This is a genomic window from Kitasatospora sp. NPDC004614, assembly GCF_042873675.1.
Lineage (GTDB): Bacteria > Actinomycetota > Actinomycetes > Streptomycetales > Streptomycetaceae > Kitasatospora.
This window is the reverse complement of sequence record NZ_JBIALR010000023.1, coordinates 1-110,450: the sequence shown is the minus strand read 5'-3', so window position 1 is coordinate 110,450 and position 110,450 is coordinate 1. Positions and strand designations below refer to the sequence as shown.

The following is a 110,450-nucleotide window of genomic DNA, read 5'->3' as shown; positions in this document are numbered from 1 at the left end:
TCGGCGCGGTCAGCCACCTGGTCTGGGACGCGTTCACCCACCACGGCCGGGCCGGCGTCCGGGCGCTGCCCGTGCTGGAACGGCGGGTCGGCGGCGTTCCGCTGTACACCGGCCTGCAGTACGGGACTTCACTGCTCGGCCTCGCCCTGCTGGCCCGGCACGCCGGGCCCTGGTGCTCCGCCGACCGCCGCACCGCCGGGCTGCTCACCGCCGCGACGCTGCTGGGTGCGATCGAGCGGGTGCGGCGTGGCGAGCGCGGCGTCGTGGACGAGGCGTGCTTCGGTGGCGGCGCGGGGCTGGCGGTCGGGGCGGCGCTGTTGGGTGCGGCGCGGGGCTGCGAGGTGGCGGGCAGGGGCGTGCAAGTACCGTGACTGCGCATGACCGAAGCCGAGATCGAGATCAGCGAGGGCCTGGTTCGCGAGCTGCTGCGGGAGCAGCATCCGGATCTGGCCGGGTTGCCCATTCGTGAGGTGGCGGGTGGGTGGGGCAATCAGATGTGGCGGCTCGGGGGTGAGTTGGCGGTTCGGGTGCAGCGGATGGACAGCGGTCCGGAGTCGCAGCTGAAGGAGCGGCGGTGGTTGCCGGGTCTCGCCGCGCGGTTGCCGTTGCCGATTCCGGTGCCTGTGCGGGACGGGGTGCCGTCGGGGCGGTTTCCGAAGATCTGGACCGTCATGACGTGGGTGGAGGGCACGCCGCTGGATCACGGCGTGATCACCCGGGGCGATCACGCGGCTGATGCGCTGGCGGGCTTCCTGAAGGCGTTGCACGTGGCGGCGCCGGCGGAGGCGCCGGGGTCGTCGGACCGTGGGGGGCACCCGGCGGAGTGCACGCAGGGGTTCGAGTACTTCCTTGGGGCGGTGGATCTCGGCGGCCGGTTCGCCGAGGGCGAGGTCCGGGCGGTGTGGGAGGACGCGGTTGCGGCTCCGGGGTGGGACGGGCCGCGGGTGTGGGTGCACGGTGATCTGCATCCGGCGAACGTCGTTGTCGCGGACGGGACGCTGGCGGGCGTCGTCGACTTCGGGGACGTCTTCGCGGGGGATCCGGCCTGGGACCTCGCGGCGGCCTGGCTGTTGCTTCCGGAGGGTGGGGCTTCGCGGTTCTTCGACAGGTACGGGCAGGCGGACGAGGGGTCGGTCCGGCGGGCGCGTGGGCTGGCCGCGATGAAGAGTCTGTTCCTGATGCTGATGGGGCAGAACGGGGATCGCGGCCTGCCCGGCGGGAAGTCGAACTGGGGGCCGGCGGGGCGGGCGGCGCTCGACCGTGTCCTGCGGGGGCTTTGACGCCGGCACAGGTCGATGGACGGGGCCGAACTGGAGCGTTTCCTCGGCAAGTTGTGAGGTGGGCCGCCGCCCGGGTGGGCCGCCGCCCGGGAGGGTGTCCGGGCGGCGGGGGAGGGGTTATTCGCCGGGCTGGGGGAGGTAGCCGTGGTCGGAGAGGTGGGCGCCGATCATGCGGTACGTCTCGGGGTCGTCGGGGGTGAGGGCGGCGAGGCCGTCGACGTACCGGTTGTACATGCAGAACGCGGCGGCGATCAGCACGGTGTCGTGGATGGTCGCGTCGTCCGCGCCGACGGCCCGGGCGGCGGCGATGTCCTGCTCGGTGACGGACAGTCCGCTCTCGGCGACCTTGTCGGCGAGCTGGAGAAGTGCCCGCATCAGGTCGGAGACGGGGGCGGTGGCCAGGTCGTTCTGGACGGCGTCGACCAGGGCGACGTCGCCGTCCAGGCGGTGCGCGGCGGTGGCGCCGTGGGCGGCCGCGCAGTAGCGGGTGCAGTTGAGCGAGGAGACGTAGGCGGCGATCAGTTCGCGTTCGCCGACGGACAGCGGGGATTCGCCGCGCAGGATCTGTTCGGCGAGCTCGCTCAGGCGAAGGCCGGACGCGGGGTTGAAGGAGAGCAGGCCCCGGATTCCGGGGTGGGGGGCGGGGAGCTCGATATGCGGCATGGCCTTTACTGAACCGGTTCGGGAGGCCCTTGGCAAGCCCTTGACCTGCGGTTGTGCCGTCACAGTGGGTAGGCGGCGGGCCGGTTGGGGGCGCGTCCTCCGGCCGTCGTCCGGCTGTCTTCCAGCTGCTGTTCGGCCGGTGTTCGGCAAGGGCGGGTCCTGGCCGGAGAGCCGGGCGGGCAGATTAGGATGGGCGACCGTGACTGACACCGGTAGCACCCAGGACCTGGACCCCGTCGAGCCGGTCGCGGCCCTTGCCGACGACGCCGGTGACGGATCGTTGGACGCCGTGGCGGACGAGCCGTCGGAGCCGTCGGACGAGCCGTCGGACGAGCCGTCGGACGTTGCGTCGGCGGAGAGCGTGAGCACCGATGCGGAGGCGGACGCCGAGAAGACGGCGCTGCTCGACGAGGTGTGGGACGTGGTCGTGGTCGGCGCCGGACCGGCCGGATCGTCGGCGGCGTACGCGGCCGCGACCCGGGGCCGGCGGGTGCTGCTGCTCGACAAGGCCGAGCACCCCCGGTACAAGACCTGCGGCGGCGGCATCATCGGCCCGTCCCGGGACTCGCTGCCGCCGGACTTCAAGCTCCCGCTGCAGGACCGGATCTCGGCCGTCACCTTCGCGCTGAACGGCAAGTGGACCCGCACCCGGCGCTCGAAGCGGATGCTGTTCGGCGTGGTCAACCGCGACGAGTTCGACCTGCGCCTGGTGCAGGCCGCCGAGCAGGCCGGCGCGGTGCTGCTCACCGGCGTCACCGCGACCGGCGTCGAGCAGCAGGGCGGCGACAGCCGCACCGTGTTCGTGACGCTGGCCGACGGCCGTCGGGTGGAGGCCCGCGCGGTGGTCGGCGCGGACGGCTCCGCCAGCCGGATCGGCCGTCACGTCGGCGTCAGCTTCGACCAGATCGACCTGGGCCTGGAGGCGGAGATCCCCGTCCCCGACGCGGTCTCCCGCGAGTGGGCCGGCCGGATCCACTTGGACTGGGGCCCGCTGCCCGGCTCGTACGGGTGGGTGTTCCCGAAGACCGACTCCGGGACGCTGACGGTCGGCGTGATCTCGGCGCGCGGGCAGGGCGAGCAGACCAAGCAGTACCTGGCGGACTACATCCGGCGGCTCGGCCTGTCCGGGTTCAAGCCGCTGGTGGAGTCCGGGCACCTGACGCGCTGCCGGGCCGAGGACTCGCCGCTGTCCCGCGGCCGGGTGCTGGTGGCCGGCGACGCCGCCGGGCTGCTGGAGCCGTGGACCCGCGAGGGCATCTCGTACGCGCTGCGCTCGGGCCGGCTGGCCGGTGAGTGGGCCGTGCAGGTTGCCGAGGCGAACGGGGCGGCGGACGTGCGGCGGCAGGCGCTCAACTACTCGTTCGCGATCAAGGCGGGCCTGGGCGTGGAGATGCGGGCCGGCAAGATCATGCTGGACTCGTTCGAGAAGCGGCCGCACATGTTCCACCTGGCGGTCTCGCTGATCAACCCGGCCTGGCGGGCGTTCGCGCGGACCACGCAGGGTCACACGACGTTCGCGCAGATCATGCGGGACCACCGGGCGGCGCGGAAGTTGGCGTCGGTCGCGGGACGTTGAGGACACGCGTCCGCAAATTGACGTGGTCCTGGGTCCGCCCGGGGAGGGGAGAGCCCTTCCTCGGGCGGATCTTTCTGTCGGGCGCCTTCCGTTTCGCGCAGTTCCCCGCGCCCCTGGCGGGGCGCGGGGGCTGGGGACCGGACGAAGTATCAGGAAGCGAAGAGATCGGCGCGGTCCTCGCCGAGGTGGGCCCGCAGGGTAGCCAGGGCGCGCATGCTCTGGGTCTTCACCACGGAGTTGCTGACCCCCACCATCTCGGCGGTGGCTTCGACGGTGTGGTCCTCCCAGTAGCGCAGCAGCACGATCGCCCGGTCCCTGGGGGTGAGCAGCGCGAGAGCGTCGATCAGGGTGAGCCGGATGTCCGCCGAGGCGCTGTCGTGGCCGGTGTCGGGGGCCCGGTCGGGGATCTGATCGACCGCCAACTCGCCGGTGCTGCGCAGGCGCTTGTGGTCGAGCAGGCTGTTGAGCAGGACCTTGCGTGCGTAGCCGAACGGGTCGAGGTCCCGGCGGGTGATCCGCGGCCAGGCGAGGTACATCTTGGTCAGCGTCGTCTGGGTGAGGTCCTGTGCCAGGTGCCAGTCGCGGCACATCAGGTAGGCGATCTGGCGCAGCCTGACCGCCCCGGCCTCGGCGAACGCGGTGAACTCTGCTTCTTTCCGCACCAGTGATGCTCCCCGATCGTGCGTGCGATGGATTCCGGGCAGGGAGTGCGGCCCCGGAGGCCCGGGGCCGCACTGGGGCAGGTCAGCCGATCTGCGGGAGTGCCGGGAAGCGGGCGGCGGCCTCCGCGCCCTGGGCGGGGGTCATCATGTTGTGGAAGGCGGGGTTTCCGGCCAGTTCGGCGGCGGCCTCCTCGGTGAGCGGGACGACGGCGGGCACGTTCACCTTGCCGTCCCGGGCCAGGCAGCTGGCCATCTGCACGGTGACGGCGGTGCCGTCGGCGTGGCGGACGGTGACCACGGTGTTCTGGATGCAGTTGTCGTCCATGTGCTGGACCCGGACCTGCTGGCCGTACTTGTCCCGCCGGCAGCCGTCGCTGGTCGAGCACTTGGCGTCGGGGGACGCGGTGCCGACGAAGATCCGCATCATGCCAAGGCCCTGGGGAGTCCGGACGTTGACCTGGGCGAGCGGGACGTCGGCGGCGTACTTGCCGTGCGCCTCGGTGGCGTCGTTCGCGGCGTATCCGCTGGTCTCCAGGCCGGCGGGCAGCGAGTCCAGCACCGTCGAGAGCACGGCCGCGCCGCTCACCCGGACCAGGGCGCCGGACGCCGCCGGCGACGGGGTCGAGGCTGCGGAGGCGGCCAGGGCGGGCGCGCCGCCGGCCGCCGGGCCGACCAGCCCGTTCCCGCCACCGGCGCCGTGCAACTGGCCGCCGACCAGCACGGCGACGGCCGCCATCGCCAGCGCCGACCCGGCCACCTGCCCGACCGTCCGCACCCGGCGGGCGCGGCGGCCCTTCCTGGTCGCCTCCGCCACCACGTCACCCAGGGGCGGCGGCGTCAGCGCGGTCAGTTCGTCACTCAGGTCCGTACGGAAGTCCTTCATTCTCTGACTCACCTTCTGTCGTCATCTGCGCACGCCGGCCATGCGGACCCGCTCGAACGCGGCTCTGAGCTCTACACGGGTGCGGGGATGCGCGCGGTCACACGAAGGAGCTGCCGTTACCCAACCGTGATGTATCGGAAGGGAGTTGACGACGGGATCCGCCGGTTGTCGGTGCCGGCTGGCAGCATCCTCGGCATGGGACTCGACGTGATGGTGGGGGCGCTGATCGGCGCCGAGGACGACGTGGCGGAGTGGTTCCGCGCGGAGTGCGTGACGATCCGCGCCGTGCTGGAGCGCGAGGGCCTGCCGACCTGGCAGGAGCCGGAGGCGGGGCCGCGGTTCAGCGACCGCGTGTGGGGGTACTCGGGGCTGCACACGCTGCGCCGCGTCGCCGCGCACCTGGCCGCGAAGGGGCAGCTGCCCGAGCCGCTGGCGGAGGGCGAACGGGCTTCCGAGGACCCGGAGTTGAGGGAGGCGTACTACGACATCCCGGACGACCCGCCGGGCCGGTTCGACCACCTGATCCACCACTCGGACTGCGAGGGCTACTACGTGCCCGTCGACTTCGGGCCGGTGCTGATGGACGAGGAGCTGTCCGGCGGGATGCTCGGGTCCTCGGTGCGGCTGCTGGCGGAGCTGAAGGTGGTGGCCGCTGCGCTCGGTCTGCCCGAGGAGCTCGACCCGCACTCGGACGAGGTCACCGCCGTGCTCGACGGCGAGGTCCCCGAGCCCCAGGGCTGGCGGCGCTACGGCACCGAGTCGTTCATCTGCCTCCTGCTGATGCGGGCGGCCCGGCACTCGGTGGAGACCGGCGCGGTCATGGCGTTCTGCTGACGAGGTCTCAGGGCCCGAGGAGCTGTTCGGCGAGCGGGCTGCGCGCGTACAGCACCCGGCGGCCGTGCCGGGCGCGGGTGACCAGGCGGGTGGCGTGCAGGACGGAGAGGTGCTGGCTGACGGCGCCCGGGGTGACGCCCAGCCGGACGGCCAACTCGGTGGTGGCGGTGGGTTCCTGGAGCAGCGTGAGCAGGCGGGCCTTGGGCGTGCCGAGCAGCTGTTCCAGGGCCTGCGGCGCGGGCGGCGGGTCGGCGGGGCCGGTCAGGTTGCCCTGGCCGCGCGCCAGGTAGCTGATCGACGGAGTGAGGTCGGGGCCGATCGCGGTGATCGCGCCGCGCGCGAAGCAGGTCGGCAGCAGGGCCAGGCCGCGCCGGTCCACCACGATGTCCAGGTCGCCGTCGCCCCAGTTCCGGTCGATGGTCAGCACCCCGTCCGTCCAGCGCAGCCGGTGGTCGAGGTCGGCGAACAGGCCGGCCGCGCCGCGTTCGGCCAGCACCCGGGCGCGGTGCACGATGTCGGCGTGCAGCACCGAGCGGGCGCGCGGCCACCAGTTGGGCTCCAGCACCCGCGTCCAGTACTGCTCCAGGGCGTCCGCGATCAGTTGGATCAGCTCCGCCGGGCGGTCGTCGTAGGCGGCCAGCAGCGGTGGTATCGCGCGGTCGTGCGGCAGGAAGGTGATCTCCAACTCGCGCCGCAGCCGGGCCGGTTCGAAGGAGCGGACGACGGCCAGCTCGGCCGCGAAGTCCGGGAACGGGACGCTCGGGCGGGGCGTCATGAAGTCCGGTACGTACTTGTTGCTCGCCACCAGGGCGCGCAGCAGCGGCGCCGCCGGCAGTGCCTCGAAGGCCGGGCGCATCGCCTCGAACGCGGCCCCGTGCGGGTACTGGCCCGGGTGCGTCCACATCCGCAGGCTGAGCACCGTCTCCTGGAGCGGCGAGCAGGTGAAGTACGTGCCGGCCAGATCGGCCAGGCCCAGCCGGAACCGCAACGTCATGGTGTGCCCCCGTCCGGGCCGTGGATTCAGACCCGGGCTAAATCAATACCACGAGCGCTCCGTACCCGGTCTGATCGGATCATGACCGCCACTGAAGTCGCGGCCGACGAGGCCGCGTTGCCCAGCCATGCCCCCAGCCGGTTCGCCCGGCTGCTGCCCCAGGACCCGGTGCTGCGCCGGCTGTCCGTGATCACCCTGATCAACACGGCCGGCAACGGCCTGTCGATGACCCTGTCGGTGCTGTTCTTCACCCGCATCCTCGGGTTCGGGGTCGCGCAGGTCGGCGTGGTGCTGACCGTCGCCGGGGCGTTCGGGCTGGCGGCGGGCATGCCGGCGGGCTGGCTGTCCGACCGGTTCGGGCCCAAGCCGGTGCTGGTGGTGCTGCTGGTGGCGCAGGGGGTGTGCTCGGTCGGGTACGTGCTGGTGCACGACCTGGCGGTGTTCGCGGTGCTGGCCTGCCTGGTGGCCGCCACCGACCGGGGCGGCATGGCGGTGCGCGGCGCGCTGTTCGCCGAGGTGCTGCCGCAGGACGGCCGGGTGGCGGGCCGGGCGTACCTGCGCTCGGTCACCAACATCGGCATCGGGCTGGGCACCGTCGCCGCCGCTGCGGTGCTCCAACTCGACAGCCGGGGCGCGTACTTGACGGCGCTGCTGTTCGACGGCGTGACGTACGGCGTGATCGCGGTGATGTACCTGCTGATGGTGCCCGTCCCGCGGCGCAGCGCCGAGCAGGCCGCGCGGGCGAAGGCCGAGGGCGGGATGCTGGCGGTGCTGCGGGACGGGCGCTACCTGGCGGCGACCGGCCTGAACGCGGTGATCACGCTGCAGTTCGTGATGATCGAGGTCGGCGTGCCGCTGTGGGTGGTGCGGGAGACCGACGCGCCGCGCTGGATGGCGGCCGGCGCGCTGCTGGTCAACACCGTGCTGGTGATCGCCCTTCAGGTGCGGGCCACCCGGGGCACCGAGGAGATCGGCGCGGCCGCCCGGGTCTTCCGGCGCGGCGCGCTGCTGGTGGCCGGCTCCTGCGCGGTGCTGGCGCTGGCCGCGGGCCTGCCCGGCTGGGTGGCGGCGCTGGTGATCTCGGCCGGCGTCGGACTCCAGGCGCTCGGCGAGGTGTACAGCCAGGCCGGTGCGTGGGCGCTGGGCTACGACCTGGCGAAGGAGCACTCGCAGGGCGCCTACCAGGGCGTGTTCAACACCGGCATGTCGGGCGCGATGATGTTCGGCCCGGTGCTGATCACCTCGGTGGTGATCGCCAACGGGACGGTCGGCTGGCTGCTGCTGGGCGCGCTGTTCGCCGCGGCGGGCTTCGGGATGACGCTGGTGGTGCGGCGGCGCTGAGTTCTTTCCGGGGCTGCGGCGGCGCGGGTGACGGTTCGTCGAGGAACGTCACCCGCGCCGTTCGTCGTCCTAGCAGCTCAGGTTGGAGCCGGTCGGGACGCCGAGGATGGCGGAGAAGCTGGTGTAGGCGTTGATCCGGCTCTGCACCTGCGCGGGGTTGCCGCCGTTGCACTCCAGCGAGCCGTTGATGGAGCGGATGGTCTCGCCGAAGCCCTTGCCGTTGACCATGGCGTTGTGCGCGGTCATGGTGCCCGGGCCGTTCTGCGTCATCCAGTACCAGATGCCGGTCTTCCAGGCGACGGCCGCGTCGGTCTGCACCAGGTTCGGGTTGTTCAGCAGGTCGATGCCGAGCGCGTCGCCCGCCGCCTTGTAGTTGAAGTTCCAGCTCAGCTGGATCGGGCCGCGCCCGTAGTAGGCGGCCTGGCCGGCCGGGCAGCCGTAGGGCTGGGTGGTGTCGCAGTAGTGCGGGTAGTTGGCGGTGTTCTGCTCGACGACGTACACCAGCCCGCCGGTCTCGTGGCTGATGTTGGCGAGGAAGGCCGCCGCCTCCTGCTTCTTCACGGTGTCGGAGCCGGTGCCCGCGAACGCCGGGTAGGCGCTCAGCGCCGCGACCAGCCCGCTGTATGTGTAGAACGGGTTCCGGTTCGGGAACATCTGGTTGAACTGGGCCTCGGAGACCACGAACCCGCCCGGGTTGGGCGTCGTCGTGGTCGGGCTCGGGGACGGCGTGTCGGTGGCGCAGTTGGACGGGCTCCAGTACCAGGTGGAGATCGTCGGGTCGTAGCCCGGGTTGTCGTGGGTGGCGACGTAGAACTGGCCGTTGGGCACGTACTTGACCACCGTGCCGGTGGTGTACTGGGTGCCCGCGACCCAGATCTGGAAGGCGCAGACCGTGCCGGTGGGGTTCGGGCTGGGGCTCGCGGTGCCGCCGGTCTGGCTCGGGCTCGGGCTCGGCGTGGTGCCGCCGCCGGTGCCGCAGGCGCCCTGGTCGGCCCAGACTCCGCTGCCGGCGGTGCTCGGGGTCTCGCCCTGGGTCCACCACTTGGCGTTCCAGTTGTGGTCGTTGTACGAGGCGGTCATGCCACCGGTGTACACCTGCGAGGCCGCGTACGGGGTGGCGCAGGCGGTGGCCGCGGTGGAGGAGGCGGGCACCATGACGGCGAGTCCGGTGGCGGCCAGGGCGCCGGTCAGCAGGGCGGCGATCCGGCCGCGGGTGTTGCGCGGGCGGCGCTGGGAGACGGGTCGGGTGGTTCGGGTGGTTCGGGTGGTTCGGGTGGTTCGGATGGGGGACATCGGCCACTCCTTGTGGGGGGAACGAGCGGTGTGCCGAGCACTCAACCCAGGTTGACGGTTAACAGTCAATAGGTCTAGACCTTAAGAGAGTTGAGGGTGTGTACGCACCGGATACTGGCCAGCGGGGGCGCTGTCGTGCCAGGGTGCAGGCGGATACCGTCCGACCCACCCTCAGCCGGAAGGCAGACCAGCCCAGATGACCAGCGAAGCGCCCCTCCTGCGCCGCAGCACCGCCGACGCCGTCGCCACCCTCGAGCTCGACTCCCCGCACAACCGCAACGCGCTCTCCACCCGGCTGATGGCCGAACTCACCCAGGGCCTCGCCGACGCCGCCGCCGACCCCGACGTCCGCGCCGTCGTCCTCGGCCACACCGGGCGGGTGTTCTGCGCCGGCGCCGACCTCTCCGAGGCCACCGGCGACGACCCCACCGTCGGACCGCGCGGCCTGGTCGCCCTGCAGCGCGCCATCGTCGACTGCCCCAAGCCCGTCATCGCCCGCCTCGACGGCCACGTCCGGGCCGGCGGACTCGGCCTGGTCGGCGCCTGCGACCTCGCCGTCGCCGGACCCGACTGCACCTTCGCCTTCACCGAGGCCCGCCTCGGCCTCGCCCCCGCCGTCATCTCGCTGCCGCTGCGCCCCAAGCTGGAGCCGCGCGCCGCCGCCCGCTACTACCTCACCGGCGAGACCTTCGACGCCGCCGAGGCCGCCAGGATCGGCCTGGTCACCGAGGCCGCCGACGACACCGGCGCCGCGCTGAAGACCATCCTGGACGCGCTGCGGCTGTGCTCGCCGCAGGGCCTCGCGGAGTCCAAGTACCTTGCCAACGCCGCCGTCCGGGAGTCCTTCGAGCGGCACACCGAGGAGCTGGTCGCCCAGTCCGCGCGGCTGTTCGGCTCCGAGGAGGCGCAGGAGGGCATGCGGGCGTTCCTGGAGAAGCGGCCGGCGCGCTGGGTGCGCTGAGCCTTCTGGTCGGGCTGAGTCGGCCGGGTGCGCCGAGCTGGATTTTCGGCGCAAGTTACCGGCCGGTGTGAGTTTGGTCCCGTTGCCCGTCGCGGGCCGCCACCGGCCGATACGGTGAGCGCATGTCGATCGTCCGCGCGCTGCTGGGGTCCGTCCGCGAGAGGTCGCGCCGGGCGGCCGGGCGCGCGGTGCACCGCGGCTGGCGCTGGGTGCAGGACGCCGGCGCCGTCAGCAACCGCAACCCCGGGCCGTACCGGTTCGGGGAGCTCGGTGACGGCACCAAGCTGGCGTTCCCGCTCGGCACGGTGTTCAACGAACAGTGGATCACCATCGGCCCGTTCTCCATCATCGGCGAACGCGTCACCATCTCGGCCGGCTTCCTGCCCGGGCTCGACCTCGGCCCCGAGCCGATCGTCCGGATCGGCGGCGGCTGCGTGATCGGCCGCGGCAGCCACATCGTCGGGCACCAGCAGATCGTGCTCGGTGACGACGTGTGGACCGGCCCGAACGTCTACATCACCGACCAGGCGCACGAGTACCGCGACACCGAACTGCCGATCGGCAAGCAGTGGCCGCGCAACGAGCCCGTCTCGATCGGCGCCGGCTCCTGGATCGGCACCGGCGCGGTGATCCTGCCTGGCGCCCGGCTCGGCCGCAACGTGGTGGTCGCCGCCAACTCCGTGGTCTCCGGCGAGGTCCCCGACTTCGCGGTGGTGGCCGGCGCCCCCGCCCGCCAGGTCCGCACCTGGGACCCGGAAGCCGGCTGGCAGCCCCCCATCCGCCACGAGGCCCCCCGCCCCGTTCCCGACGGCGTCACCGCCGAACAGCTCCGTGCCCTGGTCGGCTGGGACCTCCGCCTGCCCGGCGAGAGCGCCGCCCCCGAGGCATAACCGGCGGATGTGAACGGGCGGGCCGGGGCCGGGAGCTGACTCCGGTGGGTGGCACGGGCTGCAACGACTGTCACAGGTGGACAACACCGGCAACCGGCAGGGCCGGATCGGTGTGGTGAGTGCTGTCGAGTGGGGCAGGATGCTCCCTCGTGGATCTTGGGTCGCTGCCACGGCAACCAGTACGTGGTGAAGCTCGACCCGAAGGGCGCGCTGCAGAGCGTCACGCAGCTCTACAAGCCCTGACCGGGGCCCATTTGACGGGACGGCGGTCCGTGCGCGTGGGGGCGTGCGGGCCGCCTGTCCACTTCTCCCGCAGGTGCGGGCCCAGTACGGTGACGGGTGGCTTCGAGCGGAAGGACGGCCATGCCCGACACCGGTGCCCCAGCGGCATGCCGAGGCCTGATCCTGGACTTCGTGGGCGTGCTGACACCCGACCCGGCGCCGATGCTCCGCCGGTGGAGCCTGAGCCAGGGGCTGGACGCGGACGCCTGGCGCCGGACGCTCACCACCCACCCGGTGGTGAAGGAGCTGTACGCCGAACTCGAGGTCGGCCGGCTGAGCCAGTCCGAGTGGAACCGGCTGACCGCACCGATCCTGGGACTCACCGAGCACGAGAACCTCATGGGCCGGGCCTGGGAACGTGTCTCGCCGGCCACCGAGATGATCGAACTGGCTGCGGCGGCCCGGGAGGCCGGCCGCACCGTGGCGATGCTGTCCAACAGCTTCGGCCTCGACCCGTTCGACCCCTACACGGCGTGCGGGGTCCGGGACTTGTTCGACGTGACCGTGATCTCCGAACTCGAAGGCCTCGCCAAACCCGACCCCGCCATCTACCGGCTGGTGCTCGACCGGATGGGCCTGCCCGCCGAAGCCTGCGTCTTCGTCGACGACCACCCGGCGAACCTGCCGCCGGCGCAGGAACTGGGCATCGCCACCGTGCTGGCCGACGGCCGACCGGACACCCTCGCACGGATCTCTGAACTGCTGGGCCTCGCCGCCGTCGCCCGTTGACACGAGAGGGACGGCGGCCGCCCGCTCGTCGAGTTCCCGAGCCGCCGGAACCGACTCCGCGCTGTCCGGCTCAGGCCCCAGGGTGCCCAGCACCCCGTCGCGCGGTGGCGACGGCATGCAGGTTGCGTACGAGGAGAGCAGCCGGGCGGGAACAGTCTTCGAAGATACCCAGGACGTTGTTGAGCGTCGGGAACTCTACGATCTGCTCGGGGCCCAGGCACTGTCTTCGGCGACGTCTGAGGCCGTAAGCGGCAGAGGGCCCCCTCGTGGGTGGCGAGGGGGCTGTGTCGCGGAGGTGTTCAACGGCGGCCGAGGGCGTGGAAGGACCAGCCGGCCGTCCGCCAGCGGTTCGCGTCGAGGGTGCCGCGGGCGTCGATGACCACGGGCGCCGCAACGTGCCGGGCGAGGGCGGACGGGTCCTGGGCGGCGTACTGGGGCCAGTCGGTCAGGTGGAGCAGCAGGTCGGCGTCGGTGAGGGCCCGGATCGGACTTTCGGCGTAGGTGAGTTGGGGGTGGGCGCGGCGGGCGTTCTCGAGGGCGGCCGGGTCGTGGATGGTGATTTCGGCGCCGGCTCGCTGGAGGGTGTCGGCGACGGCGAGGGCGGGGGAGTCGCGGATGTCGTCGGTGCCGGGTTTGAACGAGGCTCCCCAGATGGCGATCCGCCGGCCGGCCACGGTGCCGTCGAGGAGTTCGCGGGTGAGTCCGACGGTGCGTTCGCGGCGGCGCCGGTTGATGGAGGCGACCTCGCGGAGCAGGCCGGTGTCGGTGCCGAGTTCTTCGGCGCGGTGGGTGAATCCGGCGAGGTCCTTGGGCAGGCAGCCGCCACCGTAGCCGAGGCCGGGGCGCATGCCCGCGGTGCCGATCCGGGGGTCGTGGCCGAGGGCGTGGGCCAGGTGGCGGACGTCGGCGCCGGTGTGTTCGCACAGTTCTGCCATCAGGTTGATGAAGGAGATTTTGGTGGCGAGGAAGGCGTTGGCGGCGCCTTTGATCAGTTCGGCGGTGGGCAGGTCGGTGACGACAAGTGGCGTTCCGGTGGCCAGGATGTCGGCGTGGACGGCGCGGAAGCGGGCTTCGCCGGTGGTGTCGCCGTCCTCGAGGCCAAGGACGATGCGGTCCGGCCGGAGGGTGTCCTGGACGGCAAGGGATTCGCGCAGGAACTCCGGTGACCAGGCCAGGCGGACCCGGACCCCGTCGCGGAGGTGCTCGTCCAGGAGGTGCCGGAGCTGGGTGGCGGTGCCGACGGGGACGGTGGACCGGCCGATGATCAGTGCGCCGTCGTCGAGCAGGGGGGCCAGGTGGCGGACGGCGGTGCGGAGTTGGGTGAGGTCGTAGGCGCTGCTGCCGGTCTGCTGCGGGGTGCCGACGTCCAGGAAGTGGAGGTCGGCGAAGGCGGCGGCCTCGGTGCAGGAGGTGGTGAAGCGGAGGTTGCCGGCGGCGGTGTGTTTGGTGAGCAGGTCGTTCAGACCGGGTTCGACGAACGGGGCCCGGCCTTGGTTCAGGGCCTCGACCTTGGCGGGGTCGGTGTCCATGCCGAGGACCTGGTGGCCGAGTTCGGCCAGTGCGGCCGCGTGGGTCGCGCCGAGGTAGCCGCAGCCGATCACGGTGAGCTTCATGGAGGTGTCCTTCCGGGAGGGCGGGACACCAGGCAAGCGCGGTGGCGGCGGGTTCGGGGAGGGCTCGCAAGGGGGCTCACAACTCGCGGAAGCGGCCCACCGTGAGCGGGACGGAACTACCCTCGGTGGATCCGGCGTCGGGTACCGGGTGTACGAACTCCCGTACTTGGCCAGGTGCGACGTCCGCGCCGAGCCGCACTGGACGAAGGGGATGCCGTGGCGTCGACCACCCGCCGGGCCAAGCCGCCCAACGACGCGCTGGCCCGGATGATCGGCGAGTGCGCGGGGGCCAGCAACAAGTCGCTGGCCCACCGGGTGAACCAGCTCGCTCTCGAGGCCGGGATGGCCACCAGCTACACGCACACCTCGGTCGCGAACTGGTGCCGTCGCGGGATGGTCCCCGACTGGCCGGTGCCCAGGCTGCTGGCCCAGGCGATCGGCGAACGGCTCGGCCGGCCCGTGGAGTTGGCGGAGATCGGCATGGCGGGGGCGCAGACACCGGACGCCTCGGTGGGGTTGGATTTCCGGCGAGAGCCCGCCGAGGCCGTCCGCGCCGCCGTCCTGTTCTGGAGTTCCGTGAACCGCCGTGACTTCCTCACCGGAACGGGCTTCGCCGTCTCCGCGTTCACCACCCCGGTCACCCGCTGGCTGGTCACCCCCGCTGACGAGGACGCGGCGCACCGCGGCCGCGGCCGGGTCGGGGTCGCCGACCTCGCGGAACTGCGGGAGGCCGCCGCCGACGCCCGGCGGTGGGACTCCCGGTACGGCGGCGGGAGTTGGAAGGCCAACTCCGTCACCGCCTGCCTGCGGGAACGGGCCGTCCCGCTGCTGAACGGCTCGTTCGATGACCAGGTCGGCCGTCAACTGTTCGCGGTGACGGCCGAGTTGTCCCGGCTGGCCGGCTGGACCGCGTTCGACACCGGGCAGCACGACGCGGCCCAGCGGCACTTCATCCAGGCCCTCCGCCTGGCCCGGGCCGGCGGTGACGTCCAGCTCGGCTGCTACGTCCTCACCACGATGGCGATGCAGACACTGCTGCGGGGCTTCGCCGGCGAGGCCATCGACATGACCCAGGGCGCCTACCAGCGGGCCAAGGGCACGGCCGCCCCCAGGGTGCTGGCGTTCACCAAGCTGATCGAGGCCAGGGCCCACGCCCGCGAGAACGACGCCAAGGCCGCCTCGGCCGCCCTGGCCGCGTCCGAGAGCCTGCTCGACCGGGCGCGCGACGGTGCCGAGGAGCCCGACTGGATCGACTTCTACCAGCACGCCCGGCTCTCGGCCGACGCCGTGGAAGTGTTCCGGGACCTGCGCAACCCCCGGGCCGCGCTGGCCTGGAACGACCGGGCCGCCGCCATGCCGACCGGGACGTTCACCCGCTCCGTCGGCATGCGCCTGGCGATCGTCGGGACCGCGCACCTCCAGGCCAGGGACGTCGACCAGGGCCTCGCCCTCGGCCACCGCGCCGTCGACATCCTCGGCGCGGTGCGATCCGCCCGGGCCCTGGACTACGTCCGCGAGTTCAACGCCGCCCTCGGCCCCTGGCAGCGGGAGCCCGCTGTCAGGGACTTTCTGCGACGGAGCCGCTCCGAGCTGGGTGTGGCGGCCTGATGCGGCGGGCCGTCAGGGGGTGCGGTGGTGGCGGGTGGTGAGGGAGAGGAGGCCGGCGACGGCGGAGGTGGTGGCGACGGTGAGGAGGGCGAGGGGGAGGGAGGTGGCGTCGGCGAGGAAGCCGATGACCGGGGGGCCGAGGAGCATGCCGGCGTAGCCGAGGGTGGAGGCGGTGGCGACGCCCTGGGGGCCGGCCGCGGCGCCGGCCCGGGCGATGGCGAGGGGGAAGATGTTGGCCAGGCCGAGGCCGACCAGGACGAAGCCGGCCAGGGCGGCGGGGACGGACGGGGCGAGGGCGGCGGTGGTCATGCCCGCGCCGGCGGCGAGGCCGCCGAAGAGGACGACCCTGGTGGGGCCGAGGCGTTCGGTGAGCCAGGTGCCGGAGAGGCGGCCCGCCGTCATGGCGAAGGCGAAGGCCGCGTAGCCGGCGGCGGCCAGGGCGGCGCTCGCGTGGACGTCGTCGGTGAGGTGGAGGGTGGCCCAGTCGGCGAGTGCGCCCTCGCCGTACGCGTCGCACAGGGCGGTGAGGCCGAGGAGCAGGACGAGCAGGCGGGCACGGCCGAGCTGACGGGAGGGGGAGGCGGAAGGGGCGGAGGCGGGGCGCGGGCGGGCGGCCGGGGCGCGGAGCAGGGCGGTGCCGGCGATGGCGGTGACGGCCAGGCCGAGGGCGCCGGCCAGGGCGAGCGACCAGGCGGTGCTCACGGAGCCGGCGAGCAGGCCGCCGACGCCGGCGCCGAGCAGTCCGCCGAGGCTGTAGCCGGCGTGGAAGCTCGGCATGACGGGCCGTCGGAGTTCGGCGACCAGGTCGACGGCGGCGCTGTTCATCGCCACGTTGGCGGCGCCGTACCCGGCGCCGAACAGCAGCAGGACGGCGCCGAGGGCGAGCACCGAGTGGGTGTGCGCGGGCAGGGCGACGGCGAGGGAGAGGACGCCGAGGGAGGCGACGGTGACGGGGCGGGAGCCGAAGCGCAGGCAGAGCCGGCCGACCAGGGCCATGGTGGCGACCGCGCCGGCCGAGATGCAGAGCAGGGCGAGGCCCAGTGCGCTGTGGGTGGCGGAGACCTGGGCGCGGATGTCGGGGATGCGGACCACCCAGGCGGCGAACAGGAAGCCGTCGACGGCGAAGAAGGCGGTGAGGGCGAGGCGTGCCGCCGACCAGGTCGAGCTGCGGCCGGACGGAGAGCCAATGGAGGAGGAGCGGGCTTCTGTTTTGTTCAGTAGCGGCACAAAGTCAGAATAGGGGAGTGCCGCACACACCTTCAAGCCCGAACCGGAGCCCCGCCGTGAGCACCCCGCGCCGCACCGCCCCCGACCGCGGCCGTACCCTGCTCGGCCCGGCGCTGCGCCTGATCCACACCGGCCAGGCCCCCACCCGCTCCGCGCTCACCGGCGCCCTCGACGTCACCCGCGCCACCGCCGGCGCGGTCACCGCCGAACTCGAGGCGCTCGGCCTGATCAGCGTCGACTCCCGCCCGGCCGGCGGCGGCCGCGGCCGCCCCTCGCACCGGCTCGCGATCGCCGACCCCGGCCCCGCCGTGCTCGCCGCCCAGCTGCACGCCGACGGCGTCTCCGCCGCGCTCGCGGGCCTCGGCGGCCGGCTGCTGGAGGCCGTCCACCTGCCGCTGCCCGCCGACACCTCGCCCGCCCGTCTGCTCGGCGCGGCCGCCGAGGCGGGCGCGCAGCTCGCCCGGGGCGGCCGCCGCCGGGTGCTCGGCTTCGCCCTCGCGCTGCCCAACCCCGTCACCGAGCCCGACGGCACCGCGCTGGCCGCGCTGCACTTCGACTGGCCGTCCGGCACCCCCGTCGCCGAGCTGTTCGCCGAACAGGTGGCCGGCGCGGACCTCGGGCCGCGCGCCCGTACCGCGCTCCCGACCGCCGTCGCCAATGACGCCAACCTGGCCGCGCTCGCCGAACACCGGCACGGCGCCGGCCAGGGCGCCCGGCACCTGCTGCTGGTCACCTCCGGGCATCGCGGCGTCGGCGGCGCGCTGGTCCTCGACGGCCGCCTGCACACCGGCAGTTCGGGCCTCGCCCTGGAGGTCGGCCACCTCACCGTCGACCCGCTCGGCCGGCCCTGCCCGTGCGGCAACCGCGGCTGCCTGAACGCCGAGACCGACACCGACGCGCTGTTCGCCGCCGCCAAGCGCCGCCCCGACCCGGGCAGGCCGCTGCTCGCGCAGGCCCGCGAACTGGCCCACGACCCGGAGGCCGCCGACGCCGTCGACCACCTGGTGGAGCGCCTCGGCCTGGGCCTGGCCGGGCTGGTCAACATCCTCAACCCCGACCGGATCGTGCTCAGCGGCCTGCACCAGGAGCTGCTGGCGGCCGCCCCCGACCGGCTCGCCGCCGTGGTCGCCGAACGCTGCCTGTGGGGGCGCAGCGGACGGGTGCCGATCGTCCCCGCGCAGGTCGTGCACGCCGGGCTGGTCGGGGCCGCCGAACTCGCCTGGGAGCCCTACCTGGAGGACCCGCAGGCCGTGGCAACTCCCTGAAGGCATCCGGAAACGCGAACGGCGCGGGCTGACGGAGAGTCAACCCGCGCCGTCCGGCGCACTACTGGGACGTCACTTGCCGAAGCGGAGCTTCCAAGGGGCGACGGCCGACTCCAGCTGCACGCCCAGGCTCATCTTCGACATGCCCTCGACCCGCTCCTCGAAGCGGATCGGCACCTCGGCGATGCGCATGCCGCGCTGGACCACGCGGTAGTTCATCTCGACCTGGAACGAGTAGCCGTTGGAACGCACGGACTGCAGGTCGACCTTGCGCAGCGCCTGCGCCTCCCAGGCCTTGAAGCCCGCGGTGGCGTCCTTGACCTTCAGACGCAGGATCGCGTTGACGTAGAAGTTCGCCCAGGCGGACAGCGCCTTGCGGTGCCACGGCCACTCGGACGCGGTGGAGCCGCCGGGGACGTAGCGCGAGCCCAGCACGACGGAGGCGTCGGTGGTGGTGAGCTTCTCCACCATCGCGGGGATCGCGGTGTGCGGGTGCGACAGGTCGGCGTCCATCTGGATCACGATGTCGGCGCCGTTCTCCAGCGCCTGCGTCATGCCCGCGATGTAGGCCCGGCCCAGGCCGTCCTTGTCGGTGCGGTGCAGCACGGTGAGCGTGCCGCCCGACTCGGCGCCCAGCTTGTCCGCGACGTCGCCGGTGCCGTCGGGGGAATTGTCGTCCACTACCAGAACGTGCAGGTTCGGCATGCCGAGCTCGCCCAACCGACCTACCAGGATCGGGAGGTTCTCCCGCTCGTTGTACGTCGGAACAACCACAACAACCTTCGGGTGGGCCTCAGCCATGTTTCTTCTATCCTCGATACGGTTATGAGAGCCGGATGCGGCAGTCTAGCGTTGATCCCCGCACGTACGTTCCGGGGGGCCGGTCCGGCCAGCGCCCGGGAGCCGCACGGGAATCGCGCACGGTGACCGCCTCCGGGAATCGGTGCGCCCGCTCGCCCGTTCACGGGGCATGAGCGACAACACCCAGGCCGATCCCGCCGAACCGCTGCGCTACGCCGCCTTCACCGCCGACCCCGCCGGCGGCAACCCCGCCGGTGTGGTGCTGGACGCCTCCGCGCTGAGCGATGAGCGGCAACTGGCCCTCGCCGCGGAGCTGGGCTACTCCGAGACGGCGTTCCTCACCGAGGTGCCCGACCAGCCGCGCACCCGCACCGTCCGCTACTTCAGCCCGCTGACGGAGGTGCCGTTCTGCGGGCACGCCACCATCGCCGCGGCGGTGGCGCTGGGTGAACGGATCGGCCCCGGCGAGCTGTTGTTCGAGACCAAGGCCGGTCCGGTGCCGGTCGAGGTGGCGCGCACCGGGTCCGGAGAGTTCACGGCGACGTTGACGAGTGTTCCGCCGCACGTCGAGGAGGTCGCCCCGGAGGACGTCCTGGAGGCGCTCGACGCGCTCGGCTGGCAGGCCGAGGAGCTGGACGAGAAGCTGCCGCCGATGATCGCGTACGCCGGCGCCCGGCACCTGGTGCTGGCCGCCGCGACCAGGGCCCGGCTGGCCGACCTCGACTACGACTTCGACGCGCTGGCCGCGCTGATGCGCCGGCTCGACCTGGTGACCCTTCAGCTGGTCTGGGAACAGGACGCCACCACCTTCCACGTCCGCGACCCGTTCCCGGTCGGCGGCATCGTGGAGGACCCGGCGACCGGCGCGGCCGCCGCCGCGTTCGGCGCCTACCTGCGCCACCTGCGGCAGTTGGGCGCCGCCCGGCTGACGCTGCACCAGGGCGAGGACCTCGGCCGGCCCGGCCTGCTGACCGTCGAACTGGCCGCCGAGGACACCCGGGTTCGGGTCACCGGCCGGGCGGTGCGCATCCCCTGAAAGTCCCTCGCCCCGGCGGTGGTTCAGCCGGCGTCGGGGCCGAGGTGGGTACGGGCCAGGTCGAGCAGCGGCGGGCCGTAGTCCGGGTGCGCGAGGGCGTGCGCGAACTGGGCGAGCAGATAGGCGTGCGGGTTGCCGGTGTCGTACCAGCGGCCCTCGATGACCTGGCCGTACACGGCGCGGCGGGACGCGTACGCGTTCAGCGCGTCGGTGAGGTACAGCTCGCCGACCGGGTCGACCCGGAACCGCCGGTGCTGCTCGCGCAGTTCGTCCACCACGCCGGGCGTCAGCACGTAGCCGCCGATCGCCGCGTAGTGCGACGGGGCGACGGCCGGGTCGGGCTTCTCCACCAGGCCGGTGATCCGCAGCGCGCCGTCGCCGAGGTCCTCCTTGACCACCGGGACGCCGTAGCGGTGCGACTCGGCCGGGTCCATCGGCATCAGCGCGAGCACCGGGGCGCTGGTCTTCTCGTGCGCGGCCATCAACTGGCGGGCGCGCGGCACCGGGGACACGAACACGTCGTCCGGCCACAGCACCAGGAACGGCTCGTCGCCGAAGTCGCGGGCCGCGTTCAGCACCGGGGTGCCGTTGCCGTACGGGCCGTGCTGGAACAGGTAGGTGATGTGGCCGCGCCGGGACAGGTCCGCGACGTCCTCCACCGCGTCGGCGTAGGCGTCCTTGCCGGCCGCGCGCAGCTGGGCGACCAGCGACGGGTTGGGGCGGAAGTGGTCCTGGATCAGCGACTTGTCGCCGGACACCACGATGGTGATGTCGGTGATGCCGGAGTCGATCAACTCCCGCACCGTGTGCTCGATCACCGGCCGGTCGCCGACCGGCAGCATCTCCTTCGGGGTGGCCTTGGTGAGCGGGAGCAGCCGGGAGCCGAGGCCGGCCGCGGGGATGACGGCTCGGCGGAGGGTGGCACGCATGGGGCCTCTTCTCGTTCCTGTGCGGTCGCGGACGGCACCGACCGTACCAATGCCGTCGCGCTGGGTGACACCCCCGTACTGCGGCGGGAGTAGGTGTGTCTGCTCCGCGGGGCCGATGGTGCAGGCCGGAGGCGCCGCTAGCCTTCCGGTATGGGAGAAGTTCGGCAGCCGTGGGTGCCCGTCTGGGTGCGGGCCGGCAAGGCGGGATGGCCGGTGGCGGCCGCCGTCGTGGTGACGGTGGTCCAGGTGGCCGGGACGACGGTCGCCGCCCGGCACCAGAGCGCGCGGCTGCCGCTGGACGCCTGGGGGTACCTGCTGCTGGCGCTCGGCCCGGCGCTGCTGGTGCTGCGGGCGCGGTACCCGGCGTTCACCGTCGCCGCCGTGGCGGCCGTGACCGCGGCCTACCTGTGGGCCGGGTACCCGTACGGGCCGGCCTTCGTGGCGCTGGTGGTGGCGTTCTTCTCGGCCGTGCAGCGCGGCCGGCGACGGGCCGCCTGGCTGAGCGCCGGCGCGTTCTACCTGCTGCACCTGCTGCTGAGCTACGTCGTACCGGCGTCCTGGCTGCGGGCGCCGGCCCGCGAGGCGGTGGGCTGGCAGGAGCTCGGCGTCACCGCCTGGCTGCTGCTGGTCTTCGTCGGCGCCGAACTGGCCCGGTTCCGGCGCGAGCAGATCGCCGCCGTGCGGGCCGCCGAGGAGGAGGCCCGGGCGCGCCGCAGCGACGAGGAACGGCTGCGGATGGCACGGGAGTTGCACGACATCCTGGCGCACTCGATCTCGCTGATCCACCTCCAGGCGGGCGTCGCCCTGGAACTGCTGGACGCCCGCCCCGAGCAGGCCAGGGACGCGCTCACCACCATCAAGGCGACCAGCAAGGAGGCACTCGGCGAAGTCCGCCAGGTGCTCGGCACCCTGCGCACCCCCGGGGCCGCCGCGCCGCGCACCCCCGCCCCCGGCCTGGAACGGCTGGACGAACTGGTCGCGCAGGCCGGCCACGCGGGCCTCGCCGTCACCGTCCGCACCGAAGGCCGGGCCGGCCCGCTCGGCGCAGGCCTCGGACTCGCCGCGTTCCGGATCGTCCAGGAGGCGCTGACCAACGTGCTGCGGCACTCCACCGCCCGCACCGCTGATGTTCAACTCTCCTGGAAGCCGGACGGGTTGGAGCTGACCGTCACCGACCCCGGACCGCCCGGCGGCGGCGACGCGGGCGGCAGCGGCACCGGCCTGATCGGCATGCGCGAACGCGCCGCCGCGTTCGGCGGCACCGTGGACGCCGGCCCGCACGGCACCGGCGGCTGGCAGGTCCGGGCCCGGCTGCCGCTCGTCACGAACGGAGTCGAAGCGTGATCAAGGTGCTGCTCGCCGACGACCAGCGGCTGGTCCGGGCCGGATTCCGGGCCCTGCTGGACGCCCAGGACGACCTCGAGGTGGTCGGCGAGGCCGACGACGGCGAACAGGCCGTCGCCCGGGCCGCCGAACTGCGCCCCGACGTCGTCCTGATGGACATCCGGATGCCCCGCCTGGACGGCCTCGCCGCGACCCGCCGGATCTGCGCCGACCCCGAACTGGCGGCCGTGCGGGTGGTCGTGCTGACCACCTTCGAACTCGACGAGTACGTCTTCGAGGCGCTGCGGGCCGGCGCCGCGGGCTTCCTGGTCAAGGACACCGAACCCGGCGAACTGCTGCGCGCCGTCCGGGTCGCCGCGTCCGGCGACGCGCTGCTCTCCCCGGGCGTCACCCGCCGCCTGATCGGCGAGTTCGCCGCCCGCTCCAAGGAACCGTCCACCGCCCGCCTGGACGTCCTCACCGAACGCGAACGCGAAGTGCTCGCCCTGGTCGGACTCGGCCTCACCAACGAGGACATCGCCCGCCGCCTGGTGGTCAGCCCGCTCACCGCGAAGACCCACGTCAGCCGCACCATGGTCAAACTCGGCGTCCGCGACCGCGCCCAACTCGTCGTCGCCGCCTACGAATCGGGCCTGGTCCGGCCCGGCTGGCTGGGGTAGTCCCCCGGGAGTAGCGGGGGTGCCGCCCGGTGGGGGACGCGGCGGGGGTGGCCGAGGCGGGACGGTGGAGGGGTGGCCGGGGATCCCGGCCCGCTCTCCAGGAGGTGAGTTCCGATGGTCGGACTGCTGGCCGATGGATACGGGCACTGGCCCGGGCCGTGGGTGCTGGTGTTCCCGTTCTTCTGGCTGCTGGTCGTGGTGCTCGTGGTGCTGGTGCTGCGCCGGGTGGTGTGGCGGCGCCGCGGCTGGTGGGGCGGCGGATCCTTCGAGCACGCCCCGCTCGCGGTGCTCGGACGGCGCTACGCGCAGGGCGAGATCGACGCCGAGGAGTACCGGGAGCGCCGCGCCGTCCTGACCGAGGGCCAGGACACGCCGGGGGTGAAGCGATGAGCGGGGGTGAAGCGATGAGCGCCGCCGCCCGGGTCGAGCAGGCCGTGAAGGAGTACGGCGCGGGGGAGACCCGGGTGCGGGCCCTGGACGGGGTGAGCGTCGAGTTCGCCGCCGCCCGGTTCACCGCCGTGATGGGCCCCTCCGGCTCCGGCAAATCCACCCTGATGCACTGCGCGGCCGGCCTCGACACGCTCAGCGGCGGCCGCGCCTGGCTCGGCGACACCGAACTGTCCGCGCTCGGCGACCGGGAACTGACACTGCTGCGCCGGGAACGGATCGGCTTCGTCTTCCAGGCGTTCAATCTGGTGCCGACCCTGACCGTGCGGGAGAACATCACCCTGCCGCTCGACCTCGGCGCCACCGCGCCCGACCCCGACTGGCTGGACACCCTGATCGAGGTGGTCGGCCTCGGCGACCGCCTGCACCACCGCCCCAGCCAGCTCTCCGGCGGCCAGCAGCAGCGCGTCGCCGTCGCCCGGGCGCTCGCCGGACGCCCGCAGGTGGTGTTCGCCGACGAGCCCACCGGCAACCTGGACTCCCGCAGCGGCGGCGAAGTCCTCGGCCTGCTGCGCTCCGCCGTCGACACCATGCACCAGTCGGTGGTGATGGTCACCCACGACCCGGCCGCCGCCGCGTACGCCGACACCGTGCTGTTCCTCGCCGACGGCCGCCTCGTCGACACCATGCGACAGCCCAGCGCCGAACGGGTCCTGGACCGGATGAAGGCCTTCGACGGCCGCCGGGCCGAGGCGGGCGCCCGGTGAACGCGAGCGTCCGACTTGGCGCGCGCTCACTGCTCGCCCACCGCCGTCGCCTGGTCGGCACCGTGCTGTCGATCGTCCTCGGCGTCGCCTTCCTGACCGGCACGATGGTCCTCGGCGACACCCTGCGCGCCAACTTCGACACCCTGTTCGCCGACGCCAACGCCGGCACCGACGCCGTCGTCCGCAGCGCCGACTCGCTCGACGCCACCGGCGTCCCCGGCGGCGTCCGCGCCCCCCTCGACGACTCGCTGACGGCCAAACTGCGCGCCGTGCCCGGGGTGAGCGCCGCCGAAGGGTCCGTCCAGGGCGCCGGCCAGCTCATCGGCGCCGACGGCAAACCGATCGGCGGCCAGGGCCCGCCCACCTGGGCCGGCAACTGGATCACCGACCCGAAACTCAACCCCTACCGGCTCGCCGAAGGCCGCGCCCCCGCAGCCCCCGGCGAAGCCGTGATCAACCGGGGCGCCGCCAAGACCGGCCACCTGCACGTCGGCGACACCACCGTGCTGCGCACCCCCGACCCGGTGCGGATCACCGTGGTCGGCATCGCCACCTTCGGCGCCGACGCCGACGGCATGGGCCCCAGCACCTTCACCGCCCTCACCCTCGCCGACGCCCAGGCCCACCTGACACCCAAGGGCAGCGGCCAGGTCTCCAGCATCCGGCTCCGGTCCGACAGCCTGAGCCAGCGCCAACTGGTGGACCGCGTAAGGCCGTTGCTTCCAGGCGGCGTCGAGGCGCTGACCGGCGCGGACGCCACCGCGCAGTCAACGGCGGACGTCTCCGGGCGCTTCCTCGGACTGTTCACCACCCTGCTGCTGGTATTCGCCGGCATCGCCCTGCTGGTCGCCACCTTCACCATCCACAACACCTTCGCCATCGTCACCGCCCAGCGCACCCGCGAGAACGCCCTGCTGCGCGCCCTCGGCGCGAGCCGCCGGCAGGTGCTCGGCACCACCCTCGGCGAAGCGCTCGCGATCGGACTGCTGGCCTCCGCGCTCGGCCTGCTCGGCGGCTTCGGCGTCGCCGCCGGCCTCAAGGCGCTGTTCGCGGCGATCGGCTTCACCCTGCCCACCGGCGGCACCGTCATCAAGGCCGCCACCATCGTCCTGCCGCTGCTGGTCGGCACCCTGGTCGCGGCCGGCTCCGCACTCGCCCCCGCCCTGCGGGCCGCCCGCACCGCCCCGCTCGCCGCGCTGCGCGACACCGCCGTGGACGAGGCCGCCACCGGACGAAGTGCCCTGGTGCGTGTGGTTGTTGGTGTGCTGCTGGTGGCCGGTGGACTGCCCGCGCTGATCCTCGGCGCGACCCGCGGGCCGTCGCTGGCGCTGACCGTCGGCGGCGCGTTCGCCCTGCTGCTGGGCACCGTGGTGCTCGGCCCCGTTGCCGCCGCGTTCGCCGTCCGGGTGCTCGGCGCGCCGCTGGCCCGGCTGCGCGGCGTCACCGGCGCGCTGGCCCGCCGCAACGCCGCCCGCAACCCCAAGCGGACCGCCGCCACCGCCAGCGCGCTGATGGTCGGCGTTGCCGTGGTCACCCTGTTCACGGTGTTCGGCGCCTCCGTGCAGGCCACCCTGGACGACACCGTCTCCCGGTCCTTCGCCGGCGACCTCGCCGTCACCGCCCCCGCCGCCGGGGCCGGCGGCAGCGGCGTCTCCCCGAAGCTGGCGCCGGCGCTGGCCGCCCTGCCGGAGGTCCGCGCGGCCGCCGGCCTCGGCCAGGGCGTGGCCCAAGTCGACGGCCACGGCAAGCAGTTGGACGTCGCTGACCCCGCCCAGCTGACGCAGGTCACCGACCTCGGACGGATCGACGGCTCGCTCGCCGACCTCGGCACCGATGGCCTCGCCGTCTCCCGCACCGAGGCCGCCGCCCGCGGCTGGCAGCTCGGCACCGTCGTCCCGATGCGGTTCGCCGACGGCCCCGCCACCTTCACCGTCCGCGCCCTGTACCGCGGCGGGGGCGTCACCGGCGACTACCTGATCAGCCGCGCGGCCTGGCAGCCGCACCGCGTCCAGGACTCCGACAGCCTGGTCGCCGTCGCCCTGAAGCCCGGCGTGAGCCTGGACGCCGGAAAGGCCGCGATCGCCCGGGTGGCCGACTCCTACGGCAACCCGCAGGTGCAGACCCGCGCCGAGTACGCCGCGAGCTCCGCGTCCGGCGTCGACATGATGCTCTCCGTGGTCTACGCCCTGCTCGCGCTCGCCGTGCTGATCGCCCTGCTCGGCATCGCCAACACGCTCACCCTGGCCGTCCACGAACGCATCCGCGAACTCGGCCTGCTGAGGGCCGTCGGCCAGACCCGGGCGCAGCTGCGGGCCATGGTGCGCTGGGAGTCGGTGCTGGTCGCCGCGTTCGGCACGGCCGGCGGGCTGGGGCTGGGCGCGCTGCTCGGCTGGGCGCTCACCCGGGCTGCGGACAGCGCCGGCACCGGCTCGTTCGCGCTGCCCGCCGGGCGGCTCGCGATCGTCGCGCTGGTCGGCCTGGCGGCCGGGGCGCTGGCCGGACTGCGGCCCGCCGCCCGGGCCGCCCGGTTGGACATTCTGGGGGCGGTGGCCGCCTCATGACCCGTCGCCGGCTTCGGAGTTGATCGTTTCGTACGCGGCGGCCCCGGTTTCCCCATAAGTGGAAGCTGGGGCCGCCGTAATCGTCACTTATCGTAGTTGCCTGTTACAGTAAGTGGGTATCCGGCGGATGCGAGGAGAGTGCGATGACCGCGACGAGTGTTCCCACTCTGGATGTGGACCGGTCCGACCCCGAGTACCGGGCCTGGCTGAAGGAGGCGGTCCGCCGCGTCCAGGCCGACGCCAACCGCTCCGCCGACACCCACCTGCTGCGCTTCCCGCTGCCCGCCGAGTGGGGCATCGACCTGTACCTGAAGGACGAGTCCACCCACCCCACCGGCAGCCTCAAGCACCGGCTCGCCCGCTCGCTGTTCCTTTACGCCCTGTGCAACGGCTGGATCCGCCCCGGCAAGCCCGTCATCGAGGCGTCCAGCGGCTCCACCGCCGTCTCCGAGGCGTACTTCGCGCAGCTGATCGGCGTCCCGTTCATCGCCGTGATGGCCCGCTCCACCAGCCGCGCCAAGATCGAACTGATCGAGTTCCACGGCGGCCGCTGCCACCTGGTCGACAACGCCTGCGAGGTGTACGAGGCCGCCGCCGGCCTCGCCGCCGAGACCGGCGGCCACTACATCGACCAGTTCACCTACGCCGAGCGGGCCACCGACTGGCGCGGCAACAACAACATCGCCGAATCCGTCTTCGCCCAGCTCCGGATGGAACCGCACCCCGAACCCGCCTGGATCGTCGCCACCGCCGGCACCGGCGGCACCTCCGCCACCATCGCCCGGTACGTGCACTACATGCAGTACGACACCCGGATCTGCGTCGCCGACCCGGAGAACTCCTGCTTCTTCGACGGCTGGGTGCACCGCGACCCCGACGCCACCGTCTCCACCTCCTCCCGGATCGAGGGCATCGGCCGCCCCCGGATGGAACCGTCCTTCGTGCCCGGCGCGATCGACCGGATGATGCGCGTCCCCGACGCCGCGTCCGTCGCCGCCATCCACCTGCTGGAGGCCGTCCTCGGCAAGAAGGCCGGCGCCTCCACCGGCACCGGCCTGTACAGCGCGCTCAAGATCGTCGCCGAGATGCGCGCCGACGGCCGCACCGGCAGCGTCGTCACCCTGATCTGCGACCCCGGCGACCGCTACCTCGACAAGTACTACTCCGCCCAGTGGCTCGCCGCCGAACGCATCGACCCCGGGCCGCACCGCGCCGCCCTGGAGGCGTTCCTCGCGGGCGGCGACTGGGCGGACGGCTGAGGGTTCGTCACTTGGTTCTGCGCTCGGTCAGGACCAGGGCGGCGACGGCGATCATGACCGCGGCCGTCGCGAAGTGGATCGTGAACGCGGTCAGGGCGCTGCCGTGGTGGGTCAGGATGGTGGTCGCGTCGCCGATCGGGACGAGCGCCGTGACCAGCATCGCCCAGCCCGAGGCCCGGCGCTGCCCGAGCAGCAGCAGCGCCAGCGGGACGAGGCCGGAGACCACGTCGCGGATGCCCTTGGTGATCAGGAACATCGCCGCGTCGCCGTGCGGCCACGCCGGGAGGCCGAAGCTCGGGGCGGTGGACTCCGGGGCGAGGATGTAGCTGAGGCCGAACCAGAGCGGGAACAGGCCGAGCAGCACCGTGCCGACGGTGGCGACGTGGACCCTCGTGCTGATGGTGGTTGCGGACATGGTGGTTCCCCCTGGCTTGCTCGTGAAGTGGGCTGTGCCGCCTGCCTGTTAGCGGCGCTAGCGATGTGAACAACGCTAGACCGACGGTCCGTCAGTTGTCTAGCGCTGCTAGGATTTCGGGCATGGCTATCAAGGAACGCAGGGCGCGCGAACGCGCCGAACGCGAACAGCTGATCGTCCGGGCCGCCCGCGAACTCGCCGAGACCGAAGGCTGGGACGCCGTCACCACCCGCCGCCTCGCCGAACGCATCGAATACAGCCAGCCCGTCCTGTACAGCCACTTCGCCGGCAAGGACGCGATCGTCGCCGCCGTCGCCGTCGAAGGCTGCGCCGAACTCGCCGTCCAACTCCGCGCCGCAGCCGCCGAATCCGACGACCCCCGGGCCGCGTTCGCCGCCGTCGCCCGCGCGTACCTGGCGTTCGCCGCCGCCAACCCCGCGCTCTACGACGCCATCTTCACCATGGCCAACCCCCTGCCCTTCGGCACCCCCGACGCACCCGCCGCCCTGCACGAAGCCTTCGCCGCCATCGCCGACCCCGCCACCGCGAGCGCCACCGCCGCCGGCCTTGACCCCGCCGGCTACACCGAACTCGCCTGGTCCGCCCTCCACGGCATGGCCACCCTCGCCCGCGGCGGCCGACTCCGCCCCGAACTCGACGACAGCCGGATGGCCGCCTTCACCGCCGTCTTCTGACCTTCCGCCGCACGCAACCGCCCCGCCGCCCCGCCCGTCCGTCCTGGCGAGTGGACGCGACGGGCGCGGCCCCGAGAAGGAGACACGCCGTGAACCTGCTGGGACGCCCCGCCACCGCCATCCTGGGCACGGCCCTCGCCGCCGCCACCACGGTGGTCACCGTCCGCACCATCGCCCACAACTGGATGGGCTGCGCCACCCACCTCGACCCCGGCAGCCGCACCACCCTCCTCCTCTTCACCCCCCTCTGCTTCGCCCTCCTGGCCGCCGCCGGCGCCATCACCGGCCTCCTCTCCCGCGGCATCCGCCGCCACCTCGAAGACCCCGAACTCCTCCGCCTCGCCGCCGTCACCCTCGGCATCGCCGCCACCGCCCTCGCCATCGCCACCCTGCTGACGGGCGCGGGCACGAACGGCTGCTTCCCGGCGCCGTAGGCATGACGGACCGGCAGGACTACGGTGGTGGGCCACTGTTGCGTCGGCGGAAGAGGCAAGCATGAGCAACGCATGGCACGTTGACCTGTCCGCACCGTTCGCCAGGCGGCTTGGGAAGTCGGCCGCAGAGCTGGGCTCCTCCGACGGCCGCGACGAATGCCCGGACATCTGGCAACTCGCCAACGGCGACGTCGCCGTCATCGGCGCGGACGTGACCGAGGCCTATCGCGGCCGGCTGCCCGAAGGCGTCCGGGTCGGCGAGGGCGAACGCCTGGTCGTCATCCCCGGCGCGATGCTCGCGGCGGCGAAGCCCGACATACCCGATGCCTAACCGTCGCGTTCCGGCGCTGAACTCCGGCTATCCGTAACCGGGGTTGCGCTCGTCGCGCCGTCTGCCGAAGCTCCGGATCTGCTCGCGACCGGGGGCGCGGTCAACTGTCCGGGGTGTGCTCGCCGATACCGAGATTGGCGCGCACCTGGGGCGGCAGTTCTTCCGGGCAGAAGGTCTCCCAGCCCTCGACCGCAGGAATGCTGGCAGTGAAGTCCAGGCTGCTCCGAATCTTGGCGGCGAACTGGACACGTTTCTCCCCTTCGATGTGCGAAATGGGCCACCTGCCGTAGTTGGCGGGTTCAATGATGCCGATCACGTGCTTTCCGAGGAAAATCCGTTCGCCCGGATACGACTTCCACGCGGAAAATGAGACCTCGACCAGTGCGGAGAGCGCGTCGTAGGCGACATCATCCTCGAGGACGGCATGGGCCGAGTAGAACCTCGGATCATCCGCAATAGTCTTGACGAAGTGGTGCTTCAAGGCCGTTGGCAGGTCTTCCTGCAGGACAGACCAGTCCGGGCTGTCCCAACTCGCCTCCCGGACGGCATCGAGCCGGCCGTCTTGGAGAGCCAGCGCCATGTCGAAGTCCGGGTCGGAAAGGAAGATCTTCATGCTTGGATCCATCCGGGAGGGCCGGAGGTTTAGGAATTCGCGTGCCGCATCGTAACGCCACATCGATCTCGACGCCGCTCCGAATTCTCGTTTTACATCGTCCGGAAGCCATGCGATCTCGGCAGGAAGTGGGGAATTCGGCTCGGATTCCGTGCCGTACCAGTCGATCAGGAGCTGTTGCAGATCTATATCACTCGGCGCGATCAATGTGATCCGTTCTTCCCTCGGGGGCTTTGCGGTTCGGTGGCGGCCAGGCCGACGTGGGTGGCCAGGGTTTCGGTGAAGGTGGTGGTGAGGCGGTCGGGGCGGGTGCGGGTGTAGGCGGCGAGGGGGCGGTGGATCGGGGGGTGGGGGCGGAGGATGGCGGCTTCGAGGGTGGGGGGGAGGATGGTGGCGGGGACGAGGGCGGGGCCGAGGCCGGCGGCGGCGAGCATGGGGGCGGCGGCGGTCTGTTCGGTGCGGACGGCGGGGTGGGGGAGGAAGCCGGCGCGGGCGCAGGACTGGTCGAGGAGTTCGGCGAGGCCGTGGCCGGGGGCGTAGTGGACCCAGGCGCGGTCGGCGAGGGCGGCGAGGGGGAGGGTGCCGTCCGGGGGGTTGGCGAGCGGGTCGTCGGTGGGGAGGACGAGGGCGAACTCCTCGATGCCCAACTCCCGTACGGGGCCGTCCCAGTCGGTGGGTACCGGGCCGATGGCGAGGTCCGCGCCGCCGGCGGCCATCGCGGCGCGCAGCAGGTCGGCGTGCGGGTATTCGCGCAGGCGGATGCGGACGGTGGGGTGCTGGCGGCGCCAGGCGCGCAGGACCGGCGGGAGGATGCCGAGGGCGATCGAGTGGACGGTGGCGACCTCGAGTTCGCCGTCCTCCAGGCCGGCGGTGCGGCGGGCCGCGGCGTGCAGGCGCTGGGCGTCGGCGAGGACGGCGCGGGCGTGCGGCAGGACGGACCGGCCGAGCGGGGTGGGGCGGACGGCGCGCGGGAGTCGTTCGAGGAGGGGGCCGCCGAGGGCGGTCTCCAGGGCCCGGACCTGGTGGGAGAGGGCGGGCTGGGTGACGTGGAGGTGTTCGGCGGCTCGGGTGAAGGAGCCGGTGTCGACCACGGTGACCAGGTATTCGAGCTGCCGGAGCGTTGCTGCCATGCACACAGTTTATGGCTGGGGTGAAGAACAAGCCTTGGACCTATCGGCGCAGGTCCGGGAGGGTGAAGGAGTCCCAACCGAGCTGATAGGAGCTCCGCATATGTCTGAAGGTCTTACTGGTCGTCGCGTCGTCGTGGTCGGTGCCGGTTCGCGCACCGGCCGGCTGCTCGCGCACGCCGCCTCCGCCGCCGGGGCGGAACTCGTGCTCGCCGGGCCCGATCCGCGGAAGCTGGAGTGGACGGCGGGCGAGCTGGCCGGCCCGTCCACCGTGGTGCCCGTCGATCTGGCGGACGAGGCGTCGATCGAGGCGCTGGCGGCCCGGGCCGGGCGGGTCGACCACCTGGTGTCGACGGCCGCGATGCCTGCCAACGGGCCGCTCGAAGAGCTCGAACTCGCGGACATCCGGCGGGCGTTCGACGCGAAGGTGATCGGTCCGATGCTGCTGGCCAAGCACCTGGCGGGGCAGTTCGCCGAGGACGGGTCGATGACGTTCTTCTCCGGTGTCGCCGCCTGGCGTCCCGCGCCCGCCCGGACGGTGATGGCCACCACCAACGGGGCGCTGGCGTTCCTGGTGCAGGCCCTCGCGGTGGAGCTCGCCCCGGTGCGGGTCAACGCCGTCTCGCCGGGCATCGTCGACAGCGGCTCCTGGGACGGTCTCGGGGCGGGGAAGGAGGACTTTCTGAAGGGAGTTGCCACCCGTAACCCGGCCCGCCGGGTCGGCACCCCGGAGGACCTGGTCAAGGCCGTGCTGTACGCCATCGACAGCCCGTACGTCACCGGCACCGTCCTGCACGTGGACGGCGGCGGCCGGCTGGTCTGAACGCCTGGGCGGAGAACTCAGGACGGGAGGTCGGCGGGGACCAGGAGTTGCAGGTCCTCGGTGGTGGGGTCGGTGAGGTGGGCGACCCGGGAGGCGTGGCGTTCGATCATGCTCTCGAAGACCTGGCGGGCGGTGCGGCCGTTGCCGAAACCGACGCCGCGGTCGAGGGTGGTGAAGTGGGCGTGCAGGGCGGCCTCGGTGGCCGCGTCGAGGTGGTACTCGTGCTCGGTGGCCTGGGCGCGGGCGATGTCGAGGAGTTCGTCGGCGGTGTAGTCGGGGAAGGTGACGGTGCGGGAGAAACGGGACGACAGGCCGGGGTTGGCGGCGAGGAAGCGCTCCATCTCGGCGGTGTAGCCCGCCACGATGATCACCACCTCGTCGCGGTGGTCCTCCATCAGCTTCACCAGGGTGTCGATCGCCTCCCGGCCGAAGTCCCGCCCGCCGTCCTCGGGGGCCAGCGCGTACGCCTCGTCGATGAACAGCACCCCGCCGCGCGCCTTGTCGAACGCGGCGGCGGTGCGGATCGCGGTGGAGCCGATGTGCTCGCCGACCAGGTCGAGGCGGGCCACCTCCACCAGGTGGCCGCGCTGGAGGACGCCGAGTGATGCCAGGATCTCGCCGTACAGGCGGGCGACGGTGGTCTTGCCGGTGCCGGGGGAGCCCGTGAAGACCAGGTGCCGGCGCGGCGACGGGGCCTTCAGGCCCGCGCGCTGCCGGGCCCGGCCGACCGAGATCATGTCGATCAGGGTCCGCACCTCCTGCTTGACCGTCGCCAGGCCGACCAGGGAGTCCAGTTCGGCCAGCGCCTCCTCGGCCGGACGGCAGTCCGGGATGGGGGCGATCACGGCGAGGGCGGGGCCGACGGACGAAGACGAGGTCAGGACGGCGGGCGCCAGCGTCGCCAGCGGGGGAGCGGCCGGTTCGGCGGGGCGCGGGGCGGGCAGTGGCGCGGCGTCGTCCGAGGTGCAGCCCTCGGCGACCGGGCCGGGCTCGGAGAACTCGAAGCCGGCCCGGGCGTTGCGCTCCGCCCGGCAGCGCACCAGCTTCGTCCGGCAGCCGTCGATCACGTGGAAGCCGAACCCGCCGCCCTGCGACACCCGCACGGTGTCGAACTCGCCGCGCCCCTGCGCCGACACGTACACCCCGGCCTCGCTCGCGCCGCGCACGGTGCACTCGCGCAGCACCGGGTCCGCGCCCTTGGTGACGATCACACCGGTGGCGACGTCCGCGATCTCGCAGTCCGTCAGCAGGCCGCCCGAGCCGTGGTCGCGGAACCACAGGCCGGTGCCCGCGCCCTGGATCCGGCAGCCCGACAGGTCCGCGCTCGCCCCGCCCGAGACCGAGACCGCCGAGGAGCGGATCGCCGTGAACGAGCAGTCGCGGGCCGAGGCGGACGAACCCTGGTCGAGGACGAACAGCGCGTCCGGCAGATCGTCGAGGGAACAGTCGGCGAGCTCCAGGGCCGCGCCGTCGCTCACCCACAGCGCCGGGTAGTCGCCCTGCGCGGAGTGGAAGCGGCTGCTCTCCGCGAACACCTTCGTCCCGCCGTCCCACACCGACAGCGCGCCCCGCCCGAACGCGTGCACCGTCACCTGCCGCAGCGTCAGCTTGGCGCCGCCGCGCAGGTCCGCCGCGTTCTCCGGCACCTCGTGCACCCGGCAGGACGTCAGCTCCAGCTCCGCACCGGTGTCCAGGCTCAGCCCGTTGCCGGACACCCGCTGCACCGTGCAGTCCGTCAGCCGCCCCACCGCCTGCGCCTCGGCCTGCACGCCCGAACCGCGCACCTCGTACACCTGGCAGCCGATCAGCTCCGCCAGCGACCCCGGGTCGGCCAGCAGCACACCCGCGCCGCCCGTGTGGTGCACCCGCAGCCGCTCCGCGCGCAGCTTCGAACCGGACAGCACCGCCAGACCGCTCTGGCCCGCCGCCGAGATCTCGCAGTCCACCAACTTCGCGTCGGCCTGCGCACGCAGCCGGACACCCAGACCGGACGGGTTCTCCACCATGCAGTTGACCAACTGCGCGCGGGCGCCGTCGGCGAGCTCCACGCCCACCGCGGAGGACGTCTCGATCCGGCAGTCCGCCAGCACTGCGCCGTCCGTGCGGGCCAGCAGCACCGCCGGGATCGAACGGTCGGAACCCTCGATGGTCAGGCCGCGGATCGTCGCGCCCGCCGTCACCGTCAACGCCGTGCCGCCGCGCACCGCGCTCTCCGGCGGCGAGATCCGCACACTGCCGGGACCATGCTCGGCGACCAGCGTCACCGGCTTGTCGACCAGCACCGCCTCGCGGAAGGTCCCCGCCCGCACCGTCAGGGTGTCACCCGGCTCGGCCACTTCCAGGGCCTCGCGGAGCGTCGCGTACTCCCCGCTGCGCCGCCGCCACCGGGAGGCGCTGTCCTGCGTGACCCGGACCCTGAGCTCACCCATGACGATCTGTCATCCCCGCCTTCGTCGAGTGCGTGCGAGACGCTGCGCGATCACCCCCACCGTAGCGCGAGAGGCCGACCGGGCCGTCGCCCGGTTCAACGAATGAGCCGGGGGGTGGTTCCGGGTGCCCGTCAGCGGCGGTCCGGCAGCGGGGCCTCCACCGCCTCCAGGACCTCCACCTCGTCGCCGACCGTCAGCGTTCCCAGCACCTCCGCGGTCTCTGCGGCGGGGGTGGGGCGGACCGGGATCAGGTTCTGGCCGAACACCAGCTTCTGGCCGAACCGGTGGTGCCGGCCCAGCGCGCGCAGCGGCTCCGGGCCGCGACGCTCACCCGACTCCTGGTCGGTGGTGGTCACCACGCAGCGGGCGCACGGCTTCGCCACCCGGAACTCCAGGCCGCCGACCCGGACCCGGCGCCAGCCGTCCTCCGCCCACGGCTCGGTGCCGGACACCACCAGGTTCGGCCGGAACCGTTCCATCGGCAGCGCCGCGCCCTTCCGCTCGTCGCCCGGGTGGTCCTCGGCGATCCGGGCGTTCAGCTCGGCCAGCGAGGCGCTGGTGGTCAGCAGCAGCGGGTAGCCGTCCGCCATCGACACCGTCTCGTCCGGCCCCGCGTACTTCGGGTTGATCGGACGGGACACCTCCGGGCGGTCCAGGTGCACCAGCCGCACCTCGCCGAGCTTCGCGGGCAGGTGCTCGGCCAGCCAGGCGGACGTCTCCTTCGCGGCGGTGGCGGCGGAGAAACGGGTGCCGAAGACCTCGACGGTCGCCTCGGGGGCACCAGTGCTGAGGGACGGCGCGAGGAGAGTGTGGGCGTCACCGTCCGGGGCGGTCAGGGTGAGTGACGTGCCATCAGCGGACGGGACGGGGCGGAACTGGCCGATCGACGGCTCGTCGCGCTGGGTGAGGGCGACGCCCTCCGCGTCCACGAGCATCCAGCGACGGTCACCGGCCAGGCCCCACGGCTGCACCTCGGCGGAGGACGGGCTGAGGCGGTACATGGACTTGACGGGGTACACGTGGAGGGACGCGAGGGTTGGCATGCGGCCCATCCTGCCAGAGGCCGTCCGGGGAGCGAGGGCCGGTCGGTGGACGGACCTGACCGGCGTTCCCGTCCCCCTTCGCGCAGTTCCCCGCGCCCTTGACGGGACGCGGGGAACGAGTGCGATTCGTCCGGCCCTCGAGGGCGCGGGGATTCAGTAAGAACTACTTGCTATGAGACCTTGCCCCTGTGGGGAGGGGTGTTGCCCGTCAGCCTGCCTGGGGGTACTGGCGGTACTGGGGGTACTGCTGCGGCGGGTTGGGCTGGGCCGGGCGCAGGGTGTTGCCGCCGAACGACTGGTCGCCGAAGCTCTGCTGCTGGGCGACCGGCTGGGCGCCGAACTGCTGCTGGCTGCCGAACTGCGAGGGGGCGAACTGCTGGCCGCCGCCGAACTGCTGGGCCTGGCCGCCGAACTGCTGCTGGGGGGCGAAGCTCTGCGGCGCGGTGGCGAAGGTGTTCGCCGGGGCCGGCTGCGGGTAGGCCGGGGCGGCCGGGCGCTGGCTGGGCATGAACGGCTGCGGCGGCACGGGCGCGGCCGCGTACCCGGGCTGCACCGGGATGTGCGGGGCGGGCACCGGGCTGCTGCTCGGGCCGGGGCCGAGGGCGAGGCGGGCCGGGGGCAGAGCGGGCAGGTTCGACGCGGGGGAGTCGAAGCCGCTGCCGAGCCCGCCGGTGAAGCCGGCGCCGTAGGCGGTGGACCAGGTGGGGGCCGCGTTGGCCGGGGGCACGTTGATGGGTGCGATCTGCGGGATGCCACGCTCTGCGACCAGGCTGTCGTAGATGGGCGTGCCGGAGGAGGAGGAGAAGGACGGAGAGGGGTAGCCGACTCCGTCGTAGGAGCGGGGCGAGGTCATGGGGCCTACCGTAAGCCCACAACATGCCTGCTGAGGAGAGCGGGAGGGCCCGGAGTTCACATGTTTACGGACTCTTCGCGAGCCGAAATCGGACAATACCGGAGCTAGTCGGGCGAACGGGTTCGGCTCATTTCGGCCATCCCAGACGTATGGTCCGTGCGCGATCTCATCGGGCGGCGCGGGGGCGGAGGGGTCGGGTGCCGGTGAGCTTCTGCCAGCGGCCGCAGGCAGCTTCGAATGCCTGTTCGGCTTCGGCGATGGCGGGGTCGGCGTCCTGCTCGGCGCGGATCTCGTCCAGCCGCTCGCGGGCCCGGTCCACCTCGGCGGTGTCGGCGCGGACCTCGGTCAGGGCGGCCTCGGCGGCGGGAAGTTGCGCCTCGCGTTCCAGCCGGGCGGTCTTCGCGCGGGCCACGCCGTCGCGTGCGGCGATGACGAAGGCGCGGATCTTCTCCTCGGCGAACTCGCTGTGTGCGAACGGCAGTTCGCGTTGGGCGCCGTCGGGGAGCACCAGGTGGAGATGGCTGGCGCCGGCCGTGTGGTCGGCGTGCAGCAGGACGGCGTCGAGCGCGTGATCGGCTGCGCGGCCGTTGGTGGTCAGCACCAGCTTGTGCTCGAACAGGCGCAGCGAGCCGAGCGTTTCGCCCTCGGTGCCGCGGCCGGGGTCGCGCAGCCGGTCGACCTCGGCCTGGGCCGCGACGACCCGGGAACGGTGCGCGGCGGCGGCCCGGGCGGCGCCGTCGCGGGCGGTGGAGACGGTGCGGCGGGAGGCGCGCCGGACCGCGCAGAGATGGCTGCGGTGGGTGCCGAGATCACGCCGGTGGTCGGCGTACCGCGCCTCGAACGCGTAGCGCCACGCGCCCGGGTACTGGAGCCAGCGCCACAGCACGGCCGCGGCCGCCACCGCCGCGATCACGAGCAGCCAGCCGAGTGTGCCCATCGAGCCCTCCCCGTACGGTGGTTGACGCCCCCGACTGCCACGGGGACGACGGGGATCACTATCGGCACCGGGCCGGGGCAGTCAAACGGCGAGGAGGCGGGGCGGCGGGTTCCGGACAGGCTTCGGCCCGGGCGGCGGGTGTGCCGTCCGGGCCGGGTGGTGCGGGGGCGTGCGGGGTTGTGCGGGGTCGTGCGTGGCTCAGCGGGCGACCTTCGCGGCGGTGGCCTGGACGGGGAAGCCCGGGCGGCCGGTCAGTTCGCTGGTGCAGTGCGCGCAGCGGGTGGCGGCGGCCGGGACGGTGCTGAGGCACTCGGGGCAGTCGGCCTTGGCCACCGGGGCGTCCTTGACCGGGTTGAACCGGTTCTGGAGCTTGGCGACGGGCAGCACGACGGCGAAGTAGATGACGGCGGCGACCAGCACGAAGCTGATCATTGCCTGGAGGAAGGCGCCGTACGGGAAGGTGACGTCGGCGACGGTGAACGCCTCCTTGCTGAAGTCGCCGACCGCGCCGGAGGCGACACCGACCAGCGGGGTCAGGAAGGCTGCGACGAAACCGGTGACGACGGCGGTGAACGCGGCGCCGATGACGATGCCGACCGCGAGGTCGACCACGTTGCCGCGCAGCAGGAAGCTGCGGAATCCCTTGAACATGCCTGCCATCCTGGCGGGCCAACCTCCGGGCGGTCCAACCGAGTTCACCTGATCCGACGAATCCGCCGAACCGGCTTGCGAGACCCGCTCAGGTGTTGCCCGGCGATGCGCGGACGCCGCACGGCGATGCGCGGACGCCGCACGGCGATGCGCCGACGCCGCACGGCGGAGCTCAGACGCCGCCCAGTGCCGCCCGGACCTCCGGTGCGAAGGGCTGCACCCGCACCACCGCGTCGGCGACCCGGCGGACGGTGGCGGCGCTCATGTGCGACCACAGCGGGACGGTCAGCACCGAGTCGGCGAGCCGGTCGGTGCGCGGCAGTTCCTCCGCCTGGCCGAGGTGGGCGTAGGCGCGCTGCCGGTGGACGGGCGGGTGGAAGTAGCGGCGGGTGTCGATGCCCTCGGCCTTCAGCGCGGCGGCCAGCTCACGGCTGTTCAAACCGAACGCACCGGAGTCGAGGATCAGCGTGAGGTCCTTGAAGGTGGAGGTGTCGCCGTCCTCCGGCAGGGCGAGGCGCAGGCCGGGCAGGCCGGCGGTGGCGCGGGCGAACTCGGCGACCAGCGTGCCGCGGTGGGCGACCCGGGCGGGCAGGCCGGCCAGCCAGGTCAGGCCGACGGCGGCGTGCAGTTCGCTCATCCGGGCGTTCAGTCCGGGGAACAGGGTGTCGTAGTCGCCGGGGTTGCCGTAGTCGCGGGCGGTGCGCAGGGTGGCGGCGAGTGCCGCGTCGCGGGTGGCGACCAGGCCGCCCTCGCCGGCCACCGCGACCTTGGTCGGGCTCATCGAGAACACCTCGGCCAGGCCGAAGTTGCCGACCGGCACGCCGCGCCGGGCCGAGCCGAGGCCGTGCGCGGCGTCGTACACCAGCGGGACGCCGGCCGTGTCGGCGATCCGTTGCAGTTCCTCGGTCTGGCAGGGCGTCCCGTACACGTGGGTGGCCATCATTGCGGCGGGCGCGTCGGCGGCCTTCAGCCGGGCCTCGGCGTCCGCCGGGTCGAGGGTGATGTCCTGCTCGCGGGCCTCGGCGAACAGCGGGGTGCCGCCCGCCCAGTGCGCGGCGTGCGCGGTGGCGGAGAAGGTGAAGCCGGGCATCAGTACCGGGCGGTGGCCGCCGACCCCGGCGGCCTGCAGGACCAGCATCAGGCCGGCCGTGCAGTTCGACACCGCCACCACGTGCGGTACGCCGAGCAACTCGGCCACCTGCTCCTCCAGTTGGCGGACGGTGGGCCCGTTGGTGAGCATCCCCGAGTCGAGCACCTCGGCGAGCTTGCCGAGCAGCCGTTCGCGGTCGGGCACCCGGACGCGGGTCAGCGGCAGGCCGTCGGGGAAGGCCGGGGCGCCGTCGAGGACGGCGGGGCGCAGTTGGTCGGTGGTCATGTGGTCGATCCCCCCTGGGTTCGGTACGGGTCCGGTGCGCCGACGGCGACCGGAGGTTCGGGCCCGGGGCCGCCGCCCCACTGGCCTGGCTGCACCCGCCACACCGGCGGGCGGCGGCGGCGCGCCACCCGGCCGGAGCCGGCCGGCCGGGGGATCGCCAGCAGCACCAGGACCAGCGGCAGCACCTGCACCCGCTCGCGGGACAGGATGCCCATGTTGTTGATGGTGGAGAACGCCCAGCAGAACAGCAGGGTGTACACCACCGCGAAGGCGACGTACGAGCGCTGGACGAACAGCTTCGGGATCCGGGCGAGTTGCGGCCAGGCCCGGACGAACATCACCAGCAGCGCGAAGCACTCCACCGACTGGATCAGGTTCTGGATGTTCGACGCCTCGAACGGGAACGGCCGGAACAGCACGCTGATCACCGACATCGGCAGCCGCGCCGGGTTCAGGCTGAACGCGGGCGCCGGGTCCTCCGCCGTCGCGGCGTTGATCACCGAGGAGCCCTGCGAGGTGCGCCGCGAGGTCTCCGACAGCACCTGGTTGACGGCGTCCCCGCCGGTGCCGCTGGTGCCGAAGAACGTCGACACCTGTTGCAGCATCAGCATCACGCCGACGCCCAGCACCGCCACCGTCAGCACCGTGCGCAGCGGCCCCAGCGCGGACACCTGCTGCGGCCGCTTGCGCAGCACGTACGCGACGGTGAGCCCGGCGCCCGCCAGCACCGTGACGTGCGGGCGGACCATCGCGGTGCCAAGCGAGCCCAGCGCGATGCACGCGAACGCGCCGAAGCGGCGGTCCAGCAGCCGGGCCACGCCGTACGTGGTCAGGCCCAGGCAGAACATCATCCAGGCGTCCTTGCCGATGCTGGACGGCCAGAACAGCAGCGAGGGCAGGAAGAACACCAGCTTCGCGTAGCGCCGCGAATCGGCCTCCGGGAAGGCGATCTGCAACGCCCGCCAGAAGAACAGCAGCCCCCAGAAGCCCAGCCAGGAGAACACCAGGAACCCGCCGACCAGGGTCGGGCCGGTGATCGCGTAGACCACCCCGGTGACGATGATGACGAAGCCGGTGCCCGCGACCTTCATGCCCAGGTCGTAGTGCAGCCCGCCGAGCAGGTCGGTGGTGGTCAGGTACTGGGCGAGGTCCGAGCCCTTCTGGTCGTACATCTTGGCGTCCGCCGCGCCGCCGTACAGCACGAACGCCATCAGGTAGCGCGGGAACGCGCAGGCCAGCTTGGCGCCCATCGCGATGATCAGCAGCTTGAAGACGCCGCGTTCGGGATTGTTCGCCGCGATCCGGGCCAGGATCGGGGTGCCGATCGCCATCAGCGCCGGCGCGACCAGCAGCGCCCCCCAGGTGTCGTACGTGGTGTGCACCATCGCCAGCACGAACACCGTCACGTAGCCCATCACCAGCGCCCAGGCGAGCGCCGTGAGCCGGCCGCGGCGCACCGCGTCGCGCAGCCGGAGGAGCGGCCGGGGAGGGCCGACGGGGGGCGGCGCGGGCATCAGAAGACCTCCAGGTCGCCGAGGCTGAACCGCCAGTCGGCGAGGGTGCGTTCGGCGGGCAGCGGCCCGGTCGGGGTGCGGGCGGCCAGCACCATGCCGGTGCGCGGCGCCGTCAGGCAGCCCGCCCGCAGGCCCGCCTCCGCCGCCTCGGTGCCCGGCGCCAGGTGGGTCGCCGCGTGGTCGCAGCCGGACGCGGCGGCGGCGCGCAGCAGTCCGGCGGCCGCCGCCCGGTCGCCGGGGCGGACGATCAGCTCGGCGAGGGTGAACTCGGCCAGCGGGCCGCGCCGCCGGGGCCGGCCGAACGCCAGCCCGACCAGCTCGCCTCCGCGTTCCACCGTCACCACCCGGTAGTCCAGGCCCGGCGCGGCCCCGTACCGCCAGGCCAGGTACCGGGCGGTGCGCGCCGTGCGCAGCCGCGGCTCGGCGGCGTCCGCCAGCTCCCGCTCCGCCAGCAGCTCCGGCAGCCGCGGGTCCGGGAACGCGAACCAGTCGGCGGCGGCGGGCAGTTCGCAGCGCGGCGGCCCCGACGGGCCCGGGCGGCGGGCCAGCGCCGCCCGCGCGCCCCGGGCGAACGACAGCGGCCGGGCCACCTGCAGCGCCACCGGCACCCGGCCCAGCTCCCGCCAGCCCATCCGCAGGTAGCCCGGCAGGCTGTTGGCGTTCGGCGTGTTGAACACCAACTCGGCTTCACCGGCGACCTGTTCGAGCAGCTCCATGGTCAGCCGGCGGAAGATCCCGCGCTTCTGGAAGTCCGGATGGGTCGCGGTGTCCACCGGCCGCACCGCCGCCACCTCGCGTCCCTGCGCACTCAGCCACGACCAGCGCAGGAACAGCCGCACGCCCACGATCCGCCCGTCCGGTGCGACGGCCACCAGCCCCGGACTCGACCCGAACGGGTTCGCCCGGTGCTTCCAGTCGAAGAACTCGGCGCTGCGCCGCCCCGTCGGCCCGCCCGCCAGCGAAGCCGTCAGCAGCTCCAGGACCATCGGCACATCCGCCGACTCCAGCCCGCGGTACGTCAGTTCACCGCTCACGTCGTGCTCGTCCCCTCCGGACTCAGCGGGCCAGCACCCGTGCGTAGACCCGCTCGATCGCCCGCTGCGCGCCCGCCACGTCGAAGGACTTCGACCGCTCCCGGGCGGCTGCGCCCATTCGCGCCCGCAGCCCCGGATCGGCCGCCAACTCCTTTAAAGCAGTAACCAGTTCGGCCGGGTCGCCGGGCGGCACCAGGCGGCCCTCGACGCCGTCGTCCAGCACCTCCGGCATGCCGCCGACCCTGGTCACCACCGACGGCAGACCGCTGGTCATCGCCTCCATCAGCGCCACCGGCAGGCCCTCCTGCCGCGAGCTCAGGCAGAACACGTCCAAGCCCGGCAGCAGCGCCGGTACGTCCCCCCGGGAGCCCGCGAACAGCACGCCCTCGCCCGCCCGTTCGCGCAGCTGCGCCTCCAGCGGTCCCGAACCGACCAGCACCAGCCGGGAGTTCGGGTGCTCGCGGCGCAGCAGGGCGAACGCGGCCAGCAGTGTGGCCTGGTCCTTCTTCGCCGTCAGGTTGCCGACCGTGCCGATCACCAACGCGTCCTCGGGCAGGCCGAGTTCGGCCCGGGCCGCGCGGCGGGCGGCCGGGCCCGACGGGGCGTCGCCGAGGTCCGGGCCGTGGTGCACCACCGTCAGCCAGTCGCCCGGGCGTCGGCGCTCGATGCCCGCCGCCACCGCGTGCGAGACGGCGATCACCGCGTCGTTGCGCCCGTACGTGAGCGCGTTCGCCCAGCGGGTCGGCAGCCGGTAGCGCTCCCACAGGTTGTGCTCGGTGTGGACGAGCTTCCGACGGCCCGGCAGCAGCCGGGCCGCGACCGCCGGCACCGGCATGTGGGTGTGCACCAGGTCGTACCGGCGCTCCGCGAGCAGCGCCCGCAGCCGCAGCGGCCAGCGCCGGGCCGGCGCCGCGCCCAGGCAGTGCACCGGGAGGCCGGCCGCCGCCAGCGCGGGCACCAGCGCGTCCTTGTGCGGCAGCACGTACGCCACCTCGATCGCGTAGCGCGAACGGTCCGCGTGGCGCGCGCAGTTGACCAGCAGCTGCTCCGCGCCGCCCCGGCCCAGGCCCTTGGCCAGCCAGAGCACCCGGGCCGGCCGCCCCGTCACCGCTCCTCGCCCAGGCGTAGCTGCAGGGTGGTCTCCGCCGGCTCCTCCGGCGGCAGTTCGGCCGGCCGGCGGCCCCAACTCGTCGCGCCGTCCCGGCGGTCCGGGCCCTCGCCGTACACCGGCGCGCCCGGACGCGGGTCGGCGGGCCGCTGGTGCTCGCCCGCGCGGCGCTGCGGCTCCACCCGGGGCGGCGGCTCGACGCGGCGCTGCTGCTCGGGGACGGGCGGGGCGGTCTTTGCTGCGGCCTTCCCAGTGGCCTTCCCGGCGGTCTTTTCCGCGGGCGCGGCCTTCGTGGCGGGCCGGCCCGGCCGCGGAGTGCGCTTGCGCCGTCCCGTGGTGCCCTCGGCGCCCAGCAGTGCCACGCCCGCCACCGGCACGCCGGTGCGGGCCAGCAGCTCGGAGACCCGGTCCGCCTCCTCCGGGCGGACGTTGCCCGCCATCACCGTCACCAGCACGGTGTCCGCGTGCTGCACCAGGTCGTAGGCGTCGTTGGCGTGCAGCAGCGGCGAGGAGTCGATCAGCACCACGTCCGCGTGCCGGCGGGCCAGTTTCAGCACCTCCCCGGCGCGCAGCACCAGCGCCGCCGGGTACGCGGTGGTGTTGCCGCCGGTGATCAGCGCCACGCCCGACACGTTGGTGCGGCGGATCAGGTCCACCAGGTTCGGCAGCTGCTCACCCGACAGCAGCTCGGCCATGCCGGGGCCCTCGTCCACCCCGAACTGGCCGCGCAGGCCCGGCTGGCGGAAGTCGCAGTCCAGCACCAGGACTTGGCGTCCGGTCTCGGCGAGCGTCGCCGCCAGATTGGCCACCGTGGTGGTCCGCCCGTCCCCGGAGCGCCCCGACATCACCAGCACCACCGGCGCCGGGCCGGTGGCCTGCCGGGCCCGCCGGTCGTCCGGGTCCAGACCGCCCTGGCCGAGCTGCACCGACAGTTCACGCGGGCCGGTCAGCAGCAGGGTAGAGCGCAGCGAGCGGTACGCCTCGGTCGCCGGATCCTCCGGGCGGGCCGTCACCAGCGGCTCGCGCAGCCGGCGCAGGCGCCGCGACAGCCGGGGGATCTCGCCGATCACCGGCAGGTTGAACGCCTCCTCGACGCCGTCGCGGGTGCGCAGCCGGGTGTCCATCCGGGACAGCATCAGCGCCGCCACCACGCCGAGCGCCAGGCCCAGCACCACCGCCAGGACGAGGCGGACGCTGCGGGTCGGCGAGGTCAGCAGGTTGCCGCCAAGCTCCTTCGCGTCGATCGACCCCCACTGCTGGATCGCGTCGGTCTGGCTGTAGTTCTGCAGGTCGGCGATCGCGCCCAGGGTCTTGGTCAGCGCCGCCGTCGCGGTGGACAGCTGCGGCTGAAGCTTGGCCTGATCGGTCGCATTCGCACGGCTGAACTGCTTCTGCAGATCGTCGAGTTGCTGCTGCTGGGCGTCGGCCTGGGCGCGCAGCCGCTTGATCGACTCGTCGGCGCTCTTCTTCGACTCCTGGCCGTAGCCGGTGATGGTGGCCTCCGACAGCGCCGCCGCCAGGTCCGCGCAGGACTGCTGGGTCGGGCCGGTGGTGGTGAACACCAGCATCTGGGTGGACGCGGCCGCCACCGTACGGCGCGCCGACAGGCCCGCGACGTCCGTGATGTGCAGCTTCTGCGCCGCCGCCGTGGTCACCGCCGAGCCCTGCGCGTACGACAGCACCTGGTCGGCCCGGACGGTGTCCGCCGCGCCCGCGACGGGAGTTATCGCCACCTTGCACTGCCACTTGCCGTTGTCCACCGTGTCACCGGTCGGCGTCAGCACGAATCCCACGATCAGCGCGGCGACCGTACAGCCGGCCAGCAGCCGCCAGTACCGCCGCAGAACGGTGAACAGATTTGCCGGTTCCACCGGTTGGTTCCCCTCGCCTCGTCCCGACGCCCGCGCCCCCGCCCGACGGGCGGTCCATGCGGCTGCGGCCGCGCACAGTTGGACGGTCCCCCCAGACCACATCCCCTGGCGAACGATGCTTCCCGGCCCGGACCTGCGGCGCAAGCACTTTGGCGATTCCGGTGCCAAGCTGTGGACGTATTCCGGACGCCCGCAGCCGAGGTGACGAATCGTCAGATCCGGTGAAGGGTTGGTGGGGGAGCGAACCGTCCGCCCCGCGTCAGGTCAGTGCGCGTTCGTAGAACTCGACCATCCGGGCGGAGACCTGCTGGAGCGTGAACCTGGTCAGGAAACGCGCCCGGGCCGCCTTCGCCCGCACCAGCGCCTCGCCGCGCCCGTCCAGCGTCCGCAGCAGCGCGGCCGCCAGCTCGCCGGGCCGCTGCGGGGGCACCAGCAGCGCGTAGTCCTCCGAGCCGACCGTCTCGCGCAGCGCCGGGACGTCCGCGCACACCAGCGGCACCCCGACGCCCATCGCCTCCATCGCCGCGCTGCCCAGCCCCTCCCAGCGCGAGGGCACCGCGCACGCGTCCGCCGCGGCCATCAGGTCGAACACGTCGTCCCGCGGCCCCAGGAACCGCACCCCCGACGTCCGGGCGGCCAGCTCCTCCAGCCGGGCCGTCTCGGCACCCCGGCTGCCGGCCAGCAGCAGCACCGCGTCCGCGCGTGCCGCGCGCACCGCGGGCCAGGCGGAGAGCAGTACGTCCAGGCCCTTCTGGTACTGCTGCCGGGCCGCCGCCAGCACCACCGGCACCTCCTCGTCCAGCCCCAACTCCGCCCGCACCGCCGCCCGCCGCTGCGGCGTCACCGAGCCGAGCAGCAGCGGGTCGCGGCCGCGCGGCACCACGTCGATCCGGCGACGCGGCACCAGCAGACGGGCCGCCATCGCGTCCGCGACGTGGTCGGTCAGCGCGTGGAAGCGGCGCACGCCCTGCGCGGTCAGCGCGTCCACGCCCTGCGCGGCCCGCACCTTCCACGGGCTCAGACCGCGGGCCCGCAGATGCTCCGGCCCGTACGCCGAGTTCACCAGGCTGGAGACCACCGGCACCCGCGCCGCGAGCGCCGCCGGGCGGCCCAGCACGTCCGACTCGTACAGCGTGGTGTGCACCAGGTCCGGCCGGCGGCGGCGGAACTCGGCGCGCAGCGCGGCCAGTCGGGCCGGACGCGAGCCGCGCAGCACCGGCACCGGTTCGGCGCCCGCCGCCCGCAGCTCGGCCTGGAACCCGCCCGGCGACTCCTTCAGGAACGCCACCTGCAACTCCACGCCCGCCCGCACCAGCAACGGGGCCATCGCCGCCAGGCCCTGCTCGGCGCCACCCACCCGGCTCACACTGTCGATCACGTACACCACGCGCACCGCAGCAACCCCCTCGCCAAGGCCACCCCCTGACCGCCGCTCAGCATCCCAGCCCAGCCGTGCCCGCGTCCGCGAAACCGGTCAGCTGGCCGCTGGCGGGGCGGTGGTGAGCATGCCGGTCAGGGCGAGGCCGAGCAGGCGGCCGGCCTGTTCCGGGGTGCCGTGCTCGCGCCTCCACGCGGCGGCGCTCCGGTGGACGAGTTCCTCGCCGGCAACCTTCCGGCGCTGCGCGAGCTCGCCGACGGCCGGTCTGTGTGAGCCCCCCGCGAGCTGCGCCGTCGTGCTGGTGTGCATACTTACCGGACGATTATTCGTACGTAGAGGTGATGGTGCGGTGAAACTGGCTGAAGCGCTCGCACAGCGCGCGGCTGCGGTGCGGCAGGTGGAGCAGTTGCGGGCCCGAGTCGTCGGCAGCGCCCGCTACCAGGAGGGCGAGGAGCCGGCCGAGAACGCCGCCGAGATCCTGGCCCAGGCCGCAGAGGTGCTGGACGAACTGGAGCTGCTGATCCGCCGGATCAACCGCACCAACGCCACCGTGATCGTCGAAGGCGGCGGCACCCTCACCGACGCCCTCGCCCGCCGCGACGTCCTGCGCCTGCGCCACTCGGTCCTCACCTCCGCCGCCGACGCCGCCTCCGGCCGCGACCAGCGCGGAGCCGTCCGGCAGCTGCGGTCCGAACTCCGGATCCTGTCCGCCCTCCCGGTCGCCGAACTCCGCGCCCAGGCAGACCTGCTGGCCAAGGAGATCCGCGAGGTGGACACCTTGATCCAGCGCACCAACTGGGAGATCGACCTGATCGAGGACTGACCTCCCCACAGACCGGGTGTGGGAAGCAGGTAGTCGTGGAGGCGTGCACACACCGCGGCCGGCGGTTCATCCGGCCCTGGCGCGCGAAGAGCAGCGCAGGGGTTCGATTCCTCACCAACACCGCAGCTCAGCAACGCGCACAAGTGACAGAGCACACCGAACAGCTCACCACCACCGTGCAGATCCACGACGAGGGCGGGAACGGGGCGCCCCACACCCAGAACGAGGGCCGTGCCGCACCGTGGCACGGCCCTCGCTCCTTCTTGCGAACGTGACGGTGGACCAACCGGCAGTGCGGGAAAGCGCAGTTGGCCGATCGAGCCCTGCCGCTCCGAGGTCTCAGTACGGTTGAGCCGCGCGTTCTGCACATGAGCGCCGATCCGCGCGCCCGTGGCGCCCAGCGTCTCGGCTGTGACCTGCATGCTGAACTGGTGTGTCACGGCCAGGCGTCCGAGCTGGTCGCGCTGCGCCCGCACCGGAGGCCGAGTTCGCCGACCCCGTGGCGATGCCACCCGGTCATCCCACGTGCCTCACGGCCCGCAGCTGTTCGAGCATGTTTGCCGGCGCCGGTACCGCAGTGGTGCCTGCCGTGAGAGGCCTCAGCCATTGACGCTGTGGCCAACACCCGCTGCGGTGGGCCCTGTTGCAGTACTAAAGCGGATTGGATGACGCTTCCGCGTGGACGGTCGTCCAGTTCGGGAACTGCTTGTTCAGGACAGACCGGGCCTTGTCGAGGTCACCGTCGACACCGACCGCGATTGTGCCATCAGAGGTGATCCGAGTCGAGGTGATGGTGAAGCCGTCACCAGTGGTGCGATTCACCCAGTACCGGGTGACGAGTTGCTGCGGAGTGTGCTTTCCTCCCTCGTCGGGCTGATACGTGTGAACATCGGTCAACCCCGGGAAGCGCTGCTCGAGCGCCGCGTAGGCCTTCGCCGTGTCGCCGCAGACGTCTACCCGATAGTGACGGCCGGCCGGGGTGGCGGTGTTGGAGATGCCGCAGAGCGTGAATCCGTCTCCGGTCACAGACATGATTTGTCCCTCGGCGTCTGCGGCGGGCGGAGGAGAGATGGGAGAGCCCCCGTGAGTGGTGCCGCATGCAGCCAGGCCCATGGCGAGTAGCGTCACGGCGGCAGTACGAATGACGGACTGATTCACGGGGGACTCCTCGATGCATCAGGTGTACAAGGTGAAGCCGAGCGTGTTCACAATGGCAGACATGCCGATGAACTGCACGCCTTCGTAGCAGGTGGTTTCCATGGCGATGCCGACACCCCATGTCGGACACGCGACGTATTGTCCCCAGGATCCGCTGATCAGACCGCGGGCCTGCATGTCATTTCCATAGGTGCCGTCAGGGCTGGTGACAACCGGGCCGCCGCTGTCTCCTTGTGCGGCAGCGTGGTCGCCGGTGTTGGTGCGCATCGCCTGAACCACATTGTGCCGAGTGATTCCACCAATGTTGGAATCAACTCCGGCGTACCTGACCTGGATATTGCACTTGACGCCGGACATGGCGCCCGATGTGCAGACATAGTCGCCATCATGGTTGAGGCCCCAGCTCGCGACGTGCTTGTGGTATCCGTTGGGATCGTTCCACGCGCCGTCGTAGAACTGGTTTCCAGCGGAGCCGTTGAGTGTGATGAAGGTTGTGTCGAAACCGAGGTCGGAGGACTGTGCCCACCCCTCGATGTTGCCGGTCCCGGTAGTGAAGGTTCCGGAGGTTCCACAGTGTGAAGCGGTGAGAACGACGTCGCTGCCACCATGCGATCCGGCGAACCCGGATGTACAGAACTGATGGCCAGGCGTGTTGAGTTCGGCGCCTGCCCAGAAGGCGGACGAGTCGTCGTGGCGGCTGTACGTGTCAGTACCCTCCGGTCCTTCGGCAGCCTGGACCGGGACGCCTGCCAGGGCCTGGGCGTGGGTGGCGAACTCTTGGGCCGACACGGTGGTCACGCGTTGAGCCGGCACCTCGGAGGGCGAGGGGTTCGCCAGGGTTTGGGATGTGGGGCTGTTGTAGCTGATGTACAGACCGGTGCCGTTCGACAAGACGGCTATGGAGTTCCATGCTGCGACGGGCTCAGTTGTTGCGTCCTTGCCCTTGACCGCCCCCTCCAGCCTTCGGCGGGCATCTTCCAATTCTTTGGCCGAGTAGGAGGATTGGGTGACGGAGACCTTGAGCCCCTGAGCGGCGGCGTCCTTCTGTGCATCCTTGACGCTCTGCGGCACCGCCCCCTTCCAGTACAAGGCGAGCTCCCCGTCCTTGGCCTTCACCACGGCTCCGGCATATCCGCCGGTGTGCTCCGCCTCGGTCCCGGACTTGCCGGTGATTCGGTCCGCGAGGGCATCCAACTGGTACTGGCGATGGAGGGTTGCCTTGTCCACCGTGACGATGGGGGAAGAACTGGGGGAGCCAGGGGTGAGCCCTTGATCGTTTTTATCGTTCGGCGGTGTCGACGCTCCGGCGAGTGGGGCGGTGACGAGCGAGGTGGTCGTGACCACGGCAGCGGTGATGAGGACCGTGGCGGCAGTGCTGATCTTGCGTAACAAGTAATGGCTCCTGTCGGGCGAGGTTCGTGGGCTGTTCGATGCCGACTTTGCCAGCCGGACGCATCTCATTGGGCCCAATTTGCGGAGATCAATGAGGAAGATTCCGGTTCTTCATTCCCCTTGGCGCTGAATATGTATGGCTGGAGGGTGATTTGAGCCTTTAGTGCACCGTCAATTCTGGTGTGGCGGGCCTGGGCGGGAGATGGCGGAGTTTCACTGCGGTGCTCGCTGCGATTGCCTTCGCGGCCAGCTGTTCGGCGTGTCTTGGTGGACGGTCGACCTCCGCGTCTCCGTGTGAATCCGGACCCACACGCGGGCCAAGCTCTACCGCCGGGTCCTGGACGAGCTTGGTGCAAGCGCCGCCGCCAACTGGTCGCGGGTCGAGGTCTCCTCGGCGAGTGTGCGCGCCATTGAGCCGTGGTGCGTGGGGGCGCGGCTGAGGTCCCGCGGACATCTGCCGCCGGGGCTTGGGTGGACTGTGACCGCGCCAGCGGGCCTTTCCGCGCGTAGTGCTCGACTGCGGGGAGTGCGTGTCGAACGGGCGCTGCGTCAGCTCAAGTTCCCAGCGCGAGTCGCCCCAGTTGATATCAATGACGTCACCCGTAGAGGTGCCCCGCGGCCCGATATGTGACCTCCTCGCCGCCGCCAGGAGGTAGGACCCGTGCGATCAAGTTTTGGGTCAACCAGTACACAGGAGGGCGCAGTTGGCCGAACCGGGCCCGCCGGCCCGAGGCGTCTCGGTAGGGTCGGGCGCATGGCCGAGCCGCGCGTTCTGCACGTGATCACCGATCCGCGCGCCCGGGGCGCGCAGCGTCTCGCCCGCGATCTGCATGCCGAACTGGTGCGTCGCGGCCAGGCGTCCGAGTTGGTCGCGCTGCACCCGCACCCGGACGCCGGCCCCGCCGACCCCGTCGCCGTGTTGGGGCCGTCCCGCCACCACCCGGCCACCTTGCGTGCGTTGCGGCGGGCCGCCCGCCGGGCCGACGTGGTGGTGGCGCACGGGTCGTCCACCCTGCAGGCGTGTGCGCTCGGGCTGCTGGCCGCCCGCACCCCGTTCGTCTACGTCAACATCGGCGACCCCCGGCACTGGACGTCAACTCCGGCCCGCCGTCTGCGAGTCGGCGCGTTCCTGCACCGGGCCGCCGCCGTCGCCGCGATCTCCCCGCAGGGCGTGGACCTGCTGCGCACCCGCTTCCGGCTGCCCGCCCGTCGACTGCACGTACTGCCCAATGCCCGTCCCGCCGAACGCTTTTCGCCCCCGGCCGGCCCCGCCGAGAAGGCCGCCGCCCGCGAGGCCCTCGGGCTGCCCGCCGGCGGCCCGCTGATCGCCTGGGTCGGCGCCCTCAGCCCGGAGAAGCGCTCGGACCTCGCCCTCGCCGCCCACGCCCAGCTCCCCGAGGACGTCCACCTCGCGCTCGCCGGCGAAGGCCCGCTCCGCGAACGCCTCACCGCCGAAGCCGGCCCCCGCATCCACCTGCTCGGCCCGCTCGCCGACCCCGCCCCGCTCTACCGGGCCGCCGACCTGCTACTGCTCACCAGCGACTCCGAGGGCGTCCCGGGCGTCCTGATCGAAGCCGCCCTCGCCGCCCTCCCGGCCGTCGCCACCGACGTCGGCTGGGTCTCCGACATCGTCCGCGACGGCCGGACCGGCCTGCTCGCGCCCCCGAACAACCCGTCCGCCACCGCCGAAGCCCTCCGCACCCTCCTCGCCACCGACCGCACCCCGTACGGCCAGGCCGCCCGCGAACACGCCCTCACCCACTTCGACCTCACGACCGTCGCCACCCGCTGGCAGCACCTCCTGCGCCAAGTCGCCGACGGCGCCTGACGATCGGGTGTCTCCGGCCGCGGCTACGCTGCCGACCGGCAGGATTCCGATGGAGGGAGTACGTTCGATGGTCCGCACCAGCCCGTCCCGTCCGCTCGATGTCGAGGCGCTGTTCCCCGAGGTGGCGGCGCTGCGGCGGGAGGCCGTGCGGTTGCATCCCAGGCGCGGGGAGCCCGGGCCGGGGGAGAGTTCGCTGGGCGGCCCGGTGCGGTGGCCGCGTGCCGAGCCGTGGCCGCACTGCACGGATGAGCACCCGCGTACCGCGTACGCGCCGCCGCGCGGTGCGGGGCCCGTTCCGCTGGTGCCGGTGGTGCAACTGCTCGCCGCCGACGTGCCCGAACTGCCGTTCCCGGACGGCACGGACGTGCTCCAGGTGCTGTGGTGCCCGTTCGACCACGAGGAGGGCTACGCGCCGCGGCCACAGGTGTACTGGTGGGACGGCTCACGCGCCGACCTCGAACCCGCCGACCCGCCCCGGCCCGACGGCGCTCCCCACAGCTACCTGCCCGACCCGTGCGTGCTGCACCCCGAACGCATCACCGAGTACCCCTCCTGGGACCTGCCGGAACACCTCCACGACGCACTGGAGGAGCGGTTCGAGCAGGTCGAGGAGGAGACCGGCTGGTCGTACGAGTACCACCTGTCGGTGCCTGACGGGACCAAGGCCGGCGGCTACCCCACCTGGAGCCAGGACCCGGACTGGCCGCACTGCCCCAGCTGCGAGCGCCGGATGGACCACCTGCTGTCCGTAGGCAGCGCCGAGTTCGACGGCGAGAGCTGGCGCACCTGGCTCGCGGTCGAGGACACCCCGGCCGCCGGAACCGTCTGGGAACTGCCGTACGACGAACGGCGGTTGATTCAGAGCGCCGCCGACCTGCTGCTCGGCGACATGGGCAGCCTGCACCTGTTCGCCTGCCCGCACTGCCCCGACCGCCCGTACGCCCACCGGGCCAGCGCGTAGACCTCGCGAACGGCGCCCACCGCGCCCACCCGGCCTACGCGTCGGCCCTGCGGTGGGCCTTGGCCCGGTCGAGCCGGTAGTAGAGCGGGTACTCCTCGGGACGGATCCACGCGAACTCGCCGACCTTGCGCGCCATGCCCGAGGCTGCAAGTGCGGCGGCCACCACGGCGACCGGGGTGCCGAACAGCACCGGGAGGAAGAACGCGGGGCCGTGGGTGAGGCCCATCACGAGCGCGTTCTCCAGGAAGAACACGGCCCCCGCCACCAGGGACGCCCGCACCGCCCACCGCCTGGTGCGCGCACCCTTTCGGCTCGCGGCAAGCGACACCCCGCCCACCAGCCCCGGCAACGCCCCCGTGACCAGCCCGAACGCAACGGTCGCGAGCCCGAATCGGAGCCCGAAATACCTTCCGAAGAACATGCCGATGAACACGTAGGGCACAACGCCCACCGCCGCACCCAGCCCGGTGGCCTGCCAGACAACCGTCGACCTGCGAAGCACGCCTCCCACCCCCTTCGACGGTGGACTGTATACGAAACATCTGGCGGTCGGTAAGGGGGGCCCCCGGGGCGGCGCGACAGGAGTTCGGAGGACGACCGGCGTCAACCGGCAGGCCCGGCCGCGCAGTTCCTCGGGGCCCGGGGCCGAACGCGCACGACCGCTGACGACCGGCGCCCCGCCGCCCATACTGGGCACAGGCCGAGGGCGGGGGAGGATCCGATGGCGGGGCTGATCGTCGCGGGGCTGGTGGTGCTGCTGCTGGCGCGGCTGAGTGTGAAGCGGGTGGGGGCGAACGAGCGCGGGGTGGTGTTCCGGCTCGGCAAGGTGCGTGAGCGGACGTTGCGGCCGGGGCTGACTCTGCTGGTGCCGTTCGCCGACCAGTTGCAGCGCGTCGATGTGTCCGACACCTGCGTGCCGGTGCCGTTCCAGGGGCGGACCAAGGACGGCCAACGGGCGAGCGTCGAGGCGGCGTTGACCTTCCGGGTGGCGGATCCGGTGGCGGCGATCGTCGAGGTGCGGAACTACGGCGTGGCGATCTGCCACCTCGCGCTGGTGGTGCTGCGCACCGAGGCCGAGCAGCGCACCTTCGACGAACTGGCCACCGCGCGCGAGGAGCTGCGGCTCGCGCTGCTGCGTGAGGTCAAGCCCGCCGCGGCCGGCTGGGGCGTGGAGCTGGACCGCGTCGAGGTAAAAAGTGTCACGCATGCGAAGCCTTCTGCACCCGAACCGACCTTGCCCTGAGCGGAGTTCACCCCTGCCGGAAAGCGCCGCTGTGTAACAGCGGTGTAAGCGGACGGAAACCGGAGGAACCGTCCGACAACCGGACGCGTGGTGACGCATGCCCGCCCACCGGCGGACCGCGCACCACGCCCCCACAGGAGCCTCCGATGAACCTTCGCAAGCCCGCCGCCCTCGCTCTGCTGGCCTGCTCCGTCCTCGCCCTGACGGCCTGTGACCCGGACACCACCGCCAACCCGGCGCCCGCCACCAGCTCCGCCGCGAGCAACCCGGCCGGCCAGCCGTCCGCCACCGCCTCGGGCTCCACCGAAGGCTCCGGCGGCAAGTCCTCCGCCCCGGGCGCCAAGCCGGCCGCCGACATCCGCATCTGCGGCAACTCCGAGAAGGAGAGCGACGTCAAGGCGGAGCTGACCCTCGACAGGAGTGCCGACCCGCGGATCACCGGCGTCATCAAGCTCACCAACACCACCGGCACGGAGTGCGTCGTCTACGGCAAGCCCGATCTGCGCACCGACCACACCGCGCAGTTCCAGAAGCTCGCCAGCGGCGTCCTCGGCTCCGGCACCTTCGCCACCGACAAGGCCAACGGCACCGTGCTGCACCCCAACGTGCCGATCTACCAGGCCGTCACCTGGCTCGCCTCGCCGCCCGTCGCCCCGAACGCGTCCTGCACCACCGGCTCGCTGTTGGTGCTGGTCCGCAACGAGGGCGTGCTCAGCCTCCCCATGCCGGTCAAGGACGCCCGGTACTGCCCGATGAAGGAGGAGGGCTCCGACCAGGTCCAGATCGGCGTCCCGCAGACCTCCGAGGCCGACGCCAAGGCCCAGCTGCGCGCCCTCGGCAAGTGACCCGGGGCCGCCGGTAGCCGGGTTCCGGTGGGCGGGTGTGCGGGGGCGCCGCCCGCCCGCCGGGAACCAGCCGGTCTCCCCGGCGCCCCTCTCTCCAGCGTCCGTCGCCCCAGCGTCCGTCGCCCCAGCGTCCGTCTCCCCAACGTTCGTCTCTCCGACGCCAGTTCGAGCGGCGCTGCTCCGTTCCGGCGAATTCGGCCGACCGGCGCCGGATCGCCTGGCCCGTGCCCGGGTGGGCTGCCACGCTGCCCTGGTGAAGCCGCTGTTGAGAAGCACCGTCCTGATCGCTGTCGCCGGGGGCCTGGTCGCCGCCCCGGCCGCCGCCGCCCACGCCGTGTCCGCCTATCCGGCCACACCGCACGGCCTGACCGGGAAGCAGCTGATGGCACCCGATCAGTACCTCGCCGCCGCCCAGCAGCCAAGGCCGGCCAACCACCACGGGGTACCCCCGGCCGCCCGACCGGACGCGCCCGCGCAGCAGCAGGCCCCGGCCAGCGGGCCGCAAGCCAACGGGCCGCAAGCCAACGGGCCGCAAGCCGGCGGACCGCAGGCCAACGGGCCGAAGGCCGCCCGTACCCACGAGGCCGTCGAGTTCTTCTGGTACAACTGCTCGCACTCCGCCCGGCTGGAGTCCCCGCTCACCAACTGGGCCGCCAGGCACCAGTCGGACGTGAAGCTGCGCCGCGTCCCGGCGATCTGGGTGGGCAGCCCGGACGAGGCCGAACAGCGCGCCCACGCACGGCTGTTCTACACCCTGGACCGGCTCGGCGAGGTGGACCGCCAGCAGGCCGCCGTGTTCCGCGCCGTCCGCGACGAGCACGCCGATCTGACCACCGAGCAGCGCGCCACTGAGTGGGCGGCCGCGCACGGCATGGACGCTGCCAAGTTCCGTTCGGCCTATCACTCCCCCGAGGTGGACCGGGCCGTGGAGCAGGCGCCCAAGCTGTTCTCCGACTATCAGGTCAACGAACTGCCCACTGTGGTGGTCGACGGCAACGGCCGCACCTCGCCCGCCCGGGCCGGCGGCGTGGAGAACGTACCCGCCGCGCTCGACCAACTGGTCGCCGACGGGAACGCCGGCCACTGACCGACCGGAACCCCGGCCACTGACCGACCGGAACCCCGGCCACTGATCGAGGCGAACTCCGCTGCCCAGCAGGGAAGTTCGGCCCGAAACCGTCGACAACCCGTCGACAACCCGTCGACAACCGGCCTGAGCTGGCGCAATCTTCACGGAACCCGCCCGCCGCCCCCACACTGTGTGCCATGGTGGTCGCCGGGCCGCCCGGACCGTCTCGTCCGCCCGGCTCCGACACAGTCGACACAGACACCGGGCGCGGCCGCACCGTGCTCGGAGAGGGCGGGAGTCCGTGGGGGGACAGCGCGCACAGGTCATCGACGACCGCGAGGGCGAACCGGCACCTCCCGGCGTCGCGATCCCGGCCGGGCCACCGCCCGAACTGGTCTTCAAACGCCGGCTGCGCCCCGTCCAGGTCGCCCACGAGCTGTGGGCGGCACGGGAGTTGGTGCGCGCGCTGGCCGAACGCGACCTGCGGGCCCGGTACAAGCAGGCGGTGCTCGGCTTCGCCTGGGCGGTGCTCACCCCGCTCGCGCTGTGCGCCATCTTCACCCTGGTGTTCCACCGTGCCGTCAAGATCGAGACCGGCGCCGCCCCGTACACGCTGTTCGCCTATGTCGGCCTGATCGTCTGGCAGTTCTTCAGCAACACGATGAACCAGGGCGCGCTCAGCCTGGCCAACAACCTCAGCCTGCTGAACAAGGTGTACTGCCCGCGCGAGGTGTTCCCGCTCGCCACCATGCTGGTCGCCACGGTGGACATGGTGATCGGCGTCGGCGTGCTCGCGCTGATGTTCCTGGTGTTCTGGACCGCCCCCGCCGCGACCTTCCTGTGGGCGCTGCCGCTGCTGCTGATCCAGTTCGCGTTCACCTACGGCATCGCGCTGATCCTCTCGGTGGCCGTGGTGTACCTGCGCGACGTCCGCCACCTGCTGCCGATCATCACCCAGATGGGAGTGTTCGCCACCCCCGTCGCCTACCCGCTGGCCAAGATCCCGCACCGGCTGCAGGAGATCTACGTCGGCGTCAACCCGCTCGGCGCGGTCATCGAGGGCTACCGGAAGGCACTGCTGTACGGCGAGGCACCGGACGCCCGGATGACGCTGATCGCGACGGTCAGTTCGCTGGTGTTCCTGGTCGGCGGGTACCTGTTCTTCAAGAAGCTGGAAACGGGGATCGCCGATGTCGCGTGACTACCCACTGGGCACCATCCGCACCGAACAGGTCTGGAAGCGCTTCCGCGCCGACCAGCAGCGGATGCTGCTGCGCGACCGGGTCGAACAGGCCGCCCGCCGGCTGCGCGGCGACCGCGGCGAGGACTGGCGCTGGGCGCTGCGCGACATCAACCTGCACATCGAACCCGGCGAGTCCGTCGGCCTGATCGGCTCCAACGGGTCAGGAAAGTCAACCCTGTTGAAGATGCTCACCCGGGTCATGTACCCGTACGCGGGCGTCATCGACGTGCGCGGCCGGATCGGCGCCCTGATCGAGATCCGGGCCGGCATCCACCCCGACCTGACGGGCCGGGAGAACATCTACCTGTTCGGCGCGCTGCTCGGCCTCAAGCGCCGCGAGGTCGCCGGACGCTTCGACGACATCGTCGAGTTCGCCCGGCTCGGCGGTGCCATCGACCGGCAGGTGAAGTTCTACTCGTCGGGCATGCAGATGCGCCTCGGCTTCGCGGTCGCCGCGTACCTGGAGCCGCACGTCCTGCTGGTCGACGAAGTCCTCGCCGTCGGCGACGCCGTCTTCCAGCAGCGCTGCCTGGACCGGATGCGTGAAGTCGCCGAACAGGGCACCACCATCGTCTTCGTCTCGCACGACCTCCCCGCCGTCCAGTCGATCTGCCGGCGCGGCGTCTGGCTGGAACAGGGCACCGTCCGGGTGGACGCCGGCATCAAGGACGCGCTGGCCGGCTACCGCGACTCCATCGAGGCCCAGTCCGAGGCCACCGCCCGGGTCGGTGAGCCGCTGCAACTGCTGAAGTACGAGGTGCGCGGCGAGGACGGCGAGGAGAACCTGCACACCGACGAGCCCGTCACCGTCGAACTCACCCTCGGCGGCGACTACCGCGGCGACGCCACCCTGCACCTCGGCGTCAGCGAAGGCACCTCCAGCCCGATCTTCCAGATCAGCCACGAGATCCGGCTGGCCGGCGGCGACCACCGGGTGGCCTGCGTGATCCCCCGGCTGCCGCTGCCGCGCGGCCGCTACACCCTGTGGACCGGCGTCTACTCGATCGGCAAGACCGACGGGGGCACCCTGATGAGCTGGCACTCCGCCGGCCAGTTCGACGTGTTCGGCCCGATGCTGGACACCCCGCCGCGCGCGGTCGTGCTCGCCGCGCCGGTCTTCGTACCGCACCAGTGGGAGGAGTGACCGTGCGTTCGGTCCGTGTCCTGGTCCACCTCAACAACCTGGCCCTCGGCGGAGCCCAGCTCAACGCCGTCGACGTCGCCCGCACCCTGCGCGACCGCGGCCACCAACCCGTCCTGTTCGCCCAGGGAGTCGACGGCCCCGCGCCACTCGTCGAACTTGCGGCCGAACACGACCTCGACCTCGTCGTCGCCGGTGATCCCGACACCCCGCACGCGGTCATCCGCGCCCGCCTGAGCCGCCTCGCCGACGAACACGGCTCCCAACTCGTCCACGCCTGGGAGGTCCGGGCCGCCCGCAACGCCTACTTCGGCCCCGGCCGACAGGGGCGCCTGCCGATCGTCACCACCTTCTACGGCATCCGGATGCTCCGCGGCATGCCCCGCCACCAGCCCCTGGTCCTCGGCCTCGGTGCACTGATGGGCGACGCGCGGGCCTTCGGGCACCGCGACCTGCGACTCATCGAACCCCCCGTCAACACCGTCCTCGACGCCCCCGGATCCGTCCCCGGCTCCCCCTTCCGCGCCGAAGTCGGCGCCGGGGACGGCCAGTTGCTGCTGTGCATCGTCACCCGCCTGGTCTCCGGCCTGGAGAAGGACGCCGGCGTCCGCCGCACCATGGCCGCCGTCCGCCTGCTCGACGACCCGTCCCTCGTCCTCGCCGTCGTCGGCGGCGGCCCCAGCGAGGAGCCGCTGCGCGCCGAAGCCGCCCGCCTCAACACCGAACTCGGCCGCGAGGCCATCGTCTTCACCGGCCAGCGCTCCGACCCCCGCCCCGCCTACGAGGCCGCCGACCTCGTCCTCGGCATGGGCGGCTCCGCGCTGCGCGGCCTGGCCTTCGCCAAGCCCGTCATCGTCCACGGCGCGAACGGCTACACCGCCATCCACGAACCCGGCCCCCTGGTCGAACCCCACGCCTCCCGCTGCATGTACGGCCACGGCGACGGCCCCGCCGACTCCAAGGCCCTCGCCGCCCAGATCCGCGTCCTGGCCGACTCCCCGGATCGCCGCGCCGAGCTCGGCAGTTGGGGCCGCGACTGGGTGGTCGGCCGGTTCTCCCTCGACCACGTCTCCACCGCCTTCGAGGAGATCTACCGCGAACTCCTCCGCCAACCCCCCGGCCGCACCCCCTGGCTCCGCGACCTCGAACAGATGACCCGATACGAGTACGTGAAGCCGACGGCCCGGCGGTTGCTCACTCGGTAACGGCCGGCCGCAGCAGGAGGGTGACGAAGCCGAAGCCGTCGCGGTACTCGGTCAGCCACTGGTGGCGGTGGCGGGTGGCGGCGGCGAGGGCCTGGTCGCGGTCGGGGCCCGGGGGTTGGTCGAGGGCCCAGTCGGTGAGGGAGCCGGTCCAGGACCATTCGTAGGTGTCGAGCTCTTCGCGGGTGGAGGTGTGTCCGGCGATCGGCCACCAGCCGGCGGTGCGGAGGGTGGCGAGGACGCCGGACAGGTCGGTGAGGTCGTCGCCGAAGAACTCGCGTGCGTGGTCGGTAGGTTGGCCGTCCTCCCAGTAGCTTTCGCCGAGCAGCAGGGTGCCGCCCGGGGCGAGCAGCGGGCGGACGGCTTCGAGGGTCGGCAGCAGGCCGCCGAAGGCGTACGTCGCGCCGACCGAGAGGACGGCGTCGAAGGAATCGGCGGCCTCGAACTCCCGTACGTCGGCGTGGTGCAGGGCGAGACGGCCTTCGACGCCCGCGCGTTCGGCGGCGCGCCGGCCGTCGTCGAGGGCGGCCGGGTCGGTGTCCACGCCGATGGCCTGCAGGTGGGGGTGCATGGTCAACGCCCGTACCAGCCAAGCGGCTTCGCCGCAGCCGAGGTCGAGGGCCGAGCTGTTCGGGCAGCGCCGCAGCTGGCGTTCCAGCAGGCGGTGCACCGACGCGTCCGACAGCGGGGCGGCCACGGGGTGGTCGCGGTGGGCGATGCGTCCGATCTCCTGACGTTCCATCAGTCCATCCTGCCCTCGGCGCGCTGCGGGTGCGGGTACGTCCGGCCCTTCCAGGCCGCGCCGCGTCCGCGCCAGTGCTGGACGGCGGAGTCGACCGTCATCAGCAGGTACAGCAGCGCGGTGAAGGGGAGCAGTGGGGCCTCCGTCACCGGACGGCCGTAGTAGCGCAGCATCGGCGCGTACGTGCCCGCCATCACCGCCCACGCGGCGAACCCGGCGCCGGCCGTCCACCGGAAGCCCGCGAGCAGGCCGGTCACGGCGGCGACCGGCGGCACCAGGTAGATCAGCGTCAGGCCGAGCACCGTGCCGAGCAACAGCAATGGGGAGTAACGGAGTTGGGCGTACGCGCTGCGGGAGACCATCCGCCACAGCGGCGACAGCCCGGGGTAGGGGCGGACGGAGTCGACCCGGTCGGCGAGCCCCAGCCAGGTGCGGCCGCCGGTGCGCTTGACCGCGCGGGCGAGCGACACGTCGTCGATCACCGCGCCCCGGATCGCCACCACCCCGCCCGCCCGTTCGAGCGCCCGGCGGCGCACCAGCGAACAGCCGCCGGCTGCGGCGGCGGTGCGGGAGGCGGGGCGGTTGGAGCGGCGGAACGGGTACAGCTGCGCGAAGAAGTACACGAACGCCGGGACGATCAGCCGCTCCCAGCCGGACGCCACCCGCAGGCGGGCCATCTGCGACACCAGGTCCAGGTTGTGCCCCTCGCCCGCCGCGACCAGCGCCCGCAGGGAGCCGGGCCGGTGCGCGATGTCGGCGTCCGTCAGCAGTAGCCACTCGGCGTGGCCCGCGTGCCCGACGCCGTGCCGCAACGCCCACAACTTGCCCGTCCAGCCCTCGGGGAGAGGTGGGGGAGTGGTCACCTCCAGCGCGAGCCCCGGACCGGCCGCCGCCAGCGCGAGCGCCAACTCGGCCGTGCCGTCGGTGCTGTGGTCATTCACGAGGACCACCCGGGCCCGGCCTGGGTACTGCTGCGCCAGCAGCGTCGGAAGGGAGAGCGGCAGCACGCCGGCCTCGTCACGGGCCGGCACCACGGCCACCACGTCAGGCCACCGGGACGGCTCCGGGCCCCCGGGCGGCAACCGCTGATCGGTCCGCCAGAACCCGCCGTGACACACCGCCAGCCACACCCACGCCGCCAGCGCCACCACCGACACCCACCACAGGACGGTCACCCCGGCAGTCTGCCCCACCAGCGGCGGGGCGACCCCGAGGCGCGACGGGCTGCGACGGGCTGCCGCGAGGCCGCGGGGCGTGGGCAGGTGGGTGTCCCGGCGGGGTGTTGCGGGGATCGGCGGGTGGCAGCCGGTCGGCGACAGGGGGGCGGTGCGGTCGAGGGTCCGACCGGGCAGCGATCAGCGCGGGCGCCGTCGTGGCCGGGGGCAGGGCCGGCAGCGCGATCGGTCGGTGGTGCGCGACGCCCGGAGGGTCAGACGCGGGCGCCGATCAGGATCTCGCCCTGCGGGTAGTTGAGGGCGGCGGTCTGCAACGCGGCCGGGCGGCCGGAGTGCAGGACGGTGAGGGTGCCGGCGCCCGGGGCACCGGGGGAGACGCGGCGCAGCGCCTGGGCGGCGACGGCGTCGGCGGAGCCGTGGAAGCGGGCGGGGGCGGCCAGCGCGGAGGCGATGCGGTCGTCGACGAGCTCGTAGTGGGTGCAGCCGAGGACGACGTCGGTGGTCGAGGCGGGGGTGCGGGCCGCGGCGTAGGCGATCGCGGCGGCAATGGCGTCCTCGTCGGCGTGCTCGACGGCCTCGGCCAGGCCGGGGCAGGCCACCTCGTGGACCTCGGTGGCGTCGCCGCCGAATTCGGCGATCAGGCCGCGCTGGTAGGCGCTGCCGGTGGTGGCGGGGGTGGCCCAGATGGCGACCACGCCGCCCGCCGCGGTGGCCGGCTTGATCGCGGGGACGGTGCCGATCACCGGCAGTTCGGGCTCGAACTCGGCGCGCAGCCGGGCGAGCGCGTGCACGGTCGCGGTGTTGCAGGCGACCACCAGCGCGTCGGGCCGGTGGGCGACGGCGGCGCGGGCGCAGGCGAGGGCGTGCTCGGTGATGTCCTCGGGGGTGCGGGGGCCCCACGGCATGCCGTCGGGGTCGCAGGAGATGACCAGGTCCGCGTCGGGCCGCAGGCGGCGCAGCGCGGCGGTGGCGGCGAGCAGTCCGATTCCGGAGTCCACGAGGGCGATCTTCACGAGCAACGACTCTACTCCCTGACCGGCACGGACCCCGGCCCGGCCAGTGGGGGGCCACCTGCACCGCGCACAGGGGCCGAGGCCCGCCCGCCGCCCGCGTTTGCGGCAGGCCGGAACCCGTCTGCACGATGGCCCGGCAGAGGAGGAGTGCGCCATGAGCAGCGAATCCGAGACCGGTGCCATCCCGGCCTACGTGTACGCCACCTACATCCGGGCCACCCCGGAGCAGGTGTGGAAAGCGCTTACCGACCCCGAGCTGACGGCCCGCTTCTGGGGCCACGCCAACGTCTCCGACTGGCAGGCCGGATCCACCTGGGAGCACCGCCGCACCGACGGCTCCGGTACGGCCGACGTCACGGGCCATGTGCTGGTGGCCGAGCCGCCGACCCGGCTGGTGCTCACCTTCGAGGACCGGCCGGACCTGTTCATCGACCAGGCCGCCACCGTCACCTTCCTGATCGAGCCGGGCCGGGACATCGCCCGGCTGACCGTCACCCACGAGAAGCTGCGCGACCGCACCGCGCTGCGGGCGATCTCGCACGGCTGGCCGGCCGTCCTGGCGAACCTGAAGTCGCTGCTGGAGACGGGAGAGCCCCTGCCGCAGGAGCCGTGGGAGATGGCCCCGGGCGGGAGCTGAACCCGGATCTGCTCCGTCCGGCTGACGTGCGGGACGGCGCGGCCGGGTCGGGTTCTCGCCGGATGCACCGTGCTCGCCGCGCTGCTGCTGCGCGACCGCGCGTGACGGCCCGGTCGGTACCGAGGCGAACCGTTACGCCTGGGCGCCCAGCAGGCGCTGAACCGCCGGCTCCAGGCCCGACAGGATGGTGTCGAAACGGCGGGTCGAGGTGGTGGAGTCCACCTGGAGACGGCTGATCCGCAGCGGGTGGGCCGGCAGCCGGGGGCCCAGGCGGTGGTCGGACAGGAAGCCCAGCCGGTAGCCGAGCTGGCGCAGCACCGCGTCCGCCCGCTCGTCGAATCCGCCGTCCGGGTAAGCGAACGCCGACGGCGCCTCGCCCAGCCAGTGGGTCAGCGCCCGGTGCGCGCCCGCGATCTCCGCGTGCACCGTCGCCTCGTCGCAGCGCCGCAACGACGGGTGCCCGAGGGTGTGGTTGCCCACCGTGACGTCCGCCTCGCGCAGCGCCCGCAGGTCCTCCGGGTGCAGCTGCTCCTGGGCCGGCGGGCGGCGGGACGCGGAGACCCGCAGCTCGGCCAGGCTGCGGCGGCGGTCCGGGTCGGGCAGCGCCTTGAGCAGCGCCAGCACCCGCGCCGGGTCCCCGCCGCGGGGCAGCAGCCGGGCCCGGCCGCCGTGCCGGGCCAGGAACGCCGCCTCGTGCCACCAGAACGGCCGCTCGGTGCCGACCACCTCGGCGATCACGAACGCGGCCGCCGGGATCCGGCGCGCCACCAGCTCCGGCAGGGCGTGCCGCAGCACGGTGCGGTCCGGGTCGTCGAAGGTCACCAGCACCGAGCGCGGCGGCAGCGGCCGGCACTCGGCCAGCGAACGCTCCACGTCCTGCACCGACACCGGGGTGGCCAGCCGTCGGAGCCGGTCGAGCTGGGCGCCGAACGACCGTGGATCGGTGATGCCGTGATAGGCGAGCACGGCCAGCCGCTGCGCGGCCCTGGCCCGGAACAACGGCTGGGCCGGGCTGAACCGCAGCCAGCTGCTCCGGTCCCGGGGCTGGTCCGGCGCGACGGCGGGTACGGCGGCAGGCTGGGGCTGGTCCGGCGCGGCGGCGGGCGCAGCGACGGCGGGTACGGCGGCAGGCTGGGGCGGGGCGCAGACGGCGGCGGCGGTGGTGGCGGTGGCGGTGGCGTACGGCACGGTTCCCCCCTCGGTCGCCGGCATGCGGCGTGGCGGTACCGTCGGCAGGCGGAGCCCGGCCTCCGACCCCGGGAACGGCGGCTCCGCTCCCGAGTGATCTAGCCCGCGGCGGGTACTCCCAATCCCGCTCGTCGGACGGCTCCTGGATCGCTCAATGTAGTGGAGACCACCGAAGTGGCGGGATGGTTGTACGGCGGACGGCGAGATTTCGCGGGCGCCCCGGAACGGCCGACCGGAACCGTCCGAACGGCAGCGCGGAACCGTTCGGACGGCGGACGGGGGAGTCGGCCCGTCGACCCTTGCGGGACCGGGCCGTGCCCCCTGACCAGGGCCCAAAGGCCGTGGCCCGGTGTGCGGGGCCGGGTTACCGTGGAGGGCATGGCAGACACCCCAAGTGATCGCGCCGCTACGCGCTGGTCCAACGTGTTCGGCGGCTGCGCCCTGCGCCGCCACCAGTTGCTGCTGTCCCTGGTCGGCGCGGGCTGCGTGGTGCTCGGCATCCTGGTCGCCGTGCTGGTCCCGGAGAGCGACGGCCCCGGCTGGGTGATGGCGGTGGCCGGCTGCCTGGCCACCGGGGTGCTGCTGCTCGCCCGGGTCGGCCTGGCGCTGCTGCGGCCCGGCCGCGACGCCGCGTCCTGACGCCCCGCGCCGCGTGCTGACACCCCACACCGGGTGCTGACACCCCGCGCCTGACCCCCCGGCGACCGGCTCCCGGAAGGGGCGAACCGGCCGGGCGACCGGAAAGTGTCGGCCAAACGGACAGTGCCGGTCAGATCGACTGATTTTCGGCTTACCTACGCACTTCTTTCACGTTTCCCCAGCAGTGACACCACACTTCCCCCTACTGTGAAACGCATCGCCCGCGCAAGCCGCGGGCCGGGGGAGTTTCACCAGGGGTCGGTGCGGGGGCACCGCGAGGGGGGACGTCATGGCGAGCACCGCCGGCGACGCCACAGGCATCAGGACGAAGGTCAAACAGCAGCTGGCCCGCGCGGCCGGCCGCGCTCCCGGCGAGGGCGCCACCGTCCTCATCTACCACCGGATCGGCGGCGGCACCACCGACGAGCTCGACCTCGCCACCGCCGACTTCACCGCCCAGGCCGACCTGCTCGCCGAGCTCCCGCCCGGCCGCGTGGTCCCGCTGGACACCGCCGCCGACCGGCTCGACGCCGGCCTGCGCACCCCCAGCACCGTCCTCACCTTCGACGACGGCTTCGCCGACACCTACGACACCGCCTGGCCGATCCTTCGGGAACGCGGCCTGCCGTTCACCGTCTACCTGGCCAGCGGCATGGTCGGAGGCCCGATGCGCTGGGAGGGCTCCACCGCCAAAGGCGCCCCCGCCACCGGGCTGAGCTGGGAGCAACTGCGCGAGATGGCCGCGTCCGGGCTGTGCACCGTCGCCAACCACACCCGCAGCCACGCCCGCCCCGCGCTGCTCACCACCAGCGAACTCGACGCCTGCGGCGACGACGTCGAGGAACACCTCGGCACCCGCCCGCGCCACTTCGCCTACACCTGGGGCACGCCCGTCCCGCACATGGAGGCCGCGCTGCGGGCCCGGTTCCGCACCAGCGCCACCGGCCGGGTCGGGCGCAACCTGCCCGGGGGCGACCCGGTCCGCTTCCACCGCGTCCCGGTCCGCCGCACCGACCCGATCGACTTCTTCCGGGCCAAGCTCTACGGCCGGCTGGTCCCCGAACGGGCCTACGCCCGGATCGTCGCCACCGCGAAGGCGGTGGGCGCCCGTGCCTGAGCCCTTGTGGTTCCGGGGCGAGGGCGGGCGGCCGCTGCGGGTCGCCCACCTCACCACCGTCGACATGTCGCTGCACCTGCTGCTGGCCACCGAACTGGCCGTCGACGTCGAACACGGCCTGGCGACGTACGGCCTCAGCGCCCCCGGCCCCTACCGGCAGCAGGTCGAGCAACTCGGCGTCCAGTACCGGCCGTTGCCCTCGCTCACCCGCGCCTGGCAGCCCGCCGCCGACCTCGCCGCCGCCCGCGAACTGCTCGCCGCGCTGCGCGAGATCCGGCCCGACGTGCTCCACACCCACAACCCGAAGACCGGCGTCCTCGGCCGCGTCCTCGGGCGGCTCGCCCGGGTGCCGGTCGTCGTCAACACCTGCCACGGACTCTGGGCGCAGGCCCACGACCCGCTCGCCAAGCGGCTGCTGGTGCTCGGCGCCGAAGCGTTCGCCGCCCGGTTCTCGCACGCCGAGCTGTACCAGAACGCCGAGGACCACCGCACCCTCGCCCGCTGGGGCGTCCCCGCCCGGCGCGCCCGGGTGGTCGGCAACGGCGTCGACCTCGACCGCTTCCCCGCGCCCGGGCCGGAACGGGACGCGCTGCGCGCAGCAGTAAGGGAGCAGCTGGGCGTACGGGACGACGAACTGCTGGTCGGCGGAGTCGGCCGGCGGGTCGCCGAGAAGGGCATCCGCGAATACGCCGAAGCCGCCCGGGCCCTGGCCGGCAAGGCCCGCTTCGTGTGGATCGGACCGGACGACCCCGACAAGCCCGACGCGCTGCGCGCCGCCGAAGCCGGACTCGAATTCCTCGGCAGCCGCGACGACATGCCCGCCGTGTACGCCGCGCTCGACGTCTTCGTCCTCCCCTCCTACCGGGAAGGGTTCTCCCGCTCCGGCATGGAAGCCGCCGCCAGCGGCCTGCCCATGGTGCTCAGCGACATCCGCGGCTGCCGCGAGATCGGCACCCACGACCAGCACCTGCTGCTCGCCCCCGCCGCCGACGCCGCCGCCCTCACCGACGCGCTCGACCGGCTCCTCACCGAGCCGCACCTGCGGACCCGCCTGGGCACGGCGGCCCGCCGCCGCGCCCTCGAACAGTTCGACCAGCGCACCGTCGCCCGGATCTCCCTGGAGACCTACGCCGCCGTCGCCCACCGGCGCGGCCTGCCCTGGACCACCGACTGACCCGGCGCCACCCGCACCACGTTCACCGCCTTGCCCCGAGCGCCACCGTCACGCGCGCCAGCAGCCCGGCGCGCCCACCACCAGCCCCGGCAGGGGCCCACCACACCACCACGCAGCAACCCACTGGGGGAGAAATGAAGCGAGGGGGGGACCTCGCGGTCACCGCACTGGCCGGGATCATCGCCGTCCCGCTCGGCCTGGTGATCGCCCTCCTGATCCGCGCCACCATGGGCGGACCGGTGATCTTCCGGCAGACCCGCTCCGGCCGCCACGGCCAGGAGTTCCGCATCCTCAAGTTCCGCACCATGCGCGACAAACGCCACCCGGACGAGCCCGATGCCCCGCGCATCACCCGCCTCGGCGCGCTGCTGCGGAAGACCAGCCTCGACGAACTCCCACAACTGTGGAACGTCGTCCGCGGCGACATGGGCGTCATCGGCCCCCGCCCCACCCTGCCCGAACAGGTCGTCCACTACTCACCCCGGCAACGCGGCCGCCTCGCGCTGCGCCCCGGCCTCACCGGCTGGGCGCAGATCCGCGGCCGCAACTCGATCAGCTGGCCCGAACGGATCGAACTCGACCTCTGGTACATCGAACACCGCACCCTGCTGCTCGACCTGCGCATCCTGGTCGGCACCGCCAGGATGCTGCTGCGTCCCACCGGCATCACCGCGGCCGGCGGCGTCAACCCGGGCTTCCCGGTCCCCGCCGAGGCGCCTGCCCCGGCCGTGCCGCGGGTGGTGCTGCCGCGACAGGCCACCGCGGCCGCGCCCCGGCTGGCCCGGGAGGAGCTGCGCGGCTGACAAAAACGATTCGGCGTGTGCGGCCGGGCGGCAGCGGCTCACCCCGCGGCCGTCCGGTCTGCCGTATGGTCCGGGGCAGTCGGTGCGAGTGGAGGCGGGGCGGGATGCTGTGGATCGCGGGTGCGGGTGGGGTCGGCCGGGAGGCGCTGGACGTCGCGATCGCGGCGGGTGTGCCCGTCGCCGGGTTCCTGGACGACCGGCTGGCGGGTGAGCGGGTGCGCGGGCTGCCCGTTCGCAAGCCCGGCGAACTCCCCTCCGGGGCCCCGTACTTGATCGGGATCGCCGATCCGGCGGTGCGGGCCCGGCTGGCCCTGCTGCTGGACGCGGCGGGCGGCAGCCCGGCCACCCTGGTGCACCCGCGGGCGATCGTCGCGCCGGAGACCGAACTCGCCGCCGGCTGCCTGGTGATGGGCGGCGCGCACGTCTCCAGCAGCGTCGTCCTCGGCGCGCACAGCCAGGTCCACTACAACGCCACCGTCGGCCACGACGCCCGCCTCGGCGCCCGCGTCACCGTCTACCCGGGCGCGAACGTCTCCGGCGCCGTCCTGCTGCACGACGACGCCACCGTCGGCTCGGGCGCCGTTGTCCTCCAGGGCCGCGCCGTCGGCCCCGCCGCGTTCGTCGGCGCGGGGGCCGTCGTCACCCGCGACGTGCCGGCGCGCACCACCGTGATCGGCGCCCCGGCCCGGCCGATGCCCTGATCGGCGCCGGTTAGGCTCCTGGGCATGGGAATTCCTGTGTTTCTGGCCGAGCTGCGCGAACTGGTGGGCCACCGGCCGCTGTGGCTGTCCGGGGTCGGTGTGGTGCCGGTGGATGAGGACGGGCGGGTGCTGCTCGGGCGGCGGGCGGACAACGGGGAGTGGTCGCTGGTCGGGGGGATCGTCGATCCGGGAGAGCAGCCCGCGGACGCGGCGGTGCGGGAGTGCCTGGAGGAGACGGGCGTGACGGTGCTGCCGGAGGCGCTGACCTCGGTGACCGTCTCGCCGGTGATCGAGTACCCGAACGGGGACCACGCCCAGTACCTGGAACTGACCTTCCGCTGCCGCCCGTTGGCGGGGGAGGCGCGGGTGAACGACGACGAATCGCTCGAGGTCGGCTGGTTCCACCCGGACGCGCTGCCCGAGCTGGACGCGTCCGCACGCAAACGGATCGAGCTGGCGCTGGCCGGAAACAGCACGGCGTACTTCGAACTGGGCGAATCCTGACCGGCTGACCGCCGTGCCCCCGGAGCGCGCAACGGCGCACCCCGGGGTGGCAGTTCGCGCCGGGCGGCGGCTCAGGGCGCCCGGAACCAGGCCGCGGTGCGGTGCAGGCCCTCCGACAGCGGGACGGGCCGTATGTCGGGGAACAGCTCGCGCAGGCGGGAGTTGTCGGCCTGGGAATCCCGGACGTCCCCCGGCCGGGGATCGACGTGCTCGGCGGCGACCGGCTCGCCCAGCGCCTCACCGAGCAGGGCGATCAGCTCCAGCAGGGTGGTGCGGGTGCCGAACGCCAGGTTGACCGGATCGGCGCTGACCACCCGGCGCAGCACCGCCTCGGCGAGCACCTGCGCGACCGTGCCGACATAGGTGAAGTCGCGGCTCTGCAGACCGTCCCCGTGGACCGTCACCGGCCGGCCGCGCAGCGCCGCGTCGAGGAAGGCCGGGACGACGGCGGCGTACGCGTGGCCGGCGGGCTGGAGCGGGCCGAAGACGTTGAAGAAACGCAGCGGGAGCACGCCCAGGCCGTAGCAGTGGTGGTAGGCCCCGAGATACGCCTCGGTGGCGAGCTTGGAGACCGCGTAGGGGCTCATCGGCGCGGTGCGCATCGACTCGCGCTTGGGCAACTCGCGGTTGGCGCCGTACACCGAGGACGAGGACGCCGCCGCCACGTACAGCCCGCCGGCCCGGCGGGCCGCCTCCAGCACCTCCAGCGTGCCGGTGGCATTGGCGTGGTGGCTGGCCAGCGGCGCCGCCACCGAGCGCGGCACCGAGGGCAGCGCCGCCAGGTGCACCACCGCGTCCGCCCCCGTGAACGCCGCGTCCAGCAGCGCCGGATCGAGGACGGTGCCCTCGAACAGCGTGACGTCCACCCCCGCCAGGTTGGCCTTGCTGCCGGTGGACAGGTCGTCCACCACCCGGACCTCCGACACCTCCGGACGGGCCGTCAACTCCCGGGCCAGATTGGCCCCGATGAACCCGGCCCCGCCGGTGATCACCACTCGCATCGCCGCACACCACCCCTCCGCCGGGCCCCGGGGATCCCCCCACCGGGCCGATGCGCCGACTCTAGCCGCGCGTCCGGGCCCACCGGGCCGAAAACCCGGTCACTCGTACCCAAACCGACCCATCGGCCACAATCCCGTACGACGACCGGCCGAGAACGGGCAGCCGCACGGAGGGTTTCAGCGCTTCGGGCGCCGCCCGGCCTCCTCCGCCGCGTTCAGCACCGCCGCCAGATCGCCGCCGGCCGTCGCGGTCGCCACCGCCGCCACCGCGCCCTCCACGAACGGCGCGTCCGCGAACCGCACCGGGAACGGCAGGAGGTGCTCGTCGGCCTCGCTCAGCAGCGCCAGCACCGTGTCGACCGCGCTCTCCAGGTCGCACAGCACCACCACCCCGTGGCCCTGGTCGACCCGCCGGGCCGCCGTCGCCACCAGCACCGCGCTGGTGCCCAGACCGTCCGCGATCGAGCCGCCGGTCGCCACCACCGGCGCCGGATCGCCCGACTCCGCCACCGCCAGGGCCAGCGCCCGCACCGCGTCCGCCACCTCGTGGCTGTGCGAGACCAGCACCACGCCGACCCGCCCGTGCCCGGCCGGCCGCGACGGCCGCGGCACCGTGGGCGTCGGGGCGGGCAGCGTGCCGGTCGCGGTGCCCGCCGCCGGGGCGGACGGCGCGGTGGTGATCGGGATGACGTCGGCGCGGCTGCCGTCCCGCTGGTCCATCGGCTGCTCCCCGGTGTGTGGCTGACTGATCGCCACCCATCCCTACCTCGAACGGGCCCCCGTGGCCTGCCTTTAGCACAGGTGTCGGCCGGACACGGCCGGATCGGACCATCTCGACCACCCGCGGGGCAGACCCGGCGCGATCCGCCGAAGCCGCCGCCCGCGATGGCTAGGCTGGCCGCTCGAACACCGACAGAGACCGATCACGGGTCGGCTGTCGGCACAGATCGGCAAGGGCCGGTACGGCAGCGGAGGGAGCACCACCATGGCGGCACAGGCGGCGGACCGGCGCAAGATCGAGCTGGATGTGAGCGGAGCCGAGTGGCAGTCCGCGAACGACGACCCGAACGGTGTGCAGATCGCCTTCGTCGACGGCTACATCGCGATGCGCAACGGCGCGGAGCCGGACGGCCCGGCGCTGATCTTCACCCCCGCCGAATGGCGGGCCTTCGTCCTCGGCGCGCGGGACGGCGAATTCGACCCCAGCCGGCAGACCCAGGGCTGACGACGGCCGACGAGGGCGCCGGCACCCCGTGCGGTGGCCGAACTCGGCACCCACCGGGCCGAATTCGGCCCCCCCGGTGTCGAATTCGGCCGCACGCGGGCGGATTTCGGCCGTTTCGGAGGTGACCGGTACGCCCGGACTGCCCTGATCCGCACCCGTCGAAACCGCTCGCGAAGGTGACGAGCGGGCATACTCCGAGGTTACAAAAGAGTTCTGATGGGCCGAAACTTGTTGACTGTCCGACAAGCCTGCCAGAGAGTAAGAGCAGGCAGACGCCGTGCCGACCGCCCCCACGCGGTCTGGCACGGCGCCCGCTTGTGCTGCCCGTCACCGGCGCCGATGACGGGCCCTCCCACCCAGAACCGCACAGAGTGCGGCAGCCGTCGCGACGGGAGCGAGCCCGACCGGGAAGAGCTACTCCCCGGCAGGGCCAAAACCCGGATTCCGCACGCCCCCACGCGGCGGTGATCCGGGCAAGGTCCGCGAACGCGACGGCGGGAGGGCCCCCGCGGACCTGGCTCGGTGTTTCCTATGGCTTTTGTGTGCCGCTTCCCCCGGTCCGTCCGCCGCTCCGACGCTTTCCGCGTCGCGCAGGCTCCCCGCAGCGGCGAAGAGTTGGAAGACCGATTGAATCAGCAAATGGTGCTTGTGAGTTCACACGACTGACGTTCACACGACCGCGTGCGCAGTGAGGGAATGCGCGCAAGGCACGCTGCGACAAGCCGCACCCTGTGGATCTCGCCCGGGGCGGCCGTCGTGCTGAACCGAACGTAGCCCGGACGGTTGCTCAGAGTCAACATTGGTCCCTGAGCGTAGATCCCGGCCTGATCGCGGACCCACTCACCTGCCCCCGCCCACCGGGCACGTACGATGGGCCCATGTCATTTCTCCGCCGTCGCTCCGGACAGCCCGCCGGCCCGGACTTCGACGTCCTGGCGATGGACCCGGGCGACTGGCCCGGCCTGTTCGGGGCCATGATCATGGCCGGTCCGGACGGATCCTGCCAAGGCATTTTCCTGCGCTACGACCTGCTCGGTGGCCGCGGCCCCGCGATGCTGATCGGCAACGTCCCGCAGGGGTCACCCGCCCGCGAGAGCGAGGACGGCGTGCCCTTCGAGGTCCGGCAGCTGCTCGCCGCCCTGGAGAACGACGAGCCGGTGGACTTCGTCTCCGCCGAGGACTTCCCGGTCATGCTCGGCGACGACCTGCTGATCGTCCGGAAGGTCAAGGTCAGCGAAGGGCGCCTGTACTGCTCCCAGTTCGGGCGCAGCGACGACGTCCAGGTCACCATCGCCTCCTGGGACCGGCCGATTTCGGACGACCTCTACCAGCTCCTGAAGCCGCTTCCGGCGGAGATGTTCCAGCAGGACTAGGCGCGCGATGCCCCGGCCACTGCTGCTCACCCGCCGCCTGCACGTGGACCTCCGGCGCACCGCCGGCGCGGCCTGTCCGGCGTCCTGACCCTTCCCGAGTCCAGGACCGCCCGACCGACCACGCCCGCCCGGAGGACCGCCGCCATGCCCCGCACCCCCGCGCACACCCCCGCCGTCGCCGCCGGAAGCCCGACCGACGCCGCACGCGGAACCGATTCTGCGAACAGCCGGGACGAGACCGCCCTCGAACGGGCCCTCGGCCGGCTGCCCCGGGTGGTCGACCTGCTCGCCGCCCGCGCCGCCGAACACGACCGCGACGGCACCTTCCCGTACCAGGGCATCGAAGCCGTCCACGAAGCCGGGCTGCTCACCCTGACCGTCGGCCACCGCTACGGCGGACCCGGCGCCGGACTCGCCGACACCGTACGGGTGTTGGCGCGGCTCGGCCGAGGCGACGCGTCCGTCGCGCTGCTCACCGCGCACACCCTGCTGCACCACGCCGAACAGGCCGCGGGCGCGCCCTGGCCCGCCGCGCTCTACCGGCGGCTGCTCACTGAATCCCGCCGCGGCCCCGCCCTGGTCGGCACCCTGCGCGCCGCCCCCGGCCGGCCGCCCGCCGTCACCGCCCACTGGCACGGCGACGCCTGGCGACTCAGCGGCCGCGCCGCGCAGTGTCCCGGCGCCGAAGCGCTCGCCTGGCTCGCCGTCGAAGCCCGCACCGAGGAACAGCGGCCCCGCACCGGCCTGTTCCTGATCCGCGCCGACAGCCCCGGACTCGAGATAGACCCCGCCGCCGACCAACTCGGCCTGCGCGCCGCCGCCGGCCACGACGTCCTGCTGGACGGCGCCCGGGTCGGCACCGACGCCGTCCTGCTGCCCCGCACCCCCGCCCCGGCCGGCCACCCGCTGGCCGCCGCCCGGCGTCAACTGGCCCTCGCCGCCGTCCTGCTGGGCACCGCCCGGGCCGCCCTCGACTGGTCCGCCGGACACCTGCGCGGCAGCGCCGCACACCGCCGCCCGATCGGCGAACTCGACGCCCGGCTCACCGGCGCCGAGGAACTCGTGCACGGCCTCGCCACCCGCATCGACGCCGACCCGGCCGCCGCCGGGCGCGCCCCCGCCGTCCAGCTGCTGGCGGCCCGCACCGCCGCCGACACCGTCCAGCAGGCACTCGCCCTCACCGGCAGCGCCGGCCTCGACCGCCGCCACCCGCTGGAGCGCCACCTGCGCGACACCCTCGGCCTGCGCACCCAACTGCCCGCCGAGGACGCCGTCCTCGACGCCCTCGGCGAAGCCCTGTTGGGGACGGCTTAGCGGGTGCCGACCGCCGCGCGGACCGCGCGGCGGGCCAGGGACGCGTCGTCGTAGAGCCGGCGGATCATGATCCGCTGCTCCTCGCCCGCGCCCGGGAGGTCGTGCATCCGGAGCTCCCGCATCAGTACCAGCGTCAGGTTGACCAGGAACGCGTCCCGGGCCAGCGTGCCGCCGGACTGGGCGAGTTGGCTGATCTGGCGGCGGGCCGCGGTGTCGCCCGACAGGACGCTCCACAGCACCGCCAGGTCGTAGCCCGGCAGGTACCAGCCGGCCTGTTCCCAGTCGAGCAGGACCGGGCCGGACGGGGCCAGCAGCACGTTGCCCAGCAGCGCGTCGCCGTGGCAGAGCTGGCGCGGGACGGAGGACAGCCCGTGCAGCAGGCCGCGCAGGTCGCCCGCGTCGCGGTCGGTCAGCAGGCCGAGCGAGTGGAAGCGGGCGATCTCCGTCTGGTAGTCCAGCGGCTGGTCGAACACGTCCGTCGGCGGCCGCCACAGGTTCAGCGTGCGTACCGCGCCGAGCACCGCGCGCACCTCGCCCGGCGTCGGCGCGTTCGCCGGGTGCCGCTCGCGGGCCGCCGGACGGCCCGGGACCCGCTCCAGCACCAGTACGCAGCGGTCGTGGTCGGCCGCCACCAGGCGCGGCAGCCGGACCGGCGGGCGGTGTCGCACGAACGCCCGGTACACCGCCACCTCGTGGTGGAACCGGTCCATCAGCTGTGCCGCCTGCGGGCCGCGCAGCGCCCCCGGCGCCAGGCACTTGGCCACCACCGGGGCCCGGCCGATGGTGCCCGCGATCAGGATGTGCCGGCTGCCCTCCCGCAGCACCTGCCGGGGCAGGAACGCGGGACATATCCGCGCGACGTTGGCGAGCACCGCACGCACCGCCGGGGTCTGCAGCGCGGCCGGATCCACCCGGTCCACGAACGCCTCGACGCCCCGCCCGGGCATCGGACGGCCGAGCCGGCCCGTCTGCTCCGGCATCGGACGGGTCACCAGGGTGGTGCGCCCGCGCGGGTCGCGCAGCTCCACGGTGCGCGGCACGGGACGGCCCGCACCGGCGGTCGGGGGGCGCAGACCGGAGCGTGGCGGGCGCGCGGCCGCGCCGTCCACCCCGATCGGGGCGGTCGGTCGAGTACCGGTGCTGGCTGTGGAGTACATGGGCGGGTGAGGGTCCTTCCTTGACCGGCGGCAAAGCTTCACGGGGCCCGGACACGACTGGGGTCGGGCCGCCGGGTGGGGAGCGGGCGCCGGGCACGGAGCCGGACCCGGCGAACCGTCCGCACCCTGGGGAAATGCGTACGCTCCGACCGTCCGTGCCATGCCCGGTGCCCCCGCGCCACCCGGTTGCGCCACCCCCTGAACCACGCGGCTGGGACCGGCTCCTGACCGGCCGTCGGGTCGACATCCGGGCCGGTCGGGGGCCGTTCCGACGCGAAGTCGGGGTGGCGCATACCTACCTGACACCCGATCGGCACTGGCACGCCACATAGCGGACCCTGGCGAACCCTGGCGAATGGTCGCTTGGCATGTGACAGAGCCACTAGGGTCGTGAGCCAGCCGATGAACCTGGGGGCTCATTTGAGCAGGGGGCCGAACAGCAGACTGGCCGACCACTTCGCACTGACCGGCTGGTCGAAGGGCGAACTGGCACGGTTGGTCAACCGGCGGGGTGCCGCACTGGGCGAGCAGCAGCTGTCCACCGACACCTCCCGGGTCCGGCGCTGGATCGAGCAGGGCGAAATCCCGCGCGACCCGGTGCCGAGGGTGCTGGCGGCGGTGTTCACCGAGCGGCTCGGCCGTGTCGTCACCACTGAGGACTTAGGTCTCGAACGGCACCGATCCGCCAGGTCCGGCAGCACGGCACCACCGCCGACGGAACCCGGGGCACCGGATCGGACGGCCGCGGTCCTCACCGAGTTCACGGGAATGGACCTCATGCTGAACAGACGCGGACTGGTCGGCGCCTCCGCAGCCCTCGCGGCGGGCGCGGTCATCGCCGACAACCTGCACGACTGGCTCACCGGCGGCGCGGCCGCCGAAGCCGCCAGCGGCCCCCGCACCCGGAGCGCCGGCCCCGTGGCCGACGTCTACGAAGCCGGCCCGGTCGGCGAGGAGGAAGTCACCGCCCTCGAACGCTCGGTCGAGGTGTTCCGCGCCTGGGACGCCTCCCGCGGCGGCGGACTCCAGCGCAAGGCCGTGGTCGGCCAGCTCAACGAAGTCGGCGGCCTGCTCACCCACGGCCACCCCGCCGCCCTGGAACGCCGGCTCTGGACGGTCGCCGCCAACCTCGCCGTACTGGCCGGCTGGATGTCCCACGACGTCGGACTCGAACCCACCGCCCAGCGCTACTTCGTGATCGCCGCCCAGGCCGCCCGGGAGGCCGAAGACCGCCCCCGGGCCGCCGAGGCCGTCTCCCGCGCCGCCCGCCAGATGCTCCACCTCGGACGCGCCGACGAGGCACTCGAACTCATGCAGCTCGCCCGGGCCGGCACCCGCCCCGCCGACGGCGCACTGCCCCGCACCCGCGCCATGCTGTGCACCGTCGAAGCCTGGGCGCACGCCTCGCTCGGCCGCTCCGACGCCACCCGCCGGACCCTCGGCGAGGCCGAACACCTCTTCGTCCAGGAGGCCGACCGGCCCGCCCCCGGCTGGATGCAGCTGTTCGACGAGGCCGAAATGCACGGCATGCAGGCGCTCGTTCACCGCACCCTCGCCGAACACGACGCAGGCGCCGTCCCGTTGGCCGTCCACCACGCGCAAGAGGCCGTCCGGCTGCGGCAGAAGACCGGCCGGGAACGCTCCGCGCTGCTCGACCGGATCACGCTGGCCTCCGCGCACTGGATCGCCGGCGAACCCGAGGCGGCCGTGACGCAGGCGAACAGCGTCCTCGACGGGATCGACCAGACCTCCTCCAAGCGCACCTGGGACCGGCTCCGCGAGATGGACCGGCTCGCCGAACGCCATCAGGGCCTGCCGGCCGTCGCCGAACTGCGCGAACGGATCCGCGACGCACTGCCCGCGCCCCGGGACCCCCGGCCGATCTGAGCCGCCGGTGCGTGACGGGCGCGTGACAAGTGTGTGGCACGCGCCCGGCGCGCGGACCCCACGTCCGGAACCGGTCGATCCGGTACGGACGGAACCGGCTCGGACTGGCCGTACCTGCGGAAATCCGTTGCCCTGTGTGCGGATCGTCCCCCCAGGCGGTAACCTTCGGTGATTCCGGCGCCCGGGCGCCTGAGCTGTGCCAACCGACCCCGGCGACGGAAATCCCGTTGCCTTGACGACCGCCGCAACGGATGCTGACCTCATGTTCGAGCCAGTGATAGCGCCCAGCGCCAGCCTCCTCGGCCTCCTCCAGAGAGGCCGCGGGGACGGGCAGCTGCATGCGTTGGCCGCAGACCGCGACGAGGCGATCACCGCCGTCGAGAGCTGCGTGACCAACGACCCCCGCGCCGACTGGCAGGTCGAGAACCGCTCCTTGTACTACGCGCGGCTCTACATGGAGTTGGAGGCCCCCCTCACCGGCCTCGAACTCCACCTCACCTCCCCCGAGGACGCCACCGACACCGACGAGGCCCGCACCGGCCTCGCCCTGGCCGTACTCGGCCACCTCGCCGGCTACGGCCGCCGCGACGCCCTCGACCTGCTGCGCGCCTACACCACCACCGGGACCAACTGGGCCTGGGCCCTCGACGAACTCGCCCTGCGCGACACCGACGAGGCGCTGCTCGCCCTGGCTCCCGCCGTCCTGCGCCGCTTCCCGGCCGGTCCGGAGGGCGACGCCGAACTGCGCGAAGCCATCCGCGCCGCGTACGAGCCACGGGTCTGGCGGCTGTGGGCCGTCCACCACCCGCGGATCGCCACCGCGAGCGAGCAGTCCCCCTTCGACCTGTGGCAGCGGCAACTCAACCGCCCCGGCGTCACGCCCGGTTGGTCCACCGCCGACGTCCTCGCCTGGGCCGACCAGGGCGAAGGCCGCGAACCCGGCGCCCTCGCCCGGCGCGCCGCCGCGGCCGCCCGCTGCCTCACCGCCGTCGTCCGACCCGAGGACGCGGCACTGCTGCACGAGGCCGCCGCCGGTGGCCCCGCCGGCGCCCGCTGCGCCGCCCTCCGGCACCTGGTCGAACAACGCGACCCGGCCGCCGCCGAATACATCGAGACCGCCGCCGCCGACCTGGACCACCGGATCGTCGCCACCTCGCTGGAACTGCTCGGCCGGATGCGAGGTCCCGAGGCGCTCAAGCACGCCCGCCGCTGGGCCGACCCGGCGACCGGCAGTGCCGACAGCGCCCTCGGCCAGGCCGCCGTCCGCCTCCTCGCCGACGCCGGCGAAGCGTGCGACGCACCGCTGGTGGTCGCCGCACTCCACCAATGGATCTCGCTGAACGGTGTCACCGGCACCGCCCTCGGCAGCCTCGTCGACGGCATCGGCCGACTGCGCGCCGCCGCCGCCGTGCCGGCCCTGCGGCACGTCTACGGCGAAGCGGCCTCCTCCGAACTGCGCGGCCGGGCCGCCCAGGCACTCGCCGTCACCGACCCGTACTTCGGGGAGGGCCCGGCCGTCGAATGCCTGTGGGACTGCGAGGAATCCACCCGGGAGCTCGCCGCCACCCACGTCACCACCACCGGTGACGCCCGCGTCCTCGAACGTCTGCGCCGACTCGCCGCCGACCCCGCCGAGGAAGCCGAGGTCCATGCCGCCGTTCGCGGCCGTCTGACGGCCCGCGACCGGTAGAGTCACGCCCATGCAGCGACCGCGAGCTCCGCGCCACGCCCTGACCGCCCTCCTCACCGCAGGGATGCTCCTCGGGGCGGCCGGCGGCGCCGCCGCCCACGTCGAGGTCAACACCTCGACCGCGCAGGCGCTCAGCGTCGATGCCACCGTCACCTTCTCCGCCGAGGGCGAGTCCTCCACGGCGGGCATCACCGACCTCAAGGTCACGCTGCCCGCCGGGCTCGCCCCCGCCGACATCACCTCAGTCAAGACCCCCGACGGCTGGGCATTCACCCCCACCGCCGACGGCTGGACGGTCGCCGGGCCGGCCCTCGCGCCCGGCGCGGCCGCGGAGTTCTCCGTGAAGGTGCGTCAACTCCCCGCCGCCACTTCGGTGGTGTTCAAGACCCTGGTCGACTACTCCGACGGTCACACCGACCGGTGGATCGAACTCCCGCAGGGCGACAGCAAGCCGGAACACCCGGCCCCCGTCCTCGCCCTCCGCCCGGCCGCCGCCGGAGCCACCCCGCTTCCCGCTGCCGCGACGCCTTCGGCCGCTGCCAGCGACTCCGCCGCGCCGTCCGCCACCGCGCCGTCCGCCACCGCGCCGTCGGTGTCCGCCACTGCCTCGGGCACGCCCGTCGCGTCCGAGAAGGACACCGAGAGCATCACCACGATCGTCCTCGGCGGCCTCGCCGCGGTCGTGGTGCTCGGCACGCTGATCGCCTTCGCGGTGCGCCGCAGGTCCTCCCGCCGCGACAAGTAGCTGTCGCGCACGGCCGCACTGATGGACTGGTCACTGCTCACCGACGCCTGCGGACCGGCGGACCACCTACCGGCGCTACTCGAACGCTTCGCCGCCGACCCGGCCGCCCGCTGGCCGGAGTTGATGGACCACCTGTGCCCGCAGCTGGACACCGCGTACCCGGCGAGCTGGGCGGCGCTGCCCCGCCTGGCGCAGATCGCGGCCGCCCACGACGGGACGACGCATGCGGTGCCGGTGCGACCGGCCGAGGCGGACCAACTCGACGGCCCCCAGCCCGGTTGTACGAGCGGGAGTTCAGCCTGTCCGGACTGCGGAGCGGGGTTCGGGGTTGTGGTCAGGCCGGTTTGAGGTGGGGGAGGGTGCGGACGTGGGGGGAGAGGAGGGGGAGGAGGGTCAGGGTGGCCTGGGTGAGGGCGGCTGTGGTGGCTAGCAGGTGGGGGCTGTAGTGGGTGGCGAGGGGGCCGCAGGCGAGCTGGCCGAGGGGGATGGCGAGGTAGGAGAAGACGTCGGCGTGGGAGGAGACGCGGGACAGGAGGTCGGGTGGGAGGTGTTCCTGGAGTGAGGTGTCCCAGGCGGTGGTGGCGAGGGCGCTGCCGAGGCCGGCGGTGAGGGCGGCGGCGAGGAGCCAGGGGGTGGGGGCGTGCAGGCCGAGGGCGAGGAGGGGCAACGGGAGGGTCAGGCCGGCGAGTTGGCCGGCGGCGAGCAGGCGGGGGAGGGCGAGCCGGTAGAGGGCGGCGCCCGCCAGCAGGAGGCCGGTGCCACGGGCGGCGAGCAGGGTGCCCCAGAGGGCGGGGCCGGAGAGCTGTGGGCCGAGGATCTGCCACGGGCCGGTGAGCAGCAGGTTGGTCGCGCAGTAGGACCAGGTCGTCCACCAGATCCAGCGGGTGCGCCGGAAGGCCGTCCAGCCTTCGCGCAACTCCGGTAGCAGGGACGCCCGTTGGGCGCGGATCCGGCCGGCCGGGAGGCGGGCGAGGCAGAGCGCGGCGGGCAGGTAGCTGAGGGCGTCGCCCGCCACCGCCCAGCCGGCGCCCACGCCCGCCACGAGGAGTCCGGCCAGTGCCGGGCCGAGTACCTTGCTGCCGTTGGCGGCGATGCCCAACAGGGCGTTCGCGGGCCGCAGTTGCTCACGTGGGACGAGTTCGGGCAGCACGCCGACCAGCGCGGGCGAGGTGAACGCGGTGAGCAGGCCGTTGAGGAACTCGAGGGCGGCGATCGGGCCGAGCGCGTAGTGGCCGGTCAGCAGCAGTGCCGCAACCAGGCCCTGGGTGAGGCCGGCCCCGAGGTGGGTGGCGAGCAGGACGGTGCGGCGCGGGAGGCGGTCGGCGATCGCGCCGCCCAGCAGCAGGAACGCCAGCAGGGGGAGCGTCCGCAGCGCGAGGACGACGCCCAGGTCGGTGGCTCGGCCGGAGCCGTCGAGCACCGCGAACGCCAGTGCCACCGGCGCCATCGCGCTGCCGAGCAGGGAGATCGCGCGGCCGGCGAAGAACCAGCGGAAACCGGGGTGGTGAAGGAGTGGTGGAAGCACCCGCAGAGTGTGCGAGGCCGCACCGCCGGGCCTCTATCGTTTCGGCGACCGACGAAAGCTCAGGAAGGGGCGGACGTTCGCCATGGTGATGCTGCGACTGGACTCGCTGGCGCTGTCGCGTTCCCGGTTCGCGCTGTCGCCGTTCGCCGAGACGCTCGCCGCGATCGTCCAACTCGCCCGCCCCGCAGCGGATTCGTGGCATCCGGAGTGGCACGCCCGGCATCGCGTCGAGTTCCACGCCCGGCTGCGGGCGGACCCGTACGCGCGGGGGCTGGTCGGGCTGATCTCGGCCACGAAGTGGCTTCCCGAGCATCTGGTGGTGCCGCCCGGCGGCGGGATGGAGACCACCCTGGAGTCCGAACTCGCCGAGGCGGCGCGGGTGCCGGACGAGGCGGTGCGGGAGAGCCTGCGGCTGTCGCTGGCGCACAGCTGGGAGAGCGACCGGCACCTGGACTGGCTCGCCGGACGCCAACACGGCGCGCGGGTCGCCGAGTTGTTCCGCGCGGTCTGGGACACCCACCTCGCCGCCGAGTGGCCGGCCCGCCGGGCCGTCCTGCAGCGCGACGTCACCCACCGGGCCGGACTGCTCGCCGCGCACGGCTGGCCGCGCGCCCTGCACCTGATGAGCCGACGCACCGCGTGGGTCGGCGCCGACGCCATCCGGTTCAGCGACCGGCCCGGCCCGGACCAGGTGGTCGGGCCGGACGGGATGCTGTTCGTCCCGGTCAGCTCCCGCAGCAGCTCCTGGCTGTGCCATGCACCCGGCCGCCCGCACGCCCTGGTCTACCCCGCCCGCGGAACGGGCGTACCCGGCCCCCCCGCCGCCGGTGACCAGGCCCTCGCCCGGCTGGTCGGCGCCGGCCGCGCGGCGATCCTCCGCCACCTCGACATCCCCGCCACCACCAGCGAACTCGCCACCCTGATGGGCCAGTCCGTCGGCACCGTCGGCGGCCACCTCGCCGTCCTGCGCGACACCGCCCTGGTCGACCGCACCCGCCTCGGCCGCCGCGTCCTCTACCACCGCACCCCGCTCGGCGACCACCTCGCGGACGGGCAGCCGGGGCTGTGACGGGCCGTCAGGGCGTCTGTGTCCGATCCAGCCTGGCCAGGTGGGCCACCAGCAGGTGTTCCTTGCGGAGCAACCGTTCGCGCTCCTCGGCGGGAAGGCCGGCGAGCGCATCGGTCAGCACGCGCCCGCGCGGGACGAAGACCAGCGCGGTGGAGTACACCCGGCAACCGGCACACCAGCCGAGCCGGACGCAGCGCTCGTAGCCGGACGACTCGGGCGGGTGGAGCCGGTACAGGTACGAGCGGACGGGGGCGTCGCAGTCACCGCACAGGTAGCGGTCCCCGTCGTGGCGGGGCTCCCAGGGGTGGACCTTCAGCCAGTACGGGCGGCGGCCGGGCGCTCTTCAAGTCGTCGTCATGGCGGGCATCTTCGCACAGCGCGAGGATGCCCGTCCGTGCCGGCGGGCCGCACCAGGAGCGGGGTGGCGGGACGTCAGGCGACGCAGAACTCGTTGCCCTCGGGGTCGAGCATGATCCACCAGTGGCCGACCGGGCCCTGGTCGTGTTCCTTGACGCGCTTGGCGCCGAGGGACTCCAGGCGCTCGACCGTGGGTTCGAGTTGGCCGTCGGAGTGGATGTCGAGGTGGAGGCGGTTCTTGGTGGACTTGGCTTCGGGGACGTCCTGGAAGAGGATGCGCCGGCCCTTGCCGATGCCGCTGACGGGGTCGTGCGGGTCGTCGGGGTGGCGGACGGCGGAGAAGCCGCGGAACTGCTTGCGGCCGTCCGGGAGTTCGAGCACGGCGGCGGCGGGGAGGCGGCCGGCGGCGAGCAGGGAGTCGATCAGCGCGGTGGGGTCCTCGACCTCGTACTCGAGGGCGGCGGCCCAGAACTCGGCGATGGCGGAGGCGTCGGCGCTGTCAACGACCAGTTTCCAAGCGAGTGTCATGGCACCGCATCAAATCGCACACCTGATCGAACCACAAGTAATGCAGGTGGCGGCGGCGTGTCGGGCGGGCAGTGTGCGCTGCTCAGGTGAATTGCCTGGCCGATCAGGGCGACGCGGATCGCGGCGGGCGCGAACCGGTGGTGCGCGCTCTAGCTTCGCGACTGGGCGGACGGGCCCGGTCCGGGCCCCAGGTGTCCGCGAACAGCTCGGACAAGGAGAGGCAGTGCACATCACCAGGAAGGCCGCCGCCACCCTCGCGGCGGCGGTCTCACTCGCCGGCGTCGTCGTCCTCGGAGGCGGTCCGGCGAGGGCCGAGGGCGAGTCGTTCAGCAAGTCCGTCCAGGCCGCGAGCGACGGCACCAACCTGGACGAGTACCTCGGAGCCGCCTTCTTGACCCGGGACTCCGAACTCGGCTACCAGGACTGGACGTTCACCAAGGTCGCCGAGACGTCCGACGGCCTGGGCGTCTACACCATCAAGGGCGGCCACTACGGGAAGTGCATCGCGGACGCCGGCGACGGGCACTCCGTGACCCAACTGGTCTGCGACCCGGACGACGAGTACCAGAAGTGGGTGGTCGACACCGACCGGGAGCGCAGCACCATCGCCAGCAACGAGGACCCGGAGATGGTCCTTCAGGCCAACGGGGCGGACCAGTCCGTGACCATCGCGCCGGCCGACGGCCGACTGCACCAGTGGTGGATGCTCTACGACAAGTAGCGCGCACGGACGCGCACGGAAAAGGGGCGGGCCGCCCGGTCGTTCCGGGGCCCGCCCCTTCCGGGGGTGGTGGCAGGTCAGTGCACCGCGCCCGCGTCCGGGGCGAGGACGCCCGCGGTGACCAGGCCGATGATGGTGATGCCGAGCAGGACGCGGTAGATCACGAACGGCATGAAGCTGTTGTGCGAGATGTACTTCAGGAACCAGGAGATCGCCGCGTAGCCGACCGCGAAGGCGATCACGGTGGCCAGAATGGTCGGCCCCCAGGCAGGTGCCGGGCCCTCGCCGATCTTGAAGAGCTCGAGCGTGCCGGAGGCCAGCACCGCCGGGATGGCCAGCAGGAACGAGTACCGGGCGGCCGCCTCGCGGCTGTAGCCGAGGAACAGGCCGGCGCTGATCGTGCCGCCCGAGCGGGAGACGCCCGGGATCAGCGCCAGCGACTGCGCGGCGCCGTACATCAGCGCGTGCGGGAAGGTCAGCGAGCTGATCGGGCGGGCGTTGCGGACCGCGCGCGAGCGGTCGGCGACGGCGAGGATCAGACCGAACACGATCAGCGTGGTGCCGATCAGCCGCAGGTCGCGCAGCGTGGTCTCGATGGTGTCCTGGAACAGCTTGCCGATGATGCCGATCGGCAGCGTGCCGACGATCACGTACCAGCCGAGCTTCGCGTTCTGGTCCCGCCGCCACTCGGCCCGGAACAGCGACAGCGTCCACGCCTTGATGATCGCGCCGATGTCGCGGCGGAAGTAGATCAGCACCGCGGACTCGGTACCCAGCTGCGTCACCGCCGTGAACGCCGCGCCCGGGTCGTCCCAGCCCGCGAGGGCCGAGAACACCCGCAGGTGCGCACTGGAGGAGACCGGCAGGAACTCGGTCAGACCCTGTACGAGACCGAGCACGGCCCCGTGGAACCAGTCGATCACCGGACAAACCCCGCGGATATCGATCGGTGGTTCAGCATGGCGTCAGTCCTGTTCGCTCGTGAGATGGCCCGGCGGCGGCTCGGGGCTCGGACCGGTGTGGCCCGGACAATAGGGGCTCCAGGTGTCGCGGACCTTTCCTCCGGGTGTCTGGAGGGGTTCGACGCCCAGCGGGTGAGGACGGGCGGGGGTCGTCGTGGTGCCCAAACCTCCGGGTGCGGCAGCAGAGTTCGAGGCCGGCGCATTTGATGGGGACTCATGCCGGGGGCAGAATGCTCCGAAACACGGGGGGTCGAATGGTCCGGACAACGCGCCGCAGCCTGGGCATCGCCCTGGCCGCGCTGCTGCTCACCGGCTCGACCGGCTGCACGCCGAAGTGGACGGGAACGCACCGTCTGACCATTCTCTTCGACGACCGGCGAGCGCTTGCCGACCGGCCCGTGCAGCTGGTGGTGGCCGGACTGTCGTCGGGCCAGGCAGTGACCGTCACCGCAGAGGCCGAGGACCAGGCCGGCATCGGCTGGCGGTCCACCGCCGTCTACCTCGCCGACGGCCGGGGCGAGGTCCACCTCGAGGGCGACGCGCCCATCAGGGGCTCCTACCACCATGCCGACGGGATGGGCCTGTTCTGGTCGATGCTGCCGACCAACGGCAGCGCCAACACCGTGTTCAGCCCGCCGCCACCCGCCGCCGACGACGCGGCCGCCCTCCCGGTCCGGATCACCGCCGTCGCCGACGACGGAGTCACCGGCGAATTCACCGTGCTCCGCCGCTGGACCGCCGACGGCGTCACCCGCACCGAACTGAACCCCGCCACCGACCACGTGGCCGGCACCCTCTACCTGCCGCCCGCCGGAACGCCCGCCAAATCCCCCGTCCTGCTGCTCGGCGGCTCCGAGGGCGGCAACTCGGGCGTCGCCGCCGCCGCGCTGCTCGCCTCGCACGGCCACCCCGCGCTGGCCGTCGCCTACTTCGGCCTGCCCGGACTGCCGGACACCCTGCAGAACATCCCCGTCGAGTACGCCGTCGGCGCCGCCCGGCTGCTGGCCGAGCGGACCGGCAGCCGCGACATCACGGTGGAGGGCAACTCGCGCGGCAGCGAGCTCGCGCTGCTGGTGGCCGGCCAACTGCCCGACCTGGTACGGCGGGTGATGGTGTACGCGCCGTCCGCCGAGGTCAACGCCGGGCTGCCGGACGGGGCGGCCTGGACGCTGAACGGGGCGCCCGTTCCGGTCGGCCCGATCGCGCTGGACCGGACCCCCGCGTCCATCCTGGCCGTTGCCGGCGAGCGCGACCGGCTCTGGCCGTCGCCCCGGTGGGCGCTCCAGCTCGGCACCCCGACCGCCGCGGCGCCGAACCGGCAGGCCGTGCTCCACGCCGGTGCCGGACACGCGGTTGCCGGCATCCCGTACCTGCCCACCGGGAGCACCGTGGCCCCCGTCGTCGGTTCGCCGATCGACCTCGGGGGCGACGCTGCCGCGAACCAGGCTGCGCACATGCAGGCCTGGTCGAACTTCCTGGCGTTCCTGGACTCCTGACGCCCGCCCGGTCAGGCCGGGTGGCTCGCCGCCCAGTCGGTGCGGGTCAGCTCGTAGACCACGTCGCCGTGCTCGCTGCCCGGGATCGGGTCCGGCCAGTCCTCGAAGAAGGTGCGGACGTGGCGCAGTCCGGCCCGCTCAAGTACCCGGCGGGACGCGGAGTTCACCGCCATGGTGGTGCCCACCACCCGTTCCGCCTTCAGCTCGGTGAACGCTGCGCGCACCAGGGCGACGGCCGCCTCCGTCGCGTACCCCCGGCCCCAGGCGGCGGGCAGCAGGCGGTAGCCGATCTCCAGTCCGCCGGACGGGCCGGTCTCCAGCCCCACCGAGTGGGCCGGGCGCAGGGCGGCCCAGCCGAGGAAGCTCTCCGTTCCGGTGGCCAGCGCCCAGCAGCCGAGGCCGGCCGGCAGTCGGTCGTACTCGTCGAGCACCGCCGGGAGTACCTGCTCGGCGACCTGCGCCGCGGGCATCGGGCGGCCGTCCTCCAGGTGCCGCATCACCTCCGGGTCGCCGCACAGCGCGGTGACGGCGGGGAGGTCGGCGGGGGAGAGGCGACGGAGAGTCAGCCGGTCGGTGCGCAGGCGGATGTCCATCGGGCGAGCAGATCACCCGGGCGCGGGCGCGGCAAACGCTTTTCCGGGTGCGGGCGGGAACAGTCGAACGAAGCAGACCAACCCACTGATCGACCGGACTGTCCCTGACCACCATCGACCTGCTCGCCTGGCCCACGATCCACCGCTGACGTCATCAGCCTGGCTCTCAGCCGAACCCCACTGAAAGGCGGAGGCCGGTTCGTAGATTACGCCAGCGACCGAAGGGGCCCGACGCAGCCAATTTTGTGCGCACGAAGAACACTTCGAAGGCGCTGCCGGACAATCACCGTTTACACGAACCCGTAAATTCTTCGCGTAAGGACCTGTCCGCAGCCGGCGGCCCACAAGTTGTATCAAAGGAGTGAGTCATGAGTACTCAGGTGAAGGCATTCGGGTTCGGCATGCCGTGGGAATCGTTGTACGGATACAGTCAGGCCACTCAGGTCGGTGACACGGTTTATGTGTCGGGGCAGCTGTCCCATGACCGTCACGGCACTTTCGTGGGTGCCGACGACTTCGAACTGCAGGTCCGCACCACGCTGGAGAATCTGGACCTGGTACTGAAGCAGTTCGGGGCCGAGCGCAGCCAGATAGTAGAGACCACGGTTCTGGTGCGAAACCTGCGCGAGAACTTCGACACGACAGCACGCCTCCACGCCGAGTACTTCGGGGAGCGCCGCCCCACCAGCACGGTCATGGGCGTTTCCGACTTGGCGCTGCCGGACCAACTCGTCGAGATCGGCGCGCTCGTGCGTCTCGATGTGAAGCCGTAGGTGAGGAGTCCGGCTCGATTCATTCAGTGAGCTCTTGTCATCCTGACTGCTGAACACGAATGAGTGATGCCGGGGAGCGGTGAGCGTGGCGCCCCGGCTCGAAGGCGACTTCGCAACTCGCTGCATGGCGACCGGGGTGTGGAACCACTCATGAGTTCGAATCTCGTATCCTCCGCCTTCGCCCGCCAGGGCAAACGAAAGGCCCCGACTCAGCTTAGGTTCAAGGGGTCGTCGCAACACCGCTTGGTTTCAGACGGTGAGTAGATCACGTAGACGCTCGGCTGGGGTATCCCAGCCGAGCGTCTTGCGTGGGCGGCCGTTGAGTTCCTGGGCGACGTGTTCGAGGTCTTCGGGACCGTGAACGCTCAGGTCGGTGCCCTTCGGGAAGTACTGCCGCAGCAGCCCGTTGGTGTTCTCGTTCGAGCCGCGCTGCCAGGGCGAGGCCGGGTCGCAGAAGTAGACGGGCATGTTGGTGGCCATGCTGAACTGCTTGTGGCCGGCCATCTCGGGGCCCTGGTCCCAGGTGAGGGAGCCGCGCAGGTGTTCGGGCAGGGTCTGGACGGCGCGGACGAGCCCGTCGCGAACGGTCTCGGCGTCGTGGGTCTCGCCCGGCAGGTGAACCAGCATGGTGTAGCGGGTGTTGCGCTCGACCAGGGTGGCGATCGCGGAGCGCCCGCCCGCGCCGACGATCAGGTCGCCTTCCCAGTGGCCCGGCACGGCCCGATCCTCGACGTCGGCGGGGCGGTCGCTGATCATCACCATCGGGTCGATGAACCGGGAAGTGCGCCGTTCGGGATTCCGGCGCGGTTTGCGGCGCGTGCGACCGGTGCGGACGGCCGCCTGGACCTCCCGCTTCAGGCCGCCGCGGGCCTGGAGATACAGCGTCTGGTAGATCGTTTCCACGCTCACCCACATGCTCTCGTCGCCGGGATGTTCCCTCCGCAGAGCGTGGCAGATCTGTTCGGGTGACCACCGCCTGCGCAGTCCGTCCTGGACGAAGTGCCGGAGTCGCCCCTCGCGCAGCAGCTTGCGGTCCTTGGGTCGGAGCCGGCGCGCCGCCGCCGCCCGGTGGGCCTGGTAGGGCCGGTAGCCCGCGACGCCCGAGTTCGCGTCGATCTCCCGCTTGACCGTGCTCGCGGGCCGCCCCAGGGCCCGTCCGATCGCCCTCAGCGACTGGCCCGCCGCGCGAAGATCGCGGATCTGCTCGCGCTCGACGAGCGTCAGGAACCGCGGGTGGAGCTGCTTCTCCAGGGCCCGCAAGCCGACCGGTGCTGTTGTCACACCGGACATGGTGACGGTGCCCGCCCGGTAGTCGACGCGGCGCCCCCCAGGGTAGGTGCGCGTGTGGCGGGTCTTCTTGACGCCCCGGTCCCAGTCCCTGGCCGTGCGCTCGTTCACGCCGGCCTGCCGGGCCGCAGCCCGGCGGGCGACACCGGTGGCCCGGAGCCGCTCGTACTCATCCCGTCCAGAGTGCCGGCGCGGCGGGCCCTCCGACTTCCGGCCGGCCTTCCGTACCCAGGTGAAGGCGGTGTTCCGGTTCACCCCGACCTCACCCGCTGCCACGGTCACGCTGCCTACGACATCCAGCCGCGCAAAGAACCGCTCCCGCACCGCAGCAAGATCACTACGTCCAACGCCCACGGTCCTCGCAACTCCCACAGATCACTGGTGTTGCGAGGACCGTTAGAACCCAAGCAGTGGTCGGGGCCTTCTTCGTGTTCCGGGCTCAGCTCGCAGTGGCGTGCTCGGGTTCGCCCACGGCCTGCAGCCTTCGTGCCCGCTTGGCCGCGGGGATGGTGAAGGCTGCTGCCGCGGCGAGCAGTGCGGTGACGGTCAGGAACCAGAAGGTGCTGGTGTAGCCGTTGTCGCGGGGGAACGGGTGGGTGGCCGTGATCCCGGAGGACAGGATGCCGGCCGCGACCGCGCTGCCGATCGCGCCGCCGATGGTGCGGATGTTGGCGTTCATGCCGCTGGCCGCGCCGGTCTGGGACGGCGGGACGGCTCGGCGGCAGCCTCGATGTGGCCGAAGTCCCGCTCGCCGTCCTCGCCGAACACCCCTCCTGCTCCACACCGCCGACGAGTCCGCCGAGTGGCGTGACTGGGTCGACCAGGCTGTCGAAGCGTTCGGCCTGACCGTGGCGACCCGCGTACGCGGGCACGGCCGCACCTCCGCGCTGGCCGCCGTCCAGGCACTGCGCCAGCCCGCCTTCGGCCTGGCCACCGTTCACCTGCCCGAGGGCCTCACCGCCCGTCCGCTGACAGACTCCGTCCCGCTCTACCCCTGGCACGCCGTCCGGAACACCACCACCACGAACCCCGCCGTCAACCAGGCCCTGGAACTCACCCACACCTACGCCCGAATCCACCACTGGCACCGCCCCCCGGCCACCGACTGGTGGCTCCCGCAGCCGGACCGCAACGCACTGCGAGCCACCGGCTGACCAGCAGTGGCTCCACAGCCCCCTTGGGCGGAGTGCCTGAATGACTCAGTCTGCGACAGGCCATTCGCCGCCGACCGTCGTCGAATTCGTCCAGCGCCTTCTGGAGTTCGGTGAGACGGTGGCGGATGCGCAGGGCGTCCGGCCAGGGAGACGAGGGCGGCGTCGGCGGCGCACGGTCCCGGGGCAGGGTGAGGGAGAAGAGCGATGAGGCGAACGGGCAGGTCGCTGTGATGACCGGGGGACAGAAGGCCGGTCGGCGTCGGGGCCGCGGTGCCGCGCTGACGTTCGTGGAGCACGTGGGCCCGAACGGGGTGCTCGTCCGCCGGGGATCGCGGCGCCACCGCAAGCACCAGGAGCCGGCCGCCGGATCGACGTGGTGGGCGCCCGCGGCGCGCGGATGGTGGATCGCCGTCCTGTTCGCCGTCGGGTCGTTGCTGTTCGCGGTCGGCTCGATCCCGGGGTACGCCAATGCGTTCGGGTCGTCGCGCGGCGACGCGATCACCTACTTCGTCGGTTCGCTGTTCTTCACCACGGCTTCGTTCCTCTGTTACCGGGAGGCAGTCGACGCCTCGTTACCGGCGCAGAATCCTCGCCGCCGACGCTTCTTCGTCGTCCAGCCCGGCCGGATCGACTGGTGGGCCACCGCGGTCCAACTTCTCGGGACCGTCTACTTCAACGTCAGCACCGCGCTCGCCATGGCCGACAACCTCTCCGCGCAGGCGGCACACCGGCATGTGTGGCGGCCCGACGCGATCGGCTCGGTCTGCTTCCTGGTGGCCAGCGCGCTCGCCTGGTACGAGGCCTGCCACGGGTGGCTGGCCTGGCGCCCCCGAACCTGGGCCTGGTGGATCACGCTGGTCAATCTGATCGGCTCCATCGCGTTCGGAGTCTCCGCCGTGGCCGGCTGGGTCAGCCCGGTGACCGGCCAGGTTCACAACCTCGACCGGGCGAACACGCAGACACTGATCGGCGCGGTGTGCTTCTTGATCGGCGCGGTGCTGCTGTTGCCCGAGCGCACCGAGGAAGCCGCCTGAGTGTCCGTACCCGTCTCAGGGTTGAACCATCTGGGGGCGCACGAGTAACAGCGCCGGGTGAACAGGACCTCGTCACGGACGGCCCGGCGGGCCGCCGCACGGCAACGCCGAGAGGATCGAACAATGCGCCTGAAGTGACGTGAACGGTGAAATGCCGCGAGAGAGAGGGTGTCCATGACCGGTACCAGCAGTCGAGCCGGACAGCCGGCCCGCCGGAGGATCACGAGTGGGCTCTCGAAAGTGTTCGCACTCAACCCGGCGGGCCTGAACTGGCCGCGGGCGGTGATGTTCCTCGATGTCGCGCTGGTGCCGCTGGTCGTCTTCTGGGCGATCGGGTACGAGCAGTACTTGCTCAGCGCGGTTTTCGGCCTGTTGCTCGCAGCGCTGGACGACCCGGGCGGCAGTTACCGGGGCCGGGTGTCGCACATCGCCGTCTTCGCCCTGATCGGTGCGGGGGTGACCGCGCTCGGGTTCGGCATCGGCGGGGACGCCTGGGGCTGGCTGGTGCTCGCGGCCTTCGTGGTCACCCTCGTGGCCGGCCTGGCGGTCGCGTACGGGACGCGAAGGTTCGTCACCGCCATGCTCCTCAACCTCTGGTTCATCATCACCCTCGGCGCCGCCTCCAGCTTCCATCAGCACGCGCGCATCACCAGCTACACCTGGGCCCAGACGGTTGCCTGGGCAGGTGGCTCGGCGTTGTGGATCGTCGTCACGTTCGCCGGATGGTTGATTCAGGGACGCGTGGACAGGCCCCAGCCGGTGACGGAATTCCCGGGCGACACCTCGCGCCGGAAACTGACGCGGCCGCTGATCATGTTCGCGGTGATCCGCGCCCTGGCCATCGCCGGCACTGTCGCGCTCGCCTTCGGGCTGGACCTGTCGCACGGCTACTGGATGCCGATCGCTGCCATGGTCGCGATGAAGCCGAATCTGGAGCAGGCCACGCTGGTCTCTGCGCAGCGGCTGACCGGCGCGTTGATCGGCGCGGTCGCGGCTGCGCTGCTGCTGTTGATTCCCACCAGCGAGCACGGGCTGCGATTCTTCGCCGTCCTACGCGGACTCGAAGTGGTCGCACTCGTACTGCTGGTGCACGGCGCGGCGATTCGCTTCTGGAACTACGCGCTCTACTGCGCGGCCATCGCCGCGGGCGTTCTCGTTCTGGTGGACCTCCCGCAGCCCTCCGACTACGCCGCCGAGGGCTACCGGGTGCTGTGGACGTTCTGCGGCGTCGGAATCAGCCTGCTCGTCATGCTGCTCGCGGGCCTGCTGGCCAAACGCACCCACAGAGCGACGTCCCGGTCGGCCGGTTGACGGGCGGCCGGGCGTGAAGGATCAAGGCGACTCGGCCGCCCTGAGCACAGGTGGTGGTGCGGCCGCCGCGCGGTTGAACAGGTAGGCGCAGAGGAAGACGCCGGTCACGACCAGCAGGGCGCCGGTGAGTTCGTAGAAGCCGGGCAGGCGGTGCTGCCACAGGAGGTTGAACACCACGCCGAAGACGGCCTCCATTCCGATGATCGGGCCCATGATCGTCGTGGGCAGGCGTTTCGTTGCCGCGCTCCAGAACCAGGTGGCGCACCAGGAGCCGAGGAGCGCCAGTGCGGCGCACCAGCCCAGGTACGGCCAGAAGGTGCCGGGGTCGGCGAATGGCGAGGGGCCGCTGCCGGATCGGGCCAGCGGGATCAGGAGGGTGGATCCGCAGAACGCACCGAGGCCGATGCTGGCGGTCCACACCGCGTTGTCGACGGGCACCTTGGCGCGCTTGAGGATGATTCCGTTGACGATGACGAAGTAGGCCCAGGCCAGGCAGGCCGCGAAGCCGAGGGCGATCCCGATCAGGATGTGGTTCGCGGAGCCGCCGGCCCGGTCGGCCGCGGAGCCGCGGTCGACCAGGAGCAGACCGCCGGAGACGATGAGGGTCGGCAGCAGGAGCCGTCGCCAACTCAGCGCCTTCTCGAAGACGTTGGAGGCCAGGGCGACCATCGCGGGGATCAGGCCCGTCAGGGTGGACGCGAGGACTCCGCCGCCGATCGTGGCGGACAGGGACAGCAGCAGGTAGAAGCCGATGTATCCGACCACGCCCAGGTGCATGGCCTTCAGGAAGCTCCGCGCCCCCATCCTCCGTGCCTTGCCGAGGTTGAGCGCCAGGACGGCCATCGACATCAGGCCGAAGACCGCGTACCTGCCCACCACCAGGTAGTAGATGTTGACCGGGGCGATGGCGGCGGGCCCGAGGAAGGTGAATCCCCACAGGGCGGTCGCGGCCAGTGCCGCCGGGAGGCCGATCGAGTAGTTGGGTGCCTTAACGGGAATCACCTGCGGGGGCCTTCGGCGGACGGTCGGTGAGCTGGTCGCCGATCGCCTGGATCCGGTCGACCAGGAATTCGATGTCGGCCACTGTCGTCCTGTGGTTGTTGTTGGCGACTCGGATGACGAACTTCCCGTCGATGACGGTGTGCGAGGGCATCGCCAAGCCACCGACCTGGAGCCGTGACAGTATCTCCCGGTTGACCCGGTCGAGTTGGTCCGCCTCGGCGTCCGGCCAGACGTAGCGCAGGCAGGCGATGTTCAGCAGGCTGCGGGATACGACCTCCAGACTGCTTGAGGCGTCGGCCAGTTGCGTCAGGTGGGAGATCTGCGCGATGTTGCCCGAGATCGCGTCGGCAAAGGCGTCGAGGCCGTGTGTCCTGAGCGCGAACCAGACCTTCAGTGCCCGGAAACGCCTGGACTGCTCGATGCTCCGGTCGGAGAACGCGACTTCGTACGCCGCGGGGCCGCGGTCGGTCCGGCTGATGTAGTCCGCGTTCGAGCTGAAGGCCGCTTCGAGGCCGTCCGGCCGGTTGACCAGGACGCAGCTGGCGTCGAACGGCAGATAGAGCCACTTGTGGAGATCGAAGACGAGCGAGTCCGCCTGGTTCAGGCATGCCAGCAGCCGTCGGTGGGTCGGCAGCAGATAGGCGAACGCGCCGAAGGCGCCGTCGAGATGGAGCCAGAGCCCCTCCTCGCGGGTGACGGCCACCAACTCTTCCAGGGGGTCGATGGCACCGGTGTTGACGGTGCCGACGTTTCCGACCACGCACAGCGGATGGAACCCCGCCTCGCGGTCGCGCCGGATCGCGTCGCGCAGCGCGGCCGGGTCGATCCTGAAGTCCCGGTCGACCGGAATCTGGCGGAAGAACTCCCGTCCGATTCCCAGGAGTTCGGCCGCCTTCTCGAACGAGTGGTGTGTCTCGACGGAGCCGTAGACGGTGAGCTGCGGACCGCCGAGGTTGCCGTGGCGACGGATGTCCCAACTCCCGCCGGCCTGGCGCGCGGCGGCGAGGGCGATGATCTGACCCATCGAACAGCCGCTGGTCAGCACCCCGGAGGCTTCGGCGGGCCAGTCGAAGGCCTGCTTGAGCCATTCGATCACCTGCCGCTCGACCAGCATCGCCGCGTTCTCGCCCGAACCGAGCGTGCAGTTGATGACGGAGGCGAGCAGATCGGCGTAGGCGGCGATGGGCACGCCGGAGCCGTTGGCCCAGCCCCAGAAGCGCGGATGGATGTTGCCGCGCGGATACGGCAGGATCGACTCGCAGAACTCCTCGTACACGGTGGCCATCGGCGTACCGCTGCGCGGCAGTTCGGTGTCGAGGGCCGTGCGGACCTTGTCGGGCACGGGCTGCCAGACCGGGCGGTCACGGACGCCCTCGAGGTAGTCGGCCATGTCGTCGATCATCCGCTTGCCGAGGTCCCGGAACTCCTGCCAGTCGGCGGGATCGAGGTTGCCCATCAGTGGTTTTCTCCCTCGATGAAGGCAGTGAAGCGTTCCGGGTGGTAGAGCGCGTGCATCGGGTGCGGCTCGCCGCGGAGCGAGGCGAGGACGGCGCGGCCGATCGCGGGCGCCTGGGCGAAACCGCCGGTGTTGTGGCCGCCGTTGATGATGAACAGGCGCTCGTTCACCGTGGTTTCGGCGTGGTAGAGGCCCAGTGAGGTCGCGGTCCAGGGGCGGACGCAGAACTTGAAAGCGTAGTTCTCGGCCGGGTCGGAGGATTCCGGCAGTTCGGCCCGGTCGGGGAACAGCCGCTCGATGGTGTCGCGGATGCCCTCCCGCATCGCCGCGAGCTGCCGTTCGTCGATGCCGTCCGTCGTGGTGCCGACGTACCCGTAGCCGGAGCCGACGATCAGGATCTCCTGGCCGTCGCTGTCCACGGCGACCGTGACGTTGGCGTCCTCGGTCACGTGTCCCTTGCGGGCGACCTTGAGCGAGTGCGTCAGGTCGATGCCCTTGTTGCTGATCCGGATCCAACCGCCCAGCACACCGTGGATCCGCCCCTCGCACGGAGATCCGGCGAGCAGTTCCTGTCCCTCGAATCCCGGCGAGGCCACGACGTGTGCGGTCTCGGGAACGGGCCGGTCGCAGGCGAATCCGGTGAGCCGCCCGGCGTCGTCCCGCCGTACGCCGCGGACCGGGGTGTTCCAGTGGAAGACGGCGCCCCGGGCTTCGAGCTGCGCGATGATCTTCCCGGCGAACTTGTGGACGTTCACCGTGAATCCGGGTACCAGCAGGCCACCGGCCAGCTCCCCGTCCTGGACGGGCCGGGCCAGACCGGGGAAGTCACGGGCGACCTCGGCAGGCGTCAACTCGCGGCGCACGGCGCCGATCCGGCGGTGGCGGGCCAGCGCGGCCTCGAGCCCGCGCGGGTCGGAGTAGAGCCGCAGGATGTCCTCGGCGAACACCGCGTCCTCGAAGAGGTCGGGGTGGTCGCCGCGTAACCGGTTCCAGCCGTGGAAGGCCTCCGCGGTGAAGGCGAAGATGTCCTCGTTGTAGGCCCGCGCGAGCCAGGCGGGAACGCGCTGGAACTCCTCGATCCAGGCCCGTTCCGAACTCGGCAGGGCGGAGCCGCTCTTGGCCAGCCAGCCGTTCTCGGTGACCGGTGCCCGGAACCAGGACGGGGCGCTGCCGTGGAAGTCCTGGTTGTTGTAGCTGTCCATCTCGGTGAAGGTGAACATCCGGGCATCGTCGCCCGCGTGGGTGCAGCCGTACTGCCGCCAGTCCTTGCTTCCGGGTGACGGGGACTTGTCGAGCACGGTGACGTGGTAGCCGTTGTCGGTCAGCTCCAGCGCGGTGACCAGGTTGACGATCCCGGCGCCGATCAGGACGACCTCACGGTTCTGCGGATCGCCGCCGACGGAAGGCCGGCCGAGGGCGAACTGCTGCTCGCAGTGTCGCAGAGCCGTGGCCAGGGCGTCCAAGCCGGTGTCGTTCTGCTGGAATTCGGTGATGCCGGGCAGCCGGGTCGCTCCCGGTATGCCGGTCACGTAGGAGAGGAACTTGGGGCCGGGAACGGACTCCGACCACAGGCGCAGTGCCGAGTCATCGGGCCGTCGAGGTGTGATCAGGGCATCGGCACCGTGCTGGATGGCGCAGTCGACCACCCGTTCGTCCGACGCGAGCGACAACTCCGGTGCGTGGACGATGTTTCCGGACTTCAGGAAGTCCGAACCCTCGAGCCCTGAAGTGACTGTGGCCATCAGGACCTTGGTCACGAGAAGAACCTTTCGTCGTTGGAGGGAAGAGACCACTTCTGCATGACAAGTCGGGGCCCGGAGTCGTCGATCGTGATGCCGGTGCCGATCCACCCGTCCTGGAAGGCGAGTTCCAGCTCTGTGGTGGACGCCAGAGCGACGGCCTGCGCCGGACCGGCGGCCTCGGGCCAGCCGGCCGGAGTGGACCGGTAGAACAGGAACCTGAGTTTTCCGCCGAACTTCTCCACCAGCCGGATCGGCCGGAAGCCCGTCTCGATCAGCGAACGGATCCCGTGCGGGTTGCGCGGTGAGCTGGTGGCGAAGAGATGGCGGACGTCGGTGGCCACCAGATCGGCCAGGGCCCGGGTGTTCAGCAGCCGGGCCAGTCGGTGTCCGCGCCAGTCGGGCAGGACGGCGATGGTGTCCCAGTGCGCGACCCGGTCGTACTCGGTGGCCGGGAGCGCGGTGTCCTTGGCGAGGTTGAACTCGCGATCACGCGGAAAATAGACCATCCGGTACGCGACCGTTTCGCCGTCGTGGGAGACGCCGTAGCAATGGCCGCCGTCCGCGAGGCAGTAGGAGATGAACTCCTCCGTGCTGGGCTGGAAAATCGTCTGGTCGGCCAGGGCCGCGCGGATGCGTTCCTGCAGATCGAGGATGAGCCCGAGATTCTCGGGGCCGAGCCGGTGGACCTCAAACATTCCGGCGCCCCGCAGCGGAGACGAAGGCGGAGATCAACGGGTCCGCACCGCCGGCCGGGTCCGGTGCCGCGGGCAGCTCCGGATGCCAGAGCACGCCCACCACCCAGCTGTCGCCCGTGAACTCGATGGCCTCGACGAGCGAGTCGTCGGAATGCGCGGTCGCCCGCCACCGCGGATCGGCCCGCTCGGGCATCGCCAGCCCTTGATGGTGGTAGGAGGTGACCAGCAGGGAGCGCTCCCCGTACGCCCGCGCCACCTCACCGCCGGCGACGAGATCGACCCGGTGCCGCGAGGATTCGGACACCGAGAGCCGGTGGGAGACGCTGCCGTCGGTCTCGTCGGGGATGTGCGGGATCAGCCGGTTCCCGGCCGCGACATGGAGGACCTGGCAGCCGCGGCAGATCCCGAGCGTCGGCATCCCGGCGTCGAGGGCCAACTCGACCAGCCGGAGCTCGAACGCGTCGCGCTCGGGGTGGTAGTCGTACCCCTCCTGCCGGGGCGTTCCGGCAGCGTGGGCGGGATCGATGTCCTCGCCGCCGGTGAGCAGCAGACCGTCCAGCGCGGACAGGATCGGTTCGCACAGCTTCTCGTCGCCGAACGGGATGATGATCGGCACACCGCCTGCGCGCGCGACCTGTTCGACGTATGCCTGGTGGACTGCGTGGCTCTGTACCGACCTGCGTAAGCGCGCGGTGATGCCGATTCTGGGTCGCACGACCCGCCCCCATGAGCTCGCATAAATGACTGAACACGGTCACGGGGGATGCTAGCTGACGCCGACTCGGCCGCACCAGATCAACCGGACGGCTTCCGGTGCCGGCCGCGCATCCCGCCCGGGACGTCCGGCGGAAGGGTAGTCAACCCGCCGTCCGGCCCGACGCGACGAAGCAGCGCAGTGCGCTCGGTGACGTCTGCGGCTCCGCCCGGGTCAGCTGCCGCCGCCCAGTCGCCGGGCCAGCACCCGGCCGCGTTCGGCCTGCACTGCTCCGGCCTTCCCGGCCGCGTAGCGGAGCAGGCCGAACGGGGCGTGCAGCCGCAGTCGATCGAGCACCAGGGAGCCGTCGGCGCCTCGGGCGGTGACGGCGAAGCGGTAGTCCATCCGCACACCACCCGGGCTGACCACCTCGCCGCTGACCGTCGCCTCGTCCGGCAGCCCGGCGTCGTCGATGCGCAGGGTGACCCGGATGACGTTGTCGTGCTGGATCAGTCCGAGGAACCGGAAGCGTTCAACGGCCACGTAGTGCGTGACCCCGTCCTCGTGCCGCACGTCCCGCACGTCCACGAGCAGCGGGGAGAGCCCGATGTAGTTCTTGGGATCTGCCAGATGGGCAAGCACGGCGGCGGGCGGCGCCGCGATGTCGTAGCTGTGGCTCAGTTCGGTGCTGGGCACGTCCACCCCCGTCCGGTCCGGGTCCGATGTTTCCGAGTCCGGCTCGTGGACCGGGAACGATCGGGCTCGGCAGTGTGCGATGCCCTGCAGGTTGTCACAGGCGTCGCGGCGGTCTCCGCAGGGAGCACCCGCCCCACGATCATCCTCGACCGCGTACGCGACACGCCAGTTGCGGTCCGGAGGCACCGCCCCGGGACAAGCCAACGGGCCGACGGCAGGCGCGCGTTCATTGGTGAGCCCTGATGTCAGGGCTTGGTGCCGACCGCTCCCGCCAGGGTGACCATGACCTCGACCGCCTCGTGGTCGGTGAGTCCTTGCTCGCGGCACAGGGAGCGCCAGGTCGAGAACGCCGCGGCGTGGCCGATCACCGCCCGGCGGGTCGGATTGTCGGTTTCCGGCCAGGCGACGGCCAGGACCTCGACGTAGTGCCTGGTGGTTTCCGCCCGGGCCTCGCGGATCGGCTCGGGTACGGCGTGCTGGTCGCGGATGACCAGGGTCAGCATCTGTTCGCCCGCGCGGTAGAAGCGGTAGATGTCGGCGAGGCCGGCCGCCAGGCGCTCGAGGGGGTTCTCGATCGCGCTCCATTCCTCGGGGCGGGGTGGCGTCTGCTGCGACAGCCAGTGTCCTGAGCAGGCCTCGAACAGCGCTGTCTCGTCCGGGAAGTGCCGGTAGACGGTCAGCCGGGTGACGCCGGCGCGCTCGGCGATCGCCGCGATGCTCGTCGATGCCGGGCCCGCGGTGCCGTGCAGTTCCACGGCGGCGTCGACGATGCGCCGGCGCGTCCGGTCCATGTCCTCGGCGCGTTTGCGCATCTCGTAGCCGCGTGATTTCGATGAACGCTGCTGTTCACTCAACTCTTGACGCTCCGGGGGTTCGCGGTGGAGACTCTTTTTTGGGAGAACACCAGTGTATCTCCAAAGTGTGTCGAGGAGTGATCGCCATGACTGGACCGCTGGCCCCGCCGCTCACCGTCCTTCGCCCGGGCGAAGGGGCCGAGGGCTTCCTCGGCTCCATCGGCGTCGCCTTCAAACTGTGGGGCGCCGACACCGGAGGGGCTGTCTCCGTGGTCGAGCACCCGTTCCCGGTCGGGGCGCTGGTGCCGCCGCACCTGCACACCCGGGAGGACGAGTACTCGATCGTCCTCGAGGGCGAGATCGGCTTCCGTTCCGGCGACCGCGAAGCCGTCCTGGGCTCCGGCGGCTACATCACCAAGCCGCGCGGGGAACTCCACACGATGTGGAACGCCGGCCCCGTCCCGGCCCGAATGATCGAGATCATCAGTCCGGCCGGATTCGAGCACTTCTTCCGCGAGCTGGCCGAAATGTTCGCCGACGGGCCGCCGCGGACGGAGGACGCGATCCCGGCGCTCGCCGCCAAGTACGGGCTCCGGTTCGGGCGGCCCGACTGGCTGCCCGACGTCATCTCGCGCTTCGGCCTGACGCCGCCGCCCGGCGTCTGACTCGTTCCGGCGTCTGACACGTTCCGGCGTCGCCGAGCCGGGCGCCGTCGATCGGGCGTCAGTCGGAGTGGCTCCAGGTCGCCATCTGGTCCCGGAAGGTCGGGCAGCTGACGATGTCCGACTGGCCGCACTGGAGGGCATGGGTCAGGAGTTGGTGGGCGTGGTCGAGATCGATCATGCGCTGCTCGATCTCGGCGACCTTGGCGCGGATCATCGCCTGCCGCCGCGGCTGGTCCTGCTGGAACTCTCTGACCTCGGCCAGGCTCAGGCCGGCTTGCTGGAACTTGCGCAGCAGCGTGATTCGCTCTGCGGCCTGTGGCGGATAGCGTCGCTGCCCGCTCTGGCGTTCGGGTGCGGGCAGCAGGCCGTGGCGTTCCCAGAACCGGATGGCCGACGCGGGGACACCGGTGATCTCGGCAAGTTGACCGATCGTCATGCGCATGCTCCGCCGATCCTCTCTCTCCGCCGTCGCGCCGGTCCGGCGCTTGACTTGAACCTTAGTTCAAGTCGCAGAGTGGGCGGCACGTGCAGCGGTGGCGAACCGGCCACCGCCGAAAGGGAATTGGGAGATGGAGAGAGATGGCAGACACGGCAGAGGTGAAGGACCGGGCTCACCAGCTCATTGAGGCTGCTCGACAGCTCTTTGTGGCGGGGGTGATGTCGTACTCCGGGCACGCCAACCTGAGCGTCAGGCTCGACGCCGACCGCTTCCTGCTGACCCCCGGCTTCGTCCGCGACCTGGAGCCCCACCAGTTGGCGACCGTCGGTCTCGACGGGCAGGTCCTGGAGGGAGAACTGCGGTCCGTCAGCGCCGAGATCATCACCATGCACAGCGTCGTCTACCGCGCTCGTCCGCAGGTGGGCGCGATCATCCACACCCACTCGCCCGCCGCGACGGCCTTCGCGGTGGCCCACCGGCCGCTGCCGTGCCGCACCGAACCGATGCTGCGCTTCGGACAGCCCGAGGACGTACCGGTGGTGCCCTGGGGGCCGCGCGGGTCGGACGTGTCGGTCCGGGGTATTGCCGAGGTCCTGGAACGGCGGCCGACGACAGCCGCAGTCCTGCTGGCCAACCACGGGCTGCTGGTGTTCGGCCCGGACGCGGTGGCGGCCGGCCACCTTGTGGTGGCGATCGAGGAGAGCGCACAGGCCGAGATCGCCGCGGCGGCGATCGGCGGGGCCGTGGACTTCCCCGAGGGCGCCCTGGAGGCTGTCCGGGCCTCGATCGCACGGGTCTCGTCATGACCGACCACACCTTCGCCGAGCGTTCCGAAGCCCTGCGGGCTCGTTACCGCACGACGCTCGGAGCCGTCCCGCGCGCAGTGGAGGACCGTCTGCGGGTGGCCCAGGCCTTCGGCCGGCTAACGACAGAGGAGGCGTTCACGACCCTGCGCCACATCGTCCTGGCCGACAGCCCACTCGGCGGTCGTGTGCAACAGCTGGTCCACTTCGGGCAGTTGCTGGCTCTCGGCCGACCCGAACCGGCCCGGATCCACGCCCGGGGAGCACTCCACGCGGGCGCCGGAATCGCCGACCTCATCGGAGTCGCCGAGACCGCGCTCATCACCTCGGGCACGCCGGCCTACGCGCTCGGTATCGAGATCGTCGTCGAACTCTTGCAGGAGGAGGGCGAGGGTGAGGGCGGCCAGGTCGTGCCGGGCCTCGTCTGATTTGCTAGTACCTCTCTGAACGGAGCACCACCACATGACACTTGTGCACCTGCACCCCGCCGTCGCCGAGGCCTTTCCCGGCGTTCGGATCGCGCTCATCACCGCGCGCGGCATTCGTGGGACGGAGCCGTGGCCCGGCACCGTCGCTGCGCTGGAGAGGTTGGAGGGTGAACTCGCCGGTGGTGACTGGCAGCCGGCCGGTGAGGGGGATGCGCGGATCGACGTCTGGCATGCCGCGTACCGGGCGTTCGGGACCAATCCGCGGCGGATTCGGCCGAGTGTGGATGCGCTGGGGCGGCGGATGGCCAAGCAGGGGGTGCTGCCTCGGATCAACCCCGCCGTGGACTCGTACAACGTGGTGTCCGTCCGGCACGGGCTGCCGGCGGGGGCGTTCGACCTGGCGGCGGTGGAGGGCGAGGTGGTGATCGGATTCGCCGACGGGAGCGAGGAGTTCACGCCGCTCGGGGAGCCGGAGACGGTGGAGCGGCCGAAGGCCGGTGAGGTGATCTACCGGGATGCGGCGGGCGTCCTCACGCGCCACTGGAACCACCGCGACGCGCACCGCACCCGGGTCACGGAGCACGCGGTCGACGCGGTGTTCATGCTGGAGACGCTGCAGCCGGACGGGGAGCAGTTGGTGCTGGCGGCAACGGAGTTGGAGGAGCTGGTGGCGGCGCACAGTGCGGCGGTGACGGTGCGGTACCTCGACCCGGGGGTGGCCCGGGTCGAGGTCTGAGGCGTCGGCAGGCGGCGTCAGCGGGCGGTCAAGGCGGCTGCCCGCTCCGGGTGTTGGTCCCGCCAGGTCTCCAGGGCGTGCTGGACGGCTTCGGCGACGCAGGTTCGGACCGGGGTGTTGCCGAGGACGTCGCGGCAGGCGCCTTCGAACTCGGGTGTGTCCAGCTTCACCGAGATGATCGCCGTCAGCCGGGCGTCGGCGCCGAGTACGGCCGTCACGGCGTCGCGGAAGCCCTCCAGGTGGGTGCCGCCGCGGGTGCGACGGGAGTTGGCGAACTGCGCGATCCGCGGCTCGCCGTCGCCGGCCGGGGCGAGGGCGATCTCCATCGACCCGCCCATGCGGTCGTCCTCGCGTTCGACGACGATCGCCTCGGCCGGGTCGGTGTCGAGGTGGGCGAGGAACTCCCGGGCGCCGTCCGGGGCGTGGAAGCGTTCGGTGTGCGGTGCGTCGCCGCGTTCGTCGGTCAGGATCAGGTCCAAGGCACGGTTCACTGCCGCGAGTTCGCGGAATCGCGCGGCCAGGGCGGAGCGGTCGAACACCACCGTCTCGAAGATCGTCGGGTCGGGCCGGAGGGTGATGGTGGTGGAGGCGCCCTCGGCCGGGCCGGTCGGGTGGGGCGGGGTGGTCTGCTCGCCGCAGGCGTACTCCTGGTGGATCGTCACCCCGTCGCGCTGTTCCTCCGCCATCAGCCGGTCGCTGAGCGCGTTGACCACGAACAGGCCGACTCCGAACGAGCCGGCGAGGCAACCGGTCCAGTTCCGGGGAGCAAGTGCCATCGTCGTCAACTGCCGTTCCAAGCTTGACGCGTAGCGGCCGTCGTGGGTGACCCGCACGCTTCCGTCGGCCAGCAGGACGACCTCCACCCGGTGTGCGTTCCCTCGCAGTACCTCGTCGATGGCCAACCCCACCACTTCGTGCACCAGGTTGTGCAGGCCCCGTTCGCCGGTCGAGCCGATGTACATCCCGGGCCGTTTCCGGACGGCCTCCACGCCCTCCAGCACCACGATCTGACTGGCGTCGTACGCATGCGTCACGGTGTCCCCTCCGATGTGCTCAGGCAGTGCCCCAACCCTAGGGGAAATCCGGGAAAACGCCAGGTCAGGGGTGGTGTGGCGAAGGCTCGCAAGCGGCGCTGAAGGGGGGTTCGGCGGGGTCCCGCCGCCACGGTCGCGGGTGGGGGCGGGAGGGGCGTGCGGGTGTCGCGGAGGGCGGGGAAGGGGTGTTTTCGGGCGGGCGCGGCGCGGCGAATTCGAGGAATTTTTCGGCGGCGCCGGGCCGTCAGGTGAAGGCCTCCACCCGGACGCCCGCCGTGGCGAGCGCGCCCCTTACCCGCCAGGCGAGTTGTGCGGCGCCGGGGGTGTCGCCGTGGACGCAGAGCGAGCGGGCCTGGACGGCGATGGGCTCGCCGCCGACGGCGGTGACGGTGCCGTCGCGGGCGATGCCGACGGCGCGGGAGATGACGGCCTCGGGGTCGTGGACGACGGCGTCGGGGTCGCGGCGCGGGACGAGGGTGCCGGCCCAGGTGTAGGCGCGGTCGGCGAACGCCTCGGTGACGACGGGGAGGCCCACGCCCTCGGCGACGGCCAGCAGGCGGGAGCCGGGCAGGCCGAGCAGCGGCAGCGGGCCGTCGCAGATCGCGCCGGAGCGCAGGACGCCCGAAACCACCGCCTCCGCCTGCTCGTTGTCGTGGACGACCCGGTTGTAGAGGGCGCCGTGCGGCTTGACGTACGACACCCGGGAGCCGGCGGCGCGGGCGAACACCTGGAGGGCGCCGATCTGGTACGCGATCTCGTCGGCGAGTTCCTCCGGCGGGACGTCCATCGCGCGGCGGCCGAACCCGGCGAGGTCGCGGTAGGAGACCTGGGCGCCGATCCGCACCCCGCGTTCGGCGGCCAGGGCGCAGACCCGGCGCATGGTGGACGGGTCACCGGCGTGGAAGCCGCAGGCGACGTTGGCGCTGGTGACCACGGACAGCAGGGCCTCGTCGTCGGTGAGGCTCCAGCGGCCGAAGCCCTCGCCGAGGTCCGCATTGAGATCGATCGCCGTTTCGGCCACTTCGCCTCGTCCGCCCTTTCCCGCACGGTCCGACCCGGGGCCCCGGGTGTCCGCTCCTGGGGGTGATCGTAGGGCCTGACCGTTTCGGCGGTGGTGGCTGCCGGGCTTCGGGTGACAGGTTTTACCCGGCAGTTCCCGGGCCGTGCCGCGCTCGCCACCCACTCGGGTGCAACGCGGTCGGGGGAGCGTTCGGCGGCGCGAATTGACGCCCGGGTCGGCGGAACGAACAGGGCCGGAGCGTCAGTCGCGCGGCCAGGGGCGGCCCTGGATCTTCTCGATGTCGCGGTTGAAGCGTTCCAGTACCTCGGCGAAGCCGGCGAGGTCCTCGGCCGTCCACTCGTCGACCACCTTGGCCAGCCCTCGGATGGTCCAGTCGCGGTCGCGGTGGAGGCGGCGCAGCCCCTCCTCGGTGATGCGCAGCTTGCGGGCCATCCCGCCGTCCGGGTCGGGGATCCGGTCGACCAGGCCGGAGCGCAGCATGGCGGCGGTCTGCCGGTTGACGGTCGAAGTGTCCAGGCCGAACGCCTCGGCGAGCTGGCCGATGGTGAGCGGGCCCTCGGTCTCGATCCGGCTGAGCAGGGTGTACGCGCTGCGGTCGAGGCTGTCCGGGCTGCCGGAGGTGCGGGTGGTGGCGAGTACCTGGTGGCGGTTGAGCAGCATCATTTCCCGCTCGATCAGGGCGAGTTCCTTGGTGTGCGGCATGCTCCTCCGTCCGGTGCGTCGCTCTTTGGCAGCATATCCCGCATGGGTCTATGTGTATGGTACACATGATGTGCATCATGCATATGAAGCAGTCGGAGTAACCGAAGAGATGAGAAGAACCCCATGAGTCAGGCACGCACCGGCCCCGTCGTCGGAGTGCTCGCCGGCGCGGGCATCGTGGTCTCGCTGATGCAGACCCTGGTCGTCCCGCTGATCCCCCAACTGCCGGACCTGCTCCACACCTCCGCCGCCAACGCGTCCTGGGCGATCACCGCCACCCTGCTGGCCGGTGCCGTCGCCACCCCGGTGCTCGGCCGACTCGGCGACATGTACGGCAAGCGCAAGGTGCTGCTGATCAGCCTCACCCTGCTCGTCATCGGCTCGCTGATCTGCGGCTTCAGCAACGCGCTCGCGCCGATGGTGATCGGCCGCGCCCTGCAGGGCATCGGCGCCGGCGTCATCCCGCTCGGCATCAGCATCATGCGCGACGAACTGCCGCCGCAGAAGCTCGGCTCGTCCATGGCGCTGATGAGCTCCTCGCTCGGCATCGGCGGCGCGTTCGGCCTGCCGCTGTCCGCCGTCATCGCCCAGCACGCCAGCTGGCACGCCCTGTTCTGGATCTCCGCCGCGCTCGGCGTGCTGATCGCCGGCGCCGTCGTCGCGCTCGTCCCCGAATCCCCGGTGCGCTCCGGCGGACGCTTCGACGTGGTCGGCGCGATCGGCCTCGCCATCGGCCTGGTCGCCCTGCTGCTCGCCGTCTCCAAGGGCAGCGACTGGGGCTGGGCGTCCGGCACCACCCTCGGCATGTTCGCCGTCGCGGCCGTCGTGCTCCCCGTCTGGGGCTGGTGGGAACTGCGCACCGAACAGCCGCTGGTCGACCTGCGCACCAGCGCCCGCCGCCAGGTGCTGATGACCAACCTCGCCTCCGTGGTGATCGGCTTCGCGATGTACGCGATGAGCCTGGTCTCCCCGCAGCTGCTTCAGCTGCCCACCAGCACCGGCTACGGCCTCGGCCAGTCGATGGTCGCCGCCGGCCTGTGGATGGCGCCCGCCGGCCTGGTGATGATGCTGCTGTCGCCGATCTCCGCGAAGCTCTCGCGGGCCAAGGGGCCCAAGGTCTCGCTGCTGGTCGGCGCCGTGATCATCACCGCGGGTTACCTCGCCGCGCTCGGACTGATGGGCCACGCCTGGGGCGTCCTGGTGTTCTCCTGCCTGATCAGCGGCGGCATCGCGTTCGCATACGCGGCCATGCCCGCGCTGATCATGGGGGCCGTGCCGGCCTCGGAGACCGCCGCCGCGAACGGGCTCAACGCACTGATGCGGTCGATCGGTACGTCCACGTCGTCCGCCGTCATCGGTGTGGTGCTGGCGCACATGACGACCAACTTCCACGGGCGCACGCTGCCGTCGGAGGGTGGCTTCCGGACCGCGTTCCTGATCGGCGCCGGGGCGGCCGTGCTGGCCGCGCTGGTGACGCTCGCGATACCCGGCGTGCGCCGGGCGGCCGGGCTGCGGGTTGTGCCCAGCGAAGAGGCGCCTGCGGTCGCTGCGAAGTAGTTTGCGGCGACGAGCGCAGGCCGGTTCGCAAGGTCGCGAGCACGTGCAAGTCATTGTCGTGGTCGCGATCTTGCTGACGGGTGCGTTCCCCTTCGCGCAGTCCCACGCGCCCCTGGTTGTGCTCTCCCTGGTTTCGCACCCTCCCGGTCTATCTCCGCAGTAGGGTGCGCGGATGGTGACCCATGAGCGTGAGATCAAGGAACCTGTCGATCTGTGCCTCCCCGGCGGGGAGCTCAACCCCGGGGCGGTGGGCTGGTCGCGGACCCCGCTGCATCGGGGGAATCTGCGGGGGTGGGGGCGGACCAAGCGGTTCGAGTACTGGTGTGTGACCACGCCGACGCACCTGGTCGCGTTGACCGTCAGCGACCTGGACTTCCTCACGCTGGACGCCGTCCACTTCCTCGCCTGGGACGAGCACGGCGTGCTGGAGGACCACGAACGCACCGCGCTCGCCCCCGGTGTGCCGCTGCGCCGCACGGCGATGCCGGAGGGCATCGCGGGTTCCGGCGGGCCGTACGGGGCGGATCTCACGGTCGGCCCGGAGCGTCCCAGTCGTCGCCAGGTCCGGGTGGCGATCCGTCACGAGCCGGGCGGCACACGGCTGTTGGCCCGGGCGCTCACCGCCGATCTGCGGACGCTCGAGGTGGATCTGCTGGTGGCGATGCCCGACGGCCACGAGACGATGTCGGTGGTCGTTCCCTGGGACGGGAAGCGCTTTCAGTACACCTCGAAGCACACCGCCCGCCCGGCCACCGGCACAGTGCGGCTCGGGGGTCGCACGTACGCGTTCGACGAGGACGCGTGGGGCGTGCTCGACCACGGGCGGGGGCGCTGGCCGCGGTCTCTCGGGTGGAACTGGGGTGCCGCGTCCGGCCGGACCGACGGGCATGTGGTCGGGCTTCAGTTCGGCGGGCAGTGGACGGTCGGGACGGGATCGACCGAGAACGCGCTCTGTGTGGACGGCCGGCTCAGCAAGATCGGCACCGAACTCGAGTGGCAGTACGACCCGGCCGACCTGCTCGCCCCGTGGCGGATCAGCACTCCCGGCAGCGACCAGGTCGAGCTGACGTTCACGCCCTTCCACGACCGGCGCGTCCGCACCGAGGCAGGGCTGCTCGCCAACCGGACCGACCAGTGCTTCGGCCACTACCGGGGGAGCATCCGCACCGACGATGGCCAGCGGGTCGCGGTGGACGGCCTGTTGGGGTGGGCGGAGGACGTTCGAATGCGCTGGTGAGGACCGGAAAAATAGGTGTCCGAGGAGTGGGCACGGGTGATAGACATCCGCGGTGGAAAACGTGACTGACTTCTCCGGCCCCGCCTTCGCCGATGTGCTGCGCCTGATCGACGACCGTGCGGCGGCGTTCCGCGCCGCGATCGCCGCCGCGCCGTCGCTCGACGCGCCGGTGCCGTCCTGCCCCGAGTGGACGCTGCGCGACCTCGCCCAGCACATCGGTGTGGGCCGCCGGGCCTGGGCCGCCACCGTCCTCGCCGGGCCGGACGCCACCGGCAAGGCCGACCCGGTGGGCGAGGCGACCGCGCCCGAGGAGCGGGAGGCGCTGGTCGGCTGGCTCGCCGAGTCCGCCGAGCTGCTGCTGGACGCGCTGCGCGAGGTCGGCCCGGACCGCGGCTGCTGGGGCTGGTGGGGCAAGTCGCAGACGCCGCTGACCACCGGCGCCGCGGCCCGGCGCCAGCTGCACGAGATCGCCGTGCACACCTGGGACGCGCAGCTCGCCGCGGGCGCGGCCGAGCCGCTGCCGGACGTGGTCGCGGCCGACGGCGTGGAGGAGTTCCTCCGCACCATATGCACCACGACGGAGGCCTGGCCGCACGAGCCCGCCACCGCCGACTACTTCGCGCTCGAGGGGCGCTCCTGGCGCAACCAGGTGTCCGCCGACGGCGCCGTGCTCGTTCCCGTTCCCGAGGGCGAGATCGGCACCGCGACCGCAGAGGGCTCGGCGAGCGACATCGTGCTCGTGCTCTACGGCCGGCTCCCGCTGGACGACCTGAAGCTCTCCGGCGAACGCCGGGTCTTCGACCAGCTGGTGGAGTGGGACCCGGAGCGCTGATGCCCGACGGCCCGCCCCCCACGTCACGCGGAGGGCGGGCCGACGGTTGCCGTCAGCCCTTCGACCGGACAGGCCTAGTCGCGGAGGGCGGCCCAGCCCGTGTCCGGGGCGGTGTCGAGCAGGGTCTCGCGGTGGATCGTTGCCATGAACGGGTGCTCCTCGCAGCGGAGTTGGTGGTCAGCTCGCGGCGGGGACCAGGCAGAACGGGTGGCCCTCGGGGTCGGTGAGGACCACCCATTCGCCGTCGCCGGGCTGGAACTCGGGGCGGGCGGCGCCGAGTTCGAGCAGTTCGGTGACGGCGCGGTCGAGGCCGGTGACGGTGAAGTCGAGGTGCAGGTACTTGGCGCCCTCGGGCCATTCCGGGGCGTGGTAGCCCGGGACGTGGACGAAGGCCAGTCCGGGACCGTCGGGGCCGGCCGAGAGGGCGGCGAACTCCGGGCCGTTGTCGGTGAGTTCCCAGCCGGTGGCGTGGCGGTAGAAGGCGGCGAGCGCCATCGGGTCGGCGCAGTCGATCGAGATGGTGGCGAGCTTGGTGAGGGCGGACATCGGGAGACTCCTCGGGGAAGGGACGAAGCCACTGCGGCTCCGGTGACGAGCCTCGCCCACCCCGTCCGTCCGAGTCTTGAAGATCCTTGCGGGCGACGGTCGTTGTCAGTACCGGCGGGTACGGTGCGGCAGTGCTCTCCCTCCAACCCGTCGCGGCCGGGCCCGACTTCGACATCAGCGCCGTCGCCTGCCGCAGCGACCACACCAGGTGGTCGCCGCCCGAGGTGCACGGCGGGCACCGGGTGGTGCTGGTCCGGCGCGGCCGGTTCCGGCGCCGGACCGACGGGACGGGAGCCGACCTCGACCCGAGCCTCGGCTACCTGGGCGTCCCCGGCGAGGAGGAGTCGTTCGCGCACCCGGCGGGCGGCGACGACTGCACGGCGATCAGCGTCACCCCCGCGCTCTGGCACGCAACGGCGGGGGAGACCCGCGCGGGCGCGTTCTACGTAGACCCGCCGCTCGACCTCGCGCACCGGCGGGTGCTGCTCGCCGCCCGCTCGGGTGACGTCGACTTCGCCGTCACCGAACAGCTGCTCGCCCTGCTGGCGAACGCCGTCACCCGGACGGCGACCGGGCCGGCGCCCTGCACGGACAGCCGGCCGGCCGCCGCGAAGGACCGGGCGCTGGTCGCGGCCGCCCGGGAGGCGATCGCCGCCGACCACCCGGCGTCCGGCACGCTGCTCGGACTGGCCGAGCTGCTCGGCGCGTCCCCGTACCGGCTGAGCCGGGCGTTCCCGCGCGAGCTCGGCGTCACCGTCACCCACTACCGCCACCGGGTCCGCCTGGCCCGCGCGCTCGACCGCCTGGAGGCCGGCGAGACCAGCCTCGGCACCCTCGCCGCCGACCTCGGCTACGCCGACCAGGCACACCTCACCCGCACCGCCCGCCACCACCTCGGCCACACCCCGACCGCGCTGCGCCGCCTGCTGGCGGCGCCGCGTACGGGCTAGGCCTGGTCGGTGTCGTCCGGGTGGAGGGCGATGTGGTCCGCGGCGAGGTCTGCGGCGACCCGGTGTTCCATGCCGAGGGCGGCGAGGAACTTGGCGGGGAGCTGGACGCGGCCGGTGCGGTCGAGCATGACGTATTCGCGTTCGCT

Annotated in this window: 113 protein-coding genes (1 of these 113 running past the window's edge); 60 read left to right on the top strand and 53 right to left on the bottom strand. The window is 72.6% G+C overall.

What is annotated here, in order from left to right:
* Both ACFYST_RS32335 and ACFYST_RS32330 read left to right on the top strand, forming a co-directional pair.
* On the top strand, positions 1-371 hold the 3' portion of the coding sequence (locus ACFYST_RS32335; RefSeq protein WP_387867577.1) for a DUF4184 family protein. 346 nt of this gene lie to the left of the window's left edge; 371 of the gene's 717 nt are visible here — the last part of the coding sequence; its start codon lies off the left edge, out of view; it ends in the stop codon at positions 369-371.
* Positions 372-377: 6 nt separating this feature from the next.
* Positions 378-1,280 (top strand): aminoglycoside phosphotransferase family protein, encoded by a 903-nt coding sequence (locus ACFYST_RS32330; protein ID WP_387867575.1) that lies wholly within the window; start codon positions 378-380, stop codon positions 1,278-1,280.
* A gap of 117 nt (positions 1,281-1,397) precedes the next feature.
* On the opposite strand, the gene ACFYST_RS32325 is transcribed toward ACFYST_RS32330, so the two are convergent.
* Positions 1,398-1,943, bottom strand: coding sequence for a carboxymuconolactone decarboxylase family protein (locus ACFYST_RS32325; protein ID WP_387867572.1), 546 nt, complete (start codon positions 1,941-1,943; stop codon positions 1,398-1,400).
* A gap of 361 nt (positions 1,944-2,304) precedes the next feature.
* On the opposite strand from ACFYST_RS32325, the gene ACFYST_RS32320 reads away from it, so the two are divergent.
* On the top strand, positions 2,305-3,519 hold the full coding sequence (locus ACFYST_RS32320) for a geranylgeranyl reductase family protein (RefSeq protein WP_387648680.1): 1,215 nt from the start codon (positions 2,305-2,307) through the stop codon (positions 3,517-3,519).
* A gap of 149 nt (positions 3,520-3,668) precedes the next feature.
* Here ACFYST_RS32320 and ACFYST_RS32315 read toward each other — a convergent pair whose 3' ends face one another.
* Positions 3,669-4,181 (bottom strand): SigE family RNA polymerase sigma factor, encoded by a 513-nt coding sequence (locus tag ACFYST_RS32315; protein ID WP_387867570.1) that lies wholly within the window; start codon positions 4,179-4,181, stop codon positions 3,669-3,671.
* A gap of 82 nt (positions 4,182-4,263) precedes the next feature.
* Positions 4,264-5,064 carry a hypothetical protein gene (locus ACFYST_RS32310; protein ID WP_387867567.1) on the bottom strand — a complete coding sequence of 267 codons (801 nt, stop codon included), beginning with the start codon at positions 5,062-5,064 and terminating at the stop codon, positions 4,264-4,266.
* A gap of 195 nt (positions 5,065-5,259) precedes the next feature.
* On the opposite strand from ACFYST_RS32310, the gene ACFYST_RS32305 reads away from it, so the two are divergent.
* Positions 5,260-5,898 (top strand): hypothetical protein, encoded by a 639-nt coding sequence (locus ACFYST_RS32305; protein ID WP_387867565.1) that lies wholly within the window; start codon positions 5,260-5,262, stop codon positions 5,896-5,898.
* 7 nt (positions 5,899-5,905) lie between these two features.
* Here ACFYST_RS32305 and ACFYST_RS32300 read toward each other — a convergent pair whose 3' ends face one another.
* Positions 5,906-6,892: an ArsR/SmtB family transcription factor gene (locus ACFYST_RS32300; RefSeq protein ID WP_387867562.1), complete on the bottom strand. Its 987-nt coding sequence runs from the start codon at positions 6,890-6,892 to the stop codon at positions 5,906-5,908.
* 81 nt (positions 6,893-6,973) lie between these two features.
* On the opposite strand from ACFYST_RS32300, the gene ACFYST_RS32295 reads away from it, so the two are divergent.
* A complete protein-coding gene (locus tag ACFYST_RS32295; RefSeq protein ID WP_387867559.1) occupies positions 6,974-8,233 on the top strand; it encodes an MFS transporter in 1,260 nt (419 codons plus the stop codon).
* A gap of 69 nt (positions 8,234-8,302) precedes the next feature.
* Here the strand turns inward: ACFYST_RS32295 and ACFYST_RS32290 are convergent, their stop codons facing one another.
* Positions 8,303-9,436 carry a glycoside hydrolase family 19 protein gene (locus tag ACFYST_RS32290; protein ID WP_387867590.1) on the bottom strand — a complete coding sequence of 378 codons (1,134 nt, stop codon included), beginning with the start codon at positions 9,434-9,436 and terminating at the stop codon, positions 8,303-8,305.
* 286 nt (positions 9,437-9,722) lie between these two features.
* Here ACFYST_RS32290 and ACFYST_RS32285 point away from each other — a divergent pair, with 286 nt between their 5' ends.
* The 3 genes from ACFYST_RS32285 (at position 9,723) to ACFYST_RS32275 (ending at position 12,388) form a co-directional block, all read left to right on the top strand.
* Complete coding sequence (locus tag ACFYST_RS32285; RefSeq protein WP_387867557.1) at positions 9,723-10,487, top strand: enoyl-CoA hydratase family protein; 765 nt, start codon at positions 9,723-9,725, stop codon at positions 10,485-10,487.
* A 122-nt stretch (positions 10,488-10,609) separates the two neighbouring features.
* On the top strand, positions 10,610-11,377 hold the full coding sequence (locus ACFYST_RS32280) for an acyltransferase (RefSeq protein WP_387867554.1): 768 nt from the start codon (positions 10,610-10,612) through the stop codon (positions 11,375-11,377).
* 363 nt (positions 11,378-11,740) lie between these two features.
* Positions 11,741-12,388 carry an HAD family hydrolase gene (locus ACFYST_RS32275; RefSeq protein WP_387867551.1) on the top strand — a complete coding sequence of 216 codons (648 nt, stop codon included), beginning with the start codon at positions 11,741-11,743 and terminating at the stop codon, positions 12,386-12,388.
* A gap of 299 nt (positions 12,389-12,687) precedes the next feature.
* Here ACFYST_RS32275 and ACFYST_RS32270 read toward each other — a convergent pair whose 3' ends face one another.
* Complete coding sequence (locus ACFYST_RS32270; RefSeq protein ID WP_387867548.1) at positions 12,688-14,001, bottom strand: UDP-glucose dehydrogenase family protein; 1,314 nt, start codon at positions 13,999-14,001, stop codon at positions 12,688-12,690.
* A 216-nt stretch (positions 14,002-14,217) separates the two neighbouring features.
* Between ACFYST_RS32270 and ACFYST_RS32265 the strand changes: the two genes are divergently transcribed.
* Positions 14,218-15,609 carry a sporulation protein gene (locus ACFYST_RS32265; protein WP_387867546.1) on the top strand — a complete coding sequence of 464 codons (1,392 nt, stop codon included), beginning with the start codon at positions 14,218-14,220 and terminating at the stop codon, positions 15,607-15,609.
* Positions 15,610-15,621: 12 nt separating this feature from the next.
* Here the strand turns inward: ACFYST_RS32265 and ACFYST_RS32260 are convergent, their stop codons facing one another.
* On the bottom strand, positions 15,622-16,836 hold the full coding sequence (locus ACFYST_RS32260; RefSeq protein ID WP_387867545.1) for an MFS transporter: 1,215 nt from the start codon (positions 16,834-16,836) through the stop codon (positions 15,622-15,624).
* Between the two features lie 56 nt (positions 16,837-16,892).
* Between ACFYST_RS32260 and ACFYST_RS32255 the strand changes: the two genes are divergently transcribed.
* On the top strand, positions 16,893-18,101 hold the full coding sequence (locus tag ACFYST_RS32255; RefSeq protein WP_387867543.1) for an ROK family protein: 1,209 nt from the start codon (positions 16,893-16,895) through the stop codon (positions 18,099-18,101).
* 72 nt (positions 18,102-18,173) lie between these two features.
* On the opposite strand, the gene ACFYST_RS32250 is transcribed toward ACFYST_RS32255, so the two are convergent.
* Complete coding sequence (locus ACFYST_RS32250; protein WP_387648604.1) at positions 18,174-18,902, bottom strand: polyprenol monophosphomannose synthase; 729 nt, start codon at positions 18,900-18,902, stop codon at positions 18,174-18,176.
* Positions 18,903-19,071: 169 nt separating this feature from the next.
* On the opposite strand from ACFYST_RS32250, the gene ACFYST_RS32245 reads away from it, so the two are divergent.
* Positions 19,072-19,938 carry a PhzF family phenazine biosynthesis protein gene (locus ACFYST_RS32245; protein WP_387867540.1) on the top strand — a complete coding sequence of 289 codons (867 nt, stop codon included), beginning with the start codon at positions 19,072-19,074 and terminating at the stop codon, positions 19,936-19,938.
* 23 nt (positions 19,939-19,961) lie between these two features.
* Here the strand turns inward: ACFYST_RS32245 and ACFYST_RS32240 are convergent, their stop codons facing one another.
* The gene (locus tag ACFYST_RS32240; protein WP_387867537.1) at positions 19,962-20,867 is read right to left on the bottom strand and encodes a UTP--glucose-1-phosphate uridylyltransferase; all 906 of its coding nucleotides are present in this window, start codon (positions 20,865-20,867) and stop codon (positions 19,962-19,964) included.
* Positions 20,868-21,017: 150 nt separating this feature from the next.
* On the opposite strand from ACFYST_RS32240, the gene ACFYST_RS32235 reads away from it, so the two are divergent.
* The 6 genes from ACFYST_RS32235 (at position 21,018) to ACFYST_RS32210 (ending at position 27,844) form a co-directional block, all read left to right on the top strand.
* On the top strand, positions 21,018-22,211 hold the full coding sequence (locus ACFYST_RS32235) for a sensor histidine kinase (protein ID WP_387867534.1): 1,194 nt from the start codon (positions 21,018-21,020) through the stop codon (positions 22,209-22,211).
* Positions 22,208-22,870: a response regulator gene (locus ACFYST_RS32230; RefSeq protein ID WP_387648595.1), complete on the top strand. Its 663-nt coding sequence runs from the start codon at positions 22,208-22,210 to the stop codon at positions 22,868-22,870. Before ACFYST_RS32235 ends, ACFYST_RS32230 begins: the two co-directional genes overlap by 4 nt.
* Positions 22,871-22,984: 114 nt before the next feature.
* Positions 22,985-23,260 (top strand): SHOCT domain-containing protein, encoded by a 276-nt coding sequence (locus tag ACFYST_RS32225; protein ID WP_387867532.1) that lies wholly within the window; start codon positions 22,985-22,987, stop codon positions 23,258-23,260.
* The gene (locus tag ACFYST_RS32220; RefSeq protein WP_387867529.1) at positions 23,257-24,024 is read left to right on the top strand and encodes an ABC transporter ATP-binding protein; all 768 of its coding nucleotides are present in this window, start codon (positions 23,257-23,259) and stop codon (positions 24,022-24,024) included. The genes ACFYST_RS32225 and ACFYST_RS32220 overlap by 4 nt, the downstream gene beginning before the upstream one ends.
* Positions 24,021-26,585: an FtsX-like permease family protein gene (locus tag ACFYST_RS32215; RefSeq protein ID WP_387867526.1), complete on the top strand. Its 2,565-nt coding sequence runs from the start codon at positions 24,021-24,023 to the stop codon at positions 26,583-26,585. The genes ACFYST_RS32220 and ACFYST_RS32215 overlap by 4 nt, the downstream gene beginning before the upstream one ends.
* A gap of 143 nt (positions 26,586-26,728) precedes the next feature.
* Positions 26,729-27,844, top strand: coding sequence for a PLP-dependent cysteine synthase family protein (locus ACFYST_RS32210; RefSeq protein WP_387648585.1), 1,116 nt, complete (start codon positions 26,729-26,731; stop codon positions 27,842-27,844).
* Positions 27,845-27,851: 7 nt separating this feature from the next.
* Here the strand turns inward: ACFYST_RS32210 and ACFYST_RS32205 are convergent, their stop codons facing one another.
* Positions 27,852-28,259: a DUF4267 domain-containing protein gene (locus ACFYST_RS32205; RefSeq protein ID WP_387867525.1), complete on the bottom strand. Its 408-nt coding sequence runs from the start codon at positions 28,257-28,259 to the stop codon at positions 27,852-27,854.
* Positions 28,260-28,381: 122 nt separating this feature from the next.
* On the opposite strand from ACFYST_RS32205, the gene ACFYST_RS32200 reads away from it, so the two are divergent.
* The 3 genes from ACFYST_RS32200 to ACFYST_RS32190 all read left to right on the top strand — a co-directional run bounded on the left by ACFYST_RS32200 (position 28,382) and on the right by ACFYST_RS32190 (position 29,719).
* Positions 28,382-28,954: a TetR/AcrR family transcriptional regulator gene (locus ACFYST_RS32200; protein WP_387867522.1), complete on the top strand. Its 573-nt coding sequence runs from the start codon at positions 28,382-28,384 to the stop codon at positions 28,952-28,954.
* 89 nt (positions 28,955-29,043) lie between these two features.
* Positions 29,044-29,388: a hypothetical protein gene (locus tag ACFYST_RS32195; protein WP_387867520.1), complete on the top strand. Its 345-nt coding sequence runs from the start codon at positions 29,044-29,046 to the stop codon at positions 29,386-29,388.
* A 61-nt stretch (positions 29,389-29,449) separates the two neighbouring features.
* Positions 29,450-29,719, top strand: a complete 270-nt coding sequence (locus ACFYST_RS32190) for a hypothetical protein (protein ID WP_387867518.1) — start codon at positions 29,450-29,452, stop codon at positions 29,717-29,719.
* 100 nt (positions 29,720-29,819) lie between these two features.
* Here the strand turns inward: ACFYST_RS32190 and ACFYST_RS32185 are convergent, their stop codons facing one another.
* Positions 29,820-30,332, bottom strand: a complete 513-nt coding sequence (locus ACFYST_RS32185) for a hypothetical protein (RefSeq protein WP_387867516.1) — start codon at positions 30,330-30,332, stop codon at positions 29,820-29,822.
* A 203-nt stretch (positions 30,333-30,535) separates the two neighbouring features.
* Positions 30,536-31,462, bottom strand: a complete 927-nt coding sequence (locus ACFYST_RS32180) for a LysR substrate-binding domain-containing protein (RefSeq protein WP_387867515.1) — start codon at positions 31,460-31,462, stop codon at positions 30,536-30,538.
* A gap of 100 nt (positions 31,463-31,562) precedes the next feature.
* Between ACFYST_RS32180 and ACFYST_RS32175 the strand changes: the two genes are divergently transcribed.
* Positions 31,563-32,282: an SDR family oxidoreductase gene (locus ACFYST_RS32175; RefSeq protein WP_387867512.1), complete on the top strand. Its 720-nt coding sequence runs from the start codon at positions 31,563-31,565 to the stop codon at positions 32,280-32,282.
* A gap of 17 nt (positions 32,283-32,299) precedes the next feature.
* Here ACFYST_RS32175 and ACFYST_RS32170 read toward each other — a convergent pair whose 3' ends face one another.
* From ACFYST_RS32170 to ACFYST_RS32115, 12 genes are all read right to left on the bottom strand, one after another.
* Complete coding sequence (locus tag ACFYST_RS32170) at positions 32,300-34,711, bottom strand: right-handed parallel beta-helix repeat-containing protein (protein ID WP_387867510.1); 2,412 nt, start codon at positions 34,709-34,711, stop codon at positions 32,300-32,302.
* A gap of 131 nt (positions 34,712-34,842) precedes the next feature.
* Complete coding sequence (locus ACFYST_RS32165) at positions 34,843-35,754, bottom strand: MOSC domain-containing protein (protein ID WP_387648556.1); 912 nt, start codon at positions 35,752-35,754, stop codon at positions 34,843-34,845.
* Positions 35,755-35,962: 208 nt separating this feature from the next.
* On the bottom strand, positions 35,963-36,607 hold the full coding sequence (locus ACFYST_RS32160) for a DUF6643 family protein (RefSeq protein ID WP_387648553.1): 645 nt from the start codon (positions 36,605-36,607) through the stop codon (positions 35,963-35,965).
* 166 nt (positions 36,608-36,773) lie between these two features.
* The gene (locus ACFYST_RS32155; RefSeq protein ID WP_387867508.1) at positions 36,774-37,544 is read right to left on the bottom strand and encodes a hypothetical protein; all 771 of its coding nucleotides are present in this window, start codon (positions 37,542-37,544) and stop codon (positions 36,774-36,776) included.
* Between the two features lie 198 nt (positions 37,545-37,742).
* Positions 37,743-38,195 (bottom strand): large conductance mechanosensitive channel protein MscL, encoded by a 453-nt coding sequence (mscL, locus tag ACFYST_RS32150; RefSeq protein ID WP_387648548.1) that lies wholly within the window; start codon positions 38,193-38,195, stop codon positions 37,743-37,745.
* A 172-nt stretch (positions 38,196-38,367) separates the two neighbouring features.
* Positions 38,368-39,570, bottom strand: coding sequence for a DegT/DnrJ/EryC1/StrS family aminotransferase (locus tag ACFYST_RS32145; RefSeq protein ID WP_387867507.1), 1,203 nt, complete (start codon positions 39,568-39,570; stop codon positions 38,368-38,370).
* Positions 39,567-41,084, bottom strand: a complete 1,518-nt coding sequence (locus tag ACFYST_RS32140) for a hypothetical protein (RefSeq protein WP_387867505.1) — start codon at positions 41,082-41,084, stop codon at positions 39,567-39,569. The genes ACFYST_RS32145 and ACFYST_RS32140 overlap by 4 nt, the downstream gene beginning before the upstream one ends.
* Positions 41,084-42,118, bottom strand: coding sequence for a GNAT family N-acetyltransferase (locus ACFYST_RS32135; protein ID WP_387867502.1), 1,035 nt, complete (start codon positions 42,116-42,118; stop codon positions 41,084-41,086). Before ACFYST_RS32135 ends, ACFYST_RS32140 begins: the two co-directional genes overlap by 1 nt.
* A 22-nt stretch (positions 42,119-42,140) precedes the next feature.
* Positions 42,141-43,226 (bottom strand): glycosyltransferase, encoded by a 1,086-nt coding sequence (locus tag ACFYST_RS32130; RefSeq protein WP_387867499.1) that lies wholly within the window; start codon positions 43,224-43,226, stop codon positions 42,141-42,143.
* Positions 43,223-45,097 carry an AAA family ATPase gene (locus ACFYST_RS32125; RefSeq protein WP_387867496.1) on the bottom strand — a complete coding sequence of 625 codons (1,875 nt, stop codon included), beginning with the start codon at positions 45,095-45,097 and terminating at the stop codon, positions 43,223-43,225. The genes ACFYST_RS32130 and ACFYST_RS32125 overlap by 4 nt, the downstream gene beginning before the upstream one ends.
* Before the next feature lie 259 nt (positions 45,098-45,356).
* Positions 45,357-46,490: a glycosyltransferase family 4 protein gene (locus ACFYST_RS32120; protein ID WP_387648532.1), complete on the bottom strand. Its 1,134-nt coding sequence runs from the start codon at positions 46,488-46,490 to the stop codon at positions 45,357-45,359.
* Positions 46,491-46,571: 81 nt separating this feature from the next.
* A complete protein-coding gene (locus ACFYST_RS32115; RefSeq protein ID WP_387867493.1) occupies positions 46,572-46,784 on the bottom strand; it encodes a hypothetical protein in 213 nt (70 codons plus the stop codon).
* A gap of 40 nt (positions 46,785-46,824) precedes the next feature.
* On the opposite strand from ACFYST_RS32115, the gene ACFYST_RS32110 reads away from it, so the two are divergent.
* The gene (locus tag ACFYST_RS32110) at positions 46,825-47,298 is read left to right on the top strand and encodes a DIP1984 family protein (RefSeq protein WP_387648526.1); all 474 of its coding nucleotides are present in this window, start codon (positions 46,825-46,827) and stop codon (positions 47,296-47,298) included.
* Between the two features lie 651 nt (positions 47,299-47,949).
* Here ACFYST_RS32110 and ACFYST_RS32105 read toward each other — a convergent pair.
* Together ACFYST_RS32105 and ACFYST_RS32100 are read right to left on the bottom strand one after the other, a co-directional pair.
* On the bottom strand, positions 47,950-48,456 hold the full coding sequence (locus ACFYST_RS32105; protein WP_387867491.1) for a hypothetical protein: 507 nt from the start codon (positions 48,454-48,456) through the stop codon (positions 47,950-47,952).
* 18 nt (positions 48,457-48,474) lie between these two features.
* Complete coding sequence (locus tag ACFYST_RS32100; protein WP_387867489.1) at positions 48,475-49,848, bottom strand: hypothetical protein; 1,374 nt, start codon at positions 49,846-49,848, stop codon at positions 48,475-48,477.
* A gap of 754 nt (positions 49,849-50,602) precedes the next feature.
* Here ACFYST_RS32100 and ACFYST_RS32095 point away from each other — a divergent pair.
* Positions 50,603-51,676 carry a glycosyltransferase gene (locus tag ACFYST_RS32095; RefSeq protein ID WP_387867487.1) on the top strand — a complete coding sequence of 358 codons (1,074 nt, stop codon included), beginning with the start codon at positions 50,603-50,605 and terminating at the stop codon, positions 51,674-51,676.
* A gap of 67 nt (positions 51,677-51,743) precedes the next feature.
* Complete coding sequence (locus ACFYST_RS32090) at positions 51,744-52,637, top strand: DUF1963 domain-containing protein (RefSeq protein ID WP_387867484.1); 894 nt, start codon at positions 51,744-51,746, stop codon at positions 52,635-52,637.
* A 34-nt stretch (positions 52,638-52,671) separates the two neighbouring features.
* On the opposite strand, the gene ACFYST_RS32085 is transcribed toward ACFYST_RS32090, so the two are convergent.
* Positions 52,672-53,139, bottom strand: a complete 468-nt coding sequence (locus ACFYST_RS32085) for a hypothetical protein (RefSeq protein WP_387867483.1) — start codon at positions 53,137-53,139, stop codon at positions 52,672-52,674.
* Between the two features lie 219 nt (positions 53,140-53,358).
* Between ACFYST_RS32085 and ACFYST_RS32080 the strand changes: the two genes are divergently transcribed.
* The 6 genes from ACFYST_RS32080 to ACFYST_RS32055 all read left to right on the top strand — a co-directional run bounded on the left by ACFYST_RS32080 (position 53,359) and on the right by ACFYST_RS32055 (position 59,383).
* Entirely contained in the window at positions 53,359-53,880 is a 522-nt protein-coding gene (locus ACFYST_RS32080; RefSeq protein WP_387867482.1) for an SPFH domain-containing protein, read from the top strand.
* 146 nt (positions 53,881-54,026) lie between these two features.
* Positions 54,027-54,725, top strand: coding sequence for a hypothetical protein (locus tag ACFYST_RS32075; RefSeq protein WP_387867480.1), 699 nt, complete (start codon positions 54,027-54,029; stop codon positions 54,723-54,725).
* A gap of 253 nt (positions 54,726-54,978) precedes the next feature.
* Positions 54,979-55,812, top strand: coding sequence for a thiol:disulfide interchange protein DsbA/DsbL (locus ACFYST_RS32070; protein ID WP_387867477.1), 834 nt, complete (start codon positions 54,979-54,981; stop codon positions 55,810-55,812).
* A gap of 283 nt (positions 55,813-56,095) precedes the next feature.
* Positions 56,096-56,995 (top strand): ABC transporter permease, encoded by a 900-nt coding sequence (locus tag ACFYST_RS32065; protein WP_387867475.1) that lies wholly within the window; start codon positions 56,096-56,098, stop codon positions 56,993-56,995.
* A complete protein-coding gene (locus ACFYST_RS32060) occupies positions 56,985-58,181 on the top strand; it encodes a polysaccharide ABC transporter ATP-binding protein (RefSeq protein WP_387648507.1) in 1,197 nt (398 codons plus the stop codon). Before ACFYST_RS32065 ends, ACFYST_RS32060 begins: the two co-directional genes overlap by 11 nt.
* Before the next feature lie 2 nt (positions 58,182-58,183).
* Positions 58,184-59,383 (top strand): glycosyltransferase family 4 protein, encoded by a 1,200-nt coding sequence (locus ACFYST_RS32055; RefSeq protein ID WP_387867472.1) that lies wholly within the window; start codon positions 58,184-58,186, stop codon positions 59,381-59,383.
* Here the strand turns inward: ACFYST_RS32055 and ACFYST_RS32050 are convergent.
* The 3 genes from ACFYST_RS32050 to ACFYST_RS32040 form a co-directional block, all read right to left on the bottom strand.
* Positions 59,373-60,122 (bottom strand): SAM-dependent methyltransferase, encoded by a 750-nt coding sequence (locus ACFYST_RS32050; RefSeq protein WP_387867470.1) that lies wholly within the window; start codon positions 60,120-60,122, stop codon positions 59,373-59,375. The genes ACFYST_RS32055 and ACFYST_RS32050 overlap by 11 nt on opposite strands.
* Complete coding sequence (locus tag ACFYST_RS32045; RefSeq protein ID WP_387867469.1) at positions 60,122-61,297, bottom strand: glycosyltransferase; 1,176 nt, start codon at positions 61,295-61,297, stop codon at positions 60,122-60,124. Before ACFYST_RS32045 ends, ACFYST_RS32050 begins: the two co-directional genes overlap by 1 nt.
* A gap of 254 nt (positions 61,298-61,551) precedes the next feature.
* Positions 61,552-62,310, bottom strand: a complete 759-nt coding sequence (locus tag ACFYST_RS32040) for a glutamate racemase (protein ID WP_387648496.1) — start codon at positions 62,308-62,310, stop codon at positions 61,552-61,554.
* A 154-nt stretch (positions 62,311-62,464) separates the two neighbouring features.
* Between ACFYST_RS32040 and ACFYST_RS32035 the strand changes: the two genes are divergently transcribed.
* The gene (locus tag ACFYST_RS32035; protein WP_387867466.1) at positions 62,465-62,947 is read left to right on the top strand and encodes an SRPBCC family protein; all 483 of its coding nucleotides are present in this window, start codon (positions 62,465-62,467) and stop codon (positions 62,945-62,947) included.
* A gap of 132 nt (positions 62,948-63,079) precedes the next feature.
* On the opposite strand, the gene ACFYST_RS32030 is transcribed toward ACFYST_RS32035, so the two are convergent.
* Positions 63,080-64,135: a polysaccharide deacetylase family protein gene (locus ACFYST_RS32030; RefSeq protein ID WP_387867465.1), complete on the bottom strand. Its 1,056-nt coding sequence runs from the start codon at positions 64,133-64,135 to the stop codon at positions 63,080-63,082.
* A gap of 378 nt (positions 64,136-64,513) precedes the next feature.
* Between ACFYST_RS32030 and ACFYST_RS32025 the strand changes: the two genes are divergently transcribed.
* The 6 genes from ACFYST_RS32025 (at position 64,514) to ACFYST_RS32000 (ending at position 69,073) form a co-directional block, all read left to right on the top strand.
* Entirely contained in the window at positions 64,514-64,774 is a 261-nt protein-coding gene (locus ACFYST_RS32025) for a hypothetical protein (RefSeq protein WP_387867464.1), read from the top strand.
* Between the two features lie 289 nt (positions 64,775-65,063).
* Positions 65,064-65,891, top strand: coding sequence for a polysaccharide deacetylase family protein (locus ACFYST_RS32020; RefSeq protein ID WP_387867462.1), 828 nt, complete (start codon positions 65,064-65,066; stop codon positions 65,889-65,891).
* Entirely contained in the window at positions 65,884-67,065 is a 1,182-nt protein-coding gene (locus ACFYST_RS32015; RefSeq protein WP_387867460.1) for a glycosyltransferase, read from the top strand. Before ACFYST_RS32020 ends, ACFYST_RS32015 begins: the two co-directional genes overlap by 8 nt.
* A gap of 134 nt (positions 67,066-67,199) precedes the next feature.
* Positions 67,200-67,868 carry a sugar transferase gene (locus ACFYST_RS32010; RefSeq protein WP_387867458.1) on the top strand — a complete coding sequence of 223 codons (669 nt, stop codon included), beginning with the start codon at positions 67,200-67,202 and terminating at the stop codon, positions 67,866-67,868.
* A 104-nt stretch (positions 67,869-67,972) separates the two neighbouring features.
* Positions 67,973-68,569, top strand: a complete 597-nt coding sequence (locus ACFYST_RS32005; protein ID WP_387867457.1) for a NeuD/PglB/VioB family sugar acetyltransferase — start codon at positions 67,973-67,975, stop codon at positions 68,567-68,569.
* 24 nt (positions 68,570-68,593) lie between these two features.
* On the top strand, positions 68,594-69,073 hold the full coding sequence (locus ACFYST_RS32000) for an NUDIX domain-containing protein (RefSeq protein ID WP_387867455.1): 480 nt from the start codon (positions 68,594-68,596) through the stop codon (positions 69,071-69,073).
* 71 nt (positions 69,074-69,144) lie between these two features.
* Here the strand turns inward: ACFYST_RS32000 and ACFYST_RS31995 are convergent, their stop codons facing one another.
* On the bottom strand, positions 69,145-70,074 hold the full coding sequence (locus tag ACFYST_RS31995; RefSeq protein WP_387867453.1) for an NAD-dependent epimerase/dehydratase family protein: 930 nt from the start codon (positions 70,072-70,074) through the stop codon (positions 69,145-69,147).
* Between the two features lie 177 nt (positions 70,075-70,251).
* Positions 70,252-70,686: a PTS-dependent dihydroxyacetone kinase phosphotransferase subunit DhaM gene (locus ACFYST_RS31990; protein WP_387648674.1), complete on the bottom strand. Its 435-nt coding sequence runs from the start codon at positions 70,684-70,686 to the stop codon at positions 70,252-70,254.
* A gap of 373 nt (positions 70,687-71,059) precedes the next feature.
* Here ACFYST_RS31990 and ACFYST_RS31985 point away from each other — a divergent pair, with 373 nt between their 5' ends.
* The 4 genes from ACFYST_RS31985 to ACFYST_RS31970 all read left to right on the top strand — a co-directional run bounded on the left by ACFYST_RS31985 (position 71,060) and on the right by ACFYST_RS31970 (position 73,986).
* Entirely contained in the window at positions 71,060-71,299 is a 240-nt protein-coding gene (locus ACFYST_RS31985) for a DUF397 domain-containing protein (RefSeq protein WP_387867450.1), read from the top strand.
* Between the two features lie 878 nt (positions 71,300-72,177).
* Positions 72,178-72,672, top strand: a complete 495-nt coding sequence (locus tag ACFYST_RS31980) for a hypothetical protein (RefSeq protein WP_387648470.1) — start codon at positions 72,178-72,180, stop codon at positions 72,670-72,672.
* A 7-nt stretch (positions 72,673-72,679) separates the two neighbouring features.
* Positions 72,680-72,760: a putative leader peptide gene (locus ACFYST_RS31975; protein ID WP_341869173.1), complete on the top strand. Its 81-nt coding sequence runs from the start codon at positions 72,680-72,682 to the stop codon at positions 72,758-72,760.
* A gap of 56 nt (positions 72,761-72,816) precedes the next feature.
* Positions 72,817-73,986: an acyl-CoA dehydrogenase family protein gene (locus ACFYST_RS31970; protein ID WP_387867447.1), complete on the top strand. Its 1,170-nt coding sequence runs from the start codon at positions 72,817-72,819 to the stop codon at positions 73,984-73,986.
* Here the strand turns inward: ACFYST_RS31970 and ACFYST_RS31965 are convergent.
* Complete coding sequence (locus ACFYST_RS31965) at positions 73,983-75,143, bottom strand: aminoglycoside phosphotransferase family protein (protein WP_387867445.1); 1,161 nt, start codon at positions 75,141-75,143, stop codon at positions 73,983-73,985. The two genes, ACFYST_RS31970 and ACFYST_RS31965, sit on opposite strands and share 4 nt — an antisense overlap.
* A 420-nt stretch (positions 75,144-75,563) precedes the next feature.
* On the opposite strand from ACFYST_RS31965, the gene ACFYST_RS31960 reads away from it, so the two are divergent.
* The 4 genes from ACFYST_RS31960 (at position 75,564) to ACFYST_RS31945 (ending at position 79,813) form a co-directional block, all read left to right on the top strand.
* Positions 75,564-77,030 carry a hypothetical protein gene (locus tag ACFYST_RS31960; RefSeq protein WP_387867444.1) on the top strand — a complete coding sequence of 489 codons (1,467 nt, stop codon included), beginning with the start codon at positions 75,564-75,566 and terminating at the stop codon, positions 77,028-77,030.
* Positions 77,031-77,292: 262 nt separating this feature from the next.
* Positions 77,293-78,720 (top strand): HEAT repeat domain-containing protein, encoded by a 1,428-nt coding sequence (locus ACFYST_RS31955; RefSeq protein WP_387648462.1) that lies wholly within the window; start codon positions 77,293-77,295, stop codon positions 78,718-78,720.
* 10 nt (positions 78,721-78,730) lie between these two features.
* A complete protein-coding gene (locus ACFYST_RS31950; RefSeq protein WP_387867441.1) occupies positions 78,731-79,465 on the top strand; it encodes a DUF1775 domain-containing protein in 735 nt (244 codons plus the stop codon).
* Positions 79,466-79,486: 21 nt separating this feature from the next.
* Positions 79,487-79,813: a hypothetical protein gene (locus tag ACFYST_RS31945; RefSeq protein WP_387867439.1), complete on the top strand. Its 327-nt coding sequence runs from the start codon at positions 79,487-79,489 to the stop codon at positions 79,811-79,813.
* On the opposite strand, the gene ACFYST_RS31940 is transcribed toward ACFYST_RS31945, so the two are convergent.
* Complete coding sequence (locus tag ACFYST_RS31940; protein ID WP_387867436.1) at positions 79,800-80,990, bottom strand: MFS transporter; 1,191 nt, start codon at positions 80,988-80,990, stop codon at positions 79,800-79,802. The genes ACFYST_RS31945 and ACFYST_RS31940 overlap by 14 nt on opposite strands.
* Positions 80,991-81,072: 82 nt before the next feature.
* Between ACFYST_RS31940 and ACFYST_RS31935 the strand changes: the two genes are divergently transcribed.
* A complete protein-coding gene (locus tag ACFYST_RS31935; protein WP_387867434.1) occupies positions 81,073-82,059 on the top strand; it encodes an ArsR/SmtB family transcription factor in 987 nt (328 codons plus the stop codon).
* A 7-nt stretch (positions 82,060-82,066) separates the two neighbouring features.
* Here the strand turns inward: ACFYST_RS31935 and ACFYST_RS31930 are convergent, their stop codons facing one another.
* Positions 82,067-82,219 (bottom strand): hypothetical protein, encoded by a 153-nt coding sequence (locus ACFYST_RS31930; protein WP_387867432.1) that lies wholly within the window; start codon positions 82,217-82,219, stop codon positions 82,067-82,069.
* Between the two features lie 272 nt (positions 82,220-82,491).
* On the bottom strand, positions 82,492-82,944 hold the full coding sequence (locus ACFYST_RS31925; RefSeq protein ID WP_387867430.1) for a VOC family protein: 453 nt from the start codon (positions 82,942-82,944) through the stop codon (positions 82,492-82,494).
* Between the two features lie 223 nt (positions 82,945-83,167).
* On the opposite strand from ACFYST_RS31925, the gene ACFYST_RS31920 reads away from it, so the two are divergent.
* Positions 83,168-83,665, top strand: a complete 498-nt coding sequence (locus tag ACFYST_RS31920) for an RICIN domain-containing protein (RefSeq protein ID WP_387867427.1) — start codon at positions 83,168-83,170, stop codon at positions 83,663-83,665.
* Positions 83,666-83,742: 77 nt separating this feature from the next.
* Here the strand turns inward: ACFYST_RS31920 and ACFYST_RS31915 are convergent, their stop codons facing one another.
* On the bottom strand, positions 83,743-84,585 hold the full coding sequence (locus ACFYST_RS31915) for an undecaprenyl-diphosphate phosphatase (RefSeq protein WP_387867587.1): 843 nt from the start codon (positions 84,583-84,585) through the stop codon (positions 83,743-83,745).
* Between the two features lie 296 nt (positions 84,586-84,881).
* On the opposite strand from ACFYST_RS31915, the gene ACFYST_RS31910 reads away from it, so the two are divergent.
* Complete coding sequence (locus tag ACFYST_RS31910) at positions 84,882-86,123, top strand: acyl-CoA thioesterase/bile acid-CoA:amino acid N-acyltransferase family protein (protein WP_387867424.1); 1,242 nt, start codon at positions 84,882-84,884, stop codon at positions 86,121-86,123.
* Positions 86,124-86,134: 11 nt separating this feature from the next.
* Here the strand turns inward: ACFYST_RS31910 and ACFYST_RS31905 are convergent, their stop codons facing one another.
* On the bottom strand, positions 86,135-86,716 hold the full coding sequence (locus ACFYST_RS31905) for a GNAT family N-acetyltransferase (RefSeq protein ID WP_387867423.1): 582 nt from the start codon (positions 86,714-86,716) through the stop codon (positions 86,135-86,137).
* Between the two features lie 368 nt (positions 86,717-87,084).
* Here ACFYST_RS31905 and ACFYST_RS31900 point away from each other — a divergent pair, with 368 nt between their 5' ends.
* Positions 87,085-87,489 carry a RidA family protein gene (locus ACFYST_RS31900; protein WP_387867420.1) on the top strand — a complete coding sequence of 135 codons (405 nt, stop codon included), beginning with the start codon at positions 87,085-87,087 and terminating at the stop codon, positions 87,487-87,489.
* A 249-nt stretch (positions 87,490-87,738) separates the two neighbouring features.
* Here ACFYST_RS31900 and ACFYST_RS31895 read toward each other — a convergent pair whose 3' ends face one another.
* Both ACFYST_RS31895 and ACFYST_RS31890 read right to left on the bottom strand, forming a co-directional pair.
* On the bottom strand, positions 87,739-88,779 hold the full coding sequence (locus tag ACFYST_RS31895; RefSeq protein WP_387867585.1) for an IS30 family transposase: 1,041 nt from the start codon (positions 88,777-88,779) through the stop codon (positions 87,739-87,741).
* A 436-nt stretch (positions 88,780-89,215) separates the two neighbouring features.
* A complete protein-coding gene (locus ACFYST_RS31890; RefSeq protein WP_387867418.1) occupies positions 89,216-89,455 on the bottom strand; it encodes a hypothetical protein in 240 nt (79 codons plus the stop codon).
* A 169-nt stretch (positions 89,456-89,624) separates the two neighbouring features.
* On the opposite strand from ACFYST_RS31890, the gene ACFYST_RS31885 reads away from it, so the two are divergent.
* From ACFYST_RS31885 to ACFYST_RS31875, 3 genes are all read left to right on the top strand, one after another.
* Positions 89,625-89,930, top strand: a complete 306-nt coding sequence (locus ACFYST_RS31885) for a hypothetical protein (protein ID WP_387867416.1) — start codon at positions 89,625-89,627, stop codon at positions 89,928-89,930.
* Between the two features lie 230 nt (positions 89,931-90,160).
* Positions 90,161-90,964, top strand: a complete 804-nt coding sequence (locus tag ACFYST_RS31880; protein ID WP_387867414.1) for a hypothetical protein — start codon at positions 90,161-90,163, stop codon at positions 90,962-90,964.
* Positions 90,965-91,138: 174 nt separating this feature from the next.
* On the top strand, positions 91,139-92,275 hold the full coding sequence (locus ACFYST_RS31875) for an FUSC family protein (RefSeq protein WP_387867412.1): 1,137 nt from the start codon (positions 91,139-91,141) through the stop codon (positions 92,273-92,275).
* Between the two features lie 21 nt (positions 92,276-92,296).
* Here ACFYST_RS31875 and ACFYST_RS31870 read toward each other — a convergent pair whose 3' ends face one another.
* The 7 genes from ACFYST_RS31870 to ACFYST_RS31840 form a co-directional block, all read right to left on the bottom strand.
* Positions 92,297-93,277: a DMT family transporter gene (locus ACFYST_RS31870; protein ID WP_387648423.1), complete on the bottom strand. Its 981-nt coding sequence runs from the start codon at positions 93,275-93,277 to the stop codon at positions 92,297-92,299.
* Positions 93,264-94,733: a pyridoxal phosphate-dependent decarboxylase family protein gene (locus ACFYST_RS31865; RefSeq protein ID WP_387867410.1), complete on the bottom strand. Its 1,470-nt coding sequence runs from the start codon at positions 94,731-94,733 to the stop codon at positions 93,264-93,266. Before ACFYST_RS31865 ends, ACFYST_RS31870 begins: the two co-directional genes overlap by 14 nt.
* Positions 94,733-96,490 (bottom strand): NAD(P)/FAD-dependent oxidoreductase, encoded by a 1,758-nt coding sequence (locus tag ACFYST_RS31860; RefSeq protein ID WP_387867407.1) that lies wholly within the window; start codon positions 96,488-96,490, stop codon positions 94,733-94,735. The genes ACFYST_RS31865 and ACFYST_RS31860 overlap by 1 nt, the downstream gene beginning before the upstream one ends.
* Entirely contained in the window at positions 96,487-97,170 is a 684-nt protein-coding gene (locus tag ACFYST_RS31855) for a GNAT family N-acetyltransferase (protein WP_387867405.1), read from the bottom strand. Before ACFYST_RS31855 ends, ACFYST_RS31860 begins: the two co-directional genes overlap by 4 nt.
* Complete coding sequence (locus tag ACFYST_RS31850; protein ID WP_387867403.1) at positions 97,163-97,885, bottom strand: gamma-glutamyl-gamma-aminobutyrate hydrolase family protein; 723 nt, start codon at positions 97,883-97,885, stop codon at positions 97,163-97,165. Before ACFYST_RS31850 ends, ACFYST_RS31855 begins: the two co-directional genes overlap by 8 nt.
* A 213-nt stretch (positions 97,886-98,098) precedes the next feature.
* Complete coding sequence (locus tag ACFYST_RS31845) at positions 98,099-98,560, bottom strand: SRPBCC family protein (protein ID WP_387867400.1); 462 nt, start codon at positions 98,558-98,560, stop codon at positions 98,099-98,101.
* A 245-nt stretch (positions 98,561-98,805) separates the two neighbouring features.
* Positions 98,806-99,414 carry a TetR/AcrR family transcriptional regulator gene (locus ACFYST_RS31840; protein WP_387867397.1) on the bottom strand — a complete coding sequence of 203 codons (609 nt, stop codon included), beginning with the start codon at positions 99,412-99,414 and terminating at the stop codon, positions 98,806-98,808.
* Positions 99,415-99,500: 86 nt separating this feature from the next.
* Here ACFYST_RS31840 and ACFYST_RS31835 point away from each other — a divergent pair, with 86 nt between their 5' ends.
* Complete coding sequence (locus ACFYST_RS31835; RefSeq protein WP_387867395.1) at positions 99,501-100,019, top strand: cupin domain-containing protein; 519 nt, start codon at positions 99,501-99,503, stop codon at positions 100,017-100,019.
* Positions 100,020-100,077: 58 nt separating this feature from the next.
* On the opposite strand, the gene ACFYST_RS31830 is transcribed toward ACFYST_RS31835, so the two are convergent.
* Positions 100,078-100,455: a MerR family transcriptional regulator gene (locus ACFYST_RS31830; RefSeq protein WP_387867393.1), complete on the bottom strand. Its 378-nt coding sequence runs from the start codon at positions 100,453-100,455 to the stop codon at positions 100,078-100,080.
* 143 nt (positions 100,456-100,598) lie between these two features.
* Between ACFYST_RS31830 and ACFYST_RS31825 the strand changes: the two genes are divergently transcribed.
* The 3 genes from ACFYST_RS31825 to ACFYST_RS31815 are packed head-to-tail and all read left to right on the top strand — an operon-like array spanning position 100,599 to position 102,425.
* Complete coding sequence (locus tag ACFYST_RS31825) at positions 100,599-101,264, top strand: class II aldolase/adducin family protein (RefSeq protein WP_387867390.1); 666 nt, start codon at positions 100,599-100,601, stop codon at positions 101,262-101,264.
* Complete coding sequence (locus ACFYST_RS31820; RefSeq protein ID WP_387648398.1) at positions 101,261-101,689, top strand: carboxymuconolactone decarboxylase family protein; 429 nt, start codon at positions 101,261-101,263, stop codon at positions 101,687-101,689. Before ACFYST_RS31825 ends, ACFYST_RS31820 begins: the two co-directional genes overlap by 4 nt.
* A gap of 34 nt (positions 101,690-101,723) precedes the next feature.
* Positions 101,724-102,425, top strand: coding sequence for a B3/4 domain-containing protein (locus ACFYST_RS31815; RefSeq protein WP_387867387.1), 702 nt, complete (start codon positions 101,724-101,726; stop codon positions 102,423-102,425).
* Positions 102,426-102,442: 17 nt separating this feature from the next.
* On the opposite strand, the gene ACFYST_RS31810 is transcribed toward ACFYST_RS31815, so the two are convergent.
* The 3 genes from ACFYST_RS31810 to ACFYST_RS31800 all read right to left on the bottom strand — a co-directional run bounded on the left by ACFYST_RS31810 (position 102,443) and on the right by ACFYST_RS31800 (position 105,182).
* Complete coding sequence (locus tag ACFYST_RS31810) at positions 102,443-103,459, bottom strand: DNA gyrase subunit B (protein WP_387867384.1); 1,017 nt, start codon at positions 103,457-103,459, stop codon at positions 102,443-102,445.
* Between the two features lie 244 nt (positions 103,460-103,703).
* Positions 103,704-104,480 carry a LamB/YcsF family protein gene (locus ACFYST_RS31805; RefSeq protein WP_387648392.1) on the bottom strand — a complete coding sequence of 259 codons (777 nt, stop codon included), beginning with the start codon at positions 104,478-104,480 and terminating at the stop codon, positions 103,704-103,706.
* A 240-nt stretch (positions 104,481-104,720) separates the two neighbouring features.
* Complete coding sequence (locus ACFYST_RS31800; protein ID WP_387867382.1) at positions 104,721-105,182, bottom strand: MarR family winged helix-turn-helix transcriptional regulator; 462 nt, start codon at positions 105,180-105,182, stop codon at positions 104,721-104,723.
* A 123-nt stretch (positions 105,183-105,305) separates the two neighbouring features.
* Between ACFYST_RS31800 and ACFYST_RS31795 the strand changes: the two genes are divergently transcribed.
* The 3 genes from ACFYST_RS31795 (at position 105,306) to ACFYST_RS31785 (ending at position 108,808) form a co-directional block, all read left to right on the top strand.
* Complete coding sequence (locus ACFYST_RS31795) at positions 105,306-106,739, top strand: MFS transporter (RefSeq protein ID WP_387867380.1); 1,434 nt, start codon at positions 105,306-105,308, stop codon at positions 106,737-106,739.
* Positions 106,740-106,911: 172 nt separating this feature from the next.
* Entirely contained in the window at positions 106,912-107,976 is a 1,065-nt protein-coding gene (locus ACFYST_RS31790) for a DUF2804 domain-containing protein (RefSeq protein ID WP_387867378.1), read from the top strand.
* A gap of 61 nt (positions 107,977-108,037) precedes the next feature.
* Complete coding sequence (locus ACFYST_RS31785) at positions 108,038-108,808, top strand: maleylpyruvate isomerase family mycothiol-dependent enzyme (RefSeq protein ID WP_387867376.1); 771 nt, start codon at positions 108,038-108,040, stop codon at positions 108,806-108,808.
* Positions 108,809-108,985: 177 nt separating this feature from the next.
* On the opposite strand, the gene ACFYST_RS31780 is transcribed toward ACFYST_RS31785, so the two are convergent.
* Entirely contained in the window at positions 108,986-109,354 is a 369-nt protein-coding gene (locus ACFYST_RS31780; protein ID WP_387648377.1) for a VOC family protein, read from the bottom strand.
* A gap of 131 nt (positions 109,355-109,485) precedes the next feature.
* On the opposite strand from ACFYST_RS31780, the gene ACFYST_RS31775 reads away from it, so the two are divergent.
* Entirely contained in the window at positions 109,486-110,304 is an 819-nt protein-coding gene (locus ACFYST_RS31775) for a helix-turn-helix domain-containing protein (RefSeq protein WP_387867373.1), read from the top strand.
* Positions 110,305-110,450: the final 146 nt, after the last annotated feature.

What these genes read in the sequence shown, in the direction of transcription:
- ACFYST_RS32140 (WP_387867505.1), bottom strand. Translation starts at nt 41,084, where the DNA reads ATGCCCGCGCCGCCCCCCGTCGGCCCTCCCCGGCCGCTCCTCCGGCTG.
- ACFYST_RS32050 (WP_387867470.1), bottom strand. Translation starts at nt 60,122, where the DNA reads ATGGAACGTCAGGAGATCGGACGCATCGCCCACCGCGACCACCCCGTG.
- ACFYST_RS32155 (WP_387867508.1), bottom strand. Translation starts at nt 37,544, where the DNA reads ATGGGCACACTCGGCTGGCTGCTCGTGATCGCGGCGGTGGCGGCCGCG.
- ACFYST_RS32190 (WP_387867518.1), top strand. Translation starts at nt 29,450, where the DNA reads ATGAGCAACGCATGGCACGTTGACCTGTCCGCACCGTTCGCCAGGCGG.
- ACFYST_RS31905 (WP_387867423.1), bottom strand. Translation starts at nt 86,716, where the DNA reads ATGGACATCCGCCTGCGCACCGACCGGCTGACTCTCCGTCGCCTCTCC.
- ACFYST_RS31825 (WP_387867390.1), top strand. Translation starts at nt 100,599, where the DNA reads ATGGCAGACACGGCAGAGGTGAAGGACCGGGCTCACCAGCTCATTGAG.
- ACFYST_RS31980 (WP_387648470.1), top strand. Translation starts at nt 72,178, where the DNA reads ATGTCATTTCTCCGCCGTCGCTCCGGACAGCCCGCCGGCCCGGACTTC.
- ACFYST_RS32300 (WP_387867562.1), bottom strand. Translation starts at nt 6,892, where the DNA reads ATGACGTTGCGGTTCCGGCTGGGCCTGGCCGATCTGGCCGGCACGTAC.
- ACFYST_RS32060 (WP_387648507.1), top strand. Translation starts at nt 56,985, where the DNA reads ATGTCGCGTGACTACCCACTGGGCACCATCCGCACCGAACAGGTCTGG.
- ACFYST_RS31970 (WP_387867447.1), top strand. Translation starts at nt 72,817, where the DNA reads ATGCCCCGCACCCCCGCGCACACCCCCGCCGTCGCCGCCGGAAGCCCG.
- ACFYST_RS31815 (WP_387867387.1), top strand. Translation starts at nt 101,724, where the DNA reads ATGACACTTGTGCACCTGCACCCCGCCGTCGCCGAGGCCTTTCCCGGC.
- ACFYST_RS32185 (WP_387867516.1), bottom strand. Translation starts at nt 30,332, where the DNA reads ATGAAGATCTTCCTTTCCGACCCGGACTTCGACATGGCGCTGGCTCTC.
- ACFYST_RS32200 (WP_387867522.1), top strand. Translation starts at nt 28,382, where the DNA reads ATGGCTATCAAGGAACGCAGGGCGCGCGAACGCGCCGAACGCGAACAG.
- ACFYST_RS32250 (WP_387648604.1), bottom strand. Translation starts at nt 18,902, where the DNA reads ATGGCTGAGGCCCACCCGAAGGTTGTTGTGGTTGTTCCGACGTACAAC.
- ACFYST_RS32245 (WP_387867540.1), top strand. Translation starts at nt 19,072, where the DNA reads ATGAGCGACAACACCCAGGCCGATCCCGCCGAACCGCTGCGCTACGCC.
- ACFYST_RS31820 (WP_387648398.1), top strand. Translation starts at nt 101,261, where the DNA reads ATGACCGACCACACCTTCGCCGAGCGTTCCGAAGCCCTGCGGGCTCGT.
- ACFYST_RS32295 (WP_387867559.1), top strand. Translation starts at nt 6,974, where the DNA reads ATGACCGCCACTGAAGTCGCGGCCGACGAGGCCGCGTTGCCCAGCCAT.
- ACFYST_RS32325 (WP_387867572.1), bottom strand. Translation starts at nt 1,943, where the DNA reads ATGCCGCATATCGAGCTCCCCGCCCCCCACCCCGGAATCCGGGGCCTG.
- ACFYST_RS31955 (WP_387648462.1), top strand. Translation starts at nt 77,293, where the DNA reads ATGTTCGAGCCAGTGATAGCGCCCAGCGCCAGCCTCCTCGGCCTCCTC.
- ACFYST_RS32095 (WP_387867487.1), top strand. Translation starts at nt 50,603, where the DNA reads ATGGCCGAGCCGCGCGTTCTGCACGTGATCACCGATCCGCGCGCCCGG.
- ACFYST_RS32210 (WP_387648585.1), top strand. Translation starts at nt 26,729, where the DNA reads ATGACCGCGACGAGTGTTCCCACTCTGGATGTGGACCGGTCCGACCCC.
- ACFYST_RS31880 (WP_387867414.1), top strand. Translation starts at nt 90,161, where the DNA reads ATGACCGGGGGACAGAAGGCCGGTCGGCGTCGGGGCCGCGGTGCCGCG.
- ACFYST_RS31790 (WP_387867378.1), top strand. Translation starts at nt 106,912, where the DNA reads ATGGTGACCCATGAGCGTGAGATCAAGGAACCTGTCGATCTGTGCCTC.
- ACFYST_RS32160 (WP_387648553.1), bottom strand. Translation starts at nt 36,607, where the DNA reads ATGACCTCGCCCCGCTCCTACGACGGAGTCGGCTACCCCTCTCCGTCC.
- ACFYST_RS31865 (WP_387867410.1), bottom strand. Translation starts at nt 94,733, where the DNA reads ATGGGCAACCTCGATCCCGCCGACTGGCAGGAGTTCCGGGACCTCGGC.
- ACFYST_RS32025 (WP_387867464.1), top strand. Translation starts at nt 64,514, where the DNA reads ATGGCAGACACCCCAAGTGATCGCGCCGCTACGCGCTGGTCCAACGTG.
- ACFYST_RS32275 (WP_387867551.1), top strand. Translation starts at nt 11,741, where the DNA reads ATGCCCGACACCGGTGCCCCAGCGGCATGCCGAGGCCTGATCCTGGAC.
- ACFYST_RS32280 (WP_387867554.1), top strand. Translation starts at nt 10,610, where the DNA reads ATGTCGATCGTCCGCGCGCTGCTGGGGTCCGTCCGCGAGAGGTCGCGC.
- ACFYST_RS32170 (WP_387867510.1), bottom strand. Translation starts at nt 34,711, where the DNA reads ATGGGTGAGCTCAGGGTCCGGGTCACGCAGGACAGCGCCTCCCGGTGG.
- ACFYST_RS31995 (WP_387867453.1), bottom strand. Translation starts at nt 70,074, where the DNA reads ATGCGAGTGGTGATCACCGGCGGGGCCGGGTTCATCGGGGCCAATCTG.
- ACFYST_RS32235 (WP_387867534.1), top strand. Translation starts at nt 21,018, where the DNA reads ATGGGAGAAGTTCGGCAGCCGTGGGTGCCCGTCTGGGTGCGGGCCGGC.
- ACFYST_RS31910 (WP_387867424.1), top strand. Translation starts at nt 84,882, where the DNA reads ATGGTCCGGACAACGCGCCGCAGCCTGGGCATCGCCCTGGCCGCGCTG.
- ACFYST_RS31875 (WP_387867412.1), top strand. Translation starts at nt 91,139, where the DNA reads ATGACCGGTACCAGCAGTCGAGCCGGACAGCCGGCCCGCCGGAGGATC.
- mscL (WP_387648548.1), bottom strand. Translation starts at nt 38,195, where the DNA reads ATGTTCAAGGGATTCCGCAGCTTCCTGCTGCGCGGCAACGTGGTCGAC.
- ACFYST_RS32080 (WP_387867482.1), top strand. Translation starts at nt 53,359, where the DNA reads ATGGCGGGGCTGATCGTCGCGGGGCTGGTGGTGCTGCTGCTGGCGCGG.
- ACFYST_RS31830 (WP_387867393.1), bottom strand. Translation starts at nt 100,455, where the DNA reads ATGACGATCGGTCAACTTGCCGAGATCACCGGTGTCCCCGCGTCGGCC.
- ACFYST_RS32010 (WP_387867458.1), top strand. Translation starts at nt 67,200, where the DNA reads ATGAAGCGAGGGGGGGACCTCGCGGTCACCGCACTGGCCGGGATCATC.
- ACFYST_RS31895 (WP_387867585.1), bottom strand. Translation starts at nt 88,779, where the DNA reads ATGTCCGGTGTGACAACAGCACCGGTCGGCTTGCGGGCCCTGGAGAAG.
- ACFYST_RS32180 (WP_387867515.1), bottom strand. Translation starts at nt 31,462, where the DNA reads ATGGCAGCAACGCTCCGGCAGCTCGAATACCTGGTCACCGTGGTCGAC.
- ACFYST_RS32305 (WP_387867565.1), top strand. Translation starts at nt 5,260, where the DNA reads ATGGGACTCGACGTGATGGTGGGGGCGCTGATCGGCGCCGAGGACGAC.
- ACFYST_RS31795 (WP_387867380.1), top strand. Translation starts at nt 105,306, where the DNA reads ATGAGTCAGGCACGCACCGGCCCCGTCGTCGGAGTGCTCGCCGGCGCG.
- ACFYST_RS31935 (WP_387867434.1), top strand. Translation starts at nt 81,073, where the DNA reads ATGGTGATGCTGCGACTGGACTCGCTGGCGCTGTCGCGTTCCCGGTTC.
- ACFYST_RS31975 (WP_341869173.1), top strand. Translation starts at nt 72,680, where the DNA reads ATGCCCCGGCCACTGCTGCTCACCCGCCGCCTGCACGTGGACCTCCGG.
- ACFYST_RS31985 (WP_387867450.1), top strand. Translation starts at nt 71,060, where the DNA reads ATGGCGGCACAGGCGGCGGACCGGCGCAAGATCGAGCTGGATGTGAGC.
- ACFYST_RS32270 (WP_387867548.1), bottom strand. Translation starts at nt 14,001, where the DNA reads ATGAAGCTCACCGTGATCGGCTGCGGCTACCTCGGCGCGACCCACGCG.
- ACFYST_RS31945 (WP_387867439.1), top strand. Translation starts at nt 79,487, where the DNA reads ATGGACTGGTCACTGCTCACCGACGCCTGCGGACCGGCGGACCACCTA.
- ACFYST_RS32225 (WP_387867532.1), top strand. Translation starts at nt 22,985, where the DNA reads ATGGTCGGACTGCTGGCCGATGGATACGGGCACTGGCCCGGGCCGTGG.
- ACFYST_RS32310 (WP_387867567.1), bottom strand. Translation starts at nt 5,064, where the DNA reads ATGAAGGACTTCCGTACGGACCTGAGTGACGAACTGACCGCGCTGACG.
- ACFYST_RS32205 (WP_387867525.1), bottom strand. Translation starts at nt 28,259, where the DNA reads ATGTCCGCAACCACCATCAGCACGAGGGTCCACGTCGCCACCGTCGGC.
- ACFYST_RS32115 (WP_387867493.1), bottom strand. Translation starts at nt 46,784, where the DNA reads ATGCACACCAGCACGACGGCGCAGCTCGCGGGGGGCTCACACAGACCG.
- ACFYST_RS32075 (WP_387867480.1), top strand. Translation starts at nt 54,027, where the DNA reads ATGAACCTTCGCAAGCCCGCCGCCCTCGCTCTGCTGGCCTGCTCCGTC.
- ACFYST_RS32035 (WP_387867466.1), top strand. Translation starts at nt 62,465, where the DNA reads ATGAGCAGCGAATCCGAGACCGGTGCCATCCCGGCCTACGTGTACGCC.
- ACFYST_RS32145 (WP_387867507.1), bottom strand. Translation starts at nt 39,570, where the DNA reads ATGACCACCGACCAACTGCGCCCCGCCGTCCTCGACGGCGCCCCGGCC.
- ACFYST_RS31925 (WP_387867430.1), bottom strand. Translation starts at nt 82,944, where the DNA reads ATGACACTCGCTTGGAAACTGGTCGTTGACAGCGCCGACGCCTCCGCC.
- ACFYST_RS31800 (WP_387867382.1), bottom strand. Translation starts at nt 105,182, where the DNA reads ATGCCGCACACCAAGGAACTCGCCCTGATCGAGCGGGAAATGATGCTG.
- ACFYST_RS32175 (WP_387867512.1), top strand. Translation starts at nt 31,563, where the DNA reads ATGTCTGAAGGTCTTACTGGTCGTCGCGTCGTCGTGGTCGGTGCCGGT.
- ACFYST_RS31965 (WP_387867445.1), bottom strand. Translation starts at nt 75,143, where the DNA reads ATGTACTCCACAGCCAGCACCGGTACTCGACCGACCGCCCCGATCGGG.
- ACFYST_RS31780 (WP_387648377.1), bottom strand. Translation starts at nt 109,354, where the DNA reads ATGTCCGCCCTCACCAAGCTCGCCACCATCTCGATCGACTGCGCCGAC.
- ACFYST_RS31855 (WP_387867405.1), bottom strand. Translation starts at nt 97,170, where the DNA reads ATGTTTGAGGTCCACCGGCTCGGCCCCGAGAATCTCGGGCTCATCCTC.
- ACFYST_RS32285 (WP_387867557.1), top strand. Translation starts at nt 9,723, where the DNA reads ATGACCAGCGAAGCGCCCCTCCTGCGCCGCAGCACCGCCGACGCCGTC.
- ACFYST_RS31890 (WP_387867418.1), bottom strand. Translation starts at nt 89,455, where the DNA reads ATGAACGCCAACATCCGCACCATCGGCGGCGCGATCGGCAGCGCGGTC.
- ACFYST_RS32165 (WP_387648556.1), bottom strand. Translation starts at nt 35,754, where the DNA reads ATGCCAACCCTCGCGTCCCTCCACGTGTACCCCGTCAAGTCCATGTAC.
- ACFYST_RS32000 (WP_387867455.1), top strand. Translation starts at nt 68,594, where the DNA reads ATGGGAATTCCTGTGTTTCTGGCCGAGCTGCGCGAACTGGTGGGCCAC.
- ACFYST_RS31900 (WP_387867420.1), top strand. Translation starts at nt 87,085, where the DNA reads ATGAGTACTCAGGTGAAGGCATTCGGGTTCGGCATGCCGTGGGAATCG.
- ACFYST_RS32220 (WP_387867529.1), top strand. Translation starts at nt 23,257, where the DNA reads ATGAGCGGGGGTGAAGCGATGAGCGCCGCCGCCCGGGTCGAGCAGGCC.
- ACFYST_RS32240 (WP_387867537.1), bottom strand. Translation starts at nt 20,867, where the DNA reads ATGCGTGCCACCCTCCGCCGAGCCGTCATCCCCGCGGCCGGCCTCGGC.
- ACFYST_RS31950 (WP_387867441.1), top strand. Translation starts at nt 78,731, where the DNA reads ATGCAGCGACCGCGAGCTCCGCGCCACGCCCTGACCGCCCTCCTCACC.
- ACFYST_RS32005 (WP_387867457.1), top strand. Translation starts at nt 67,973, where the DNA reads ATGCTGTGGATCGCGGGTGCGGGTGGGGTCGGCCGGGAGGCGCTGGAC.
- ACFYST_RS32090 (WP_387867484.1), top strand. Translation starts at nt 51,744, where the DNA reads ATGGTCCGCACCAGCCCGTCCCGTCCGCTCGATGTCGAGGCGCTGTTC.
- ACFYST_RS32020 (WP_387867462.1), top strand. Translation starts at nt 65,064, where the DNA reads ATGGCGAGCACCGCCGGCGACGCCACAGGCATCAGGACGAAGGTCAAA.
- ACFYST_RS31835 (WP_387867395.1), top strand. Translation starts at nt 99,501, where the DNA reads ATGACTGGACCGCTGGCCCCGCCGCTCACCGTCCTTCGCCCGGGCGAA.
- ACFYST_RS32330 (WP_387867575.1), top strand. Translation starts at nt 378, where the DNA reads ATGACCGAAGCCGAGATCGAGATCAGCGAGGGCCTGGTTCGCGAGCTG.